At 74.7% G+C, this 111,384-nt stretch carries 88 protein-coding genes and 2 pseudogenes; 63 read left to right on the top strand and 27 right to left on the bottom strand.

Annotated elements, in window-relative coordinates; all coding sequences use genetic code 11:
- Positions 1–117: 117 nt before the first annotated feature.
- The 9 genes and pseudogenes from ACZ7LB_RS24790 to ACZ7LB_RS24750 all read left to right on the top strand — a co-directional run bounded on the left by ACZ7LB_RS24790 (position 118) and on the right by ACZ7LB_RS24750 (position 8,447).
- On the top strand, positions 118–771 hold the full coding sequence (locus ACZ7LB_RS24790) for an HAD family hydrolase (protein WP_471471263.1): 654 nt from the start codon (positions 118–120) through the stop codon (positions 769–771).
- A 95-nt stretch (positions 772–866) separates the two neighbouring features.
- The gene (locus ACZ7LB_RS24785) at positions 867–1,607 is read left to right on the top strand and encodes a VC0807 family protein (RefSeq protein WP_471471261.1); all 741 of its coding nucleotides are present in this window, start codon (positions 867–869) and stop codon (positions 1,605–1,607) included.
- Between the two features lie 23 nt (positions 1,608–1,630).
- Positions 1,631–3,016, top strand: a complete 1,386-nt coding sequence (locus tag ACZ7LB_RS24780; protein ID WP_471471259.1) for an MFS transporter — start codon at positions 1,631–1,633, stop codon at positions 3,014–3,016.
- Positions 2,967–4,139 carry an acetoin utilization protein AcuC gene (locus ACZ7LB_RS24775; RefSeq protein ID WP_471471258.1) on the top strand — a complete coding sequence of 391 codons (1,173 nt, stop codon included), beginning with the start codon at positions 2,967–2,969 and terminating at the stop codon, positions 4,137–4,139. Before ACZ7LB_RS24780 ends, ACZ7LB_RS24775 begins: the two co-directional genes overlap by 50 nt.
- A 521-nt stretch (positions 4,140–4,660) precedes the next feature.
- A pseudogene (locus ACZ7LB_RS24770) lies at positions 4,661–5,467 on the top strand (phosphatase); the annotation flags it as partial.
- Between the two features lie 137 nt (positions 5,468–5,604).
- On the top strand, positions 5,605–5,814 hold the full coding sequence (locus ACZ7LB_RS24765) for a helix-turn-helix domain-containing protein (RefSeq protein WP_161224516.1): 210 nt from the start codon (positions 5,605–5,607) through the stop codon (positions 5,812–5,814).
- A 111-nt stretch (positions 5,815–5,925) separates the two neighbouring features.
- A complete protein-coding gene (locus ACZ7LB_RS24760) occupies positions 5,926–6,024 on the top strand; it encodes a 30S ribosomal protein bS22 (RefSeq protein ID WP_003948845.1) in 99 nt (32 codons plus the stop codon).
- Between the two features lie 228 nt (positions 6,025–6,252).
- On the top strand, positions 6,253–7,314 hold the full coding sequence (locus tag ACZ7LB_RS24755) for an NAD-dependent epimerase/dehydratase family protein (RefSeq protein ID WP_471471256.1): 1,062 nt from the start codon (positions 6,253–6,255) through the stop codon (positions 7,312–7,314).
- A 14-nt stretch (positions 7,315–7,328) separates the two neighbouring features.
- A complete protein-coding gene (locus ACZ7LB_RS24750) occupies positions 7,329–8,447 on the top strand; it encodes a lysophospholipid acyltransferase family protein (RefSeq protein WP_471471255.1) in 1,119 nt (372 codons plus the stop codon).
- 143 nt (positions 8,448–8,590) lie between these two features.
- On the opposite strand, the gene ACZ7LB_RS24745 is transcribed toward ACZ7LB_RS24750, so the two are convergent.
- The 3 genes from ACZ7LB_RS24745 to ACZ7LB_RS24735 all read right to left on the bottom strand — a co-directional run bounded on the left by ACZ7LB_RS24745 (position 8,591) and on the right by ACZ7LB_RS24735 (position 12,490).
- On the bottom strand, positions 8,591–9,877 hold the full coding sequence (locus ACZ7LB_RS24745) for a DUF5667 domain-containing protein (protein WP_471471253.1): 1,287 nt from the start codon (positions 9,875–9,877) through the stop codon (positions 8,591–8,593).
- A 367-nt stretch (positions 9,878–10,244) separates the two neighbouring features.
- Positions 10,245–11,060 (bottom strand): ECF subfamily RNA polymerase sigma factor, BldN family, encoded by an 816-nt coding sequence (locus ACZ7LB_RS24740; RefSeq protein ID WP_471471251.1) that lies wholly within the window; start codon positions 11,058–11,060, stop codon positions 10,245–10,247.
- Positions 11,061–11,539: 479 nt separating this feature from the next.
- On the bottom strand, positions 11,540–12,490 hold the full coding sequence (locus tag ACZ7LB_RS24735) for an HAD family hydrolase (protein WP_471471249.1): 951 nt from the start codon (positions 12,488–12,490) through the stop codon (positions 11,540–11,542).
- Positions 12,491–12,574: 84 nt separating this feature from the next.
- Here ACZ7LB_RS24735 and ACZ7LB_RS24730 point away from each other — a divergent pair, with 84 nt between their 5' ends.
- The 5 genes from ACZ7LB_RS24730 (at position 12,575) to ACZ7LB_RS24710 (ending at position 18,374) form a co-directional block, all read left to right on the top strand.
- A complete protein-coding gene (locus ACZ7LB_RS24730) occupies positions 12,575–12,907 on the top strand; it encodes a glutaredoxin family protein (RefSeq protein WP_471471247.1) in 333 nt (110 codons plus the stop codon).
- Between the two features lie 274 nt (positions 12,908–13,181).
- Entirely contained in the window at positions 13,182–13,940 is a 759-nt protein-coding gene (locus ACZ7LB_RS24725) for a redox-sensing transcriptional repressor Rex (RefSeq protein ID WP_471471246.1), read from the top strand.
- A complete protein-coding gene (locus ACZ7LB_RS24720; protein ID WP_471471244.1) occupies positions 13,937–15,721 on the top strand; it encodes a glutamyl-tRNA reductase in 1,785 nt (594 codons plus the stop codon). Before ACZ7LB_RS24725 ends, ACZ7LB_RS24720 begins: the two co-directional genes overlap by 4 nt.
- Positions 15,718–16,677, top strand: a complete 960-nt coding sequence (gene hemC, locus ACZ7LB_RS24715) for a hydroxymethylbilane synthase (protein WP_471471242.1) — start codon at positions 15,718–15,720, stop codon at positions 16,675–16,677. The genes ACZ7LB_RS24720 and hemC overlap by 4 nt, the downstream gene beginning before the upstream one ends.
- On the top strand, positions 16,674–18,374 hold the full coding sequence (locus tag ACZ7LB_RS24710) for a bifunctional uroporphyrinogen-III C-methyltransferase/uroporphyrinogen-III synthase (protein ID WP_471471241.1): 1,701 nt from the start codon (positions 16,674–16,676) through the stop codon (positions 18,372–18,374). The genes hemC and ACZ7LB_RS24710 overlap by 4 nt, the downstream gene beginning before the upstream one ends.
- An 83-nt stretch (positions 18,375–18,457) precedes the next feature.
- On the opposite strand, the gene ACZ7LB_RS24705 is transcribed toward ACZ7LB_RS24710, so the two are convergent.
- The 3 genes from ACZ7LB_RS24705 to ACZ7LB_RS24695 are packed head-to-tail and all read right to left on the bottom strand — an operon-like array spanning position 18,458 to position 19,832.
- Positions 18,458–18,703, bottom strand: a complete 246-nt coding sequence (locus tag ACZ7LB_RS24705; RefSeq protein WP_471471240.1) for a DUF397 domain-containing protein — start codon at positions 18,701–18,703, stop codon at positions 18,458–18,460.
- A 53-nt stretch (positions 18,704–18,756) separates the two neighbouring features.
- A complete protein-coding gene (locus tag ACZ7LB_RS24700) occupies positions 18,757–19,002 on the bottom strand; it encodes a DUF397 domain-containing protein (RefSeq protein WP_471471239.1) in 246 nt (81 codons plus the stop codon).
- Positions 18,999–19,832 (bottom strand): helix-turn-helix domain-containing protein, encoded by an 834-nt coding sequence (locus ACZ7LB_RS24695; protein ID WP_471471238.1) that lies wholly within the window; start codon positions 19,830–19,832, stop codon positions 18,999–19,001. Before ACZ7LB_RS24695 ends, ACZ7LB_RS24700 begins: the two co-directional genes overlap by 4 nt.
- Before the next feature lie 155 nt (positions 19,833–19,987).
- Here ACZ7LB_RS24695 and ACZ7LB_RS24690 point away from each other — a divergent pair, with 155 nt between their 5' ends.
- Positions 19,988–20,443 carry an ATP-binding protein gene (locus tag ACZ7LB_RS24690; protein ID WP_265295135.1) on the top strand — a complete coding sequence of 152 codons (456 nt, stop codon included), beginning with the start codon at positions 19,988–19,990 and terminating at the stop codon, positions 20,441–20,443.
- Between the two features lie 117 nt (positions 20,444–20,560).
- On the opposite strand, the gene ACZ7LB_RS24685 is transcribed toward ACZ7LB_RS24690, so the two are convergent.
- Positions 20,561–21,166, bottom strand: a complete 606-nt coding sequence (locus tag ACZ7LB_RS24685; protein WP_471471236.1) for a 4'-phosphopantetheinyl transferase family protein — start codon at positions 21,164–21,166, stop codon at positions 20,561–20,563.
- 644 nt (positions 21,167–21,810) lie between these two features.
- Positions 21,811–22,590 (bottom strand): SDR family oxidoreductase, encoded by a 780-nt coding sequence (locus tag ACZ7LB_RS24680; protein ID WP_471471234.1) that lies wholly within the window; start codon positions 22,588–22,590, stop codon positions 21,811–21,813.
- Between the two features lie 499 nt (positions 22,591–23,089).
- Here ACZ7LB_RS24680 and ACZ7LB_RS24675 point away from each other — a divergent pair, with 499 nt between their 5' ends.
- From ACZ7LB_RS24675 to ACZ7LB_RS24605, 15 genes are all read left to right on the top strand, one after another.
- Positions 23,090–23,911, top strand: coding sequence for an alpha/beta fold hydrolase (locus ACZ7LB_RS24675; RefSeq protein WP_471471232.1), 822 nt, complete (start codon positions 23,090–23,092; stop codon positions 23,909–23,911).
- A 331-nt stretch (positions 23,912–24,242) separates the two neighbouring features.
- Complete coding sequence (locus ACZ7LB_RS24670; protein ID WP_471471231.1) at positions 24,243–25,130, top strand: alpha/beta fold hydrolase; 888 nt, start codon at positions 24,243–24,245, stop codon at positions 25,128–25,130.
- Positions 25,131–25,164: 34 nt separating this feature from the next.
- Positions 25,165–26,313, top strand: coding sequence for an SDR family oxidoreductase (locus tag ACZ7LB_RS24665; protein WP_471471229.1), 1,149 nt, complete (start codon positions 25,165–25,167; stop codon positions 26,311–26,313).
- 22 nt (positions 26,314–26,335) lie between these two features.
- Positions 26,336–26,620, top strand: a complete 285-nt coding sequence (locus ACZ7LB_RS24660; RefSeq protein ID WP_161224498.1) for an acyl carrier protein — start codon at positions 26,336–26,338, stop codon at positions 26,618–26,620.
- The gene (locus ACZ7LB_RS24655; protein ID WP_471471227.1) at positions 26,620–28,266 is read left to right on the top strand and encodes an AMP-binding protein; all 1,647 of its coding nucleotides are present in this window, start codon (positions 26,620–26,622) and stop codon (positions 28,264–28,266) included. The genes ACZ7LB_RS24660 and ACZ7LB_RS24655 overlap by 1 nt, the downstream gene beginning before the upstream one ends.
- Entirely contained in the window at positions 28,238–29,278 is a 1,041-nt protein-coding gene (locus ACZ7LB_RS24650) for a transglutaminase domain-containing protein (RefSeq protein ID WP_471471226.1), read from the top strand. Before ACZ7LB_RS24655 ends, ACZ7LB_RS24650 begins: the two co-directional genes overlap by 29 nt.
- 157 nt (positions 29,279–29,435) lie before the next feature.
- Positions 29,436–31,736, top strand: coding sequence for an MMPL family transporter (locus ACZ7LB_RS24645; RefSeq protein WP_471471224.1), 2,301 nt, complete (start codon positions 29,436–29,438; stop codon positions 31,734–31,736).
- A 35-nt stretch (positions 31,737–31,771) separates the two neighbouring features.
- Positions 31,772–32,029 (top strand): phosphopantetheine-binding protein, encoded by a 258-nt coding sequence (locus ACZ7LB_RS24640; RefSeq protein ID WP_161224494.1) that lies wholly within the window; start codon positions 31,772–31,774, stop codon positions 32,027–32,029.
- Positions 32,029–33,621, top strand: a complete 1,593-nt coding sequence (locus ACZ7LB_RS24635) for a class I adenylate-forming enzyme family protein (RefSeq protein ID WP_471471222.1) — start codon at positions 32,029–32,031, stop codon at positions 33,619–33,621. The genes ACZ7LB_RS24640 and ACZ7LB_RS24635 overlap by 1 nt, the downstream gene beginning before the upstream one ends.
- A gap of 5 nt (positions 33,622–33,626) precedes the next feature.
- A complete protein-coding gene (locus tag ACZ7LB_RS24630; RefSeq protein ID WP_471471220.1) occupies positions 33,627–35,201 on the top strand; it encodes an FAD-dependent monooxygenase in 1,575 nt (524 codons plus the stop codon).
- A gap of 406 nt (positions 35,202–35,607) precedes the next feature.
- The gene (locus ACZ7LB_RS24625) at positions 35,608–36,255 is read left to right on the top strand and encodes a thermostable hemolysin (protein WP_471471218.1); all 648 of its coding nucleotides are present in this window, start codon (positions 35,608–35,610) and stop codon (positions 36,253–36,255) included.
- The gene (locus ACZ7LB_RS24620; protein WP_471471216.1) at positions 36,245–37,945 is read left to right on the top strand and encodes an AMP-binding protein; all 1,701 of its coding nucleotides are present in this window, start codon (positions 36,245–36,247) and stop codon (positions 37,943–37,945) included. The genes ACZ7LB_RS24625 and ACZ7LB_RS24620 overlap by 11 nt, the downstream gene beginning before the upstream one ends.
- On the top strand, positions 37,942–38,868 hold the full coding sequence (locus ACZ7LB_RS24615; RefSeq protein ID WP_471471214.1) for a TauD/TfdA family dioxygenase: 927 nt from the start codon (positions 37,942–37,944) through the stop codon (positions 38,866–38,868). Before ACZ7LB_RS24620 ends, ACZ7LB_RS24615 begins: the two co-directional genes overlap by 4 nt.
- A gap of 456 nt (positions 38,869–39,324) precedes the next feature.
- Entirely contained in the window at positions 39,325–40,818 is a 1,494-nt protein-coding gene (locus ACZ7LB_RS24610) for an MFS transporter (protein ID WP_471471212.1), read from the top strand.
- Complete coding sequence (locus ACZ7LB_RS24605; protein ID WP_471471210.1) at positions 40,818–41,369, top strand: cupin domain-containing protein; 552 nt, start codon at positions 40,818–40,820, stop codon at positions 41,367–41,369. The genes ACZ7LB_RS24610 and ACZ7LB_RS24605 overlap by 1 nt, the downstream gene beginning before the upstream one ends.
- A 276-nt stretch (positions 41,370–41,645) precedes the next feature.
- On the opposite strand, the gene ACZ7LB_RS24600 is transcribed toward ACZ7LB_RS24605, so the two are convergent.
- Positions 41,646–42,296, bottom strand: coding sequence for a TetR family transcriptional regulator (locus tag ACZ7LB_RS24600; protein ID WP_471471208.1), 651 nt, complete (start codon positions 42,294–42,296; stop codon positions 41,646–41,648).
- A gap of 315 nt (positions 42,297–42,611) precedes the next feature.
- Here ACZ7LB_RS24600 and ACZ7LB_RS24595 point away from each other — a divergent pair, with 315 nt between their 5' ends.
- Positions 42,612–43,730 carry an IS701 family transposase gene (locus tag ACZ7LB_RS24595; protein WP_471471206.1) on the top strand — a complete coding sequence of 373 codons (1,119 nt, stop codon included), beginning with the start codon at positions 42,612–42,614 and terminating at the stop codon, positions 43,728–43,730.
- Positions 43,731–44,044: 314 nt separating this feature from the next.
- Here the strand turns inward: ACZ7LB_RS24595 and ACZ7LB_RS24590 are convergent, their stop codons facing one another.
- Entirely contained in the window at positions 44,045–44,713 is a 669-nt protein-coding gene (locus tag ACZ7LB_RS24590) for a ScbR family autoregulator-binding transcription factor (RefSeq protein WP_471471204.1), read from the bottom strand.
- A 289-nt stretch (positions 44,714–45,002) separates the two neighbouring features.
- Here ACZ7LB_RS24590 and ACZ7LB_RS24585 point away from each other — a divergent pair, with 289 nt between their 5' ends.
- From ACZ7LB_RS24585 to ACZ7LB_RS24555, 7 genes are all read left to right on the top strand, one after another.
- A complete protein-coding gene (locus ACZ7LB_RS24585) occupies positions 45,003–45,974 on the top strand; it encodes a ScbA/BarX family gamma-butyrolactone biosynthesis protein (protein WP_471471202.1) in 972 nt (323 codons plus the stop codon).
- On the top strand, positions 45,971–46,996 hold the full coding sequence (locus tag ACZ7LB_RS24580; protein WP_471471201.1) for an NAD-dependent epimerase/dehydratase family protein: 1,026 nt from the start codon (positions 45,971–45,973) through the stop codon (positions 46,994–46,996). Before ACZ7LB_RS24585 ends, ACZ7LB_RS24580 begins: the two co-directional genes overlap by 4 nt.
- 329 nt (positions 46,997–47,325) lie before the next feature.
- Entirely contained in the window at positions 47,326–48,303 is a 978-nt protein-coding gene (locus ACZ7LB_RS24575; protein WP_471471199.1) for an alcohol dehydrogenase catalytic domain-containing protein, read from the top strand.
- Positions 48,304–48,795: 492 nt separating this feature from the next.
- The gene (locus tag ACZ7LB_RS24570; RefSeq protein WP_471471197.1) at positions 48,796–49,404 is read left to right on the top strand and encodes an SRPBCC family protein; all 609 of its coding nucleotides are present in this window, start codon (positions 48,796–48,798) and stop codon (positions 49,402–49,404) included.
- Positions 49,405–49,499: 95 nt separating this feature from the next.
- Positions 49,500–51,128, top strand: coding sequence for a class I adenylate-forming enzyme family protein (locus ACZ7LB_RS24565; RefSeq protein WP_471471195.1), 1,629 nt, complete (start codon positions 49,500–49,502; stop codon positions 51,126–51,128).
- Positions 51,125–53,107, top strand: a complete 1,983-nt coding sequence (locus ACZ7LB_RS24560; protein WP_471471193.1) for an FAD/NAD(P)-binding protein — start codon at positions 51,125–51,127, stop codon at positions 53,105–53,107. The genes ACZ7LB_RS24565 and ACZ7LB_RS24560 overlap by 4 nt, the downstream gene beginning before the upstream one ends.
- A complete protein-coding gene (locus ACZ7LB_RS24555) occupies positions 53,104–54,552 on the top strand; it encodes a nitrosuccinate lyase (protein WP_471471191.1) in 1,449 nt (482 codons plus the stop codon). Before ACZ7LB_RS24560 ends, ACZ7LB_RS24555 begins: the two co-directional genes overlap by 4 nt.
- A gap of 1,599 nt (positions 54,553–56,151) precedes the next feature.
- Here the strand turns inward: ACZ7LB_RS24555 and ACZ7LB_RS24550 are convergent.
- Genes ACZ7LB_RS24550 through ACZ7LB_RS24535 form a run of 4 tightly spaced genes read right to left on the bottom strand, consistent with a single transcriptional unit; the run spans position 56,152 to position 60,720 of the window.
- On the bottom strand, positions 56,152–58,077 hold the full coding sequence (locus tag ACZ7LB_RS24550; protein ID WP_471471189.1) for an anthranilate synthase family protein: 1,926 nt from the start codon (positions 58,075–58,077) through the stop codon (positions 56,152–56,154).
- Entirely contained in the window at positions 58,074–58,697 is a 624-nt protein-coding gene (locus ACZ7LB_RS24545) for an isochorismatase family protein (protein ID WP_161227358.1), read from the bottom strand. The genes ACZ7LB_RS24550 and ACZ7LB_RS24545 overlap by 4 nt, the downstream gene beginning before the upstream one ends.
- 53 nt (positions 58,698–58,750) lie before the next feature.
- Positions 58,751–59,521, bottom strand: a complete 771-nt coding sequence (locus ACZ7LB_RS24540; protein ID WP_471471187.1) for a 2,3-dihydro-2,3-dihydroxybenzoate dehydrogenase — start codon at positions 59,519–59,521, stop codon at positions 58,751–58,753.
- Positions 59,522–59,541: 20 nt separating this feature from the next.
- Complete coding sequence (locus tag ACZ7LB_RS24535) at positions 59,542–60,720, bottom strand: 3-deoxy-7-phosphoheptulonate synthase (RefSeq protein ID WP_471471185.1); 1,179 nt, start codon at positions 60,718–60,720, stop codon at positions 59,542–59,544.
- Positions 60,721–61,264: 544 nt separating this feature from the next.
- Between ACZ7LB_RS24535 and hemB the strand changes: the two genes are divergently transcribed.
- Entirely contained in the window at positions 61,265–62,257 is a 993-nt protein-coding gene (hemB, locus tag ACZ7LB_RS24530) for a porphobilinogen synthase (RefSeq protein ID WP_471471183.1), read from the top strand.
- Positions 62,258–62,309: 52 nt separating this feature from the next.
- Here hemB and ACZ7LB_RS24525 read toward each other — a convergent pair whose 3' ends face one another.
- A complete protein-coding gene (locus tag ACZ7LB_RS24525) occupies positions 62,310–63,104 on the bottom strand; it encodes a DUF4232 domain-containing protein (RefSeq protein WP_471471181.1) in 795 nt (264 codons plus the stop codon).
- 177 nt (positions 63,105–63,281) lie between these two features.
- Between ACZ7LB_RS24525 and ACZ7LB_RS24520 the strand changes: the two are divergent.
- From ACZ7LB_RS24520 to ACZ7LB_RS24505, 4 genes and pseudogenes are all read left to right on the top strand, one after another.
- Positions 63,282–63,506: pseudogene (locus ACZ7LB_RS24520) on the top strand (helix-turn-helix domain-containing protein); the annotation flags it as partial.
- 795 nt (positions 63,507–64,301) lie between these two features.
- On the top strand, positions 64,302–65,516 hold the full coding sequence (locus ACZ7LB_RS24515) for a helix-turn-helix domain-containing protein (RefSeq protein ID WP_471471271.1): 1,215 nt from the start codon (positions 64,302–64,304) through the stop codon (positions 65,514–65,516).
- Positions 65,517–65,724: 208 nt separating this feature from the next.
- On the top strand, positions 65,725–66,627 hold the full coding sequence (locus tag ACZ7LB_RS24510) for an SAM-dependent methyltransferase (RefSeq protein ID WP_471471179.1): 903 nt from the start codon (positions 65,725–65,727) through the stop codon (positions 66,625–66,627).
- 269 nt (positions 66,628–66,896) lie between these two features.
- Positions 66,897–68,111, top strand: a complete 1,215-nt coding sequence (locus tag ACZ7LB_RS24505; protein ID WP_471471177.1) for an aminotransferase-like domain-containing protein — start codon at positions 66,897–66,899, stop codon at positions 68,109–68,111.
- A gap of 232 nt (positions 68,112–68,343) precedes the next feature.
- Here ACZ7LB_RS24505 and argS read toward each other — a convergent pair whose 3' ends face one another.
- Positions 68,344–70,110: an arginine--tRNA ligase gene (gene argS, locus ACZ7LB_RS24500; protein WP_471471175.1), complete on the bottom strand. Its 1,767-nt coding sequence runs from the start codon at positions 70,108–70,110 to the stop codon at positions 68,344–68,346.
- Positions 70,111–70,263: 153 nt separating this feature from the next.
- On the opposite strand from argS, the gene lysS reads away from it, so the two are divergent.
- On the top strand, positions 70,264–72,006 hold the full coding sequence (lysS, locus tag ACZ7LB_RS24495; protein ID WP_471471173.1) for a lysine--tRNA ligase: 1,743 nt from the start codon (positions 70,264–70,266) through the stop codon (positions 72,004–72,006).
- An 87-nt stretch (positions 72,007–72,093) separates the two neighbouring features.
- On the opposite strand, the gene ACZ7LB_RS24490 is transcribed toward lysS, so the two are convergent.
- The 3 genes from ACZ7LB_RS24490 to ACZ7LB_RS24480 form a co-directional block, all read right to left on the bottom strand.
- Positions 72,094–73,551: a DUF2637 domain-containing protein gene (locus tag ACZ7LB_RS24490; RefSeq protein WP_471471171.1), complete on the bottom strand. Its 1,458-nt coding sequence runs from the start codon at positions 73,549–73,551 to the stop codon at positions 72,094–72,096.
- An 89-nt stretch (positions 73,552–73,640) separates the two neighbouring features.
- Positions 73,641–74,450 carry a DUF3558 family protein gene (locus ACZ7LB_RS24485; RefSeq protein WP_471471169.1) on the bottom strand — a complete coding sequence of 270 codons (810 nt, stop codon included), beginning with the start codon at positions 74,448–74,450 and terminating at the stop codon, positions 73,641–73,643.
- 105 nt (positions 74,451–74,555) lie between these two features.
- A complete protein-coding gene (locus ACZ7LB_RS24480; RefSeq protein WP_471471167.1) occupies positions 74,556–75,383 on the bottom strand; it encodes a DUF3558 domain-containing protein in 828 nt (275 codons plus the stop codon).
- A gap of 204 nt (positions 75,384–75,587) precedes the next feature.
- Between ACZ7LB_RS24480 and ACZ7LB_RS24475 the strand changes: the two genes are divergently transcribed.
- Positions 75,588–76,781, top strand: a complete 1,194-nt coding sequence (locus ACZ7LB_RS24475; RefSeq protein WP_471471166.1) for an RtcB family protein — start codon at positions 75,588–75,590, stop codon at positions 76,779–76,781.
- A 61-nt stretch (positions 76,782–76,842) separates the two neighbouring features.
- On the opposite strand, the gene ACZ7LB_RS24470 is transcribed toward ACZ7LB_RS24475, so the two are convergent.
- The 6 genes from ACZ7LB_RS24470 to ACZ7LB_RS24445 form a co-directional block, all read right to left on the bottom strand.
- On the bottom strand, positions 76,843–77,619 hold the full coding sequence (locus tag ACZ7LB_RS24470) for an SDR family NAD(P)-dependent oxidoreductase (protein WP_471471164.1): 777 nt from the start codon (positions 77,617–77,619) through the stop codon (positions 76,843–76,845).
- Between the two features lie 185 nt (positions 77,620–77,804).
- The gene (locus ACZ7LB_RS24465) at positions 77,805–79,211 is read right to left on the bottom strand and encodes a HAMP domain-containing sensor histidine kinase (RefSeq protein ID WP_471471269.1); all 1,407 of its coding nucleotides are present in this window, start codon (positions 79,209–79,211) and stop codon (positions 77,805–77,807) included.
- 105 nt (positions 79,212–79,316) lie between these two features.
- Positions 79,317–80,069 carry a response regulator transcription factor gene (locus ACZ7LB_RS24460; protein WP_471471162.1) on the bottom strand — a complete coding sequence of 251 codons (753 nt, stop codon included), beginning with the start codon at positions 80,067–80,069 and terminating at the stop codon, positions 79,317–79,319.
- A 120-nt stretch (positions 80,070–80,189) separates the two neighbouring features.
- Positions 80,190–80,837 carry a CE1759 family FMN reductase gene (locus ACZ7LB_RS24455; protein ID WP_471471160.1) on the bottom strand — a complete coding sequence of 216 codons (648 nt, stop codon included), beginning with the start codon at positions 80,835–80,837 and terminating at the stop codon, positions 80,190–80,192.
- Entirely contained in the window at positions 80,834–81,925 is a 1,092-nt protein-coding gene (locus ACZ7LB_RS24450) for an LLM class flavin-dependent oxidoreductase (RefSeq protein ID WP_471471159.1), read from the bottom strand. The genes ACZ7LB_RS24455 and ACZ7LB_RS24450 overlap by 4 nt, the downstream gene beginning before the upstream one ends.
- A 351-nt stretch (positions 81,926–82,276) precedes the next feature.
- A complete protein-coding gene (locus ACZ7LB_RS24445; protein ID WP_471471267.1) occupies positions 82,277–82,729 on the bottom strand; it encodes a MarR family winged helix-turn-helix transcriptional regulator in 453 nt (150 codons plus the stop codon).
- Between the two features lie 256 nt (positions 82,730–82,985).
- Here ACZ7LB_RS24445 and ACZ7LB_RS24440 point away from each other — a divergent pair, with 256 nt between their 5' ends.
- The 9 genes from ACZ7LB_RS24440 (at position 82,986) to ACZ7LB_RS24400 (ending at position 95,005) form a co-directional block, all read left to right on the top strand.
- Positions 82,986–83,585, top strand: a complete 600-nt coding sequence (locus ACZ7LB_RS24440; RefSeq protein ID WP_471471157.1) for a DUF4396 domain-containing protein — start codon at positions 82,986–82,988, stop codon at positions 83,583–83,585.
- Between the two features lie 405 nt (positions 83,586–83,990).
- Positions 83,991–84,470 (top strand): fluoride efflux transporter CrcB, encoded by a 480-nt coding sequence (crcB, locus tag ACZ7LB_RS24435; RefSeq protein ID WP_471471154.1) that lies wholly within the window; start codon positions 83,991–83,993, stop codon positions 84,468–84,470.
- Complete coding sequence (locus ACZ7LB_RS24430; protein WP_471471151.1) at positions 84,467–84,814, top strand: DUF190 domain-containing protein; 348 nt, start codon at positions 84,467–84,469, stop codon at positions 84,812–84,814. The genes crcB (ACZ7LB_RS24435) and ACZ7LB_RS24430 overlap by 4 nt, the downstream gene beginning before the upstream one ends.
- Positions 84,811–85,185 (top strand): fluoride efflux transporter CrcB, encoded by a 375-nt coding sequence (crcB, locus tag ACZ7LB_RS24425; protein ID WP_471471150.1) that lies wholly within the window; start codon positions 84,811–84,813, stop codon positions 85,183–85,185. The genes ACZ7LB_RS24430 and crcB (ACZ7LB_RS24425) overlap by 4 nt, the downstream gene beginning before the upstream one ends.
- Before the next feature lie 428 nt (positions 85,186–85,613).
- Entirely contained in the window at positions 85,614–85,853 is a 240-nt protein-coding gene (locus tag ACZ7LB_RS24420) for a hypothetical protein (RefSeq protein ID WP_471471148.1), read from the top strand.
- 91 nt (positions 85,854–85,944) lie between these two features.
- The gene (locus tag ACZ7LB_RS24415) at positions 85,945–87,978 is read left to right on the top strand and encodes a flotillin family protein (protein WP_471471147.1); all 2,034 of its coding nucleotides are present in this window, start codon (positions 85,945–85,947) and stop codon (positions 87,976–87,978) included.
- Positions 87,979–88,057: 79 nt separating this feature from the next.
- The gene (locus tag ACZ7LB_RS24410; protein ID WP_471471145.1) at positions 88,058–93,286 is read left to right on the top strand and encodes a DNA repair ATPase; all 5,229 of its coding nucleotides are present in this window, start codon (positions 88,058–88,060) and stop codon (positions 93,284–93,286) included.
- Positions 93,283–93,474 carry a hypothetical protein gene (locus ACZ7LB_RS24405; RefSeq protein ID WP_365207753.1) on the top strand — a complete coding sequence of 64 codons (192 nt, stop codon included), beginning with the start codon at positions 93,283–93,285 and terminating at the stop codon, positions 93,472–93,474. Before ACZ7LB_RS24410 ends, ACZ7LB_RS24405 begins: the two co-directional genes overlap by 4 nt.
- Before the next feature lie 856 nt (positions 93,475–94,330).
- Positions 94,331–95,005 carry a maltokinase N-terminal cap-like domain-containing protein gene (locus ACZ7LB_RS24400; protein WP_471471143.1) on the top strand — a complete coding sequence of 225 codons (675 nt, stop codon included), beginning with the start codon at positions 94,331–94,333 and terminating at the stop codon, positions 95,003–95,005.
- 482 nt (positions 95,006–95,487) lie between these two features.
- Here ACZ7LB_RS24400 and ACZ7LB_RS24395 read toward each other — a convergent pair whose 3' ends face one another.
- A complete protein-coding gene (locus ACZ7LB_RS24395) occupies positions 95,488–96,381 on the bottom strand; it encodes a phosphorothioated DNA-binding restriction endonuclease (protein ID WP_471471141.1) in 894 nt (297 codons plus the stop codon).
- 288 nt (positions 96,382–96,669) lie between these two features.
- Here ACZ7LB_RS24395 and ACZ7LB_RS24390 point away from each other — a divergent pair, with 288 nt between their 5' ends.
- The 6 genes from ACZ7LB_RS24390 to ACZ7LB_RS24365 all read left to right on the top strand — a co-directional run bounded on the left by ACZ7LB_RS24390 (position 96,670) and on the right by ACZ7LB_RS24365 (position 105,325).
- Complete coding sequence (locus ACZ7LB_RS24390) at positions 96,670–97,359, top strand: GntR family transcriptional regulator (protein WP_471471139.1); 690 nt, start codon at positions 96,670–96,672, stop codon at positions 97,357–97,359.
- Positions 97,356–98,150 (top strand): carbon-nitrogen family hydrolase, encoded by a 795-nt coding sequence (locus tag ACZ7LB_RS24385; RefSeq protein ID WP_471471137.1) that lies wholly within the window; start codon positions 97,356–97,358, stop codon positions 98,148–98,150. Before ACZ7LB_RS24390 ends, ACZ7LB_RS24385 begins: the two co-directional genes overlap by 4 nt.
- Before the next feature lie 141 nt (positions 98,151–98,291).
- Entirely contained in the window at positions 98,292–99,365 is a 1,074-nt protein-coding gene (locus ACZ7LB_RS24380; RefSeq protein WP_471471136.1) for a DUF2848 family protein, read from the top strand.
- Positions 99,362–100,675, top strand: a complete 1,314-nt coding sequence (locus ACZ7LB_RS24375) for an MFS transporter (RefSeq protein ID WP_471471134.1) — start codon at positions 99,362–99,364, stop codon at positions 100,673–100,675. The genes ACZ7LB_RS24380 and ACZ7LB_RS24375 overlap by 4 nt, the downstream gene beginning before the upstream one ends.
- Before the next feature lie 186 nt (positions 100,676–100,861).
- Positions 100,862–102,274 (top strand): 2-oxoadipate dioxygenase/decarboxylase, encoded by a 1,413-nt coding sequence (gene hglS / locus ACZ7LB_RS24370; RefSeq protein ID WP_471471132.1) that lies wholly within the window; start codon positions 100,862–100,864, stop codon positions 102,272–102,274.
- Between the two features lie 195 nt (positions 102,275–102,469).
- Positions 102,470–105,325 carry an FAD-binding and (Fe-S)-binding domain-containing protein gene (locus ACZ7LB_RS24365; RefSeq protein WP_471471131.1) on the top strand — a complete coding sequence of 952 codons (2,856 nt, stop codon included), beginning with the start codon at positions 102,470–102,472 and terminating at the stop codon, positions 105,323–105,325.
- Positions 105,326–106,264: 939 nt separating this feature from the next.
- Here the strand turns inward: ACZ7LB_RS24365 and ACZ7LB_RS24360 are convergent.
- A complete protein-coding gene (locus tag ACZ7LB_RS24360; RefSeq protein ID WP_471471130.1) occupies positions 106,265–106,903 on the bottom strand; it encodes a hypothetical protein in 639 nt (212 codons plus the stop codon).
- Positions 106,904–107,185: 282 nt separating this feature from the next.
- Between ACZ7LB_RS24360 and hemL the strand changes: the two genes are divergently transcribed.
- From hemL to ACZ7LB_RS24345, 3 genes are all read left to right on the top strand, one after another.
- On the top strand, positions 107,186–108,502 hold the full coding sequence (gene hemL / locus ACZ7LB_RS24355) for a glutamate-1-semialdehyde 2,1-aminomutase (RefSeq protein WP_471471129.1): 1,317 nt from the start codon (positions 107,186–107,188) through the stop codon (positions 108,500–108,502).
- A 152-nt stretch (positions 108,503–108,654) separates the two neighbouring features.
- Complete coding sequence (locus ACZ7LB_RS24350; RefSeq protein ID WP_471471265.1) at positions 108,655–109,350, top strand: histidine phosphatase family protein; 696 nt, start codon at positions 108,655–108,657, stop codon at positions 109,348–109,350.
- Between the two features lie 633 nt (positions 109,351–109,983).
- Complete coding sequence (locus ACZ7LB_RS24345) at positions 109,984–111,363, top strand: polysaccharide deacetylase family protein (protein WP_471471127.1); 1,380 nt, start codon at positions 109,984–109,986, stop codon at positions 111,361–111,363.
- The last annotated feature ends 21 nt before the right edge of the window (positions 111,364–111,384 follow it).

Genomic DNA, 111,384 nt, shown 5'->3' with positions numbered 1-111,384 from the left:
CTGCAGGGGGGACCCTGTGGGAGAGTAGGACGCCGCCGAACAATTGTTGGGGAAAGCCCCGCACCTGATGGTGCGGGGCTTTTCCGCGTTCAGGGGACGGCCCATAGGGTCAAAGGCATGCGTTATGACCTGGTCATCTTCGACAACGACGGTGTGCTCGTCGACAGCGAGCCGATCTCCAACCGGCTCCTGGCCGGCTATCTGACCGAGCTGGGACACCCCACGACCTACGAGGACTCGTTGCGGGACTACATGGGTGCCGCGATGCACCGGGTGCACGATCTCGTCCTGGAGCGGACCGGGCGGCGGCTGCCCGAGGACTTCGACGACACCTTCCACCGGCGGGTGTTCGCCGCCTTCGAGCGGGACCTGGAGCCCGTCCCCGGAGCCGCCGCGGTGCTGGAGAAGCTGGCCGCGGACGGGGTGCCGTACTGCGTGGCCTCCTCCGGCAGCCACCAGCGGATCAGGGTGGGCCACCGCCGGACCGGGCTCGACCGGTGGTTCGACGACGGGCGGATCTTCAGCGCCGAGGACGTCGGCCGGGGCAAGCCCGCGCCGGACCTCTTCCTGCACGCCGCCGCGCGGATGGGCGTCGCCCCGGACCGGTGCGCCGTCGTCGAGGACAGTGCGCTCGGCGTCCGGGCCGCCGTCGCCGCCGGGATGGACGTGTTCGGGTTCACCGCCATGACCCCGCCCGCCGTACTGGACGGCGCCACCCGCCTCTTCGGCGACCTGGGGGAGCTGACCGGCCTGCTGGACGGGGCCCGCTGACGGCGCGGAACCCGGGCCCGACCTGACATCTGTCATACCCGGAACCGGACGATCGTTCCTACCGGGCGAGGGGCCCCGGCCGCGAAGCTGGTCCCATGACGACGAACGAGGACACCGCGGTGGACGGGCGGCACGGCAGGCGGAAGGTCGCCGGCACCTTCCTGCTGGACATCGGGGTGCCCGTCGCCTCGTACTACGTCCTCAAGGCCGGCCTCGGCACGAGCGCCGTCGCGGCCCTCGCCTGGAGCACCGCGATCCCGCTGCTGCGGACCGGATGGGGACTGCTGGGGCGGCGCGAGGTCAACGGGCTGCCGCTGCTCATCCTCGTCGTCAACCTCGTCGGCCTGGTGGTCGGCCTGGAGACCGGTGACGCCCGGCTGATGCTGGTCAAGGACAGCGCCCTCAGCAGCGTCGTCGGGATCGTGCTGCTGGTCTCCGCGGCCCTGGGGCGGCCGATGATGACCGCGTCGCTCAAGCCCTGGCTGGTGAAGGGCGATCAGGACCGGGAGGCGGCCTGGGCCCGGCTGCGGCGGGAGTCGTCCGCCTTCCGGGCGGCGGAGCGGAGGTTCACCGTGGTGTGGGGGACGGCGTTCGTCGCGGAGTGCGCGGTGCGGACCGCGGGGGCGTACTCCGTGCCGGTCGACACCATGGTCTGGCTCGGCACCCTCGTCCTGGTCGCCACCATGGTGCTCGGCTTCATGGTGAGCGGCGCCCTCGGAGCCGTCCCCATGGTGCACATGGTGGCCGCCGCCGCGGCGGCCGACCGGGCGGCGGCGGAGACCGCCGCGCACCCGGCCGGGGGAAATCCGGTGCCGGCCGGATCTACCCACCGGTAGGCCGGGGCCCTACGCTCGCCGCCATGACTGATGTGCTGCGGCGCGGCAGGGCCTCGCTCGCCTTCTGCTTCTTCGCCCAGGGCGTCGCCTTCGCCCTGCTGGTCACGCGCATTCCGGCCGTCCAGAACCGGTACGGCATCTCCGACGCGCTGCTGCCGGTCTTCCTGGCCGCGGTACCCGTCCTGGCCGGCGCCGGCAGCGTGGCCACCGAACGGCTGGTGCGGCGGACGCCCCCGAGCCGGGTGCTGCGCTGGTCGCAGCCGCTGGCGCTGCTGGCGTTGCTGGGCGTCGGGGCCGGTGACCGGATGGCCCAGGCCGCCGTCGCGCTCGCGGTGTTCGGGGTGGCCGTCGGCGCGCTGGACGCGGCGATGAACATGCTCGGGGTGAGCCTGCAACGGGCGTACGGGCGGAGCATCATGCTCGGCTTCCACGCCGCGTACAGCCTGGGCGGCATCCTCGGGGCGTCGCTGGCGTGGGCGGGGGCGCACTGGGGGCTGGCGCTCTGGGTGTCGTACCTGCCGGTGGTGGGAGTGCTGGTGCCGGCGGTGCTGGTGGGGAGCCGCTGGTACGTCGACGCGCGGGAGCGGGAGCGGGGCGGGGCCCCGGAGACCGCCGGGGACACCGGAGTCGCCGGGTCGGCGGGAGCCGCCGCGGCTGCGGGATCCGTCGAGGACGGCGCAACCGTCGAGGGAGCCGGAGCCGGAGCCGTGACCGCGGCCGGGGACGCGGGGAAGGGCGGGGCCGGGAACGCGAGGGCGGGCGGGGCAGGTGGTGGGGGCGCCGGCTTCCGGATGCTGCTGCCGCTGTGCCTGGTGATGACGTTCGCGTACATCGGGGACTCGACGGTCTCCAACTGGAGCGCGAAGTACGTCCAGGACGTGCTGGGCGGCTCCGAGCAACTGGCGACCGTCCCCTACAACGTCTACATGGTGACGACGCTGGTGGGGCGGGCCCTGGGGGACCACGGGGTGCGGCGCTTCGGCGCCGCGGCGGTGGTGCGGACCGGGGCGGTGGTCGCGGCGGCCGGTTTCGCGGTGGTCGCGGCGGCGCCGGGGGCGTGGGCGGGGATGCTCGGGTTCACGCTGCTGGGGCTCGGGCTGTGCGTGCTGGTGCCGCAGACCTTCGCGGCGGCGGGGCGGCTGGCCCACGAGCGGTACGGGCCCGGGGCGTCGGACGCGGCGGTGGCCCGGCTGAACGTCTTCAACTACGTCGGATTCCTGATCGGTTCGCCCCTGGTGGGGGCGCTCGGGGACGCCTGGAGCTACCGGGGGGCGATGCTCGTGCCGATGGCGCTGGTCCTGGTGACCCTGGTGTACGCCCGGTCGTTCGGGACCGGCGCGGACCGATACGGTGACCGTCATGAGCGGTCGCGCACGGTTGATGTGGGACGAGGCGGTCACGGGCTATGACTTCGGCCCGGACCACCCGATGGACCCGGTACGGCTCGCCCTGACGCGGCGGCTGGTCACGGCCCTGGGGCTCGACGCCGGGCTGGAGATCGTGGCCGCGAAGCCCGCCGGGGAGTCGACGCTGCGGCTGGTGCACCGCGAGGACTACATCGACGCCGTGCGGGCCGCCTCCGCCGATCCCTCGTCGGCGGACCCGTCGTACGGGCTGGGGACGGTCGACGACCCGGCCTTCGCGGGGATGCACGAGGTGTCGGCGCTGATCGCCGGGCAGTCGGTGGCCGCCGCGGAGGCCGTGTGGCACGGGGAGGTGCTGCACGCGGTGAACTTCGCGGGCGGGCTGCACCACGCCATGCCGGGCGGCGCGGCCGGGTTCTGCGTCTACAACGACGCGGCGATGGCCATCGCCCGGCTGCTGGAGCTGGGCGCCGAACGGGTCGTCTACATCGATGTGGACGTGCACCACGGCGACGGGGTGCAGGCGGCGTTCTGGGAGGACCCGAGGGTCCTGACGATCTCGCTGCACGAGCATCCGCGGACGCTGTTCCCGCAGACCGGCTGGCCGCAGGAGACCGGCGCGGACGGCGCGGAGGGGTCGGCCGCGAACATCGCGCTGCCGGCCGGGACGGGGGACGCGGGCTGGGTGCGGGCCTTCCACGCGGTGGTGCCCGAGCTGGTCGCCGACTTCCGGCCGCAGGTACTGGTGACGCAGCACGGCGCCGACACGCACTTCGAGGACCCGCTCGCCCACCTCGCGGTGTCGCTGGACGCGCAGCGGGCGGTGCAGGAGGCGTGCCACGAGCTGGCGCACGAGTACGCCGACGGACGGTGGGTGGCACTGGGCGGCGGCGGTTACGCCGTGGTCGAGGTGGTGCCGCGGTCGTGGACGCATCTGGTGGGCATCGCGGCGGGGCGTCCGGTGGCGCCGGAGACGGTGATCCCGGAGGGGTGGCGCCAGGAGGTGTTCGCCCGGACGCGGCAACTGGGGCCGATGCGGATGACCGACGGGCGGTCGCCGGTGGGGTGGTCGGAGTGGGACGCGGGGTACGACCCCGCGGACCGGCTGGACCAGGCGGTCCTGGCGGCGCGGCGGGCGGTGTTCCCGCTGCGCGGGCTGCTGGCGTAGCGCGGGGTGGGGCCCGCCCCGGGGCACGGGTCCGGGACGCCCCGCCCGGCGTACCGGTCCGGCGGCGCGCGTGGTCCGGCGGCCGGCGGTGTCCGTCACCGTGGCGTGCGGGGCCGGTGGTGTCCGGTCTGCGGGTCGGCCCCCGGCCGGGCGGTGCCCGGGGCCGGTGCGGGGGCCGGTGGAGGGAGCCGTGTCCGGCCGTTCATGGACGCGGCCGTCCTTGCCCGCCTCCAGGCGGAGCCGTCTCGCTCCCGGCCCGGAGCCGTCCTGCTCCCGCCCCGGAGTCGTCTCGCTCCCGCCGCGGAGCCGTCTCGGCCCACCTCGGATTCGTTTCGGCTCCCTCGTGCGGAGTCGTCCCGGTCTCGCCCCGGATTCGTTTCGGCTCCTCGTTCGGAGTCGTCCCGGTCCCACCCCCGAGGCGGAGCCGCCTCCCCCGCCCCGGAGCCGTTTCGGCCACTCGTCGGAGGGGTGGTCCGGGTGTTCTGCGGTGATCCGGGGGCGGGGTGCGGGAGGATCGGCGGGTGGTGGATCGCGGAGGGCTTCGGGAGTATCTGGTGGCCGCCCGGCTGGCCGGGGTGGTGGGGACGGGCCGGGAGGCGGGGCTGCGCAGCTACCGGCTGTTCGCCGCGCGCGATCCCCGGGCGCTGATCGGGATCGACCCCCGGCGGGACTGGACGCAGCCGGAGCTGCTGCGGCTGATGGCCGACCGGTGCGGCGTCCCGGCCGACCCCCGGCACACCTCGGGACCGGACACGATCGACCCCGACCGCACGGTGGCCGCCCTGGACGCCTTCGCCGTCCGGCTCGCCGTCGCCGCCGAGCGCCGCGCCCCCGTCCTGCTCGGCACCGGGCACCCCGGTCCGCTGCTCGGTTTCTACGCCGCCCTGGCCGGGGCCCTGTCGGCGGCGGGATGTGCCGTCCTCACCCCGGCGCATGGTCGCCGTATCGACATATTGACCCGGTTCGGTCTACGCACCCATGTCCTGGAGTACGTCCGCGGTGTCGCGTCGGTGCGTGTGCCCGGTACGGAACGCTCCGGTGGTGAGCCGGGCGCGCACACGCACTCGCCGCTGCCCGTGCGGACCGCGCTGGACGCGGCGGCGGAGGCCGGCGGGCCGCTCCCGGAGCTGGTGATCGGGGACCACGGCTGGGTCTGCGGCGCAGGTCAGCTCGGGTTCGAGGCGATGGGCCCGGCCGACACGGACGATCCGGCGCTGTTCGTCGGGGAGGAGGAGGGCGCGGTGGCCGTCGCCGTACCCCTGGAGGACGGGGCGCGGCCCGAGTGCTACCGGCCGCTGGCCCGGTATGTGCTCGCCCGCGCCGGGCTGCCCGGCGGGGACGGTCATGGGTGCACCTCTTCCCCATTCGCATCACCCGCCCCTACATTGGGGAGTGAGCACGCAGCGACGAAGAGTGACCGGAGGGGAAGCCGGTGCCCGTCGAGTGCGGAAGGTTCAGGTGTGTCATGGCTGCTGGCGAAAGGCCTCTGAACGAGGTCCAGTTCCTTACCGTGGCGGAGGTCGCCGCGGTGATGCGCGTGTCCAAGATGACCGTGTACCGGCTGGTGCACAGCGGTCATCTGCCCGCCATCCGCGTGGGGCGGTCCTTCCGTGTCCCGGAACAGGCGGTTCACGAGTACCTGCGGGAGAGCTACGTGGGGGTGGAAACGGCCTGACGTTGCCTCGATTACGACCTCGGCGCTCGGGCGGGTAGGCTGGCCCCTCGTAGGTCGTGTGGGCCCATGGCGCCCAAACAACCGAGTGATGAGAAGTGAGCGAGGGTAGTCGTGGGCTCTGTTATCAAGAAGCGGCGCAAGCGGATGGCCAAGAAGAAGCACCGCAAGCTGCTCAAGCGCACGCGCGTCCAGCGTCGCAACAAGAAGTAGGCGACGGGACGGCGCGAGAGCGTGGTCTGCGGCCCCCCACCGGAACCGGTGGGGGGCCGCAGTCGTTCCTCGGGGGCCGGGCGCGGCGGCCGGTCTGCTGCATCCGGTGCGACCGGAGGGCGACACGGCAGGCTGGGTTGGCGCCGCGGGGGGAAGACGGCAAGGTACGGCAGAGGCACGGGCGCGCGGCGGGCGCGGCCGGGGCAGGGCGGAAGGAAGGCGCTGATCTTGGGCAAGGTCGTGCTGGTGACCGGTGCGGCCCGGCGGCTCGGGGGCCGGTTCGTCCGGCGTCTGCTGCGGGACCCGGGGGTGGACGGGGTCGTCGCGGTGGACGCGGTGGAGCCGGAGCACCGGCTGGGCGGCGCCGAGTTCGTCCGGGCCGACATCCGGCAGCCGGCCATCGGGCGGGTGCTGGCGGAGACGGGCGCGGACACGGTCGTCCACCTGGACGTGACGGGCATGCCGCTGGGCGGCGGGAGCCGGGCGTCGGTCAAGGAGACCAACGTCATCGGCACCATGCAGCTCCTGGGCGCCTGCCAGAAATCGCCGTCGGTGAAGCGGCTGGTGGTGAAGTCCAGCACCAATGTCTACGGTTCCGCGCCGCGCGATCCGGCGGTCTGTGTGGAGACCACGCCGCCGAGGTCGCTGCCCACCGGCGGGTTCGCCAAGGACGCGGTGGAGGTCGAGGGCTATGTGCGCGGCTTCGCGCGGCGCCGGCCCGATGTCGCGGTCTGCGTGCTGCGGTTCGCCAACATCCTGGGCCCGGGCGCGGAGACCCCGCTCACCTCGTACTTCGCGCTGCCGCTGCTGCCGACGGTGTTCGGCTACGATCCGCGGCTCCAGTTCGTGCACGAGGACGACGTGGTCGAGGTGCTCGGCATCGCCTCGCGCGAGCCGCGCCGGGGCACCCTCAACAGCGGCACCTTCAACGTCGCCGGGGACGGGGTGCTGCTGCTGTCCCAGTGCTCCCGGCGGCTGGGCCGCCCCACCGTGCCGCTGCCGCTGCCCGCGGTCACCTGGGCCGGATCGCTGGTGCGTACGCTGGGGGTGACGGACTTCTCACCGGAGCAGATCCGGCTGCTGACCCACGGCCGGGTGGTGGACACCCGGCAGATGCGGGAGACCCTCGGGTTCCGCCCGGTGTACTCGACGGCCGGGGCCTTCGCGGACTTCGCGCGGTCCCGCGGGCCGGGGCTGCTGCCGCCGGAGGCCCTGGCGGGGGCCGTCGACCGGATCGCCGCGCTGTCCCCGGGGAACGGCGGCCACCTCCCGACGCAGAGCGCCAACTGAGGAGCGCAGCAACGATGGCGGACGCCAAGGTCATTCCCTTCGACGACGACCGGTCGCGGGGCCCCGGCGCGTCCCGGCGCCGGAGCGGACGCCGCCGGGACGCGGAACCCGGGGGGCCGGGCGCGGTGCAGCCGCTGCCGGTGCGCGGCGGGGCCGGGGACGACGGCCCGGCGGACGGGACCGGGGAGCCGGTCCCGCCGTCCGCGGACTCCGCCCCCGGCCCGGAGCCCGCGGAACCGGCCGGGTCCGCGGGGCCGCCCGGGCCGCCGGGCCCGGAGGACGCGGGTGGGGCGGGCGGGCTGGAGCGGCGCGTCGCGGGCGGGCTGGCCTTCCTGCGGCGGCGGCTGACCGGAGAGTACGAGGTCGACGACTTCGGCTACGACGCCGAGCTGACCGACCAGGTACTGATGTCGCTGCTGCGCCCGCTCTACGAGAAGTACTTCCGGGTCGAGGTGAGGGGGGTGGAGAACATCCCCGCCGAGGGCGGGGCGCTGATCGTCGCCAACCACTCCGGGACGCTGCCGCTGGACGGGCTGATGGCGCAGGTCGCGGTGCACGACCACCATCCGGCGGGGCGGCACCTGCGGCTGCTGGCGGCGGATCTGGTCTTCGTGCTGCCGGTGGTGAACGAGCTGGCCCGCAAGCTGGGCCACACCCTGGCCTGCGCGGAGGACGCCGAACGGCTGCTGGCCCGGGGCGAGCTGGTCGGGGTGATGCCGGAGGGGTTCAAGGGGATCGGGAAGCCGTTCGGCGAGCGGTACAAGCTCCAGCGCTTCGGGCGCGGCGGGTTCGTGTCGACGGCGCTGCGGCAGCGGGTGCCGATCATCCCGTGCTCGATCGTCGGCGCGGAGGAGATCTATCCGATGCTCGGCAACTCGCGCACGCTGGCGCGGGTGCTGGGCCTTCCGTACTTCCCGCTGACCCCGACGTTCCCCTGGCTGGGGCCGCTGGGGGCGGTGCCGCTGCCGACGAAGTGGACGATCCAGTTCGGTGAGCCGATCCGGACCGACGGGCATCCGCCGGAGGCGGCCGACGACCCGATGCTGATGTTCAACCTGACGGACCAGGTGCGGGAGCAGATCCAGCACACCCTGTACAAGCTGCTGGTCCAGCGCCGGTCGGTCTTCTTCTGACGGACCGGCCGGCCTTCCTCCGGCGCGGCGCTCCGCGCGGACGGCCCGCGGTTCGGTCGCTCCGGGCGCGGCACGGCGAAGGGGGCGCCCCCGTGCGGGAGCGCCCCCTTCGCCGTGTCCACGGATCCGGTGGAACGGGTGGGTCAGCCGGTGTCCTTGGCGTCCTTGCCGTCGATGCCCAGGCCGGGCAGGAGACCCGGGAGCAGGGGCGGGAGGGTGACGTCGGGGGCGGCCGGCGGGGTGGCGTCGCCGGCGGACGGCGCGGCGGGTCCGGCGGTGTCCTTGGGCGGGTCGAGCAGGCCGCCGGTGCCGCCGCCGAGCAGGCCCTCGCCCTCGTGGCCGAGGCCGGTGGACTCGCTGGGCCCGCCGCTGTGGCCCGGCCCGTCGTCGGCGGAGCCGTCGCCGGTGGTGCCGGTGCGGTCGCCGGGGGGCGCCGAGTGGCGGGCGCCCGGGGTGCCGGGGGCGGCCGGTTCGGAGGAGCCGGGGCGGCTGCCCGGGGTGGTGCCGCCGCTGTCGGCCGGGGGCCGGGGGAGCAGGGAGCGCAGCGGGGCGACGTCGTCCTCTATGGCGTCGAAGACGGAGGTGACCTCCTCGCTGACGTCCCCCAACTGCATGGGCAGCCGGTCCCGCAGGGCTCCCCATGCCTCCGCGTGGGAGCGGGAGAAGGAGGAGAGGGCCTGCATGGGGCCGAGGGAGCCGGGGTCGCGCGCGTAGACGGCACTGAGCAGGCGGTGGCCCTCGGAGGCGTCGTGCCGCATGCCGGACAGGGCGCGGCGGATCTCGCCCAGTGACTCGTGGTCGAGGGGGCCGCTGCGCCCGCGCTCCATCAGCCGCCGGGCCTCGTTGAGCCGGGTGGAGGCCAGGTCCAGGTAGGCGCGGCCGCGTTCGTCGTCGCTGTCCGCGAGGCCGAGCCGGAAGTCCTCGATGCCGCGTTTGAGCCCGTAGAGCGAGTCCCCGGGCAGGGCGTCGGAACTGGCGGCGGCCACTCCGCCGAGGGCTCCGGCGGCGACACCGACGCTGAGGCCGCCCGCGGTGAGGGTCTTGGCCAGCCGGGTGCGGGGCCGGAACCTCTTCAGCGGGGCGGCCCGGTGGGCGCCGCGGCCCTGGCGCTGCTCGGGCACGGTGGGGCCGGCCGCGGCCCCCCTCGCCGTGCCCTCCTGGAGCATGGACTCGAACGCGGCCACGAGCCGGGCCCGCTGCACGGTCTTGACCTCGGGGTCCAGCACGGGCCGGGGCAGCGCCTCCAGACCTGCGGCGAGGGCCGGCAGCCCCGTCCGCTCGGACGCCCCGGCCCGCCCGGGCGGCTCCCCCGGGGGACCGGCGGCCGCCGGACCTCCGGACTCCTCGGCCGCCGCCCCGGGATCGGTCTGCTCCTCCAGAGCCTGGGCGAAGGCGTTCGCCCGCCGGTGCGCCGATACGTTCGCGATCACTGGCGGCACCTCCTCTCGTCATGACGGTCGACTCCCCAGGGGGTCCTGAGGGCTGCCCGCCCGGTCCGGGGCCGCACGATCGTGTGAGCCGCGGGCGCCGGGGAGCGACCACAGGGAGCCTGCATCCCGCACAACGAATGGCGCGGCACTTGGGTTACGGACGACGGATGATCGGGCCGCTGTCTCAACAGAATCTCACCGATGGTGACTTGGGGATCGCGGTGGGTGGTGGCGGGCGGTGCGGGACCGGCGCCGGGTGTCCGGGGTGCCGGGACGACGCCGGGGGCGGGGGTGCGGGGTGCCGCGGGGCGGGCGCGGGGGCGCCCGGGTTCCCGGGGGACTCCCGGGGCGGCGGGCCGCCGGGGGCTCAGCGGGCGTCGTCCGGCAGCAGCCGGGCCAGGGTGCGTACGGCGCGGTACTGGAGGGTCTTGATGGCCCCTTCGTTCTTGCCCATGACGCGGGCGGTCTCGGCGACCGAGAGGCCCTGGAGGAAGCGGAGGGTGACGCACTCCTGCTGCTGCGGGTTGAGCCGCCGCACGGCCTCCAGCAGGGTGGCGTTGGAGAGGGACTCCAGGACGGAGTCCTCGGGGGAGCGCTCGACCTCGTTGGCGTCGAGCATCTCGCCGGTGGTCACCTCCAGCCGGAAGCGGCTGGACTTGAAGTGGTCCGCGACGAGGTTGCGGGCGATGGTCACCAGCCAGGCGCCGAAGTCGCGGCCCTGCCAGGTGAAGGTGCCGATGCGGCGCAGGGCGCGCAGAAAGGTCTCGCTGGTGAGGTCCTCGGCGGTCGCCTTGCCGCCCACGCGGTAGTAGATGTAGCGGTAGACGGTGTCGCTGTACTGGTCGTAGAGCCTCCCGAAGGCTTCTGCCTCGCCGGCCTGGGCCCGCTCGACGAGGTCCATCATCCGGGCGCTGTCACTGTCGGCCGCGGGACGGCGGTGGGTGGTGGCGGCGCCGGACGAGCGGGCCCGTCTGCCGACGGCGGCGCCGCCGTCGGCCAGCGCGTAGCACGGACCGGCGGGGGCGGTCGCGGTGGCGAGGGCGTGGTGCGGGCCGGCGGCGGTGGCGAGGGCGGGGACGGCGTACGCGGTGGGGACGAAGCCGCGCAAGAGGTCTCGGGCCGATTCGACCGTTGCGCGCAGCGTAGCCAGGCCCGAGGCGTCAACCCCGACGTGTGGGTACACGGGACTCCCAGAGGCAGAGCTTCCATCACGTGCAGTACGGAACCTTTCACCCGTCGTAGCGACGGTGGGGCACCGGAATGCGTCTGAGGAGAATAACGCTTCGTACTGGTGCTGCTACGCCCAGTTGCTCAAATCATCGATTACGTCGCTTCCGTGCCCGATTGACGGTCGTTCGCCTGCGACAGGCTGATCGTTTGGTGACCGGATGGGTTCGGGTTCCGGATAAGTGCGGTGCGTCTTGTGCTCGATGTGGGAGAGGCGCGCATGCGGGGGACTGGGTCGGGCCCGGCGCGGGTACGTCACCTGGATTGGCCCCCGCCCGGCGCGGGCGGGGACGCGGACGCGGGGGACGGGGCCCGGGACGAGGGCCCGGGCGTCGGCCCGGCGGACCCCCGGCCCGGCGGACCCCCGGTCCGGCCGCTCCCCGGCCCGCCCCGCGTCCCCGGCGGGGTCCGGTCGCGGCGGGGCGGCGGCCCGGGTCAGCGCCTGCGGCGGTGGAGGGCGATGGCTGCGGCGGTGCCGCCCGCCACCGCGCCGACGCCCGCTGCGGCCGGGATGCCGACCTTGGCGGCCTTGCGGCCGGTGCGGTAGTCGCGCAGCCGCCAGTCCCGCTCGCGGGCGTGCCGGCGCAGCTTGGCGTCCGGGTTGATCGCGTAGGGGTGGCCGACGAGCGAGAGCATCGGGATGTCGTTGTGCGAGTCGCTGTACGCGGCGCAGCGGGTCAGGTCCAGGCGCTCGGCGGCGGCCAGGGCCCGGACCGCCTCGGCCTTGGCGGGGCCGTGCAGCGGTTCGCCGACCAGGCGGCCGGTGTAGACGCCGGCGACGGACTCGGCGACGGTGCCGAGCGCGCCGGTCAGCCCCAGGCGGCGGGCGATGACCTGGGCGATCTCCACCGGTGCCGCCGTGACCAGCCAGACCTTCTGCCCGGCGTCCAGGTGGGCCTGGGCGAGGGCGCGGGTGCCGGGCCAGATGCGGCCGGCCATGTACTCGTCGTAGATCTCCTCGCCGATGGACCTCAGCTCGGAGACGCGGTGGCCCTTGACGATGGAGAGCGCCGAGTCGCGGGCGTCGCGCATGTGCTCGGGGTCCTCGGTGCCGGCCAGCCGGAACCACGCCTGCTGCCAGGCGAAGCGGGCCAGGTCGCGGGTCTCGAAGAACTGCCGCTTGTACAGCCCGCGGCCGAAGTGGAAGAGGGCGGCGCCCTGCATCACGGTGTTGTCGAGGTCGAAGAAGGCGGCGGCCCGGTCGTCGCCCCGGACCGGGAAGTCCGGCTCCCCGTCCTTGTCCTTCTTCCCGGTCCGTTCGTCGCGGTCCCGGTCCGTCGCGTCGCCGCCCGCCTTGCGGGCGGCCTCCGCCGAGGCCTCGCCCGCCAGCACGCTCCGCGCCGTGGCGGGGCGGCGGCGGGGGGTGAGCCATCCGAAAGCGGCCATGTCCGTGAGCATAGCCAGTCCGTCCGGAAGTTCCGGTGCCACGAGGTTGCGCCACCGTGAACAGGGCGGGCGAGAATGGCCGCCATGACTCCGCTGTTCGGCAGAAAGACCCCGCGGTCCGCGCGGCCCTCCCGGTCCCCGCAGGCCGGGCCGCCCCCCGCGCGCCCGGAGAACCGTCTCGTCACCCTCGTCCGCAAACCCGGCTGCCATCTGTGCGACGACGCGCAGCTCGTCGTCGAGAGGGTCTGCGGCGAGCTGGGCGTCCCCTGGGAGCAGAAGGACATCACCGAGGACGCGCGCCTGCACGACCAGTACTGGGAGCAGATCCCCGTGGTCCTCGTCGACGGGCGGCAGCACACCTTCTGGCGGGTGAACGAGGAGCGTCTGCGCAGGGCGCTGACCGATCGGTGCGAGTAATCCGGACGGTCGCTTAGGATCGATGGCGGCGGGGTCTCGGGGGCGTCGATCATGAGGAGTGTGTGCGGCTTTGCCCTCGAAGGGAGTGGAACGCGAGTGCGGGAGCGCCGGTTCCCTGTTCGAGCGCCGTGGTTGCGTGAGCCCGGTCACGTTCGATGGGCAAATCGGACACCATCTTTGTGCACGCGTTCACAAAGACATAGCCTGCATTCGACGGGGCGGTCATGTAGGGACGTATGACCGCCTACAGCCCCGCTCTACCCGCAGGAGCACCGTGGCAACTGGCCGAACACACCGACCGGCGACCCGCAGCCGAGGGATTCCCGAGGCCACCGTCGCCCGTCTTCCGCTGTACCTCCGAGCCCTGACCGCGCTGTCGGAGCGCTCGGTGCCCACGGTCTCCTCCGAGGAGCTGGCCGCGGCGGCGGGGGTCAATTCCGCGAAGCTGCGCAAGGACTTCTCCTACCTCGGCTCCTACGGGACCCGTGGCGTCGGCTACGACGTCGAGTACCTCGTCTACCAGATCTCCCGTGAGCTGGGCCTCACCCAGGACTGGCCGGTCGTCATCGTCGGCATCGGCAACCTGGGGGCCGCGCTCGCCAACTACGGCGGCTTCGCCTCGCGCGGTTTCCGGGTCGCGGCGCTCATCGACGCCGATCCCCAGATGGCCGGAAAGCCCGTGGCCGGCATCCCGGTGCAGCACTCCGACGAGCTGGAGGCGATCATCCGGGACAACGGCGTCTCCATCGGCGTCATCGCGACCCCGGCCGGTGCCGCCCAGCCGGTCTGCGACCGCCTCGTGGCCGCCGGCGTCACCTCCATCCTGAACTTCGCGCCGACGGTGCTGACCGTCCCCGACGGCGTCGACGTGCGCAAGGTCGACCTCTCCATCGAGCTCCAGATCCTCGCCTTCCACGAGCAGCGCAAGGCGGGCGAGGAGTCCGCGGCCGGCACCGCCGCGCCCGCCGCCGCGGAGGAGCCCGGCGCCGGGCAGGGGCCCGACGGCGACGTCTCCGCGGTGATGCCCGCATGAGCCTTCTCGTCGTCGGGCTGAGCCACCGCAGCGCGCCGGTCAGCGTGCTGGAACGGGCCTCGCTGAACGCGGACGCCCAGTCGAAGCTGCTCCAGGACACGGTCGCCGCCGAACCGGCCACCGAGGCCGCGGTGCTGGCCACCTGCAACCGCATCGAGCTCTACGCCGACGTGGACAAGTTCCACGCCGGTGTCGCCGAGCTGTCCATCCTGCTCGCCCAGCACAGCGGCGTCGGGCTGGAGGAGCTGACGCCCCATCTCTACGTGCACTACGAGGACCGGGCCGTCCACCATCTGTTCTCGGTGGCCTGCGGGCTGGACTCGATGGTCGTCGGCGAGGGGCAGATCCTCGGCCAGATCAAGGACTCGCTGGCCCGCGCGCAGGACCTGCACAGCGCGGGCCGGCTGCTGAACGACCTGTTCCAGCAGTCGCTCCGGGTCGGCAAGCGCGCCCACTCCGAGACCGGCATCGACCGCGCCGGGCAGTCCCTGGTCACCTTCGGCCTGGAGCAGCTGGCCGGGGACGAGGAGGTGCGCGGCTGGGCCGGCGGCCGGACGGCGCTGGTCATCGGCGCCGGATCGATGTCCTCGCTGGCCGCCGCCACGCTCGCGCGGGCCGGGGTGACGGAGGTCGTCGTCGCCAACCGGACGCTCGACCGGGCCGAGCGGCTCGCCCGTCTGCTGACCGAGAGCGGCGAGACGGACGTACGGGCCCGGGCCGTCCCGATGGACGCGGTGCCCGCCGAACTGACACGTGCCGACGTGGCCGTCTCCTGTACCGGCGCGACGGGGCTCGTCCTCACGGCGGAGGCCGTGGCCAGGACGCTGGAGGGCCGCGTCGCGACCCCCGCCGCCGTGCCCGCCGCGGTCGCCGGGTCCTCCCCGGCCGCCGCCGAAGGGGCCCGGCGGGGCCGTGCGGAAACGCCACTGCACCCGGTGGGCGGTGCCGCCGGGACGTCCGGCGCGGCCGTGGCCACGGGCGCGGCCGGTGACGAGAGCTGTCCGCTCGACCTGTCCGCCGTGCCGTCCGGCTTCTCCGTCATGGGCGACGCCGCCGTGGCCGGGATGGACGCCGCGACGCTGGAGCAGCACGGTGCCTGGGCCGCCCCCGGCGCCGCCGCGGCCGACCGCGCCGCCGACCGCCGCGAGGACCTCCGTACCGGACCCGGCGCCGACCCCGAGCTGATCACCGCGCTGGCCGCCACGGCCGCCACCGCCGGGCGCGTCCCCGAGCGCCGCCGCCCGGAGCCGGTGGCCCGGGTGCCGCGCCCCCGTCCGGCGCTGTTCCTGCTGGACCTCGCCATGCCGAGGGACATCGACGCCGCCGTGCACCGGCTGGCCGGGGTGCGCCTGGTCGACATCGAGTCACTCGCCGAGGCCTCCGCGGACGCCCCGATGGCCGCCGACGTGGACCGGGTCCGCGGGATCGTCGCGGACGAGGTGGCCGCCTTCGGCGCCGCCCAGCGGGCCGCGCGCATCACGCCCACCGTGGTCGCGCTGCGCAGCATGGCCGCCGACGTGGTGGCCGGCGAGATCGCCCGGCTGGAGGGGCGGCTGCCCGCGCTGGACGCCAGGCACCGCGCCGAGATCACCCAGACCGTCAAGCGCGTCGTCGACAAGCTGCTGCACGCGCCGACGGTGCGGGTCAAGCAGCTCGCGGCCGAACCCGGCGGCGCCGGGTACGCCGACGCGCTGCGCACCCTGTTCGACCTCGACCCCGAGACGGTGGCCTCCGTCTCCCGCGCCGAGAACAGCACTGAGAAGAACCGAGGGCCGGCATGACTGAGAAGGCACTGAGGCTCGGGACCAGGCGGAGCAGGCTCGCCATGGCCCAGTCCGGGCAGGTGGCGGACGCCGTGAGCCAGGTGACCGGACGGCCTGTTGAGCTCGTCGAGATCACCACGTTCGGCGACACGTCCCGCGAGCACCTGGCACAGATAGGCGGCACGGGCGTGTTCGTGGCCGCGCTGCGCGAGGCGCTGCTGCGGGGTGAGGTGGACTTCGCGGTTCACTCGCTCAAGGACCTCCCCACCACACCGCACGAGGGGCTGGTCCTGGCCGCCGTACCGGTGCGCGAGGACCCGCGGGACGTGATGGTCGCCCGCGACACGCTCAAGTTCACCGACCTGCCCCGCGGGGCGCGCGTCGGCACCGGGGCACCGCGCCGCATGGCGCAGCTCAACGCGTACGCCCGGGCCCACGGGCTGGCGATCGAGACGGTCCCGATCCGGGGCAACGTCGACACCCGCATCGGGTACGTCCGCAGCGGCGAGCTGGACGCCGTCGTCCTGGCCGCCGCCGGGATGAACCGGGTGGGCCGCATCGACGAGGTGACCGACTTCCTGTCGGTCGACACGATTCTTCCGGCTCCCGGCCAGGGGGCCCTGGCGGTCGAATGCCCCACGCACGACGTGGAGCTGGCCGCCGCGCTCGCCGAACTCGACGACCCCTTCACCCGGGTCGCCGTGACGGCCGAGCGGTCGCTGCTCGCCGCGCTGGAGGCCGGTTGCAGCGCCCCCGTGGGCGCGCTGGCCGACCTGCTGCCCGGTGAGCGCAATGTCAAGGAGATGCGCCTGCGCGGCGTCGTCGGCACGACCGACGGCGCGTCGCTGGTGCAGCTGTCCACCACCGGTCCCGTGCCCCTCACGCACGAGGCGGCGCTGGCATTCGGTCGCGAACTCGCCACCGAGATGCTCGCCCAGGGCGCGGCCGGTCTGATGGGGGAGCGAGCACAGTGAGCCCCACCGCCTTTTCCGCCGGTCCGGAACACGGGCACGTCACCTTCCTCGGTGCCGGACCCGGGGATCCGGGATTGCTGACTCTGCGCGCCGTGGAGGCGCTGGCGCACGCGGACGTCCTCGTCGCCGAGCACGAGGTGCTCGACGTCGTACGTCCGCACGCGCGGCAGGGTGCTGCCGAGGTGCCGACGGATTCCGACGGGTCGGATCCGGGACCGGGCACACCCCAACTCACGGTCGTCGACGGCTCGTCGGCGCCCGCAGGGGTCCCCGTCGTGCGGGATGCCGCACATCTTGTCATGGAGGCAGCGAGGGGTGGCAGGCGGGTGGTGCGTGCGGTGACGGGCGACCCCGGCCTGGACACCTACGCCGCCGAGGAGATGCTGGCCTGCGCCTCGGCCGGGGTGCCGTTCGAGGTGGTCCCGGGCATCGCCAACGCGGTCGGGGTCCCGGCGTACGCCGGTGTCCCGCTGCGTGACGCCGAGGGCACCGACGTGCGGTTCGTGGACGCCCGTACCGCCTCCGAGCGCTGCTGGACGGAGGTGGGCGCCTCCGACGGCACGGTGGTGGTGTCGACGACGCTGGACTCGGTGGCCGCGGCCGCCGGGGAACTGGTGTCGGCGGGCCGCAAGCCGGACACCCCGCTGACGGTGACGGTGGCGGGGACGACGACCCGGCAGCGGACCTGGACGGCGACGCTGGGCACCATCGCGCAGACGCTGAAGCAGGCGAAGGTGCTGCCGTCGCCGGAGGGCGGCCGGCCGGTGATAGCCGTGGTCGGTGAGCGCTCCGCCGCGGCCGCCCGGCGCGACCAGCTGTCCTGGTTCGAGTCCAAGCCGCTGTTCGGCTGGAAGGTCCTCGTGCCGCGGACGAAGGAGCAGGCCGCGTCGCTCTCCGACCAGTTGCGTTCCTACGGCGCGGTGCCGCACGAGGTGCCCACCATCGCCGTGGAGCCGCCGCGCACCCCGCAGCAGATGGAGCGGGCGGTCAAGGGCCTGGTGACGGGCCGCTACGAGTGGATCGCGTTCACATCGGTCAACGCGGTGAAGGCGGTCCGGGAGAAGTTCGAGGAGTACGGGCTGGACGCCCGCGCCTTCGCGGGCATCAAGGTCGCCGCGGTCGGCGAGCAGACCGCCCAGGCGCTGATCGCCTTCGGCGTGAAGCCGGACCTGGTGCCCAGCGGTGAGCAGTCGGCGGCGGGCCTGCTGGACGACTGGCCGCCGTACGACCCGGTCTTCGACCCGATCGACCGGGTGTTCCTGCCGCGGGCCGACATCGCCACCGAGACCCTGGTGGCGGGGCTGATCGAGCTGGGCTGGGAGGTCGACGACGTCACCGCGTACCGCACGGTGCGCGCCTCGCCGCCGCCGGCCGCGACGCGGGAGGCGATCAAGGGCGGCGGCTTCGACGCGGTCATGTTCACCTCGTCCTCGACGGTCCGCAATCTGGTCGGCATCGCGGGCAAGCCGCACAACGTGACGGTCATCGCCTGCATCGGCCCGGCCACCGCCAAGACGGCGGAGGAGCACGGGCTGCGGGTCGACGTGATGGCCCCGGAGCCGTCGGTGCTGAAGCTGGCGGAGGCGCTGGCGGACTTCGGCGCGCGGCGCCGGCTGGCGGCGCTGGAGGCGGGCGACCCGGTCACCCGCCCGAGCGAGCGGCGCCCGGGCGCGCGGAGACGCCGCTCGACGACCTGACCGGGTCCGGCGGCGTCCTCCCGGGACCTGTACGGCGGCGGAGCGTGCTCACGGGCACGCTCCGCCGCCGTGTGTCCGGACGATCAGTTCCCGGAGGCGTAGGGGAGGAAGGCCGTCCAGGTGGTGGGGGTGACGGCGAGGCGGGGGCCGCGGGGGTTCTTGGAGTCCCGTACGAGGATGTGCTCCGGCACGGCCGCGACCTCCACGCAGTCGGGACCCTCGGCTGTGCTGTAGCTGCTCCTGGTCCAGGCGACCTCCACGCAGTCGGGGCCCTGGGCTGTGCTGTGGCTGCTCTTGGTCCGGGTCGAGCTGTGCGGCTTGAGGGTCATGTCTCTCCCAGTACCTTCTTGATGAGGGTGGTGGGCTCCCGTGCCCTCCGGGGTCAGTTCCCGGAGGCGTAGGGGAGGAAGGCCGTCCAGGTGGTGGGGGTGACGGCGAGGCGGGGGCCCCGGGGGTTCTTGGAGTCCCGTACGAGGATGTGCTCCGGCACGGCCGCGACCTCCACGCAGTCGGGGCCGTCGCCGGTGCTGTAGCTGCTCTTGGTCCAGGCGACCTCCACGCAGTCGGGGCCCTGGGCTGTGCTGTGGCTGCTCTTGGTCCAGGTCGAGCTGTGCGGCTTGAGGGTCATGTCTCTCCCGGTACCTTCTTGATGAGGACGGTCGACTCCCGTGGGCTGAGAGCCTGCGCCCGGATAATCCCATAGCGGATGTCAAGGAGTTGGGCCTCTTTCGGGTCGGCGATGACCCGGCTGATCTGCTGGACCTCCACGTGGCCCACCGTGGACCCGTTCCTGAGTCTGAGCAACCTGAACGAGCCGTCCATCCCGGAGTTCTCCACCCTGTTCAGCGGGAGGACCTGGAGGTCGACATTGCCGAACTCCGCGACTTTCAAGAGGTGTTCGATTTGTTCGCGCAGAACCATTGTGCCTCCGACAGGGCGGCGGAGCGTCGACTCGCACTGCACGAAGCTGAAGACCGGGCGCCCTTTCGGGGCGTCGATGATGGCCTGACGCGCCACACGGGCCACCAGCCGCTGCTCCTGCTCCTCGGCCGTGAAGGGCGGCCTCCGCTGGCTCAGGACAGCCCGCGCGTACCCCTTCGTCTGCAACAACCCGTGAATCACCGAGTTGTTGTAGGCGCACAGCTCCACCGCCTCCGCTTCCAGCTTCTTCAGGTCCCGCACCTTCTTCGGGTAGCGGACCTCCTCGACGTCCGCCTTCATCGCCGCGATGCGTCCGCCCGCCGACAGGACCTCGTCGGCCCGGTCCAGGTATTCGGGACGGGGGATGCGGCGGCCCCGCTCCACGGAGGAGACCTGTTCCTCGCCGTAGCCGATGGCGGAGCCCAGCTCGGTCTGGGTGAGGCCCTGCGCCTGACGCCACAGCCTCAACTGCCGCACCACCGTGCGCATCACGGCGCCGGCTTCCTCGTCGTCCGATCCCGCTTCCCACTCGCTCATGTCCTCGCCGGCCTTTCCGCCGTCTGCCCTTCCGGCTTCAACCTCCGGTGCCCCGGGTCCGTCACCCCGGGCAACCCGGACGTCCCACGGACAGCCCCCGAACGCCCGGGCCGCCGTGCTTCACAGGGTAGGGAGCGTTCGCGACGCTGAGTAACATGAATCAGGAAATCGAGCCCATCGAGGTACCGGTGTCCGCCGTACCGGCACGCGGTCCCGTGGTCCTGCGTCAGTACGCGGTGCCGCTCTCCTCCACCCGCCGCGGTGCGCGACTGGCGCGGTTGCTCGCCGCTGAGCGTCTGGAGGACTGGGGGCTGCCGCTGGACCCGGCCCGGCTGATCGTGGCGGAGCTGGCGGCGAACGCCGCCGTGCACGGGAGGGTCCCGGGGCGGAGCTTCCGGCTGGCGCTGTTCCTCACCGCGCCGCGCGTGCTGCGGATCGAGGTGACGGACACGCGGGGGGACCGCCTGCCCGTACGCGGAAAGGAGGCCCGTCCGCTCGCCGAGTCGGGGTACGGGCTGGAACTGGTGGGGGAGTTGGCGGCGCGCTGGGGCGTGCGGGGTGGGCCGGTGCCGTGCAAGACGGTCTGGGCGGAACTCGACCTCGGCGCGTGACGCGGACCGGTGTGCGGAGGCGGGCCCGGGCCGCGGCCGGTGACTTCCGCGCGCACGGGCCCGGCGCGCCGGTGGTCCTCCGCACGCCCGCGCGGACCGTCACGACGGCCGGTTGGATCAGGACCGGTCCGGCAGGGGCAGGAGCGCGGCGGAGAGGACGTGGCCGGGGGTGTGGACGGTGGTGACGCGGAGGGCCGGGGGGAGGCCCTCGGAGGCGTGGAAGCGGACCGTGGGGCCGGCGGCCGGGTCCCAGGCGAGGGCCGTGCCGCGGAAGGTCAGACGGGGCTGGAGGGCCGCGGGGGCGGCCTTGTACGCGGCCTCCTTCGCCGAGAAGAGGCGCAGCGCGGCCCGCTCCGCCCCGCCGGCCGGGGCCGCCGCGATGCGGGCCAGCTCCGGCGGGCGGGCGATCAGGTGCCGGGCGCGGTGCAGTCCCGGCGCGGAGGACAGGGGCTCCGCGTCCAGGCCGAGGCGCGCCCGGCAGCCGTCGGTGAGGGCGGCCACGCAGACGGCCGCCGTGGGGCTGTGCGTCAGCGAACCGCGGGTCCCCGGCGGCCAGCCGGGCGCGCCGGAGGCGGCGCGGCCGACCCAGTGGCCCCGGCCGGTCAGCTCCTCCAGCGCCCGGTACGCCGCCACCCGTCCCGCCGTGTACTCCGCCACCCGGCGGTCCGCCGCCCCCGACAGCCGCAGGGCGGGCGGGAGTTCACCCGGGGCGTGCTCGCCCACCCGCACGACGGCGACGACGACGGGGAAGGGGGCGTAGAGCGCGGCCAGGGCGGCCGGGTCCCAGGGCGCCGCCGGGTCGGCCGTGGCCCGGGGGGCCGACAGGGGTATCGGGGGTGCCGGGGGTGTCAGGGGTGTCGGGTCCGGCCGAGCCGCCGGGCCGACAGGGGGGCCGGGCTCCGACCGGGCTGCCGGGTCGGACCGGTCCGCCGGATCGGTGGCCTCCGCGTCGGCCGGTGCTCCGGCGGACCTCGCCGCCGGTCCGCCCGGGACACCGGAGACCGGCCCCCCGGGCGCGGGCGGTCCGGGCGTCGTCGGTACCGGCGGGGACCCGGGCGCGGCTGCCCCCGGGAGGCGTCCGGGCGGGGGTCCCCCGGGCGGGAGTCCGGGCGCGGATGCCCCGCCCGGGGCGTCGTGTCCGGGCCGTCCCGGCGGTACGGACGGTCCGGGCCGTCCGGGCGGGGGGCCCGGCGCGGCCGTGGGTGCCGCGTCCATGCCGTGCCCCCTTCCCGGCGTGCCGTCGCCGCCGTGCCGCCGATCCGCCGCCGTGCCGTCGTCCCCCGGCCGGCCCGCCGTCGTGGCGCCGACCCGGCGCCGTCGTGGCGCCCCCGCCGTGCCGTCCCGCGGTGTGCCCGGCGCGGGTCCGGTCACCGGGTGGCGGTGGCCTTCTCCGCGAGGTAGTCCTCGAAGGTGCCCTTGCCGACCGCGTGCGAGGCGGTCAGGTGGCCGCCGTCGCGGAAGGCGCGGAAGGTCTTGCCGGGCAGGCGCAGCGCGACCACCTTCTTGCTGCGGCCCTGGGCCCGGAGGTAGACGCGGGCCATCTCGGTGGCCTCGCGGACCTGGGGGCCGCCCATGTCCGCGACCCGTCCGGCGGGGGCGCCGACGGCCAGTTCGGCCAGCCGCCCGGCCACCTCGGCGGCGGAGATGGTCTGGTAGCGGAAGCCCGGCGCGAGCATCAGCGGCAGCTTGGAGGTGCCGTCGAAGATGGCGCGGACGAAGTCGTGGAACTGCGTGGCCCTCAGGATCGTGTACGGGACGCCGCTCTCCTCCAGGAGCCGCTCCGACGCCTCCTTGCCCTTGAAGTAGCTGAACGGCACCTGGTCGCAGCCGACGATGGAGATGTACACGAGGTGCCGGGTGCCGGCCTCCTTCGCCGCCGCCAGCAGCTTCGCCATGGCGGCGACGTCCTTCTTGCCGTTGCTGGCGGTCGCGCAGTGCACGACCGTGCCCGCGCCGTTCAGCGCCTCGGCGACGCCGGTGCCGGCCTCCAGGTCGCCCACGGCCCACTGGCGGGTGTCCGGGGCGGCGTCCGACGGGGGCGCGTGCCGGCTCAGCACGCGTACCGTCCGGCCCGCGTCGAGCAGGCGCGCGACCACGAAGCGTCCGAGCGTGCCGGTTCCGCCGGTCACCAGAATCGGTTCGTCCACTTGAATCCCCTTAGTCGTGCCCGTGTGTTCGTACCCGCCGGAAGACGCGCGACCGCACAGCGCGGCCACAGTGGAATCCTGCCGGGGGAGGGGTGAGCGGACCAGGGAGGAAAAGGGAGTCTGTCAGGTCAGGTGGCCTGTTTCCGCCGTCCGTCCGGGGTTTCCCGGGCCTTCCGCGCCGTCCTCCTCGCGGCCCGCCCGGCTTTCTTTGTCATCTTCTCCGTCACCTTCTCCGTCAGGTCGTCCGGCGGGCCGTCCCCCACCTTTGGTGGCGGCCCCGGGGCGGCGCCGTTCCCCGGGCGCAATGGGGCGGGCGGAGGGTTCCCGGGGTGCTTCCGGCGGGACCTGACACACTCCCTCCCGACATGCGGCATTGTCGCGATCTGTGGCACACCATCATTCCCGTCGGCTGCCGATCGAGGGCGGCTCACGACGCGGGAGATTGGTGGCCAACATGTCGCGCACAAAATCCATCCCCACCAAAGTCGGGGACCTTTTCGTGGAAATAGCCGGAAGCGGCCCCCCGGTCCTGCTGTGGCACAGCATGCTGGTGGACCGGTTCCAGTGGCAGCGCATGTCGGGCCCGCTCGCCGGTGAGCGCACCCTCGTCCTGATCGACGGCCCGGGCCACGGCCGCAGCGGACGCCCGCCCGCCGGGTACACCCTGGAGGACTGCGCGGACGCCGCCGCCGAGGTGCTCACCGAGCTGGGCATCGGCTCCGTCGACTGGCTCGGCAGCGCGTGGGGCGGCCACATCGGCCTGGTCTTCGCCGCCCGGCACCCGGAGCGGTGCCGCAGCGTCGTCACCATCGCCACCCCGATCGCCCCGCTGGAGACCGCCGAACGCCTCCAGACCCGCCTGCTGGCCGGGGTCTACGGGCGGTTCGGGCCCATCGCGCCGCTGTCGAACGGGGTCGCCGACGCCCTGCTCACCAAGCGGTCCAAGCGCACCGACCCCGAGGCCCGCCGGATCGTGCGGGACGGCCTCGCCACCGCCGACCGGGTCGGGATGCACCGCTCGATGCACGCCATGATGCTGCGCCGCCCGGACATCAGCGGCCTGCTGCCGGGCATCACCGCGCCGGTCCTGGTCATCGCCGGCAGCGAGGACGCGATGTGGCTCCCCGAGCCCGCCCGGCGCTCCGCCGACACCATCCCGCGGGGGCGCTGCGCCGTCGTCGAGGGCGCCCACCGGCTGCCCGCGCTGGAGCGGCCCGAGGCGGTCCTCACCCATGTCCGCGCCTTCTGGCGGCAGAACGCGGACGGGACGGAGCCCTCCGCGGGGGCCGGCGCCGCGCGGGCCGCCGGTTCCGCCGGGTAGCCCGTCCCGCACCGGGCCGGCCGCCCTTCCGCCGGCCGTGCCCGCCCCGGCGCTTCCCTTTCCGTACGGCATTCATCGGCCCGGCCGGCCACCGCCACCGGACGGCGGGAATTCCGGCCCGCCGGGCGGAAAGGAAAAGGGAAACCGGGGGAACGGGGCATGGGGGAACCCGGTCCGGAACACCGGAATCCACCCGGTTCCCCGAATTCCGGTTCCGGGCGTTCCGGTTCCGTCCCCGGTTCCCGGAATTCCGTCGTCCGGCGCCGCGTTCCGGCCCGCGATCCGTACGTCCCCTCATTCCGACTTGCACGCAACGACAGGGAGAACGGTCATGTCCAACACTTTCGGTGTCCTCGACGTCCGCTACAAGAACCACGAGGCCATCGCCCTTCCCGACGGCGGCGAGCTGTACTACGAGGACAGCGGCGAGGGCGCGCCGCTGACCTTCATCAACAACTTCTACATCCTGAGCCCCGTCTGGGGGAACTTCACCCAGGACCTGGCCAAGGAATTCCGCCTGATCAACTACGACCTGCGCAACCAGGGCGCCTCCTCCCCCGGCCCGGACCCGACCACCTTCGACGACCACGTCGAGGACCTGCGGCGGCTGCTGGACCACCGGGGCATCGAGAAGACCTACCTCGTCGCCACCTCCATCTCCACGCTGATCGCCCGGGAGTTCACCTACAAGTACCCCGAGCGCGTGGCCGGCCTGGTCCTCATCGGCCCGGCGTTCTCCCCGAACGGCACGCTGCGCCGCATCCTGCTCAGCAAGCACTGGCTGTCGACGCTGGAGCACGGCGGCACCACCGCCCTGTTCGACATGCTCTACCCGCTGGTCTTCCCGGACCAGCTCGTGCACGCCGGCGGCAAGCCCGCGTACCTGGCGCTGCGCGACAACTTCATGTCCCTGCTGTCGAAGACCGGCATCGCGGACAGCCTGAAGGCGTCCCTGGACGTCGACGACGACCCCGAGAAGCTGTCCACCCTCACCCAGCCCACGCTGCTGATCAACGGCGACGGCGACTTCGCCTGGAGCCGCTCCGTCATCGAGGACGCCCTGCAGCGCATCCCCAACAGCCAGGAAGTCACCCTCGCCCGCGCCGGGCACGTGCCGTTCTTCGACGACCCGGACGGCTTCCAGAAGGCCACCGCCGAGTTCGTCCGCGGCTGCGAGGCCGCCAGGTCCGAGGACGCCCGCGAGACGGTCGCCGCGTGATCCGCGCGGAGCGAGGACCAAGGGAGGGAACACCATGACCACACGTCTGCTCACCGGTGCCACCGGGTTCGTCGGCGGCGCCGTCGTCCTGGAACTCCTCGACCGCACCGAGGGCGAGATCTACGCCCTGGTCCGCGGCGAGGACTCCGCGGACGCCCGGCGGCGGCTGCACGAGGCCCTGATCGGCATGGCCCGCGGATACGGCCGCGCCGACCTGGAGACGGCCATCGTCACCCGCACCCGGGCGATCCGCGGCGACATGGCGCGGCCCGGCTGCGGGGTCGACCCCGCCGAGCTGCCGGCCGTCGACGAGCTGTGGCACGCCGCCGCCTCGCTGCGCTTCGAGGAGGAGTACCGCGAGGAGATCGAGGCGCTCAACGTCGGCGGCACCCGCAACGTGCTGGAGCTGGCCCGCCGGACGGGGGCCCGCACCTTCAACTACGTGAGCACCGCCTACGTCGCCGGATCGCGGCAGGGCGACATCGCGGAGGGGCCCGCCGTGGACCCGTCCGTCGCCAACAACTGCTACGAGGAGACCAAGGTCCACGCCGAGGCCCTGGTGCGCGGCGCCGCCGACGGCTTCGACCGGGTCCGGATCATGCGGCCCACCATCGTCATCGGGCACAGCCTGACCCGGCACGGCCTCAACTGGTCGGGGATGTACGGCTTCGCGCGCCAGATGATGACGATCGAGAAGCTCGCCCGCCGCAAGCTGGGCACCCTCCTCGCGCACGCCCGGCTGAACCTGATCGCCGACCCGCACTGCCCGGTGAACCTGGTACCGGTCGACATCGTGGCCCGCAACGCGGTCAGCATCGCGCTGTCCGACTCCGAGGAGACCTACTTCCACCTCGGCAACTCCGCCACCGTGCCGGTGCACGTGGCCCTCGACCGGATCATGGAACTGGTCGGGCTGCGGCCCCCGCACTACGTCACCGACCCCGACTGCTTCACCGCCCTGGACGAACAGCTCGACAAGGGCATGGTCTTCTACGGCTCGTACCTCAAGAACCCCAAGCGGTTCGACCTCACCCACACCGAGGCCGTGTGCGGCACCGGCTCCTGCCACGCCCCGCTCGACCTCGACGAGGTCACCGAGTACGTCCTCTACTACCTGCGCCGCCAGCGCGCGTACGTCGAGAAGTCGGGCCCCATCCGCACCCTGCACCCGGTCGTGGCCTGACCGCGACCGCGACGGAGGAATCATGCACGACAACGACGCGGTGCGAGCCGCCCTGACCGACGTGTGGAACCGGGTCACCGGGGAGGAACTGCCCTCCGGCCCGGAGGCGCGCACCACCTCGCTGTGGAGCCTCGGGCTGACCTCGGCCGGCTTCATCCAGCTCCTCGCCGCCGTCGAGGACGACTTCGGCTTCGAGTGGGACCTGGACGACGAGTCGGCCGAGGCCATCTCGTCCTTCGACAACCTGACCGCCTACGTCGTGGCCCACGCCACGCGGCTGCCGGCCGCGCTGCCCGGGGGCCGGTGATGGCCGGCGGCCGCATCCGCGAGGAGCTGGCGCTGCCCTCGGCGCCCGCTCTCGCCGCCCGCCGGCACGGGCGGGTGCCGATCCACCTGGACGTGCCGCTCGACCTGTTCCCCGAGGCGGGAACGGAGCTGGACTACGTCACCTTCGCGGACCTGGTGGACCGCGCGGCCCGGCTGCTCGCCTCGGCGGGCGCCGGGCCGGGGCACCGGGTGATGGTCGTCAAGCGGCCCAACTTCGACATCCCGCTGCTGGCCTTCGCCTGTGCCCGGATCGGCGCCGTGCCGGTGCTGATCCACCCGACGGTGGGGGCGGCGAACCTGCCGGTGCTGGTGGCGCGGGCCCGGCCGACGGTGCTGGTCACCGACGCCCACGCGGCCTCCCTCGGGGTGCTGGACGGGCTGGACGCGGCCGGGGAGGGGCCCGCGCGCTGGTACGCCGGGTCCGACCCGGTGGCCGGGGCCCGGCCGCTGCTCGGGCCGGCCCCCGCCGAGCTGCCCGGACGGCCCGTGCCGCGGCCGGAGGACGAGCAGCTGGTCACCCACACCTCCGGCACGACCGGGGTGCCCAAGCTGGTGCTCCAGACGGCCCTGACCTTCGCCGGGCAGGCCCGTCCCCAGACGGTCGTCGGGCGGCTGCTGCGGGTCCGCGACCCCTATCTGGTCTGCATCTCCCCGGTGCACGTGCGGACCGTGGCGGCGATCGTGTCGACGCTCGCGGTGGGGCTGCCGCTGGGCTTCATGACGGAGCCGGACCCGCGGAACGCGGCGCGGATGCTGCGCCGGGTGCGGCCCGGGGTCGTGGAGACGGTGCCGAACGCGTTCATCCGCTGGGAGGAGATCGCTGATGAGCAGCCCCGACTGCTGGCCTCCGTACGGCTGTTCGTCAGCACCTTCGACGCGGCGCATCCGCGGACCATTCGGACGCTGCTGCGCGCGGGCCGTCGTGGCGCACGGTACGTCCAGGTGTACGGCCAGTCGGAGACCGGGCCGGTGGCGATGAAGTTCTACCGGCGCGAGCCGGGCCGCCGCTGCGCCGACGGGCGCTGCGTGGGCCGTCCGCTGATCGGCCACTCCAAGGTGCGCATCGGCGGCCTGGACGGCGGGGCCGGCGCGGTGGGGCGCGGGACGACCGGCGCCATCATGACCCGCACCTCGGCGGTCACCCCGACCTACCTGGGCACGCCCGACCAGCGGGTGGACGGCTGGTGGGCGATGGGCGACGTGGGTGTCGTCACCGGCCGCGGGTGCCTGCACCTGTTCGACCGGATCGTCGACCGGCGGCCGGGCACGGAGAGCCTGCTGGCGCTGGAGGACACGATCCTGGAGCGCGTGCCGGAGCTGACCGAGGCGGTGCTCGTCCCGATGGAGGACGGCCTCCCGCCCGTGCCGCTGATCTGCACCCGGGGCGACCGCCCGCTGCCCGGGCGGGCCTGGGAGGCGGCGATCGCCGCCCTGCCGCCCGTCGCCCCGCCGGTCCATCTGACCTGGGACGAGATCCCGCACACCGCCACCTGGAAGGTGCGCCGCCCCGAGGCGGCCCTGCTCCTCGGTTCCTTCGCCGGGGGCCCGCCGCCGAGCGCGGCCGGTGCCGTACGGCCGCACGAGAGGAAGACCAGCGATGACACCCCTGTCCCCGCCCACCGCTGAGGCGGCCGGAGCACCCGCGCGGGCCGCCTCGGCGGGCCCGGCCGGGGCCCGCGTCCCCGTGCCCGGCGCGCTGCCGGACGCCTGGCGGGACGGGCTGGCCCGGCTGCGGAAGGTGCCCGGGGAGTTCTTCCGGGGGACCCTCGGCGTGGACGAGGCCGCCCGGCAGCTCGGTACCGCCGCCGAGACCGTGACGGCGCTGGTCGAGGCGGGGCTGCCCGCCGAGCGGGGCGGGGGCGGGCTCCTGCTGGACTACCACGACGTCGCCAACCTCGGGCTCGCCGCGCGGCAGGGCCGCTCGCTGGCCGAGCTGGCCGAGGCGCGGATGCTGCGGATGGCGGCGGGGCCGCGCGAGGGCTGGCTCAAGGAGCGCACCTGGCACGTCCGCCTCGCCGCACCCTGCGACGCCCCCGGCTGCCCCGGTGAGGTGCCGCCCGTCCCCGCGCCGGACCTGCTCGGCGGGACCCTGGTGGACGTCCGCCCGGCCGACGGCCCCGGGGGCGAGACGACCGCCACCGTGGTCACCAGGGGCACCGCCGCCGAGCCCCGCACGGAGGCGGTGCGCGCCGTCTACGACGGGCTGCTCGCCGCCCTCGACGACGGCTCCCACCAGTTCGGCTGGCTGCCGGACCGGCTGCGGGCCGACCCCGCGCGGGCCGCCGGCCTGCGCATGGTGGACTGCCAGGTGGCCGCCTGGATCATGGCGCGGGACGCCCGCGAGGCGGGCCTCGCGGCCCGCACCCGCAAGGGGTACGTCCTCGGCATGGTGGGCGTGGAGCACGCCTGGACCGAGGTCCTGGAGGACGGCCGCTGGCTGGTCCTCGACCCGGTCCTCGCCTTCCTGGCCCGCCGCCACAAGGCCAGCAACCCCGAGTTCACCGACTTCTGCCGGGGCTCGGTGCACAACCGGCTGCTGGCCTGGCCGGCCGCCTCCGAGGAGCCGGTCGTCGCGCACGACTGCGACCGCGGCGGCCGGTGCGCCCTGTCCTGCAACCAGGTCCTCGGGCGCGCCTGACCCCGCGCGTCCGCCCGCACCCCGCGCGCCCGCCCGCACCACGGCTCGCGGCCGGGCACCGCCCGGCCCGCCGCCCGCCGATCCGCCCGACCCGTCTCCCGCCGGCCAACCCGCAGCCCCGGGAGCCGCCCGCCTCCAAGACCCTGGAAGGGTTCCCATGCTTGAGAAGCTCGCCGCCCTGGCCGCGGGCCGCCGCAAACTCGTCCTCGTCCTGACGCTGCTGTTCTGCGTCGTCGGCGGGGCCCTGGGCGGCGGCGTCAACGACAAACTGTCCGCCGGCGGCTACGAGGTGCCCGACTCCGCGTCCAGCGCCGCGCAGAAGGCGCTGTCGAAGGAGTTCCGCGCGGGCTCCCCGAACCTTGTCATCCTCGTCGAGACGCCCGACGGGGTGGACGACCCCGGCACCACCCGGGCCGGACTGGAGCTGACCCGCGCCCTCGCCGACGAACCCGGCGTCAGCCAGGCCCTGTCGTACTGGACGCAGGACCGCGCCCCGCTGCTGCACAGCGAGAAGGGCGACTCGGCGCTGGTCATGGCGCACCTCACCGGTGACGAGGACGAGGTCGCCGAGCACCTGAAGAAGCTGCTGCCGCACTACCAGGACGGCTACCAGGGGCTCGACCTGAAGTTCGGCGGACTGGCCGAGGCCAACCGGGAGCTGACCGAGCAGACCCAGAAGGACCTGGCGCTGGCCGAGGTCGTGGTGCTGCCGCTGACGCTGATCCTGCTGGTCTTCGTCTTCCGCGGGGTGATCGCCGCGCTGCTGCCGCTGGCCCTCGGCGTCGTCGCCGTGATGGGCGCGCTGGCGGTGCTGCGGGTGCTGGTGGTCTTCACCGACGTGTCCGTCTTCGCGATGAACATCTCGACGGCACTGGGGCTCGGACTCGGCATCGACTACGCCCTGTTCGTGGTGAGCAGATTCAGGGAGGAGCTGCGCAAGGGCGCCACCGTCGAGCAGGCGGTCGGCATCACCCTGCGCACGGCCGGCCGTACCGTGCTCTTCTCCGCCCTCACCGTCGGCCTGTCGCTGTCCGCGCTGCTGATCTTCCCGATGTACTTCCTGCGGTCCTTCGCCTACGCCGGGATCGCCGTCGTCGCCTTCGCGGTGGTGGCCGCCCTGGTGGTGCTGCCCGCGCTGCTCGCGGTCCTCGGCCACCGGGTCAACAAGTGGTCCTTCGGACGGCACCGCGAGAAGCCGGCCGACACCGGCTTCTGGCACCGGCTGTCCCTCCTGGTGATGCGCAGGCCGCTGCCGCTGGCCACCGGTGTGGTGGTGCTGATGGCACTGCTGCTCACCCCGTTCCTCGGGGTCCGCTTCGGCCTCTCCGACGAGCGCGCCCTGCCGCAGCACGCGCAGGCCCACGAGGTCGGCACCCGCATCGCCGAGGACTACCCGGCCCGCGCCATGTCCCCGCTGCTGGTGGTGGCCGACGGCACCGGTGACCCGCGGTCCCGCACCACCGACATCGCGGAGTACTCGCAGCGCCTGTCCGAACTGCCGGACGTGGCCCGTGTCGACGGACTCGCCGGCTCCTACACCGACGGACAGCGGGTCGCGAAGCCGGGCAGGCTGTACGAGCAGTTCGCCGGGGAGAACGGCACCTGGCTGATGGTGGTGCCCGAGGTCGACCCGTACACCGACGAGGGCCAGGACCTGGTGACCGAGGTGCGGGAGATGTCCGCGCCGTTCCCGGTCCAGGTGGGCGGCACCGCGGCCTCGTTCAAGGACACCATGGCCTCGCTGGCCGACCGGCTGCCGTACGGCATGCTGATCATCGCCGCCAGCATCTTCGTCCTGCTGTTCCTGCTCAGCGGCAGCGTGCTGATGCCGGTCAAGGCGCTGGTGCTGAACCTGTTCAGCCTGACCGCCACCTTCGGCTCCATGGTGTGGGTGTTCCAGGACGGCCACCTCAAGTGGCTGGTGGGCGACTTCACCACCACCGGGATGACGGTGGCCACCAACCCGATCATGATGTTCTGCGTGGCCTTCGGGCTCTCCATGGACTACGAGGTCTTCCTGCTCTCCCGCATCAAGGAGGAGTACGACCGCACCGGGGACAACACCCTCTCCGTCGCCCGCGGTCTGGAGCGCACCGGTGGCATCGTCACCGCGGCGGCGCTGCTGATGGCCCTGGTGTTCCTCTCCTTCCTCCTGTCCGGCATCACCCACATGAAGATGCTCGGCTTCGGTCTGGCCCTCGCCGTCCTGATGGACGCCACCCTGGTCCGCGGCATCCTCGTGCCGGCCTTCATGCGGATGGCCGGACGCTTCAACTGGTGGGCGCCCGCCCCGCTGGCCCGTCTGCACCGGCGGATCGGGCTGCGCGACGGCGACGACGACCCCGCCCCCGCCGCGGGACCGGCGGCCGCCGGGGAAGCCGCCCCGGCCGCCTCCGCCGCCCCCGACCCCTCAGACCCGTCCGCCGGCGAGCGCAGCCCCGCGAAGGTCGGCCGCTGACCCCGTCGCACGCCGACACCCGAAAGGACACCACCATGAGCGATGCCACCACCGCCACCTCGCCCGGCCGGCGACTGCTGCTGGAACTCGTCGATGTGCCCGGCCTGTTCGACGACCTGGCCGACGACGCCGACCTGCTGACCGTCGGCATCAACTCCGGGGAGCTGATCCGGCTCGCCCTCGCCATCGAGGAGCGCACCGGAGTCCCCCTGGAGGACGAGGAGATGGCCACCCTCTACACCATCGACGGCATCGACCGCGTCCTGGCGGCGGCCCCGGAGGTGAACGCCTGATGTGGCTCGCCCACGCCGTCCGGCGGCGGCGCCTGCTCGCCCCCGGCGCGCCGGCCCTGGCCGACGAGACCCGCACCCTGACCTGGCGCGAGCTGGACGACCGCACCGACGCCCTGGCCTGCGGGCTGCTCGACCGGGGCCTGGTCCCCGGGGACCGGTTCGCCCTGCTCTCCCGCAACCGCCTGGAGGTCATCGAGCTGTACGTGGCCGCCGCCAAAGCCGGCCTCGTCGTCTGCCCCGTCAACCCGACCTTCCCGGCCCCCGAGGTCGAGCACATCGTCGCCAACGTCGCCCCGGCCTGCGTGATCGCGGACGCGGCGGCGGCCCGGCGGCTCGGCGACGCCCTGGGCGGGGGCACGCGGATCGCCCTGGACTCCCCGGAGTTCGAGGAGCTGTACGCCACCGCGCCGCGCCCGCTGCCGCTGCCCGACCGGGACGACGTCTTCGCCGTGGTGCACACCTCCGCGACCTCCGGCCGGGCCAAGGGCGTCGCCCTCACCCACCGGGCCATCGCGGCGGGCTACACGGCGACCGTCGCCGACTTCGGCTTCACCGCCGACGACGTGATGCTCTACCCCTGCCCCCTCTTCCACGGCAGCATGGTGGTGAGCCTGGCGCTGCTCGCCGCGGGCGGGACCCTGGTCGTCCAGGGCGACTTCACCCCGCAGCGGTTCCTCGCCTGCGTGGAGCGGTTCGGGGTCACGACGACCTTCATGGTCCCCTCGATGATCCGCTTCACCCTCCAGGCCAAGGCGTTCGGCACCACGGACCTGTCCAGCCTGCGGGAGATCGTCTTCGGCGGCTCCCCGATGCCGGAGCCGCTGCTGCGCGAGACGGTGCGCCGCTTCGGCGTCCCGGTCCGCAACTCCTACGGACTGTCCGAGGGCGGCCCCATCGGCACCGCCCTGTACACCGCCGACGGCGGGGACCCGGTCTCCTCCTCCGGGCGCATGCTGCCCGGCTGCCACATCGAGATCCTCGACGAGCGCGGCGAGCGCCTGCCGTACGGCGAGACCGGCGAGGTGTGCGTCCGGGGCGACGGCACCATGCGCGGCTACTGGAACGACCCGGAGGCCACCGCCCGCTCCCTGCGCGACGGCTGGCTGCGCACCGGCGACCTCGGCCGCATGACCGAGGACGGGCTGATCCACCTGGTCGACCGGGTCGGGGACGTCATCATCCGGGGCGGGCAGAACGTCTACCCCGCCGAGATCGAGCGGGTCCTCGCCACCGTCCCCGGCGTCCGGGACGTGGCCGTCGTCGCCGCGCCCTCCGAGGAGTGGGGCCAGGTGCCGGTGGCGTTCGTCGTCGCCGACCCGGAGCGGACCCCGACCCTGCCCGAGCTGATCTCCGCCTGCGCCGCCCAGCTCGGCAGCTACAAGCGGCCCGCCGCGGTGCGCTTCACCGAGGAGATCCCGCGCAACGCGGCCGGCAAGACCCTGCGCCGCGTCCTCAAGGAGCTGCTCCCGGGGGCCGGTCCCGCCCGCCCGGCGCCCGCCGGCCAAGCGCCCGCCGGCCAAGCGCCCGAGGACCGGGTGCCCGCGGACCCGGCGCCCGCCGCCGCGCGGCCGGTCGCCGCGGCCGGGGTGTGAGGGCGATGAGGGTCGCGTGCGTCGGCGGCGGTCCCGCCGGACTCTTCTTCGCGCTCCTGATGCGCCGGGCCGGCGACCACCGGGTCGACGTCTTCGAACGCAGCGCCCCGGACGCCACGTTCGGCTTCGGCGTGGTCTTCTCCCGGCTCAGCCTGATGCGGCTGCGCCGCACCGCCCCCGAGGTCGTCACCGGCATCCTGGACGGCGGCGCCCGCTGGGAGCAGGTCGAGGTCCGGCGCGGCGGCGAGTCGCTGAGCACCTCCGGCCACGGCTTCGCCGCCGTGGAGCGCCGGGAGATGCTGGCCATGCTGCGCCGGCACGCCGAGGAGGCCGGGGTCGGGCTGCACTACGGCACCGAGGCCGACGCCGCCTCCCTGCTCGACCGCTACGACGTGGTGGTCGCCGCCGACGGCGCCGGCAGCCGCAGCCGGGGCGCCTTCCCCGACGGGTTCGGCGCCCGGGTCACCCCGGGCGGCAGCCGGTACGCCTGGTTCGCCTCCGACCGGGTCTTCGAGGACATGACCTTCCTCTTCGAGGACAGCCCCCACGGGCCGGTCGCCGCCCACGCCTACCCGTACTCCCCGGACCGCTGCACCTTCCTGGTGGAGATGGACGGCGGGAGCTGGGAGCGAGCCGGGTTCACCGACGGGCACACCCGGGGCGCCGACTGGACCGACGAACGGGCCATGGCCTTCGCGAACGAGGTCTTCGCCGGCCATCTGCGCGGCGGACGGCTGCACGGCAACGGCTCGCGCTGGCTGCGCTTCCCGCAGGTCTCGGCCGAGCACTGGCACCACAAGAACCTCGTCGGCATCGGCGACGCCGTCCACACCGCCCACTTCTCCATGGGCTCCGGCACCACCCTGGCCCTGGAGGACGCCGCCGAACTGGTGCGCGCCCTGACCGCCGGGGACGTCCTCGACGTACCGGCCGCGCTCGCCGCGTACGAGGAGGTGCGCCGTCCCGTGGTGGCGGGCGTCCAGGAGTCCGCCTGGGCCAGCCGGAGGCTCTGGGAGGCCCCCGAGGGGCACCGGGACGCCTCCCTCAGGGAGCTGACGCTGCGCCTGCTGACCCGGGCCGGGCAGCTCTCGGTGCGCCAGATGCAGCGCCTGGACCGGGACTTCGGGCGGACCGCGGGGAGCGGCTTCACCGCCCTGCCCGGGGCGCCGGTGCGGGACCTGGCCGAGCTGGACGGATCGCTGGTGGAGGTCGCCGCGCCCGGTGGCGGGGCGGAGGACGCCGAGGTCCTCGTCGAGCGGGTGCGCGCGCTGCGGCGTGCCCGTCCGGAGGCCGAGGTCGGCCTGGTGGTCCCGGCGCCCGCCGCCGACGGCGCCGCGGTGCGGCACCTCGCGGAGCTGGTCGCGGAGGTGGTGTGCCGGGCGCCGGTGGACATCGTGCTGGCCGGCCCCCGCCCGGACGACACCGGCGCGGGCCGGGTCGCCCAGATGGTGCTCGCCGAGGAACTGCGCCTGCGCACGGGCACCCGCACCGGGTACGCCTGCCGGCCGCAGGAGCTGGAGCACGGCTGGACCCATGTCCAGGCGGGCCGGGTCGACGAGGTGTGGACGACCGGGGCCTGAGCCCGGCCGGCACGGCTGACCCGGCCGCGCGCGGCCCCCGCCGGTCCCCCCGGGATGCCGGGGGGACCGGCGCTCCCGTCCCGACCCGAGGCCCTGACCGCCGCCGAGAGCCCCCCACGGCCCCGGAGCGGACGGACACGGAGAGGGCGCGGAGGGCGCGGAAACCCCTGGACACCATGGTGACCGGGAGTTTCCGCTTTTCCCCGGAGCGTTTTACGGATGCATTTCCCGGAGACGTGAACCATTCCTTCCGGACGCCTTTCCGGAATTCCCGGCGGACCTGACGGAGAACATGACGGACGCCGCTCCGTTCGATTGTCCCGGAGGGGCGTCCGGCGAATGATGAGGGCACGCAGACATGTGAACGGCACGCAAGAATCCCGGAACGGACGAAGGGGCGCCATACGTGCGGATATCACTTGCCGAGCGGGGGACGCCGGGCTGGAGGGAATCCGCGGCCATGGTCAGCATGGTCTTCGCGGAGTCCTTCGGCGCCGAAGTGTCGCCCGACCCGGACCTGTTCATCCGGTACATCGAACACGACGCGACGGGTCGCGAGGAGATCCAGGCATGTGCCGGGATCTCCTACCCGGAGAACGGCGAGGTCTTTCTGGAGCAGTATCTCGACGCACCCGTCGAGGAAATCCTGTCGGCGCACACCGGTGAATTCGTGGACCGCCGCGACATTCTCCAGGTCAGCAGCATTGCCTCCGTCAGGGCCAGCGCCGGAATGGAATTGATCCAGGCTTTCCCCCTGGTTTTCGCCTGCCTGGGCCGCCCCTACGCGGCCATGACCATGACCGGCCGGCTCGCCGCCGTCATGCAGCGGGTGGGCGTGGTCCTCCACCCCGTCTGCCAGGCCGACGGCTCCCGGCTCCCGGCGGCCGAACTGGCCCGCTGGGGCACGTACTACGCCACCCGGCCCGTCGTCGGCTACGGGCACATCTCCGAGCAGACGGACCTGCTGCTGCGCGGCGTCGGACGGTACGTCCTCGACGCGCTCGACATCCGTCTCGTCCCCTCCCAGCGAGAGGAGCTGGCCCATGCGGCCTGACACCCAGGGCACCCCGGGCACCCCGGACCCCGGCGGCCCGGCCGCCGCGGCCGGGCACGTCATCGCCCCGCCCGCCACCGGCGGCCGCGTCGACCTGATCGGCGGTCTGCTCGCGCGGGCCGCCGACGACGCGGTGATGGTCAGGGTGCTCTCGCCCACCGGCGGCCCCGCCACCGAGTGGAGCTACCGCGACCTGATCGGCGCCGCCGGTGTGCTGGCCGGCTCCCTCACGGGCCGCGCCGCCGCGCCGGGCCGCCCGGTGCGGGTCGGCCTGGTCGCCGCCAACTCCCCGGAATGGGTCACCGCCGACCTCGCCACCCTGTTCGCCCGCGCCGTGCAGGTCCCGGTGCCCACCGCGTTCAGCGCGGCGCAGGCCGCCTCCCTGCTGGAGGGCGCCGACGTCTGCCTGGTCGACGCCCAGGGCGCGGCCCGGCTGGAGGACTGGGCCCGGGAGTCCGGCGCCCCGGTGCTGCCCGGGGGGTGCGAGGTCGTCCGGGTGGACGCCGCCGCCCTGGCCGGGCGGGCCGGCGGCGCCCTCCCGCCCGCGCCCGGCCCGGACGCCGGGGACGCCGTCGTCAAGGTCATCCACACCTCCGGGACGACCTCCGCGCCCAAGGGCGTGCGCATCCGGCTGCACGGCATCGAGTCGCTGATCACCTCGCTGATCGGGCACGTCGACCGGACGGCCTTCGCCCGCTACCTCTCCGTCGTCCCGCTGAGCCTGCTCATCGAGCAGGTCGCCGGCCTCTACATGCCCTTCCTGGCCGGGGGCAGCGTCACCTTCCTGCCGCCGGGCGCCGCCCTGGTCGGCACCGCCGCCGACGCCGCGGGGCCCCGGCTGCGGGCGCTGCTGCGACAGGCCGGACCCACCGCCATGGTGGTGCCGCCGACCGTCGCCGGGCTGCTGCTCGCCCTGTGCGAGGAGCGGCCGGAGGAGACCGTGGCCGAGCGCCACCGGCGGATCTTCGGCCACGACGGCCCCGTCTTCATCGCCTGCGGCGGGGCGCCCGTACCGGTCGAGGTGCTGCGCCGCCTGGACGGATACGGCATCACCCTCTACGAGGGGTACGGGCTGAGCGAGAACAGCTCCGTCGTCTCCTGGAACTTCCCCGGCCAGACCCGCTTCGGCACCGCCGGACGGCCCCTCGCCCACGTCCACGCCGAACTGGCCGAGGACGGCGAGCTGCTGATCCGCAGCGACTCCCTGTTCGCCGGGTACACCCGCGAGGACCCCTCCAGCGTCGTCGTCGACGAGCGGGGCCTGCTGCACACCGGCGACCTGGCCGTCATCGACGAGGACGGCTACATCCGGATCACCGGGCGCAAGAAGAACGTCGTGATCACCGCCGGGGGCCGCAACCTCTCGCCCGAGTGGATCGAGGCGCAGTACCGCGAACTCGGCTTCGTCCGGGAGGCCGCCGTCGTGGCCGACGGGCTGGACGCGGTGCACGGGCTGTTCGTCGTCGACGCCGACGTGGACCACGAGGAGGCCCGTGCCCGGATCGAGGCGTTCGGCCGGGAGCGGCTCTCCGGCATCGAACGCGCCACCGTCGTCCGGCTGATGGCCGCCGACGACCCCGACTACACCGTCTGCTTCACCGTCACCGGCCGTCCGCGCCGGGACGTCGTCCGCGCCCGGCTGACCGGCGCCGACGGGACCGCCCGAGCACTCGAAGGAGCCTCCGCATGAGCACCGCCACCCTCTCCGCGCCCCGCACGGTGACCGCCGTCCCGTACGGCACCGGCAGCGGACTCCTGCTGACCCCGGCCGAGCCGGGCGCGGGCCTCGACGGCGTCGACACGGCGGAGCTGCTCGGGCTGCTGGGCACCGCCGGGTTCCTGCTGCTGCGCGGCTTCGGCGCCGGGATGGACTCCTTCACCGCCCTGGTGCAGCGCGCCTCCACCTCCACCACCCTGGACCCGGCGCGCGACTTCTACTCCGAGGTCGCCCAGAAGGTCGACGCGGGCTACGACGAGGTCGGGCTGCACACCGAGAACGGCAACAGCCCCTTCCGGTCCCACCTGGCCTGGTTCTTCTGCGAGAAGGCCGCCGCGTCCGGCTCGCAGACCACCGTCTGCGACGGCCACCGGGTGTGGGACGCGCTGTCGGAGCCGGCCCGCACGGCCTTCGCCGCGCAGGACATCGTCTACAGCCGCTACGTCGCCGAGCCGCAGTGGCGCGCCATGGCCCACCACCTGCTCAACCGGCCCGCCGAGGAGATCGAGGTCGGGGAGCTGGTGCGGCTCGCCGCGGCGATGCCCGGCACCGAGGTGGAGCCGCAGGAGGACGGCGGTGTGCGCTACGCGTTCCGCACGCCCGCCGCGGACGCCACCCTGTTCGGCACCCGCCCGGCGTTCGCCAACAGCATCCTGGGCCCCTCGAACAACTACGAGACGCCCCTGATCACCTTCGCGGACGGCACCGAGTTCGGCGCCGGGCTGCTCGACGAGGTCCGCGAGGTCTCCGGCGCCCTGACGGAGAACCTGGAGTGGGCCGACGGGGACGTCGCCCTGATCGACAACACCCGGGTGATGCACGGCCGCCGGGCGATCACCGACCCGGACCGCACCATCTACAACGCGCTCAGCTACATCGAGCGGCCGGAGCGCTGACGGCCCGGCCGTCACCCGGGTCCTCCTCCCCGGGTGACGGCGGCCGGGGCCCCGGGTCCCCCTCCCGGGCCCCGGCCCGCATCCGGGTCCCGGCCCGCTCCGGGTTCCGGACGCCCCAGCGCCCGGGCCCGGGCCCCGCGCGGGCCGTGGTGCGGGGCGCGGCGGTGCGGGACCCGGAGCCGAACGGGCCGGTCGGACCCGCCTCCTGGCGGAGCCGCCCGGGTCCCGGCCGTGTGCCGGATGCCGCCGTGCGCCCGCCTCCCCGCCGGACACCGCGTCCCCGCCGGACGTCCGTCCCGGCCCATGCCCGTACCCGCCCCGCCGTTCCCGGCCCGTGCACCCCCGCCGTCACGGCCCCGCCCCGCGGTCCCCGCCGCGCCGCGGTCCCGCTCCGGCGCCCCGTCCGCCCGTTCCCGTGTCCGCTCCCGTCCCGTACCCGCCCCGGAGGGCGTTCAGATGACCATCGGCCTGGAGTCCGCCGCGCCCCCGGCGGCGCCCCCGCATCCGCACCGGCGGCGGCTGCTCGTCCTCGTGGCGCTGGCGCAGTTCATGGTGCTGCTCGACACCACCGCCGTGAACCTCGCGCTGCCGCGGATCAGGGCCGACCTGGGCATGGGGGTGGGCGGCAGCCAGTGGGTGCTCACCGGGTACGTGCTCTGCTTCGGCGGGCTGATGCTGCCCGGTGGGCGGCTCGCGGACCGCTGGGGCCGCCGGGCCACCTTCCTGACGGGGGCGCTGGTCTTCGCCGTCGCCTCGCTGGCCTGCGGGTTCGCCCCCGGCACCGGCTGGCTGGTGGCCGCCCGCGCGGTGCAGGGCTGCGGGGCGGCGCTGCTGTCGCCGGCCGCCATGTCCATCGTGACGACGAGCTTCCCGGCGGGCCGCGAGCGCACCGCTGCGCTCGGCGTCTGGGCGGCGCTCGCCGGGCTCGGCGGCACCGCCGGGGTCATCCTGGGCGGCCTGATCACCGACCGGCTCGACTGGCGCTGGGTGTTCCACGTCAACCTGCCGGTCTGCGCGGTCGCGGCGGCGGGCGTGTGGCTGCTGCTGGCGGACCGGCGCACGGCACCCGCGCGGGGCGGCGGCCGCGCGGACCTGCCGGGCGCGCTCACCGCCACCCTGGGCGTCGCCCTGCTGGTGTACGCCGTCGTCGGCGTCGAGACGTCGGGCGCGGCCTCGGCCCGGGTGGCGGTGCCGGGCGCGGCGGCGGTCCTGCTGCTGGTGTCGTTCGTGCTGGTGGAGCGGCGGGCCGCCGATCCGCTGGTCCCGCTCGGGCTGTTCGCGACGCGGTCGCTGTCCGCGGCCGGGGTCGGCCGGGTGCTGACGAGCGGCGTCCAGGCGGCGGCCCTCTTCCTGCTCAGCTACTACGTCCAGGGCAGCCTCGGCTACAGCGCGCTGCGGGCGGGCTTCGCCTTCCTGCCGCTGGGGCTCGCCGCCGTCGCCGTGACGCCGCCGGTCACCCGGCTGCTGCGCACGGCGGGACCCCGCGCGGTCTATCTGACGGGGGCGGTGCTCACCCTCGGCGCCCTGCTGTGGCTGACCCGGCTGCCCCGGGACGGCGCCTACGCCACCGATCTGCTGCCGGCGCTGCTGGCGCTCGGCGCGGCGCTCCAGTGCTGCACCCTGCCGGTCAACGTGCACGGCGTCTCGGAGGTGCCCGAGCGGCAGCAGGGCATCGCCTCGGGGCTGCTGACCGCCTGCTTCCAGGTCGGCGCCTCGCTGGGGCTGGCCGTCGTCGCCACCGGCGCGGCCGGGCGCACCGGGGACCGCGTCGCCGACGGCGTGCCGTGGGCGGACGCCTGGCTGGACGGGCTGCGCCTGGGCTTCTGGATCGCGGCGGTCCTCGCCGCGCTGAACGTCCTCAACGCGGCGGTCGGCTTCCGCTCCCCGGGGCGCGGGGCGGCGCCCCGCGAGGCCGCGCCCGACACCCACTCCTACGGAAGGACCGACTGATGGCACGCGCGGGGGACACCCTGAAGCTCGGGGACGACCGGCTGACCTTCCTCACCACCTCCCGGGACACCGGCGGCGCCCATGTGGAGGTGGAGGTCGAGTACGCCCCGGCGGTGACGCGGCCGCCGGTGCACTACCACCCGCGCCAGCGGGAGCACATGCGGCTGGTCGAGGGGGAGCTGCGGGTCGACCTGGACGGGCGGCCGCGGACCTACGGGCCCGGCGAGGAGTTCCGCGTCCCGGCCGGTGTGCCGCACACCCTGTGGAACCCGGGGCCGGGCCGGACCACGGTGGTGTGGCGGACGGCGCCCGCCCTGGACACCGAGAAGGTCTTCGAGACGCTGTGGGGGCTGGCCGACGAGGGCCGCATCGCCACCGGCAAGCCCCTGCTGCACACGGCGCTGCTGGCGCTGCGGTTCCGCAACGAGTACCGCCTCGTCACCGGCCGGCCCTTCGCCCTCGACATGGCGATGTGCGGTCTGCTCGCGCCGCTGGGCCTGGCCTGCGGCTACCGGCCCACCTACCGTCCGCCGCACCTGACGGCCCGGTAGTCCGCCGCGGGGCGGTGCCCCGGTCGGGGCGGCCGGCGGTGCGGGGCCTCGGGCGGGGCCGCGCACGCTCATGCTCCCGCGCGCGGTCACGGTCCCGCGCGCGGTCACGGTCCCGCGCGCGGTCACGGTCCCGGGCGGGGTGGGGCAACGGGCGGGGTGGTGCGCGGGCACGGGTGCGGTCACGGGTGTCGGCGCGGGCGCCCCTTCCCGGCCGTGCTCCGGGCGGGTTCCTCCGGTCGTCCGGCCGGCGGGGCCCGCCTTCCGGTGTGTCCGGGGTCAGGCGGCGGCCAGGGTGGGCCGGACGAGTTCGAGCATGCGGGTCAGCCACTGGGGGCCGCTGCGCAGCCCGCCGAGCGGGCCGTACTCGCCCGGGGGGCCGCTGGGCAGCCGGGACATGGCGGCGGCGCTGACGACCAGGGACATCAGCAGCGCGGTGGCGGCGCCGACCTCCGCGTCCGCGGTCAGGGTGCCGTCGACCCGGGCCCGGTGCAGGGCCTGGAACAGGGCGCCGAGCCAGTTGACGTGGCAGTGCAGCGAGGGGTCGCCCGGGGTGTCGATCTCCTGGGCGAGCCGGGCCCCGGCGCGCACGACGACGTCGGTGTCCATCAGCCGGACGAGGTCGTGCGTCATGGCGATGGCGAGGTCGAGCCCCGGGCCCTCCTGCCGCGCCAGTTCCGCGAGCCGGGCCCCGGAGACCGCGCAGGCCTCGGCCTGCACGGCGCGGGCGAGGTCGGCCTTGGCCGCGAAGTGGAAGGACAGCGCGCCCTTGCTCACCTCCGCGAGGTCGCTGATGGCGGTGAGGGCCGCGCGTTCGTACCCCACCGCGTCGAACACCGTCGAGGACGCGCGGATGAGGCGTGCCCGGGTCCGCTCGGACCGTTCCTGCCTCACCACGGTGGTCCCACCGCTCCGTCGGGCATCGTCCACCGGCTCCTCATTCCCCATCGGTCATCCCGAACGACGGTAGAAACCTACCCCCCGGTTTGTCAAAGGGGGGTCACTCAAGGGAGTGGAGACGGGGTGGAGGCCCTAAAAGCGGAAGATCATCTTCATAAGATCCTCACAACCTGCGGTTTTGCCTCCCGGGTCAATGACCGAGCGAAGTCGGCCATTTCAGGATTGACAAACCGCGCGCCCGGTTTTTACAGTCTGGCTTGGCTTGTTCTTGAGCGTTGGCTGCAGAACACACCTCTAGGGGGACCCACCGTGACCACTGCCGTCCTGAGACCGGAAGCGCCTGCGGTGTCCGAGCTGGCGGACCTGTTGTTCGCCTCGCTGCGCAGGCGGGACCAGCGCGAGAGGGGGGAGCAGTATCTGCGCGGACTGCTGGCGGCGGAGGGGCGCAAATCCATCCGCAACATCGCCAGCGTGATCGGCGGATCGGCCACCGAGCAGAGCCTGCACCACTTCGTCTCCTGCTCGCCCTGGGAGTGGGCGCCGATGCGGCGGGCGCTCGCGGCGTACGTGCACCAGGCCGTGGAGCCGCAGGCCTGGGTGGTGCAGTCGATGCAGATCCCGAAGGTCGGCGAGCACTCGGTCGGCGTGGACCGGCACTTCGTGCCGCACCTGGGCCAGACGGTCAACGGCCAGCAGGTGTTCGGCGTCTGGCTGGCGTCCCCGCGGCTGAGCGCCCCGGTCAACTGGCGGATGTTCCTACCGGGCTCCTGGCTGGAGGACACCGACCGGCGGCGCCGGGCGGAGATCCCCGAGGGGCTGCCCGAGGAGACCATGGCGGCCTGCGCGGCGTCGGTGGTGCTGGAGGCCGCGGCCTGGGGGCTGCCGCCCCGGGCGGTCCTGCTGGACGCCCGCGACCCCGAGCTGCGCGGCGCCCTCGACACGTTCACGGCGCTGGGCATCCCGTTCCTGGCCCGGATCGACGGCGGCGACCGGCTGGCGGTGGCGGACCCGTCGCTGCCCGGCTACGGCGCCGGGGCGCTGTCGGCGCAGCAGATCATGCGCTCCGTCAGCGGGCTGCGGCGGCCGGTGGAGTGGCTGGACCCGAGCGCCCCCACCCCGGCGGTGCGGACCTCGCTGGTGGCCGGCATCCGGGTGGAGCCGGTGCGCGCGCCGTACCGGTCCCGGCCCGCCGAGGCCGGCCGGGACGCCACCATGCTGATCGGGGAGTGGCGCGATCCGCAGCGCCCCCCGGCCGAGCTGTGGCTGACCGGCATGGCCTCCTCGGCCCCCGCCGGGCTGCTGCGGCTGAGCAAGCTGACCCGGCGGGTGGCGCGGGACCACCGGGAGTTCGGCGAGCCGAGCGGGCTCGGGGAGTTCGCGGGCCGCTCCTTCCAGGGCTGGCACCGCCACGTCACGCTGGCCTCCGCCGCGCACACCGCGGCCCTGCTGGGAGCGCAGCGGTGACCGCCGTGCCGGTGCCCGCGGTGCTGATCCCCCGGGGCCTGGCCCTCCTCCTCCCGCCGGAGGCGGGGGCGGGCCCGTGCCCGGCGGCGGACACGGGACGCGGCGGCGCGGTCGGCGCGGACACCGGGCCCGCGGGTGCGGACGGCGTGCGTGCGGACGGCGTGCGTGCCGACGCCGGAAGCACGGCCCCGGGGTCCGCCGACGCCGTACGGACGGAGCCCGCGCGGGCGGACGCCGTACGGCCCGGGTGCGGGGGCCGCGCGGAGACGGCGGTTGCGCCGACCGCGGGCCGCCGGGCGGCACCGGCCGGGCCGTCAGGCCGCGCCGCTGCCGGCCTCGAAGGCGTCCTCGGCATCGTCCTGGGACGGGCCCGCGAGCGCCGCCGGGTCGGAGACGCCCTCCGGGCGCAGCCGGGCGATGGCGCTCGGCTGGGCCACCGAGGGCAGGATGTGCCGCCACATCACGGTGACCCGCTCGTGCAGGTCGGCCCGGCCGCAGATGGCCTCCGCGATGAGCTGGACGCCGGTGAAGCTGGCGACGAAGAACTCGGCGGTCTCCCGGGTGTCGAGCTGCGGCAGGACCTCGCCCGCCTGCTGCCCCTCGGCCAGCAGCCGGGTGGTGAGGTCGAACCACGCGCCCCAGGGGTGGGAGCCCTGTATGAAGACGCCCTCTATCGAGAGCCGGGTGCCCGCGCGGGCGATCGGGTCGTTGCGCAGGGCGTGGGCGAACCGGTGCGTCATGTCGATCAGTGACTGGAGCGGCGAGCTGTTCGCCACGCCGACCACCGCGGTCTGTTCGTCCATGATCGCCTGGGCGAGCGACTCCTTGGACGGAAAGTGGAAGTACATCGCGCCCTTGGTGACGCCCGCCCGGCGCAGGATCTCGGACGTGGCCGAGCGCTCGTAACCATGGTCGGCGAAGACGCTCGCCGCGGCTTCCACAATCGTGCGGCGGGTCTGCACCGCGCGCGCCTGCTTGGCCATCTCTCGCTCCGAGTCTTCAGAGTCGTACCGGGGCGGACGATCTTTGTCCGCCGTTCAACCAGTCTTTCCTCCACTCTACCCGACCCGACGGTCTGTTTATGGGGTCCCACCAGAGCGTATGCGGCTGGAATGCGACCCTCCGGGCCGTCCGGAGGCCCGTTAATGTGATGCAGATCACGCCCGTCGAGCGAAAGTTCGACGCAGAAAGAAACCGCTCAGGCTGTTTTTTTGGCAGACTGCACCCCGAGGGCCACACGGGCTGCTCGTGAAGGGGGATTCACTCGTGACCGTGCTCATTGCCGCTCCGATCATGTCCGCGCACGCCCGGCCGGACACCGCGCACAACCGGAATGAGGGAGTCCGCGTCCCGCGCGAGCTGGTCCACCGGGCCGATGCGTCAGATGTCCTGATCACGCACTTCCAGCAGCTCTCCGGACCCGGCGAAGGGGCTGACGGAACGTTTCGCACGTCCGTCCACTGGCCCCGTGCCCACGCCCTGTTCTCCCCGGTCGCGGACGGTCGGGAGAATCCGATGCTGATCGCCGAAACGATCCGCCAGGCGGGCACGGCCGTCGCGCACCTCGCCTACGACGCCCCCACGGACCTGCACTTCCTGATGTGGGACCTGCGCTACGCGGTACCGGCCGAGGTGCTGCGGAGCGGCCTGTCCCTGGCCCCCACCAGCGCGGTCGTGCGCGCCCTCGACGTCCGCCGGCGCGGGCGCCGCCTGGCCTCCTTCCACATCCAGGCCGACCTCTACCGCGACGACGTCCTCGTCGGCCACGGCGGTGCCTCCGCCACCCTGGTCTCCGACGCCGCCTACCGCAGGCTGCGCCCGGCCCGGCCCGCGGCGGCCCCCGTGCCGCTGCCCGACCCGGTGCCGCCGGTCCTGGTCGGCCGCACCGGCGCCCGGGACGTGCTGCTCGCCGCCTCCGGCACCCCCGGCACCTGGCTGCTCCGCGCCGACCTCGGCCATCCCGTGATCTTCGACGGCCAGACCGACCACATGCCCGGCCGCGGCCTGCTGGAGGCGATGCGCCAGGCCGCCCAGCTCGCCACCGGGTACGACCACGTCGTCGTCCCGTCGGTGGACGCCGAGTTCTGCCGCTACGTCGAACTCGACCGCCCCTGCCTCGTCACCGCCGAGGTGCGCGCCCCGCTCCCGGACGGCTCCCTGCCGACCTGGGTGACCCTGACCCAGGACGACGAGGTCGCCGCCGTCGGCGTCCTGCTGGTGCGCCCGTCCGGCGCCGCCTCGTGACCGGCCGGGTCCTGGTCACCGGCGGCACCGGCTTCATCGGCTCCGCCGTGCTGCGCGCCCTGGCCGCCGAGGGACGGTGCGGCCGGGGCGAGGTCCGGGCCCTGGTCCGGCGCGCACCGGCCGCCGCCGGGACGGGCGGCACGGCGCCGGGCGGCGCGGTCCCGGCGGGCGGGGCCGAGGGCGGGGCGGTGCCCGGCACCGAGTACGCCGAGGCCGACCTCACCGACCCCCGCTCCCTGCGGGGCGTCTGCGACGGCGTCGGCACGGTGCTGCACTGCGCCTCCTTCATCGGCTCCGACGAGGAGCGCTGCCGGGCGGTCAACGCCGACGGCACCCGCGCCCTGCTCGCGGAGGCCGCCCGGGCCGGCGCCCGCACGGTGCTGGTCAGCACCACCGCTGTCTACGGGGACGGACCGCACCGGGGGCTCACCGAGGACGAACGGGAGCCCGCCCCGGTGTCGCCCACCAGCCGCAGCCGCCGGGAGGCGGAACGGGCGGTGCTGGCCGGGGGCGGCACGGTGCTGCGCCCGCCGCTGATGCTCGGGCCCGGCGACGTGTGGCTGGTCCCCGCGCTCGCCCGGCTGCTCGGCCGGACACCCCTGCTGCCGGACGGCGGCAGGGCCCGGCTGTCGCTGGTCGCCGTCGACGACCTGGCCCGGCTGCTGGCCGTCCTCGCCCGCACCCCCGGCGCCCTGCCGCCCGGCACCGTCCATCACGCCGCCCACCCCGACACGGTGACCCTGCGCGGCCTGGCGGGGCTGCTCGCCGCCGTCCTCGGGGTGCCGGAACCGGGCGCGGGGGTGCCGTGCGACGCCTATCTCGCGCTGCTGCGGGGCACCCCGGAGGGGGAGCGGATCGGCCCCCGCCGGATCCGCCTGATCGCCGAGGACCACTGGTACCGGTCCCCGGTCTGGGCCCGCACCGGCTGCCCGGCCGGGCCCGGCCACGCCGTCCGGCTGCGGGAGGCGGCGCCGTGGTACCGCTCGCACCTGGCGGGCGGTGTGGCCCCCGCCCCCGCCTGACGCCCTGCCCGCCGCCGCCCCGCCGCGGCACCCGCCCGTGGCGACGCCCGTTCCCGGCGCCCGGCGCTGTCCGGGCCCGGAGCCCGCGGGCCGGTGCCCGCGGGCACCCGGGCCGGTGCCGTCCGGCACGGGTCCGGTGGTCCGCCGGGGGTACCCGCCGGTCCGGCGCCCGCCGTACGGGGTGGACGCCGGACGGCCCGCCGATCCGTACGGTGACCGCCGGAGCCGGAGCCGGAGCCGGAGCCGGTCCGCCGTTCACCGTCCGCCGTGTCCGATCCCGCCGTATCCGATCCGCCCGCCACGACACCGAACCGGGAAGAGCCCCACCCATGCACGCTGCGTACATCGAACAGTTCGGCCCGCCCGAGGCGATCCGCTACGGGGAGCTTCCCGATCCGGAGCCGGGGCCCACCGACGTCCTGGTGGCGGTCGACGCGGTCGCCGTGAACAACGTCGACACCTTCGTCCGGTCCGGCGCCTGGCGCACCCCCGTGCCGCTGCCCTTCGTGGTCGGCCGCGATCTGGTCGGCACGGTGCTCTCGGCGGGGCCGGGCGCGCACCGCTTCCGGCCCGGCGACCGGGTCTGGTGCAACAGCCTGGGGCACGACGGCCGCCAGGGCGCCGCCGCCGAGCGAGCCGTGGTCCCCGCCGACCGGCTCTACCCGCTGGCGCCGGGCGCCGACCCGCTGGAGGTGGTGGCGGTGGCGCACGGCGCGGCCACGGCGTACCTCGGGCTGTTCCCGCACGGACGGCTGCGCGCGGGCGAGACCGTCGTCGTGATCGGCGCCGCCGGGAACGTGGGCGGCGCGGCGGTGGTGCTGGCCGCGCGGGCCGGGGCGCGGGTGGTCGCGGTCGCCGCGGGGCGGGACGCCGGGTACTGCCGGGCGCTGGGCGCCGCCGAGGCCGTCGACCGGGACGGCGGGGACCTGGCGGAGGCCCTCCGTGCCGCCGCCCCCGACGGGGTGGGGCTGTGGCTGGACGCGGCGGGCGTCAACGACCTCGGCCTCGCGGTGGACCTGATGGCCCGGCGCGGCCGGGCGGTGCTGCTCGCCGGGATGCGCACCCGGCCCGAACTGCCCGTCGGGCCGCTGTACCTGAAGGACTGCTCGGTGCACGGCTTCGCCATCTCGCACGCCGGTACGGCGGAACTCGCCGGGGCCGCCGCCGCGATCAACCGGCTGACCGCCGAGAAGGCGCTGGGCGTCCGCGCCGTCGAGACGCTGCCCCTGCGGGAGGCCGCGGCGGCGCACCGGCGGCTGGAGGACGGAGGGGTGCGGGGCAAGCTCGTCCTGCGCACGGACACCTGACCCGGACGGGACGCCCCGGGACGGCTCCCGCCCGGGGACGGCTCCCGCTCCGAGACGGCTTCCGCTCGGGGGACGGCTCCCGCCGGGGGGCGGGCACCGGGGCCGCGCCTGCCGTCGGGCGGGCACCGCCTGCCGCCGGGTGCGGGCCGCCCCCGGGGATCCCAGGCGCAGGCCGCTTCCCCGTTCCCCCGTTTCCCCGTTCCCCCGTTCCCCCGTTCCACCGTTCCCCGGGCCGCGAACGCGGGGACGCGGCGGCGCGGGAACCGGGGGAGCGCTCATTTCCGGCGGGGTCGCGTTTGCGTGAGCTGACATATTCGGTGAATCCGGCGGGCGCCGCGTCCGGACCCGTCGCGTCCGCCTCTCCGGAACATGACGTTCCCGCTCCCGGGACCTGACATATTCGGGGCCGGACCCGGCCCTTCCCGGCCGGAACTTGACGCACCCGCAGAAGCGCCGTTGACCGCCCCCTGACGGGTCACCAGGATTCCCGGCATGGCGATCGAAACCACTGTCACCACCGCACCGGAGGGCACGTCGGAAGACGCGTCGAATTCCGGGTCCGTCATCGACTCCCCCTCCCTCTTCGGCTCCCGCGCGGAAATCCAGGTGGCGGCCTCCCCGGAAACCGTCTATTCCGTCGTCAGCGATCTCGCCCGCAGCGGCGAATGGAGCCCGGAGTGCCGGGGCGGCGAGTGGGTCGGCGGCCCGCCCTCGGCCGTCGGCACCGTCTTCCGGGGCCGCAACGAGCGCGCCGCCGACGTGGTCGGCTGGGCCCCCGTGGTCCGCGGCACCTGGTACACCGAGGCCGAGGTCGTCGCCGCCGAGCCGGGCCGCACCTTCCGCTGGGCGATGCGCACCGCCGACGGCCGCCGCCAGGAGAGCGTCTGGGGATTCGACGTCGCGCCGGGCGGCACGGAGGGCACCGCCACCCTCGTCCACCACTTCCGCATGGGCCGGGCCACCGAGGGAATTCGCTCGATCACCGCGGAACTCGACGAGCCCGCCCGCCGCCGGTTCGTCGAGGAATGGGGCGCGAAGGTCGAGGCGGATCTCGCCGCCACGGTGCGGCGCGTCAAGAGGGTCATCGAACAGCAGGGCTGATTCACCCCCGCCGGTCCTCGAATTACCGGGATGCGGATCGCTCGCTCCTTCGGAAACCGGCGGAACGGTGTCCTCGGCCCCGGGAGGGAAGACAGATGTTTCTGCAGCGCATAGCGAACAACGGAATCCGGCTGGGCACGCTCCTCGACCGGGCGGCGGCCGGATTCCCGGCGAACTTCGTGGTGTTCGACCACGACCTGGACATCGCCCCCGGTCTGGGCCGGCGCGCCACCATCACCGAACTCGCGGGACTCGTCGACGACTTCGCCTCCCGGCTGTGGGCGGTGCGGGTCCGGCCCGGGGACCGGGTGGTCATCCACAAGTCCGACGGCTTCGACATCACCCTGCTCGCCCTGGCGGTGGCGCGCATCGGCGCCACGGCCGTCCTGCTGTCGCCGAAGCTCGACGGGGACACCGTCGCCGAGCTGGTGCGGCGCGTGAACAGGCCGTACCTGATCACCGACCAGGACAAGCTCGAACACCGGCTGCCCGCGGAGATCACCGACCTCACCGAGCGCGTCCTGCTCGCCACCGGCGACCACCCGGCCGCCACCCGCCTCGCGGACCTCGCCGGGTCCCCGAGGACCCAGCCGGTGGAGATGTCCCCGGACCACCCGGTGCTCATCACCCACACCTCCGGCACCACCGGCATCCCCAAGCTGGCCGTCCACACCAACCGCACCTTCCAGGCGCGCTACCGTCCGCAGGCGGGCGTCGTCGCCCTCGTCGGCCGGCGCGAGCCCATCGCGATGCACATGTCGTTCGTGCACTCCCGGCTGTTCACGGCCATGCCCATCTCGCTGCTCCAGGGCCACCCGCTGATCGTGCTGCGCGACGACGAACCGGCCGCCGTGGCCGAGCTGTTCACCCGCACCCGCCCCGGCATCATCGAGACCCACCCCAACACCCTGCTGCGCTGGGAGGTGCTGGCCGACGACCCGCGCGGCCCGCTCGCCCACGTCAAGTACTTCTCCAGCACCTTCGACGCCATCCACCCGCGGACCGTCGCCACCATGCTCGGCGCCTCCCGCCGCCGCAAGCCGCGCTACGCCCAGATCTACGGCCAGAGCGAGGTCGGCCCCATCGCCGCCCGCACCTACACCGCCGCCCGCCCCTTCGACGGGCGGTGCGTCGGGATGCCGTTCCCCGGCATGACCGGCATCCGGGTGGTCAGCCGCGACGGCAAGCCGGTCAGCAAGACCAACCCCGGCTTCATCGAGGTCCGCACCGACGGCCGCATCCTCACCTACCTGGGGGAGCGGCAGCGCTGGGAGCACCAGGTCAACGACGGCTGGTGGCGGATGGGCGACCTCGGCTACCGCACCCGCTGGGGCTGCTTGCACCTGATGGACCGCGAGGTCGACAGCATCCCCGGCATCGACAGCACCCTGGAGATCGAGGACAAGCTGCTCACCCGGCTCCCCGAGCTGGTCGAACTGATCATCGTGCCCGACCCGGACGGCGTCCCCGTGCCGGTGGTGTGCACCCGCGACGACCGGCCGCTGGAACCGGCCCGGTGGCGGGCGGCGCTGAAGGGGCTGCCCGTGCTGGGCGACCCGGTGCAGTGGCGGCGGGAGGACCTGCCGCAGACGGCGACCACCAAGATCAAGCGGCTGGAGCTGGCCCGGCTGCTCATCGCGGGCGACCCCGTCCGCGAACCGGCGGCGACAGCCGCACCGGCCCACGAGTCCGTGCGCGCGCACGGAGAGGAGACGGCGGCATGACGGTCACCCGCAGCGAGATCTGCGTCGTCGGGGCGGGCCCCCGCGGCCTGTCCGTACTGGAACGCCTGCTCGCCAACGAGCGCCACGCCCGCTCGCACGACGAGGTCGTCGTGCACGTCGTCGACCCGGCCGCGCCCGGCGCCGGGACGGTCTGGCGCACCGGGCAGTCCCGGCACCTGCTGATGAACACGGTGGCCTCCCAGATCACCGTCTACACCGACGAGTCGGTCACCATCGACGGCCCCGTCGAGTGCGGGCCGTCCCTGTACGAGTGGGCCACCAGCCTGTCCGTCCTCGGCCAGTTCGGGGACTACGACACCGACACCCTCGACGAGGCCGCCCGGCTCGGCCCCGACGACTACCCCACCCGCGCCTTCTACGGCCGCTACCTGCGCGACTGCTTCCAGCAGGTGGTCGCCGGCGCCCCCGACCACGTCACCGTGCGGGTGCACCGCAGCCGCGCCGTCGCCATGGCCGACACCCAGGGCGTGCCCGGCGGCCCCCAGGGCGTGCGCCTGGAGGACGGCACCCGGCTGAACTGCCTCGACGCCATCGTCCTCGCCCAGGGCCACGTCCCGGCCCGGCTCACCGCGCGCGAGGCCCGCACCGCCAGCCTCGCCCGCATCTACTTCCTCAGCTACATCACCCCGGCCAACCCCGCCGACCTCGACCTCAGCGGCATCGAGCCCGGACAGGGCGTGCTGCTGCGCGGGCTCGGGCTGAACTTCTTCGACCACATGGCCCTGTTCACCGCCGGCCGCGGCGGCACCTTCACCCGCCGCGAGGACGGCACCCTCGCCTACCGCCCCTCCGGCCGCGAGCCCCGGCTCTACGCCTTCTCGCGGCGCGGGGTGCCCTACCACTCGCGCGGCGAGAACGAGAAGGGCGCCACCGGCCGCCACGAACCCCGCCTGCTCACGCCGGAGTTCGTCGCCGCCCTGCGCGCCCGCGCCGAGCGGGGCCCGCGCCTGGACTTCGGCGAGGACCTCTGGCCGCTGATCCGCAAGGAGGCCGAGAGCGTCTACTACGGCACCCTGCTGCGCTCGCGCGGCCGGGGCGCCGAGGAGGAGCGGTTCGTCGAGGCGTACCTCGCGCTGCCCGAGGACGAGGAGGCGGAGCTGCTCGACACCTACGGCATCGCCCCCGGCGACCGCTGGGACTGGCAGCAGCTCTCCCGCCCGTACGGCGAGCGCGAGTTCACCGGACGGGACGACTTCCACGACTGGCTCCTCGGCCATCTGCGCGAGGACGTGCGCCAGGCCCGCGAGGGCAACGTCAGCGGCCCGCTGAAGGCCGCCCTGGACGTGCTGCGGGACCTGCGCAACGAGATCCGGCTCGCCGTCGACCACAGCGGGCTGGAGGGCGCCTCGCACCGCGACGACCTGGAGGGCTGGTACACCCCGCTCAACGCCTTCCTGTCCATCGGGCCGCCGGTCTCCCGGATCGAGGAGATGATCGCGCTGATCGAGGCCGGGGTGCTCACCGTCACCGGGCCCGGCACCCGGGTGCGGATCGACACCGGGTCCCCGTCCTCCTTCGTCGCCGACTCCGAGGTGGTGCCCGGGCCGCCGGTGCGGGCCCACGTCCTGATCGAGGCCCGGCTGCCCGAGCCCGACCTGCGGCGCACCGACGACCCGCTGCTCCAGCACCTGCTCATCACCGAGCAGGCCGCGCCGTACCGCATCCCCGGCTCCGGCGGCGGCGGTTACGAGACCGGGGGCCTCGCCGTCACCGAGCGCCCCTACCGGCTGCTGGACGCCCGGGGCCGCGCCCACCCCCGCCGGTTCGCCTACGGCGTCCCCACCGAGTCCGTGCACTGGGTCACCGCCGCCGGCATCCGCCCCGGCGTCGACTCCGTCACCCTCGGCGACTCCGACGCCATCGCCCGCGCCGCGCTGGCCCTGCCGCCGCTGGCGCAGCCGCCGTCCGGCATCCACCCGGTGGCGACGGACACCGACCTGACCGGGGTGATCGTGTGACCGCCCTCGCCGCGGACCCGGCCACGGACGCCGGGACCGGACTCGCGGACACCGGACTGCTGTCCCCGGTGCGCGCCGGGACGCCGGTGGAGGCGGCCGTCGGCGACCACGCCTGGCTGCGGGCCATGCTGGACGCCGAGGCGGCCCTCGCCCGCGCCCAGGCCCGGCTCGGCACCCTGCCCCGGCGCGCCGCCGAGGTGATCGGCGAGGTCGCCCGCGCCGGGCGGCTGGACCCCCGGGAGCTGGCGCTGGCCGCGCGGGAGACCGCCAACCCGGTCGTCGGGCTCGTCCGGGCCTTCGGCCGGGCCGTCGCGGAGGTCGACCCGATGGCCGCCGAGTACGTCCACCGGGGCTCCACCAGCCAGGACATCTTCGACACCGGCGCCATGCTGGTCGCGGCCCGCGCCCGGCGGCTGATCACCGCCGATCTGCGGCGGGCCGCCGCGGCCTGCGCCGAACTCGCCCGGGCCCACCGCGACACCGCCATGGCGGGCCGCACCCTCGCCCTGCACGCCGTGCCGACCACCTTCGGGTTAAAGGCGGCCGGCTGGCGCGGACTGCTGCTCGACGCCGAGCAGCGGCTGAACGCCGTCCGGCTGCCGGTGTCGCTCGGCGGCGCCGCCGGGACGCTCGCCGGCTACCTGGAGTACGCGGCGGTCGACGGCACCGGCGAGGTCGACCCCGGCGTCTACCTGGACCGGCTGGTCGACGCCTACGCCGCCGAGACCGGGCTGGACCGGTCCGTGCTGCCCTGGCACGCGCTGCGCACCCCCGTCGCCGACCTCGCGGCGGCGCTGGCCTTCGCCGCCGGGGCGTTCGGCAAGGTCGCCGCGGACGTGCAGGTGCTGGTGCGCACGGAGGTCGGCGAGGTCGCGGAGCCGGGCGGCGCGGGGCGCGGCGGCTCCTCCGCCATGCCGCACAAGCGGAACCCGGTGCTGGCCACGCTGCTGCGCAGCGCCGCGCTCCAGGTGCCGGTGATGGCGGCCGGGCTGACCCAGTGCCTCACCACGGAGGACGAGCGGTCGGCCGGCGTCTGGCACGCCGAGTGGCTGCTGCTGCGCGAGTGCCTCCGGCTGGTCGGGGGCGCCGCGCACACCGCCGTCGAGCTGACCGAGGGGCTCCAGGTCCGGGCCGACCGGATGCGCGAGAACCTCGGCCTGACCGGCAGCGCCATCGCCTCCGAGCGGATCGCCGCGGTGCTCGCCCCGCGGCTGGGCAAGGCCTCGGCCAAGCAGCTCCTGACCGAGGTCACCGCCGAGGCGGCCCGCACCGGGCGGCCCCTGGCCGATGTGCTCGCCGAGGTGCCCGGCATCGGCATCACCCCCGCCGACCTGGCCGACCTGTGCGACCCGGGCGCGTACACCGGGGCGGCGGCGGCCCTGGTCGACCGGGCGCTGCGGGACCGCCCCTCGGCTCCGCGCCGCCCCGGCGGCCCGCGCGGATGACCTCCGGCGGCGGGAGCGGACCCCCGCGCCCGCCGCCGCCCGTCGGCGCCCCGCCCCAACGGGCGCGCCCCCAACGGCGGCGTTCCGGCCCTCCACCAGGAGCCCGGGGCGCCGCCGTGGCGTTCCCGGAGGGGGTGCGGAGTGGGCCCCGGGCGGTACACGGTGGGCCCCGTGGGGTCCGGGGGGCACTGCGGGCCCCGTCGGGGGGTGCCCGGAACGCGCGTTCGCCCCGGTCCCGGGAATGGGGGCCGGGGCCTCACCGCGTGCGACGGCGGGCCGGAACGCGGTCCCGCCCCGCGTCCCGCCTCCGCCTCTGCCTCTGCCCCCGCCTCTGCCCCCGCCTCTGCCCCCGCCTCTGCCTCTGCCTCTGCCCCCGCCTCTGCCTCTGCCTCTGCCTCTGCCTCTGCCTCTGCCTCTGCCTCTGCCTCTGCCTCTGCCCCCGCCTCTGCCTCTGCCTCTGCCCCCGCCTCTGCCTCTGCCTCTGCCTCTGCCTCTGCCTCCACCTTCGTCCCCGCTTCCGCCGGGCGGCCCGTGACGGTTCCGGACGGCCGACGTGGTCCCGCCGCGGGGCCGTTGTGGGGCGGGGGTCCCGGTGAGCGGGGGTGACGGGGCTCGGAGCGCCGCACGTGTGCGGTCTGTGTTCCACACGGGTGCGTGGTCCGGGTGCGGGGTGCCCACGAGTGGCATGGCGGGCTCAGGGCCGTGGGGCGCGCGGCGCCCGGGCCGGAGCCGGGCCGGGGCGCGTCCGGCGCGGTGCCGGGCCGCCGCTGCCGCCCGCGGGGCCACCCGCCCGCCGGCCCCTGCCGCCGCCCGGGCTGGTCGCCCGCTCCGGCCGTCCGCCTGCCGCCGTTCGCGTCGGTCGCCTGTTCCTGTCGGCCTGCCGCCTGCCGCCTGCCGCCTGCCGCCTGCCGCAGCTCGGGCTGGTCGCCCGCTCCCGTCGGCTGCCCGCCGGCCTATGCCGCCGTTCGCGTCCGTCGCCCACTCCCGCGGGCCGCCTGCTCGCCCCCGCGGCCGCTCGCGTCCGTCGCCCGCTTCAGCCCGCCATTCGCTCGCGTCGGCCACCTGCTCGCGTCGGCCATCCGCTGGGGCTCGTCGTCCGCTCGCGTCGGCCGCCTGCCTGCCCGGGCTGTGCGCTCGGGCCGGCCGCCCGCTTCTGCTGGTCGCCGCTCGCCCCTGCCGTCGGCTGACCCCGACCGCCGCTCGCGCCTGTTGCCGGCTTCTGCCGGTCGCCCGCTCGCCCCGGCCGACCGCGGCGCCTCGGCTGCCGGCCGCTCGGGCCCGCTTCCGGCTCCTGCCGGCCGCCGCTCGGCCCCTGCCGCCGCCCGGGCTGGTCGCCCGCTTCCGTCGCCCGCTCCTGTCGGCCACCCCGCTCGCGTCGGCCATCCGCTCGCGCGGGTCATTCGCTCGCCCCGGCCGACCGCTCGGGCTCGTCGTCCGGTCGCGTCGGCTGCCGGCTCGCCCCCGCTGCCGGCCGGCCCCGGTCGTGCCTGCCGCCCGCTCCCGCCGGGGTGGCGGGAGCGGGCGGTGTGGGGTGCGCCGGGCGGGCCCGCCCCCCGTTGCTCCGTTTCCGGCGGGCCCGCCCCGTACGGCCGTTCCCGGTCAGCGCACCGGCAGTGGGGGGTGGAGGGTGCCGAGCAGGGTGGACATGATGTGGGGTCCGTCCTGGGTCAGCAGGGACTCCGCGTGGAACTGCACCGACGCGAAGTGCGGTCCCCGCAGGGCGTGCACCTCGCCGGTGTCCGCGTCGCGGCTGACCTCGACCGTGCCGACGCCCGCGCACTCCACCCGGTCGGCGGCCGAGCGGGCCGCGAAGGTGTTGTAGAAGCCGACCAGCTTGCGGCTGCCGAACAGGTCGATCTCCCGCTGCACGCCCTGGTTGGGCACGTCCCGGCGGGCCAGGTCGAAGCCCAGCGTGGTGGCGAGGACCTGGTGGCTCAGGCACACCGCGAGGAAGGGGCGCCGCTCGTCGAGCAGGGTCCGCACCGCCCGGCGCAGATGGGCGATCTTCGGGTGCGCGGCGTCGCGCGGATCGCCGGGGCCGGGCCCGAGGACGACGAGGTCGTGCTCGTCGAAGCGGTACGGCTCGTCGAACCGCCGTACGGTGACGTCCAGTCCGAGGGAGCGGAGCTGCCGGCCGATCATCGACGTGAAGGTGTCCTCCGCGTCCACGACCAGCACCCGCCCGCCCTCCAGCCCCCGCACCGGTCCCGCGCCGCCCGGCGCGTTCGCCAGCCAGAAGCCGGCCAGGGAGGCGTTGCGCAGCTCCAGCGCGGACCGCACCGTCGGGTGCTGGGCGAACCGCTCCGGACCGTCGTCCTCCAGCGCGGCCAGCAGCCCCGCCGCCTTGGCCCGGGTCTCCTCGACCTCGGACCGCGCGTCGGAGTGCCGGACCAGGGTGGCGCCCACGGAGACCCGCAGCCGCCCGCCGGAGTCGATGTCGGCGGTCCGGATCAGGATGGCGGAGTCCAGGGTGCGCCCGCCGCGGGCGTCGCGGCCGACGAGCGCGGCGACCCCGCTGTAGTAGGCGCGCCCGGCGGGCTCGTAGCGGTGGATGACCCGGGCCGCGCTCTCCAGCGGGGAGCCGGTGACGGTCGGCGCGAACAGCGTCTCGCGCAGGATCTCCCGGGGGTCCATCCCGGTGCGGCCCTCGATGAAGTACTCGGTGTGCGCGAGCCGCGCCATCTCCTTGAGGTAGGGGCCGTTCACCTGCCCGCCGTCGGGGCAGATCCGGGCCATCATCTTCAGTTCCTCGTCCACGACCATGTACAGCTCGTCGGCCTCCTTGCGGTCGGCGAGGAAATCGAGGACGCCGTCCAGGGTGGGGCCGGTGTCCGGGTAGCGGTAGGTGCCGCTGATCGGGTTCATCACCGCGACCGAGTCCCGGACGCTGATGTGCCGTTCGGGGGTCGCCCCGACGAAGGTGCGCTCGCCGGTGTGGACGAGGAAGGTCCAGTACGCCCCCGACTCGCGGGTCAGCAGCCGCCGGAAGAACGACAGCGCGCTGGGCAGCCCGTACTCGGAGATCTCGGCGCCGAAGGTGCGCTTGAGCACGAAGTTGGCGCCCTCGCCGGTGCCGATCTCGTCCCGGACGACGCGCCGCACCAGCGCGGCGTAGGACGCGTCGTCGACGTCGAAGGCGCCGCCGGTCAGGCGGATCGGCACGTCCGGGACCCGGGTGAGCACCTCGTGCAGGGGCACCGTCTCCTGGCCGGTGACGGTCATCGCCAGCAGCGGGGCCCCGTCGTCGGTCGCGGCGTACCCGCGCTCGGTGATCTGGCGGTAGGGGATCAGGGCCAGGACGTCGTGGGCGGGGCCGCCGCCGGCGGGCGGGCCGTCGGGCAGGGGCAGCTCCGCGAGGGTGCCGGGCAGGGTGACCGGGCCGGTGAGCACGTCGAGCAGCCCGGGGCCGGTCGCGTCGGGCCGGTGGAGCAGGGCGAACGGCTCGGCGGTGCGGCCGAGGGCGGTCAGGATCCGGTCCAGGGGACGGGACCCGGGAGCGGCGCCGGGCGCCGCCTGGGGGGTCATGCGAACACCTCCCCGGCGGTGGTGACGACGGCGCAGCGGCGGGCGGCGTAGTCCAGGGTCGCCCGGTGCTCGTCCTCGCCGAAGTCCGCGATGCCGTCGGCGACGAGGAAGGTCCGGATGTCGTGGGTGAAGGCGTCCACCGCGGTCATCAGCACCCCCACGTGCCCGTACACCCCGCACACCACGAGCTGGTCGCGGCCCTGGGCGCGCATCCGTTCGAGCAGGTCGGAGCGGTGGAAGGCGCTGTAGCGCCACTTGGTGAACACCCAGTCGCCGTCCTCGGGGGCGAGGCCGTCGACGATCTCCCGGTCGGCGGGGGCGGTGCGCATGCCCGGGCCCCAGAAGTCCGCGAGCAGGCCGCGCTGTTCGGGCGTCATCCCGCCCGGCTGCGCGGTGTAGGCGACGGGGACCCCGGCCGCGCGGGCCCGGTCCCGCAACGCCGTGACGTTGGCGACGAGTTCGGTGCGCAGCGCCTCGGGGAGCGGGGCGAGGAAATAGCGCTGCATGTCGTGCAGGAGCAGTACCGCCCGGTCGGGTTCGGCGGTCCAGGCGGCGGTGTTCGCGGGCAGCTCCCCCGCGGTGGGCAGCGGATAGGGCGCGATCGCCGGTATGCCGGCCATGGGTCGGGTTCCTTTCAGCCGTGTCGGGCCTCGGGCTCGGGCGGGTGCGGTGCTCAGGTGCCGAGGGAGGCGCCGCCGTCGACGGTCAGCACGTGGAGGGTGATGTGGGAGGCCTGGTCGGAGAGGAGGAAGGCGACGGCGTCCGCGACGTTGGCGGTGCTCGCCACCCGGCCGAGCGGGATGCCGGCGCGGAAGGAGCCGAGGTCGCCCTCGATGGTCCCGGCCCGCCCGCTCTCGTCGCGCCACATGGAGCGCAGCATCGGGGTGTCCGTGGAGCCGGGCGCGACCACGTTGCAGCGGACGCCGTGCCGGGCGACCTCCAGGCCGAGGGACTTGGTGAACATGGTGGCAGCCGCCTTGGACGCCGCGTAGGCGGCCATCGAGGCGCGCGGGGTGGCCGCCGCGTTGGAGGAGACGGTGACCATCGAGCCGCCGCCGCGCGCGACCATGCGGCGGACCACGGCGCGGGAGACGTGGAAGACGCCGTCGACGTTGACGCCGAAGGTGGCCCGCCAGTCCTCGTCGCGGTAGTCGCAGACCTCGCCGAGGTGCAGCACCCCGGCCGCGTTGACCAGGTGGTCCACCGGTCCGAGGGTGTCCTCGACGGTGCCGGCCAGGCGTTCCACGGCCGCGCCGTCGGTCACGTCGACCGGGTGGGCGTGGACGTCGAGGCCGTCGGCTCGCAGCTTCTCCACGGACTCGGCCAGCCGCTCGGGGTCGTGGTCCACGGCGGCGACCACGGCGCCCCGCTCGGCCAGGACGCGTGCCACGGTCCCGCCGATGCCTCCGGCGGCGCCGGTGACGAGGGCGACTCGGTTCTCCATCAGGTACCTCCTGCTACTGGTCAGGAACGCCAGGCCGAGACGACGGCGGCGGCCTGGGCGGGATTGAGCCGGGGGTCGCACAGGGTGGTGTACGACAGCGGACCGGTGGTCTCGGCGGCGCCGAGGTCGCACTCGGTGACCTCGTGCGGGGTGGCCTCCAGGTGGAGGCCGCCGGGCACCCCGCCGGAGGAGCGCACCGCGGCCCCGAAGGCCCGGACCTCGGCGGTGATCGCGTCCAGCCGGCGGGTCTTCAGCCCGTCGGGGGTGCTCACGGTGTTGCCGTGCATCGGGTCGGTGAGCCAGACCGCCGGGTGCCCCGCCGCCCGCACCGCGCGCACCAGGGCGGGCAGCCGCTCGGCGACCAGCTCCGCGCCCATCCGCGCGACCAGGGTGAGCCGTCCCGGCTGCCGGTGCGGGTCGAGGCGCTCGCACAGTTCCAGCACGTCGGCCACGCCCGTGCCGGGGCCCACCTTGCAGGCCACCGGGTTCACCACGTCGGCCAGCAGGGCGACGTGGGCGCCGTCCGGGCGGCGGGTGCGCTCGCCGATCCACGGCCAGTGGGTGGAGGCCAGCAGCGCGCGGCCCCGCTCGTCGGCGCGGGTCAGGGGGATCTCGTAGTCCAGCAGCAGCGCCTCGTGGCTCGTCCACACCCGGGAGCGGGGCTCGCGGGGCGCGTTGTGGTGCCGGAGGTGGTCCATGGCCCGCCGGGCGGCGTCGTACCCGCGCAGCAGGCGCACCGGGTCGGGGCGGCGGGCGGCCGGGTCGGCCTGTGGTTCGTTGACCATGTGGCCCCGGTAGACGGGGAGTTCGACGCCGTCGATCCGCTCGGTGGGGCGGGAGCGGGGCTTGGCGAACTGCCCGGCCATCCGGCCCACCCGGACCACCGGCAGCCCGGTGCGGGAGCCGAGCACCCCGGCCAGGGTCTCCAGCATCCCGGCCTTGCGGGCCACGTGCTCCCGGGTGCACTCCGCGAAGTCCTCGGCGCAGTCGCCGGCCTGGAGCACCAGGGCGCGTCCCCCGGCGACCTCCGCGAGCAGCGTCCGCAGCGTCCGTACCTCGTCGGCGGTCACCAGCGGCTCGCTCAGCAGGAGTTCGTCGCGCACCCCCGGCAGCCCGGGGTCGTCCTCCCAGTCCGGCTGCTGCGGGGCGGGCCGTGCGCGCGGGTCCAGCAGGGCCGCGTCGCCTGTTGTCACTGTCACTGGTCGTCTCCCGGTGCGTGGGCGGGCTGAGACGGCGGGATCTTCGTGAACATCCGGAACCACCGTGGTCCTCGCCATGGTGAGCAGCACCGGAGGTGCCCGCCACGGGTGCCGGGCGAGTTGGTCAGGTAGCCGTCGCGGGCCCTCGCGGGCGGCGGGAGCGGGCACGCGGACGTGACAAACGCGCGGCCCGCGCGGAACGGGGGGCGCCCGGTCCGGACATGCTTCCGCCCTGCCTCCGGGGAGCGGACGCCCGGCGGAGGGCTCCGGCGGGGCGGTTCCCGGACCCGGGGCGCGCGGGCCCCGGGGCCGGGGGGCTGCGGGGCCCGGGGCCCGGGGAGGGCGCGGGGCCCCTGCCGGGAGGGTGCGCGGGCCCCGCCGGGAGGGGGTGCGGGGCCCGCCCGGAGGCGCGCGGGGCACCGGGCCGGAGGGCCTGGGTGCGGGCGTGCCGGGGCGGGCCGTGCCGGGGCGGGAGGGGTGCGCGCGGACGGGTCCGACCGGGCGTCGGCAAAGGCAGGGGAGGGCCGGGCGTAGCGTAGGCGGTATGACGACGTACGGATCCTTTCCCGGCACCCGGCCCCGGCGGCTGAGGACCACTCCCGCCATGCGTCGGATGGTCGCCGAGACCCGGCTGCACCCCGCAGACCTCATCCTCCCGGCGTTCGTCCGCGAGGGCGTGAGCGAACCGGTGCCGATCGCGGCGATGCCCGGTGTGGTGCAGCACACCCGGGACTCCCTGAAGAAGGCCGCCGCCGAGGCGGTCGCCGCGGGCATCTCCGGGATCATGCTGTTCGGCGTGCCCGAGGAGTCGAGGAAGGACGCCCTCGGCACGGTCGGCACCGACCCGGACGGCATCCTCCAGGTGGCCCTGCGCGACGTGCGGGCCGAGGTCGGGGACGAGCTGCTCGTCATGTCCGACCTCTGCCTCGACGAGTTCACCGACCATGGCCACTGCGGGGTGCTCGACGACGAGGGGCGCGTGGACAACGACGCCACCCTGGAACGCTACGCCGAGATGGCGCAGGTGCAGGCCGACGCGGGCGCCCACGTGGTCGGGCCCAGCGGGATGATGGACGGCCAGATCGGGGTCGTCCGCGACGCCCTCGACCAGATCGGGCGCGAGGACGTCGCCGTCCTCGCCTACACCGCGAAGTACGCCTCCGCCTTCTTCGGGCCCTTCCGCGAGGCGGTCGGCTCCTCCCTCACCGGCGACCGCCGGACCTACCAGCAGGACCCCGCCAACACCCGGGAGTCGATGCGGGAGCTGGCGCTCGACCTGGAGGAGGGCGCCGACATGGTGATGGTCAAGCCGGCCGGGCCCTACCTGGACATCCTGGCCAGGGTCGCCGAGGCGGTGGACGTGCCCGTCGCCGCCTACCAGGTGTCCGGCGAGTACGCGATGATCGAGGCCGCCGCCGAGAGGGGCTGGATCGACCGCGAGCAGGCCGTCCTGGAGTCGCTCACCGGCATCAAGCGGGCCGGTGCGCGCAACATCCTGACCTACTGGGCGACCGAAGCCGCCCGCATGCTCCGCTGAGCGGCCGGTGCCGCGGGGCGGCGTGCCGCCCCGCGCAGGCGCCGGGTCCCCTTCAGTACTCCAGCGCCGAGTCCAGGCCGGGCTGCCAGTAGGTGACGGCGAGGGCGTCGTCGACGTGGACGCCGCCGCCGGGCAGGGTGACCCGGGCCGCGGAGCCGTCGTCGAACGGCACCGTCAGGGTGGTCACCCGGTGGCCGTTGGCGGCGGAGCCGTCCCCGGAGGAGAGCCGGACGCCGGCGTAGCCGGACCGGCCGGGGTCGAGCACCCTGACCGCCCGCGCCTGGCTCTCCTGCACGACCGGCGGAACGGCCTGGGCCCCGCCGAACCGGGCCTCGGGGTGCGGCGGGAGCATGCAGGACGCGCCGCCGGTGCCGGTCGCCGTCAGCAGCAGGTGGTTGACCGGCCGGGAGACCACCGTGGCGGTGATCCGGACGGTGGCGGCGGAGCAGTCGGCGGGCAGACCGGTGCCGGTGGCCGTGCCGTGCTCCCCGTCGCGCCGTCCGTCGCTCCGGCCGCCGCCCCTGCCGTCCTCGCCGACGCCGGAGCCGGTGGCGGAGCCCCCGGCCGTCCCGGAGCCGCCGGTGCCCGGGGCGGCGGAGCCGTGGGCGCCGGCGGCGGCCGGTCCCGTCCCGCCGCCGTCCGCCGGGGCGGAGGGGGAGGCGGAGGCCCCGGTGCCGGTTTCCGCGTGGGCCGGGGGCGCCGCCGTCGGGTCGTTCGCCGCGACCGTCGCGGAGGGGGCGTCCCCGGCACGGGTGTCCGGTCCCTTCTCACAGGCCGTCAGGGCGAGTGCGGCCAGCGCGGCCGTGGCGGCGGCGAGCAGGCGGGTGCGGGTGGTGCGTGCGGACATGGCGGAGCCCCGTTTCCGAAGGTGACCTGGTGCGCCGCTCGACCGTTGACCGGGAGCGGCTGCTTGGATGGCTCCAGCGTGCCGCCGGATCCGTCCCGGCCGCCGGCGGCACCGCGAGATGCGGGACAATGGGACGCCGGGAACGGCTCTGACCTGGGGAAACGGCATCCCTCTGGGATGCCTCACGGGGACGCGGGAGAGGGAGAGACGGTGGCGGGGGACGAGTTCGCGGAACTGCTGGGGGAGCTGAAGGAGCGCTCCGGGCTCAGCTACGGGGCCCTGGGCAAGCGGCTGCACATGAGCGCCTCGACGCTGCACCGGTACGTCAAGGGGGAGGTCGTCCCCACCGAGTTCGCCCCGGCCGAACGCCTCGCCCGTCTGTGCCGGGCCACCCCGGACGAGGTCCTGGAGCTCCACCGCCGCTGGCTGCGCGCGGACGCCCTGCGCGGGATCAGGCCCCGGCCGGCGACACCGGGCGGCCCTACGGGGGAGAAGGGCGCGGCCCCGGCGGAGGGCCGGCGGGCCGGCCCGGCGACCCCCTCTGCTCCGGCACCCCCGGCCTCGACGCCGTTGGCTCCGACGCCCCAGGGTGCGGAGCCCCCGCCTCCGGCGGCTGCGATGCTCCCGGCGGGTGCCCCGGGCACCGGCGCGGGCGCGACGGCGGAGCCGGGCCGGGCACCGGCGGCGAACGCCACGGGAGCGGCGGACGGTACGGGGGCGGGACGTACGGGGGAGGGGGACCGCACGGCGGAGCCCGCGCACCCGGGGGAGGCGGCCCCGGCGTACGGGGCGTCGTCCCCTGCTCCGGGGCAGGCCCGGGGGAGCGCGCCGGATTCGGCTTCGGAGGCGGCCCGAGGGGGCACGCCGCGCCCGGCTCCCGAACCGGTCCCGGGGAACACGCCGCCGCCCGCTCCGGAAGCGGCCCGAAGGGACGCCGGACGCCCGGCTCCGGAAGCGGCCGGAGAGGGCGCGGAGTCCCCGGCGTCACCGGCGGCTCCCGCGTCACCGGCGGCTCCGGTGTCCCCGGCCGCCCCGGCGGCTCCGGCCGTTCCGGCGACCCCGCCCAGCGCGCCGCGCTCGGCCTCCGCGCCCCCCGCCTCCGCACCCTCACCCACCTCCCCTTCGCCCGCGCCCGCACCGCCCGCGCCCACCGGTGCCCCGGCCCCCGGCCCCCACGTCCCGACCGGGGCCGACGCGGTGTCCCCGGCCCCGGGCACCCCCGCCGCCGACGGTTCCGGAGCGGTCCCCGGCGCCGCCGTCGACGGTTCCGGGGCGGTCTCCGCCTCCGCCTCCGCCTCCGCCGCCGCCTCCTCCGCACCGCTCCCGGCGGCCGACGTCCCGCCCGTGCCCCGGGGCGCCTCCGCGCCCCCGGCGGACGCCGGGGCCGGCGCCGTACGCCTGCCCCCGGGCGCCCCCGCCCCCGACGTCACCCCGGACGCCCCGCACGCCGCCCGGGCCCGGGGCCGCCGCCGGGGTCCCCGGGCCGCCGCCTACGCCGCCGGGGGAGTCGTCGCCGTGGCCGCCGCCGTGGCGCTGGTGGTGAACCTGGTGTCGGGCAGCGGCACCCCGGGCGGGTCCGGCGAGGTGGCCGGGGCCGCCTCCGCGCGGGAGTCGGCGGTGCCGTCCACCGCCGGGGAGCACCGGACCGGGTCCGGCCGCACCACGCCGTCCTCCGCCCCGCCCGCGCCCTCCCCGCCGCCGGACCGGGGGACCGGCACCGGGTCGCCGTCCGCGTCCGGGGCCGCGGGGGAGCGGGGACCGGCCGCCCCGCCCGGCGGTGCCCCCTCGGCCTCCGCCTCCGCCGCGCGCGGACCGCTCCTCGGCGTCTCCACCACCCCCTTCGCCTGGGACTCCCCCTGCGACCAGTCCTTCCTGATCGACCGCAGCCCGCGGAACGTTCCGCCGCCGCCCGCCCAGCAGGACGCGGTCGGCTGGGCCGCGGCCCTCGGCGCGGTGGCCGCCGACAGCCAGATGGTCGTCCTCACGGTGCAGGGCACCGGCGCGGACACCGTGGTGCTCGGCGGACTGCACGCGCGGGTGGTCAGCAGCGGGCCGCCGCTGGACTGGCGGCAGTACGCGATGGGCAGCGGCTGCGGCGGCGGGGTCGGCACGACCTCCTTCGACGTCTCCCTCGACCTGGGCAACCCGCCGGTGAAGCCCATCGGCGGCCAGCGCGACTTCCCCTACAAGGTCAGCGAGTCCGACCCCGAGGTGTTCCGGGTCACCGCGCACACCAGTGGCCACGACGTCCGCTGGTACCTGGAGCTGGACTGGTCCAGCGGCACCCGCCGGGGCACCCTGCGCGTCGACGACCACGGCCGCCCCTTCCGCACCAGCGCCTCGCGCACCCCGGCCTACTACGGCTATCCGCTCGGCGCGGACTCCTCCTGGCAGTGGTCCTCCGGCACCTGACCCGGCGCCCGACCCTGTACCTGACCCGGCGCCCGGTCCGGCTCCCCGCGGTACTCACCCGCCCGCCCCGGACACGCCCCCCGCCCGTCCGGCGCCCCGGCCGCGCCGGACGGCCACCGCTCGCCGGGGGATGCCGGGAAAGCGTCAAGTCCCTTGGGAAGCTAGGTTGTTGGTGACGCCCCACCACCCCCCTCGGTCAGGAGACGCCATGCCCGGTGACGCCCTCAGCCACGACCCCGCCGAGCTGCGGAGGAGGATCGACAGCGGCAGGGCGCACCCCGCGCGCGTCTACGACGTCTTCCTCGGCGGCAAGGACCACTACCCCGCCGACCTCGACGCGGCCGCCGCCGCGCTCGCCGCCAACCCCCGCGGCTACCTCGACGTCCGGCACAACCGGGACTTCCTGCGCCGCGCCGTGACCGCGCTCGCGCGGGAGGAGGGCATCGGGCAGTTCCTCGACATCGGCACCGGACTGCCCACCGCCGAGAACGTCCACCAGATCGCCCAGCGCATCCGCCCCGACTCCCGCGTGGTCTACGTCGACAACGACCCGGTGGTCCTCGCCCACGCCCGCGCCCTGCTCACCAGCGGCCCCGAGGGACGCACCGACTACGTCGACGCCGACCTCGCCGACCCGGCCCGCATCCTCGAACAGGCAGCCCGGACCCTGGACTTCGGCCGGCCGATCGCCCTGTGCCTGGTCGCGGTGCTGCACTTCGTCGAGGACGGGCGGGCCTACCCGATCGTCCGCGAGCTGGTCGACGCGCTGCCGCCGGGCAGCCGGGTGGTCCTCAGCCACCTCACCGAGGACCTCAACCCGGAGAACGTCCGCGCCGTCCAGCGGACGTACACGGAGCGGGGGTTCACCTTCGTCCTGCGCACCCGCGCGGAGGTGGGGCGCTTCTTCACGGAGAACGGGCTGGCCGTGGCGGAGCCGGGGGTCGTCCCCGTCCACCACTGGCGCCCCGACCACGCCGCCCCGGTGCCCGAGCGGCCGGGGAGGGCGTACCTGGCGAAGCTGGAGGAGATCGAGAAGGTCCGCTACCGGGGCATCGACGACGCGACGGACGCCGACATCAACGTCTACGGCGCGCTGGCCGCGAAGAACTGACCCTTCCGGCACGGCAGGGGCATCGGCAGGGGCAGGGGTACGGGAACGGGCACCGGAGCACAGCGGCGGAGGCGGGCACCGCCCAGGCACCGGCGTGGGACACGGGCACTGGCCCCCGTCCCCCGCCCGTCCCCGGACCGCCCGCCGGGCCCCACCCCCCTCCCGTAGCCCCACCGCCTTCGGCGGCCGCGGCCGCCCCCGGCCCGCCCGGCGTCCGCATCCCGAAACGGGCGCGTGTACACGGCATCCTTCTCTCTAGGCTGCGGCCCATGACCGTGATCCCGGACGCCTCCGCCTCCGCCGCCCCCCTGCCCCCGCTCGCCGCGCGCGCCCGCTCCGTCGGGGGGTCGCCGGTCCGGGACATCCTCGCGGTCACCGCCCGTCCCGAGGTGATCAACTTCGCGGGCGGGCTGCCCGCCCCCGAGCTGTTCGACACCGAGGGGATAGCCGCTGCCTACCGGGCCGTCCTCGACGGGCAGCCGGAGCGGGCGCTGCAGTACTCCACCACCGAGGGCGAACCGGTGCTGCGCGCCGCGCTCGCCGACCGCACCACCGCCCGGGGCCTGCCCACCGGCCCCGACGACATCCTCGTCACCACCGGTTCGCAGCAGGCCCTGTCGCTGCTGGCCACCGCCCTGCTGGAGCCCGGCGACACCGTCCTCGTCGAGGACCCCTGCTACCTGGCCGCCCTCCAGGCGTTCGGCCTCGCCGGGGCCCGCGTCGTCGCGGTGCCCGGGGACGCGGACGGCGTGGACCCGGAGGCGCTGGCGGAGCTGGTGGTGCGCGAGCGGCCCAAGCTGCTCTACACCGTGCCCACCTTCCAGAACCCGACCGGCCGCACCGTGCCCGCCGGGCGCCGGGCCGCCGTGGCCGGTGTCGCCGCCCGCCACGGGCTCTGGATCATCGAGGACGACCCCTACGGCGAACTGCGCTTCGAGGGCGCCCGGGTGCCCTGGCTCGCCGCCCAGGACGGCGCGCGGGACCGGACCGTGCTGCTCGGCTCCTTCTCCAAGGTCATGGCCCCCGGCCTGCGGCTCGGCTGGCTGCGCGCGCCCGCCGGGCTGCGCCGGGCCTGCGCGGTCGCCAAGCAGGCCGCCGACCTGCACACGCCCACCGTCAACCAGCTCGCCGCCGCCCGCTATCTCGCCGACAGCGATCTGGACGCCCATGTGGCCCGGGTCGCCGCCGCCTACGGGGCCCGCCGGGACGCCATGCTCGCGGGACTCCCCGGAGCCCTCCCCGAGGGCTCCGCCTGGACCCGGCCCGAGGGCGGCATGTTCCTCTGGGTCCGGCTGCCCGACGGATACGACACCACCGCCCTGCTGCCCGGGGTGGTCCGGCACGACGTGGCGTACGTCCCCGGCGCCCCCTTCCACGCGGGCGAGCCCGACCGGGCCACCCTGCGGCTGTGCTACGTCACCCAGACGCCGGAGGAGATCGCGGAGGGGCTGCGGCGGCTCGGTGCGGGCCTGCGCGCCGCCTGACCCCGCCGACGCACCCACCGCCCGCGCCCGCCCCGGCACCCCGCGCCCGTTCCGCGCCCGCCCCGCACCCCGGTCGCCCGCCCGGTGGTCACCCGGGCCGCCCCGGTGCGGCCTCCGCACGCGCCGCGGCCCGCCCCTCCCCTCGGGGGAAGGACGGGCCGCGTGGTGCTCCCGGGGACTGCGCCGGGGCCGGGCCCCCGCCGGGCCGCCGGACCGGTGCGCGCCGGGTCGGTCAGAGCCGCTCGGGCGTCCTGATGCCCAGCAGGCCCATGCCCCGGTGCAGGGTGCGGGCGGTCAGGTCGACCAGGAACAGCCGGTTCTCCGTCTGCTCCGGGGTGTCGGCCTTCAGCACGCTGCACTGGTCGTAGAAGGTCGTCAGCAGCGAGGCGAGCTGGTAGAGGTACGCCGCCAGCTTGTGCGGCTCGTAGGACGCCGCCACCTCCAGCACCGTCTCCCCGAACTGGTCCAGGTGCAGTCCCAGCGCGCGCTCCGCCGGGGCCAGCGCCAGCTCCGGGCGGGGCAGCGGGCGGGCCTCGCCGGACTTGCGCAGGATCGACTGGACCCGGGCGTAGGCGTACTGGAGGTAGACGGAGGTGTCGCCGTTGAGCGAGACCATCTGGTCCAGGTCGAACTTGTAGTCCCGCACGGCGGAGGTCGACAGGTCGGCGTACTTCACGGCGCCGATGCCCACGTGGCGGCCGTTCTCCACGATCTCCGTCTCGGACAGGCCCACCTTCCCGGCCTTGTCCCGCACCACGGCCGTGGCCCGCTGCACCGCCTCGTCGAGGAGGTCCTCCAGCTTGACGCTCACGCCCTCGCGGGTCTTGAAGGGCTTGCCGTCCTTGCCGAGGATCGTGCCGAACGCGAGCTGGTGCGCGGTCACCCCCTCGCCGAGCCAGCCGGCCCGGCGGGCGGTCTCGAAGACCATCCGGAAGTGCAGCGACTGCCGCGCGTCCACCACGTAGAGCAGGGTGTCCGCCTTCAGCCCGAAGACCCGGTCGCGGATGGCGGACAGGTCCGTGGCCGCGTAGCCGTAGCCGCCGTCGGACTTCTGCACGATCAGCGGGACCGGCTTGCCGTCCGGGCCCTTGATGTCGTCGAAGAAGACGCACAGCGCGCCCTCCGAGCGCACCGCGACGCCCGACTCCTCCAGCAGCCGGCAGGTCTCCGCCAGCATGTCGTTGTACCCGGACTCGCCGACGATGTCGGGGTCGCGGACCTCCATGTCCAGCTTCTCGAAGACGGAGAAGAAGTAGATCTTCGACTCGTCGACGAACCTCTGCCAGGCGGCCAGCGTCGCCGGGTCGCCCGCCTGGAGGTCCACCACCCGGCGCCGGGCCCGGGTCTTGAACTCCTCGTCGGAGTCGAACAGCTTCCGCGCCGCCTTGTAGAGGCGGTCCAGGTTGGACATCGCCTCCTCGCCGGAGACCGAGCCGGAGTGGTCCAGCTCGCCCGGGTGCTCGTCCAGGTACTGGATGAGCATGCCGAACTGGGTGCCCCAGTCGCCGATGTGGTGGCGCCGCACCACGCTCTCGCCGGTGAACTCCAGGAGCTGCACCAGGGAGTCGCCGATCACCGCGGACCGCAGGTGGCCGACGTGCATCTCCTTCGCCACGTTCGGCTGGGCGTAGTCGATGACCGTGGTGCCGGGGCGCGCGGCGTACGGGACGCCGAGGCGGCCGGTGTCGTCCGCGTACCGCTCGGCCAGGTTCGCGGTGATCGCCCGGTCCGCGATGGTCAGGTTGAGGAAGCCGGGGCCGGAGACCTCGGCCCGCTCGATCACCTCGCCGGTGGTGAGGCGGCCGACGACCTCGGCGGCCAGCTCCCGCGGGTTGGCCCCGGCCTTCTTGGCCAGCGCCAGGATGCCGTTGGCCTGGTAGTCCGCCCGGTCGCTTCGTCGCAGCAGCGGGTCCGCGCCGGCCGCCTCCGGCCTGGTGGCCGTCAGGGCGGACGCGAGCTGCTGCTGGACGGAGTCGCTGAGGGACGTGACCGAGGCCATGGAGGGGTGCCGTTCTGCTCGGGTTCGGGGGAGTACCTACGAGAGCCGAGTATCCCACGCGGGGAAAAGCGGTTTTCGCGGATGCGGCCCGGGCTGGGAGAATGGAGCGGCCGGCCGTGCGACCGTACCGGCCGACCGAGCAGAAAGAAGGACGTGCCGATCGTGGCTCAGAGCACAGAGACCACCGACTGGGTCTCCCGTTTCGCGGACGAGGTCATCTCCGAGTCGGAGCGCCGTGCCCCGGGCAAACCTGTGGTCGTCGCGTCCGGACTCTCCCCGTCCGGCCCCATCCACCTGGGCAACCTGCGCGAGGTCATGACCCCGCACCTCGTCGCCGACGAGATCCGCCGCCGCGGCCACACGGTCCGGCACCTGATCTCCTGGGACGACTACGACCGCTACCGCAAGGTGCCGGGCGGGGTGGAGGGCGTCGACGCCTCCTGGGCCGAGCACATCGGCAAGCCGCTGACCTCGGTGCCCGCCCCCGAGGGCTCCCCCCACGCCAACTGGGCCGAGCACTTCAGGGCGGCCATGGTCGGCGCGCTCGCGGAGCTGGGCGTCGAGTTCGACGGGATCAGCCAGACCGCCCAGTACACCTCGGGCGTCTACCGCGAGCAGATCCTGCACGCCATGCGGCACCGCGCCGACATCGACGCGGTGCTCGCCCAGTACCGGACCAAGCCGAAGGCGGCCGGGAAGAAGGGCCAGAAGCCCGTCGACGAGGCCGAGCTGGAGGCCGCCGAGGGCTCCGGCGCCGCCGCCGAGGACGACGGCAGCTCCGGCTCCGCCGGGTACTTCCCGTACAAGCCGTTCTGCGGCAACTGCGGCAAGGACCTCACCACGGTCACCTCCTACGACGACGACTCCACGGAGCTGACCTACGCCTGCGGCGAGTGCGGCTTCTCCGAGACGGTGCGGCTCAGCGAGTTCAACCGGGGCAAGCTGGTCTGGAAGGTCGACTGGCCCATGCGCTGGGCGTACGAGGGCGTGGTCTTCGAGCCCAGCGGTGTCGACCACTCCTCGCCCGGCTCGTCCTTCCAGGTCGGCGGGCAGATCGTCGGCATCTTCGGCGGCGAGCGGCCCATCGGCCCGATGTACGCCTTCGTGGGCATCAGCGGCATGGCCAAGATGTCCTCCTCCAAGGGCGGGGTGCCCACCCCGGCGGACGCGCTGGAGATCATGGAGCCCCAGCTCCTGCGCTGGCTCTACGCCCGCCGCCGGCCCAACCAGTCCTTCAAGATCGCCTTCGACCAGGAGATCCAGCGGCTCTACGACGAGTGGGACCGCCTCGACGCCAAGGTCGCGGACGGCAGCGCGCTGCCCGCCGACGTCGCGGCCCACTCCCGGGCCGTGCGCACCGCCGCCGCCGAGCTGCCCCGCACGCCCCGGCCGCTGCCGTACCGGACGCTGGCCTCCGTCGCGGACATCACCGCGGGCAACGAGAAGCAGGCGGAGCGCATCCTCGGCGAGCTGGACCCGGCGCACCCGCTGGCCTCCCTCGACGAGGCGCGCCCCCGGTACGACAGGGCGGAGGCGTGGATCAACACCCATGTCCCCGCCGACCAGCGCACCGTCGTCCGGGAGGCGCCGGACGCGGAGCTGCTGGGCTCCCTCGACGAGGAGGGCCGCGAGTCGGTGCGGCTGCTGCTCGACGGGCTCGCGGACCACTGGTCGCTGGACGGGCTGACCCACCTCGTCTACGGCGTGCCCAAGGTCCGGGCCGGGTTCTCCGCCGACGCCACGCCCAAGGAGCTGCCGCCGGAGATCAAGACCGCCCAGCGGACCTTCTTCGCGCTGCTCTACCACCTGCTGGTCGGCCGTGACACCGGCCCGCGGCTGCCCACGCTGCTGCTGGCGGTGGGCCAGGAGCGGGTGCGCACGCTGCTCGGGGAGTAGCGGCCGCGGGAGCGGACGAGGAGGGCGCCCGGCGGCCGTGCCGGGCGCCCTCCTCGTCGTTCCGCGGTCCCGTCGCACGGGGCGCGGTCACGCGATGTGCTCGTCCTCCAGCTCCGCCGTGTGGCGGTTGGTGAAGCGGCTCACCAGGCGCTTGGCCTCCGGGTCGGGCAGGGTCCGGCCGTAGGTGGCCGCCACGTTGTCGCCGAACTCGCGGGGCGTGGGATAGCTGCCGTTGATGGACTGCTTGAACACCTGGTAGTAGGCGTCCTCGTCCGGCTCCGCCGCCGGGGTGCCGCCGCCCCCGCCCAGCTCGCGGGTGCGGTGCGGGCCCACCGGGATGGGGAAGCTGCCGGTCTCCTCCATGGAGGGCTCGGGGTCCGGCTCCTGGAGCGGCGGCTCCTCCTCGTACTGGTCGCGGTACTGGTCGGCCTGCTCCTGTTCCGCGTACCACTGGGCGTACTGCTCGGCCGGGTCGTACGTGGGGTCGTAGCCGCCCTGGTAGGCGACCTGGCGCGGGGACTTGAACCAGGGGCTCTGCTCGGGGGAGGGCTCCGGCGCCGGGTCCGGCCCGTCCTGCCGCGCGGAGGGCCCGCCGGGGCGCTCGCCGTGCTCGCCCCGACCGTCCCGCCCGTCCGGCTCCGCGCCGCCGTCCGGTCCGGCCGGCGCGTCCTGCCCGTCCCGGGCGGTCCGCCCGGGCGCGGCCTCCGCCGCGGGGCGGACGGCGGCGCCGCCGTCGCCCAGTTCCCTGCGCTGCGCGGCCGGGGACGCCGCCCCGGCCGCGGGGGCGCCCGCGGTGACGGCGGCGGGCTCCTGGGCGGCTCCGGGGCGTGCCGGGGCCGGGGGCAGCAGCGCCGGTTCGATGCCGGCCGCCGCCAGGCCCGCGGGGGCGGTCTCCGCGAGGGCGACGCCGTAGCGGGCCAGCCGCAGCGGCATCAGCGACTCGACCGGGGCCTTGCGGCGCCAGGCCCGGCCGAAGCGGGAGCGCAGCCGGGCCTGGTAGACCAGCCGCTCCTGCTCCAGCTTGATGACCTGGTCGTAGGAGCGCAGCTCCCACAGCTTCATCCGCCGCCACAGCAGGAACGTCGGCACCGGGGACAGCAGCCAGCGGGTCAGCCGGACGCCCTCCATGTGCTTGTCGGCGGTGATGTCGGCGATGCGGCCGATGGCGTGCCGGGCCGCCTCGACGGAGACCACGAACAGCACCGGGATCACCGCGTGCATCCCCACGCCCAGCGGGTCCGGCCAGGCCGCCGCGCCGTTGAAGGCGATGGTCGCCGCCGTCAGCAGCCACGCCGTCTGGCGCAGCAGCGGGAACGGGATGCGTATCCAGGTCAGCAGCAGGTCCAGGGCGAGCAGGACGCAGATGCCCGCGTCGATGCCGATCGGGAAGACGTAACTGAAGTCCCCGAAGCCCTTCTTGACGGCCAGCTCGCGGACCGCGGCGTAGGAGCCCGCGAAGCCGATCCCGGCGATCACGACGGCACCGAAGACGACCATGCCGATGAGGATGCGATGCGTCCGTGTCAGCTCAAGTGGCCCGGCCACCCGTACTCCCCTCCCTGTGCCTGTTGTTGCGCGCAACAGAGTGGCACATGTGTGCGGGGAACGGGTGGCCGGTGCGCCTCCCGGACCCGTCAGCCCTGTACGGCGGCGGCCCGGGACGGCGACGGGGAGGCCGGGGCGGACGGCGAACCGGTGCCCGAGGGGGCGCCCGTGCCGGGCCCGGCGTTGGCCTTCGCCACCGCCGCCACGGCCTCCTTGGCGGCCTTGCGCGCGGCCGCCGCCAGCTTCCCGGCGTCCGGGGCGCCGTCACCGGCCAGGCCCGCGCCGTTGTAGTCCAGGGTGACGACGACGTTCTCGATCCGGGCCACCACCGTCTGCTGCTTGAAGGCGCCCTCCTTCTTCGCCAGCTCGTAGCGGACCAGCGTCGCCTCGTCGCCCGTCTCCGCGACGGGTTCCGACTTCACGCCCTTGGCGCCCTGCGCCGCCTGCGCGTCGGCCACCTGCTTCCCGTAGTACTCGTGCGCCAGTTCGTCGCCGGGGCCGCGGGTGAGGTCGGAGTCGAAGCGCAGCAGCGACACGCTGAGCCAGCGGAACTGCGAGCCCTTCACCCCGTTGTCGTCGAGGCCGTCCCAGGAGCAGCTCCCGCGCGTCTCCGCGTCGCCGGAGGCGCCCTCCTTGCCCGAACCGGCGTCCGGGACCATGTCCTTCAGCGTCCCCTTCGCCAGCACCTTGCACGGCTCCGGCAGCGCGGCGTACGCGGCCTCGCGCACCGTGGGGGACGGGCTCGCGGACGGGGTGGCGGAGGGCTTGCCGGCGGAGCTGTCCTTGGAGCCGGAGTCCGACGAGCAGCCCGCGGCGGCGAGGATCACGGGGACGGCGACCGCCCCGACCAGGACGCGGGACAGACGCTCGGCTCGGGCACGGGGGGCTCGTCGCTGCATGGTTCCTTCACTTGGCGGTTGGGAACGGGTCCGAGGGGTCACCGTACGCGGTGGAAACGGCGCGCCGTCCCCCCGGCCGGGCCCCGCGGGCGGCCCCGGACGGCCTCAGCCGCGCAGCGAACCGGCGAGCTGGGAGGCGAGTTTCCGCGCCCTGTCCTGCATCTCCTCGCTGTCGGGCACGACCCCGGCCAGCGCGGGCTGCTCGGCGTACTCGATGGTCACGACGACGTTGGACGTGCGGAACGCCACAGTCACGGTGCGGCGTTCGGCGGTCGGGCCGGGGCCGCTCAGCTCGTCGTCGACGAACGCCTCGTCGCCCAGATCGTCCAGGAGCCTCGGCCGGGGCGCGGGGGAGGTGGTGGCGTCGGCGGAGGGGTCCCCGGTGGGGGCGGACGGGGAGCCGGAGGGGGAGGCGGTCGCGGAGGCGGTGGGGGAGGGCGTCCCGGTCGGGGAGGCCGGCGCCGACGCGGTCTGCGACGCGGACGGTTCCGGCAGGTCGGCCGCGGTCACCTGGCGGGCGAACAGCTCCTCCGCCTGGCTGTCGTCGCTGACCGCGTTGTCGTACGAGACCACGCGCTCGAAGTCCACGAAGAGGTGGTCGGTGGCCTCGGCGGAGTCGACCTTCCAGCGGCAGCCGACCTTGCGGTCCGTGTTGTAGGCGAGGGAGGGCTCGCCCGCGTACGCCTTCTGGCGCTGCGCCTCGTCCGCGATCTCCTGGATGCCGGGCAGCATCGCGTCGAGCGTCTTGCGGCCGACCGCGCGGCACGGCTCCGGCAGGGTGCGGTACCTGCCCGGCTGGGCGGCCTCCGTGGCGACGCCGTCGCCCCCCGGATGGGAGTCGTCCGTCGTGGCGCCGTCCCCCGTGCCGCCGGTGCAGCCGGCCAGCAGTGCCACCAGACAGGCGGCGGCGGGTACGTAGGCCTTCCGCTGCACGGTCGGGCTCCTCTCGACGGTGTGGACCGGGGCGGTCGCGCGCCGTCCCCGCCGGTTAATCGCTTGCCGCGGGAGGGCGTCCCCTGGAGACAATGTCTATCGCACGCGCTGCCGTGACCGCCGGTCGGCCGCCCCATTCGACGACCTGGCTCCGGTTTTTGCGCTTCATGACTTCTGCACTGTTTCCGGGGGAAAGAGACCGACATGTCGTATGTGGAGATACCGGGCGCGCGGGTCCCGATCCGGATGTGGACGGACCCGTCGACGGTGGAGGAGGGAGCCCTCCAGCAGCTCCGGAACGTGGCCACCCTGCCGTGGATCAAGGGCCTGGCGGTCATGCCGGACGTGCACTACGGCAAGGGCGCGACGGTCGGCTCGGTCATCGCCATGCGCGACGCGGTGTGCCCGGCCGCGGTGGGCGTCGACATCGGCTGCGGGATGTCCGCGGTGCGCACCTCCCTCACCGCCGACGACCTGCCCGGCGACCTGTCCCGCCTGCGCTCGTGCGTCGAGGCCGCCATCCCGGTGGGCCGCGCGATGCACGACGACCCGGTCGTTCCCGGCCGCTTCCACGGCCTGCCGACCGCGGGCTGGGACGACTTCTGGGGCCGGTTCGACGGGGTCGCGGAGGCGGTGCGGTTCCGCGCGGAGCGGGCCGCGCGGCAGATCGGGACGCTCGGCGGCGGCAACCACATGATCGAGCTCTGCCTCGACCAGTCCGGGGCGGTGTGGCTGATGCTGCACTCCGGCTCCCGCAACATCGGCAAGGAGCTGGCCGAGCACCACATCGGCGTCGCACAGGGTCTCCCGCACAACCAGGGCCTGGTCGACCGCGACCTGGCGGTCTTCGTGGCGGACACCCCGCAGATGGCGGCCTACCGCAACGACCTGTTCTGGGCGCAGGAGTACGCCCGGTACAACCGCACCCTCATGATGGCGCTCCTCAAGGACGTGGTCCGGCGGGAGTTCAGGAAGGCGAAGCCGGTCTTCGAGCCGGAGGTCTCCTGCCACCACAACTACGTGGCGGAGGAGCGGTACGGGGGGATGGACCTGCTGGTCACCCGCAAGGGCGCGATCCGCGCCGGTGCCGGGGAGTACGGCATCATCCCCGGCTCCATGGGCACCAGTTCCTACATCGTGAAGGGCCTCGGCAACGAGAAGGCGTTCAACTCGGCCTCGCACGGCGCGGGCCGGCGCATGAGCCGCAACGCGGCCAAGCGGCACTACACCGTGCGCGACCTGGAGGAGCAGACCAGGGGCGTGGAGTGCCGCAAGGACTCCGGGGTGCTGGACGAGATCCCGGGCGCCTACAAGAACATCGACCGGGTGATGGAGCAGCAGCGGGACCTCGTGGAGGTCGTCGCGAAGCTCAAGCAGTTCGTCTGCGTCAAGGGCTGACGCCCGCGGGGCGCGGTGCGCGCGGCGGCCCGGCCGGGGCCCGCCGGGCCGCCGCCCCCGCCTACGGCTCCCGGTGGACCTTGGTGTTGGACGCCTGGGCCCGGGGGCGGACGACCAGCAGGTCGATGTTGACGTGGGAGGGCCGGGTGACGGCCCAGGCGATGGTCTCGGCCACGTCGTCCGCGGTGAGGGGCTCGGCCACGCCCCGGTAGACCCGGGCGGCCTTCTCCTCGTCGCCGCCGAAGCGGGTCAGGGCGAACTCCTCGGTCCTGACCATGCCGGGCGCGATCTCGATCACGCGGACCGGTCGGCCGACGATCTCCAGCCGCAGGGTCTCCGCGAGCACGTGCTCGCCGTGCTTGGCGGCGACGTAGCCCGCGCCGCCCTCGTAGGTGCCGTGCCCGGCGGTGGAGGTGACGACGACCACCGTGCCGTCGCCGCTCGCCTCCAGGGCGGGCAGGAGCGCCTGGGTGAGGTTGAGGGTGCCGATGACGTTGGTCTCGTACATGCGGCGCCAGTCGGCCGGGTCGCCGGTGGCCACCGGGTCGGCGCCGAGCGCTCCGCCCGCGTTGTTGACGAGGACGCCGACGGTGCGGAAGGCGGTCGCGAACTCGTCGACCGCGGCCCGGTCGGTGACGTCCAGCGGATAGGCGGTCGCCTTGTGCCCGGCGGCCCGGATCTCCTCGGCCAGCGCCTCGACGCGGTCCTTGCGGCGGGCGGTGAGGACGACCCGGTACCCGGCCGCGGCCAGGTGCCGGGCCGTGGCGGCGCCGATGCCGCCGCTCGCCCCGGTGACGACGGCGATGCGGGAGGCGGCGGACGGTTCGGCGGGGGCCATGGGCTGCTCCTCGGATGACGGGACGACCGGTCGCCGCCCAGCGTAGGCGCCGGGGGACGGCGCGGTGCGGGCGGCCGTGTGCCGCGCGGTGCGGGGCCGTGGGGCGCCCGCACCGCGCGCCGGGGTGGCGCGGGGCCGGCGGCCGGGGAGGCGCGGGGCGGGCCCCGGCGGCCCCGGCGCCGCCGTCACCCGGCCGGGCCGGGGTCCTCCGGGAGCGGGCCGCCGGGACCCGTGGTGAAGCCGATCACCGAGCCGCCGCCCTCCCTGCGGTGGGCGAAGGGGCCGCCGCCGTGGGCGAGGGCGACCTCGCGGACGATGGACAGGCCGAGGCCCGAGCCCGGCCGGGAGCGGGCGTCGGCGGCCCGGTAGAAGCGGTCGAAGACGCGCGCCAGGTCGAGGTCGGTGATGCCGGGCCCGCGGTCGAGCACCTCCACCCGGACGGTGCCGGGCCGCGCGGGCCCGCTGACGACGACCTCGATGGGGGCGGTGCCCTCCGGGTCGAACTTCGCCGCGTTGTCGATCAGGTTGGACAGCGCCCGGGTCAGCATCCCGGGCCGCCCCTCGGCCCGTGTGGCGCCGCGGGCCCGGACGGTGACCTCGCGCCCGGTGCGCCGCCGTGCCGCGGTGGCCGCCTCGCGGGCGATCCCGGCGAGGTCGACCGGGGAGACCGGCTCGGTGTCGGACTGCCCGGCCGCCAGCTCGACCAGCTCGTTGACGAGGTCGGTCAGCTCGCGGGCCTCCTGGCCCAGGTCGGCGACGAGTTCCTCGCGGGCGGCGGGCGGCAGCTCGTCGATCCGGCGCAGCAGCGAGATGTTGGTCCGCAGCGAGGTCAGCGGGGTGCGCAGCTCGTGCCCCGCGTCCTGCACCAGGCGGCGCTGGTCCTCCTCGGACTGGGCGAGCCGGCCCAGCATGCGGTCGAAGGCGCGGCCCAGCCGGCCCACCTCGTCGTGGCCGGTGACGGGCACCTGGATGCCGAGCCGCCGGGTGCGGGCGACGGCCTCGGCGGCGGAGGCGAGGACGCTCAGCCGCCGGGTGATGCGCCGGGCGAGCCACCAGCCGACCAGACCGGCGGCGGTCACCACCGCCGCCATCAGCACCAGGGTCCGGCGCTGGAGCGCGAGCAGCAGGTCCTCGGTGTCGCTGAACTCCTGGGCGACCTGCACCGCGCCCCGCCCGCCGCCGAGGGCGACGGTCGCGACCCGGTAGATGTCGTGGCCGACGTCGACGTCCTGGTGCATCACCATCCGGCCCGCCTCCGGGGCGGCGGCGGTGCGCCGGTCGGCGGCGGTGACCGGCAGCCGGGGCCCCGAGGGGTCGAGGACGGTGCCGTCCGGGCCGAGGACCTGCACGTCCGTGCGGGCGGGGCGGACGATGTCGTGGCCGGGGGCGGAGGAGGAGAAGTCGTCCGGGGACATCCGCTGCTGGCGCACCTCGGCCCGCAGGTCCTGGACGACCTGGTCGAAGACGGACTCCTGGTCCACCCGGACCAGCCGGGCCGCCGCGTTGTAGGAGAGGACGCCGACGAGGACGGTGACCACGGCGGTGACCGTGGCGAAGGAGACGGCGAAGGTGGTCCGCAGCGACAGCAGCAGGGGCCGCCGCCCCCGGCCCGCCGGGCCCCGGCCGTCCGGGCGGCCGGGGGGAGGACCGGGCCGGGGGCCCGGCGGGGCGCCGGCCCGGCGCGCGGCGGCGCCCACTCAGCCCTCCCGCAGCACGTAGCCCACCCCGCGCACCGTCTGGATGAGCTGGGGGGCGTCGGGCTGGTCGAGCTTGCGGCGCAGATAGCCGACGTAGACGGCGAGGTTCTTGGAGCCGGGCCCGAAGTCGTAGCCCCAGATGCGGTCGTAGATGGTGGAGTGGTCGAGGACCACGCCCGCGTTGCGGACCAGGAGTTCCAGCAGCTCGAACTCGGTGCGGGTCAGCTCCAGCTCCCGTCCGCCGCGCCAGGCGCGCCGGGCCCGCGGGTCCATCCGCACCCCGGCCGCCTCGGGCAGCCGTCCGGCGCCCCCCTCCCGCCCGGCGTCCGGTCCGGGCGTCCGCGCGGGGGGCGCGGCCGGGGCGGCGGGGCCGGGCTCGGGCGGCGGGTCCGTGCGGCGCAGCAGGGCGCGCAGCCGGGCGAAGACCTCCTCGACGTCGAACGGCTTGACCACGTAGTCGTCGGCGCCCGCGTCCAGGCCGACGATGCGGTCGGCGGTCTCGACCAGCGCGGTCAGCATGAGGATCGGGGTGCGGTCGCCCTCGGCGCGCAGGGACCGGCAGACCTGGAGGCCGTCGACGCCGGGCATCATCACGTCCAGGACCAGGATGTCCGGCCGGGAGCGGTGGGCCTGGGCCAGCGCCTCCGCGCCGTCGGCGACCGCGGTGACCCGGTAGCCCTCCAGGGTCAGGGCACGCTCCAGGGCGTGCCGGATGGCGCGGTCGTCTTCGGCGAGCAGTACGGTCCGTGGCACCCGTCCAGTCTGCCAAGCCGCCGGGCGCGCGGCGGATCTTCTCACCGAGGTCTCACCCGCGGAGGGCCGGCGCCCGGACGGTTCCGGGCACCGGCCCCCTCGGCGGGCGCGGCCGGGACGTCACCCCGCGGGGCGCAGCGCCGCCAGCCGTTCCTCGAACGGCACCAGGCCGTCGGGGCGGCCGGCGGCCGGGGCAGCGGTGCCGGTGGTACCGGTGGTGCCTGCGGGCGCGGCGCCCGCCGTCCCGGACAGCCCGCGCATCAGCGCGGCGAGCTGCTCCCCGGCGCGGCCGATCCGGCCCTCCAGTCCCTCGGCGCCCCAGTCCTCGGAGGCGGCGTAGACCCCGGTGGGGACGACGACGGCCTTGAGGTGGGCGAAGAGCGGGCGCAGCGCGTGCTCCAGCACCAGGGAGTGGCGGGCGCTGCCGCCGGTCGCGGCGACCAGCACCGGCTTCCCGGCCAGGGCGTCGGGGTCGTCGCCGCCCAGGGCGTCGAAGAAGGACTTGAAGAGTCCGCTGTACGACGCCGAGAACACCGGGGTGACCACGATCAGCCCGTCGGCCCCGCGCACCGCGTCGAAGGCGGCGGACAGCCCCGCCCCGGGGAAACCGCTGGTGAAGGCGTGCGCGATGTCCACGGCGAGGTCGCGGACCTCGACGACCTCCACCCCGGCCGGGGCGTGCCCGGTGGTGGCGGCGGCCAGCCGGTCGGCGAGCAGCCGGGTGGAGGAGGGGACCGTCAGTCCGGCGGAGACGACGACGAGCCTCATGCGCGTACTCCTTCCTCGCGGGACCGGGCCAGCAGCGACGCGTGGGTCGGGGCGTCCGGCACCCGGGCCGGGCGGTTCCCGGCGAACTCCCGGCGCAGCACCGGCACGACTTCCTCGCCGAGCAGGTCGAGCTGTTCCAGGACGGTCTTCAGCGGCAGGCCGGCGTGGTCCATCAGGAAGAGCTGGCGCTGGTAGTCGCCGGCGTACTCGCGGAAGGACAGGGTCTTCTCGATCACCTGCTGCGGGGAGCCGACGGTGAGCGGGGTCTGCCGGGTGAACTCCTCCAGGGAGGGCCCGTGTCCGTAGACGGGGGCCACGTCGAAGTAGGGGCGGAACTCGCGCACCGCGTCCTGCGAGTTCCTCCGCATGAACACCTGGCCGCCGAGGCCCACGACGGCCTGCTCGGGGGTGCCGTGCCCGTAGTGGGCGTAGCGGTCGCGGTACAGCTCGACCATCCGCCTGGTGTGGTCGGCGGGCCAGAAGATGTTGTTGTGGAAGAAGCCGTCGCCGTAGTAGGCGGCCTGCTCCGCGATCTCGGGGGAGCGGATGGAGCCGTGCCAGACGAACGGCGGGACGCCGTCCAGCGGGCGGGGCGTGGAGGTGAAGCCCTGGAGCGGGGTGCGGAACTTGCCCTTCCAGGTCACCGTGTCCTCGCGCCAGAGGCGGTGCAGCAGGGCGTAGTTCTCGACCGCCAGGTCGATGCCCTCGCGGATGTCCTTGCCGAACCAGGGGTAGACCGGACCGGTGTTGCCGCGGCCCATCATCAGGTCCGTCCGGCCGTCGGCCAGGTGCTGGAGCATCGCGAAGTCCTCCGCGATCTTCACCGGGTCGTTGGTGGTGATCAGCGTGGTGGAGGTGGAGAGGATCAGCCGCTCGGTGCGGGCCGCGATGTAGCCGAGCATCGTGGTGGGGGAGGAGGGCACGAAGGGCGGGTTGTGGTGCTCGCCGGTGGCGAAGACGTCGAGCCCGACCTCCTCGGCCTTCTGGGCGATGGCGACCATGGCCTTGATGCGCTCGCGCTCGGTCGGCGTACGGCCCGTGGTCGGGTCGGCGGTGACGTCACCGACGGTGAAGATGCCGAACTGCATGGTCGCTCAACCTCCATTTTGTTGACGCTTCAACTATAACCGCTCAACGGTCGGGGGCGGGGGATTATTCCGGCGGAGCGGGGTCCGTTCCGGGGGTGTCGCGGAGGCGGCTTCCGGGGCCCGCAGGGGCCGGCGGGGCCGGGGGCGGGCGGCCCCCGCCGCGCGGGCTCCTCCGGGGCGGGCGCGGGTTCTTCCGGCCCGCCGTTCGCCTCGCCCGCCGCCCGCCGCCCGCCGCCCGCCGCCCGCCGCCAGTTCCGCCTCGCCACCCGCTCCGCCCCCTCGCCCGTCCCGCCCCGTCGCCCGTCCCGCCCCGTCGTGCCGCGGGGCTCCGTCGTGGGCCGCGGGGCTCCGTCACTGGTGCCAGGCCCGGCCGTGGGTGTTGCGGATGAAGCGCTGGAGGGTCTTCAGGGTGATCAGGTACTCCTCGTCGGAGATGCCCGCGTGGCGCTCCGCCCGGAGGTCGTCCTGGACGGCCTGCGCCTCGGCGTGGAAGGCGCGGCCCTCCGTCGTCAGGCGCAGCGTCCCCCCGGGGCCCTCGGCGACCCAGCCCCGCGCGACGGTCCCGTCGATCTCGGCGCGCACGGCCTCCGCCCCGGTGTCCAGGTAGCCCGCGAGGGTGCCGGTCACCTCGTCGCGGGTGCGGGGGCCGGGGGCCACCTGGGCGAGGATCCACCACTGGGGCTGGGTCGCCCCTATGCGGTCGAGTGCGGCGCGGGTGCGGGAGACGACCGCGTCGTAGGCCGCCCAACTCCAGTAGCCGATCGGCTGCCGCAGCAGGTCGGCGTCGTCGTGCGAGTACTCCATGACCGTCTCGGCCGCTGACTCCATGACTGGCTCCTCCGTGGGTCCCGGCCCGTGCGGCCGGAGTGGAAGGGAGCGTAGGAACTCGACTCGGCTTGAGGTCAAGGCCGCGCCCTCCGGGGCGGGGACCGGGCGGGGCGGGGGTCGGAGGGCGCGGCCGGAAGGAGGGGCCGGGCAGGGGTGCGAGAACGGGGCGGAAAAGGCTTGGCGCTATACCCCCTAGGGGTATACAGTCGTCGACGTGAAGGAGGCGACCACCATGGATCACGCTCACCAGGACCACACCGCCCACGGGGACCACCGCGCCCCCGAGGGCCACGGCGCCCACCCGGGCCCGCACGGCGGGGGACACCCGCACGAGCACCGGCACGGACCGCACGAGGGGCACCCCGGGCCCGGGGACGGCCGGGGGCACGGGCACGGCCCCGCCTCCTGGCGCATGGCCGCCCTGGCGACGCTGCACTGCCTGACCGGCTGCGCCGTCGGCGAGATCCTCGGCATGGTCATCGGCACCGCCCTGGCCTGGGGCAACGCGTCGACCATGGCGCTGGCGATCGTGCTGGCCTTCGTCTTCGGCTACTCGTTCACCCTGTTCTCGGTGCGCCGCGCCGGGCTCGGCCTGCGCCGCGCGGTCCGGATCGCGCTGGCCGCCGACACGGTCTCCATCGCCGTGATGGAGCTCGTGGACAACGGGATCATCGCCCTGGTACCGGACGCGATGGACGCGCACCTCTCGGACACCCTGTTCTGGACCAGCCTGCTCGGCGGACTGGTCATCGCCTTCGTGCTCACCACCCCGGTCAACAAGTGGATGATCGGCCGCGGCAAGGGCCACGCGGTGGTCCACGCCCACCACTGACCCCGGCCTCCGGCGGCCCCGCGTCGTCGGAGGCCGGAGGCCGGAGGCTCGGACCCGCGACCGCGGGCCTCCGGCACCCGTTCCGGCACCCGTTCCGGCGTCCTTCGCCCCAGTGCGCCGGCCCCGCACCCCGCTCCGTCCGGCCCCCGCCGGGACCGGGGCCCCGCCCCGCCGGGGAGCCCCGCCCGCCCCGGAACACCGCCCCGCCCCGGACCGCCGTCCGGCCGCGGGGCCGTCCGGCCGTCCGGGCCCCCGGGCGTTAGGCTGGAGACCTGCTGCGACGTCTCGCAGCGCGGCGGTGGGGCTCGCCGCACCCGAACCGCGGCACCGGCGCCGCCGACAGTCCCTACTTGCGATGACGAGCGCCCGCGTGCCCGGGCCCCGGCGAGTAGGAGACGTGCAGCCATGACAGCCCCCGGTTCCCGTACGGGCGAACCGACGGATCCCGGAACCGGCCCGCCCCCGCCCGCCCGGCGGGGTCCCGGCCGGGACCGGTTGCCGGTGGTGGCGGTGGTCGCCCTCGGCGGCGGCGCCGGGGCCGCCGCCCGCTACGCGGCCTCCCTGCTCTGGCCGGTCGCGGAGCACGGCTTCCCCTGGACCACCCTCGGCGTCAACGTCACCGGATGCGCCGTCATCGGCGTCTTCATGGTGGTCATCACCGACGTCTGGGCCGCCCACCGGCTGGTGCGGCCCTTCTTCGGCACCGGGGTGCTCGGCGGCTTCACCACCTTCTCCACCTACGCCGCGGACTTCCAGCGGCTGGTGGACGGGGGCGAGGCCCGCCGCGCGCTCGCGTACCTGGCGGCGACGCCGCTGCTGGCGCTCGCGGCCGTCTGGCTGGCGGTGACGGCGACGCGCCGCGTACTGGAGTGGAGGCGGACATGACCCGACTGACCGGCAGCGCCCTGCGGGTGACCGTCTTCATCGGCGAGGGCGACACCTGGCACCACCGGCCCCTGTACAGCGAGATCGTGCACCGCGCCCACCGGGCCGGGCTCGCGGGCGCCAGCGTCTTCCGGGGCGTCGAGGGGTTCGGCGCCTCCTCCCTCGTCCACACCGCCCGGCTGCTCTCGCTCAGCGAGGACCTGCCGGTGGCCGTCGTGATCGTCGACACCGAGGAGCGCGTCCGGGCCTTCCTGCCGGAGCTGGACGAGCTGGTCGGGGACGGCCTGGTGATCCTCGACGCGTGCGAGGTCGTCCGGTACGCGGGCGGACGGGGGGACGCGTGAACTGGCTCCTGGTGATCGCGGGCGGCATGGTGGGCGCGCCGCTGCGCTATCTCACCGACCGCGCCGTGCAGCGGCGGCACGACACCGTCTTCCCGTGGGGCACCCTCACCGTCAACGTGGCCGGCTGCCTCGTGCTCGGGCTGCTGTCGGGCGCGGTGGTGGCCGGCGCCGCCTCCTCGGACGTGCAGCTCCTGCTGGGCGCCGGGCTCTGCGGGGCGCTCACCACCTACTCGACCTTCTCCTACGAGACGCTGCGGCTGGCCGAGGAGGGGGCCGGGCTCTTCGCCGCCGTGAACGTCGCCGCCTGCGTCGCGGCCGGGGTGGGCGCGGTCTTCACCGGCGTCGCCGTCGCCGGGGCGCTCTGGGGGTGAGGGCCGCCGGGCCGTCCGCAGCGCGGCGCGGGCGGTCCGGCCACCGGTGCCGCCCCCGCCGGACCTCGGCGGACGCGCCCCGCCCGGCCCCCGCCGCCCCCGGGCCGGAGCCCCGCCGCCGCCCCGGGGCGAACCGCCCGCCCGCCGCCGGACCGGGCGCGCCGCCGGTCCCGCGACGCCGCCGCCCCCGGCGGACTTCGCGTCCGGAACGCCGTCCGACCGGTACCTGACAGGCACCGGCACCCAGGCACCCGCCAACGCTGCCGGGACCCGGCAATGCGCGCGGAGGCCCCCGTGATCCATGATGGGGACCACGGGGAGCACCACGGCAGGTCCCGGTGTCCGACACCGGTGGGCCGTCCGGCACCGTGTGCCGGGGAGCCGGTGGTGCGCCGGTCACACGTGCCGGGTACGGGAGGGGGCGCACGATGTCGGTCATCGGTCCGTTCGCCACGCCACCGCAGTTGCTGCTCCCGGACGAACCCGACGACTCCGTCGAGCCCGCCGGCCCCGCCGGTACCGCTCGCCACCCCCACACCTCGCGCGCCCACGGCGCCGCCCGGCCGTCCCGCGCCGCCCGCACCGTCCGCGCCCCGCGCGCGACCGGTGCCCGCGGTGCCCGGCGCCGCGGTGCCCGGGACCGCGCCGCCCGAAGCCGCGCCGCCTGACGCCGCGGCCCGCCCGGGCCGGTACCCGGGCACGGAGGGGCCTCACGGGGACGCCCCTCTTCAACCGCCTCACGCCACAAGGACGTTTGTCATGGAAGTCATCGGTGTGCTCGCCGCCGTCTGCTCGGTCGCCCTCGTCCTCCTCCTGCTCGCCGTCTCCCGCCTGTTCCGCAAGGTGGAGCAGGGCAAGGCGCTGATCGTCTCGAAGATGCGCAAGGTCGACGTCACCTTCACCGGCCAGGTCGTGCTCCCGGTGCTGCACAAGGCCGAGGTCATGGACATCTCGGTGAAGGTCATCGACATCACCCGGGCCGGGCGCGAGGGCCTGATCTGCCGGGACAACATCCGCGCGGACATCCGGATCTCGTTCTTCGTGAAGGTCAACAAGACCGTCGAGGACGTCGTCCGGGTCGCCCAGGCCGTCGGCACCGCCCGCGCCAGCGACCGCGACACCCTCCAGGAACTCTTCCACGCCAAGTTCTCCGAGGCGCTGAAGACCGTCGGCAAGCAGATGGACTTCACCGACCTCTACACCAAGCGCGACGAACTGCGGTACCGGATCATCGAGGTCATCGGCATCGACCTCAACGGCTACCACCTGGAGGACGCGGCGATCGACTACCTGGAGCAGACGCCGCTCAAGCAGCTCGACCCGGAGAACGTCCTCGACGCCCAGGGCATCCGGAAGATCACCGAACTCACCGCCGTGGAGCACGTGCGCACCAACGAGGCCCGGCGCACCGAGGAGAAGGAGATCACCCGCCAGGACGTGGACGCCCGCGAGGCCGTCCTGGAGCTGGAGCGCCGCCAGGCCGACGCCGAGATCAAGCAGAAGCGCGAGATCGACACCTCCCGCGCCCGCGAGGAGGCGGAGACCGCCCGTGTGATGGAGGAGGAGCGGCTCCGCGCCCAGGCCGCCTTCCTGCGCACCGAGGAGCAGCTCGGCGTGCAGCGCGAGAACCAGGCCCGCGAGGTCGCCGTCGCCGCGAAGAACCGCGAGCGGGTCATCGCCATCGAGAACGAGCGCATCGAGAAGGACCGGATGCTGGAGGTCATCGCCCGGGACCGGGAGACCCAGCTCACCCGCATAGCCGCCGAGAAGGAGGTCGAGGCCGAGCGCCGGGACATCGCCGAGGTGGTCCGCGAGCGCGTCGCCGTCGACCGCACCGTCGCCGAGCAGGAGGAGTCCATCAAGAAGCTGCGCGCCGTGGAGGAGGCCGAGCGGCAGCGCCAGACCCTGATCATCGCCGCCGAGGGGGAGGCCCAGGAGCGGCTGGTCAAGGACATCAAGGCCGCCGAGGCCGCCGAGCAGGCCGCCGCGCACCGCGCCGCCGAGGAACTCACCATGGCCGAGGCCCGGCTCAAGAGCGCCGACCTCGACGCCCGCGCCAAGCTCCGGATGGCCGAGGCGATCCAGGCGGAGGCCGCCGCCGAGGGGCTGGCCGCGGTCCAGGTCCGCGACAAGGAGGCCGAGGTCATCGGCAAGGCGGGCCGCGCCGAGGCCGAGGCGACCGAGGCCCGGATGCGCGCTGAGGCCGAGGGCGCCCGGGCGAAGGCCCAGGCCGAGGCCGAGGCCATCGGCGGCAAGCTGAAGGCGGAGGCCGCCGGACTCACCGAGAAGGCCGCGGCGATGGCCGCCCTGGACGACGCCTCCCGCACCCACGAGGAGTACCGGCTGCGCCTGGAGGCGGAGAAGGACATCCGGCTGGCCGGCCTCGACGTGCAGCGGCAGGTCGCGGAGGCGCAGGCCACCGTGCTCGCCACCGGGCTGGAGAACGCCGACATCGACATCGTCGGCGGCGACTCGGTCTTCTTCGACCGGCTGCTGTCGTCCATCTCGCTCGGCAAGAGCGTCGACGGCTTCATGCGGAACTCCGACACCGCCAAGGCCCTCGCCGGGCCCTGGCTGGACGGCTCGGCCAGTTTCACCGACGACCTGACCCGCGTCCTCGGCTCCTTCTCCACCGCCGACGTGCAGAACCTCACGGTGTCCGCGCTGCTGATGAAGCTGATGAAGTCGGGCGCCACCGACGCCGGACAGGTGCAGCGGCTGCTGGACAGGGCCGGCGAACTGGGCCTCGCCGACACCCCGTTGACCGCGCTCAACGGCGCGTCCCGGGTCTGATCGCCGCCGGGGGTGCCGCGCCGCCGCGCCGAGGCGGACGGCGGCGCGGCACCCCGGCCTCTCGAAGGGAACACCGTCCATGGCCACCGACCTGGAGACGGGTGCGCACGACGCCGCCGACGCCGGCACCTACGAGGTGCTGCGCGACCGGCTGGCCGCCCAGGCCGCCGAGCTGGCCCGGCGCGCCGAGGACCTCAACACCCGCCGGGTGGAGGAGTTCGGCTCGGCCCGGCTCGAACTCGCCGGCACCGAACGGCTGCGCACCGAGCGGCCCGGGGTGCCCCGCGACATCGCCGCCGTCGGCGACGCGCTGCTGCTCGGCACCGCCGGCCGGTCCACCGCCGGCACCACCGAGGTGGCCGACGTCTTCACGCTGCACGACCGGGCACTGAACCCGCTGCCCGAGAACGCCGTCCCCGGACTGCTCGACGACCCCTCCTTCCGGCGGGAGTTCGAGGAACTGCACCGCTACTACCGGCAGGCCCGGCTGCTGCGGCTGCGCCCCGTCGGCGGGCGGCTGCTGGCCGTCTTCCGCACCGGCGAGAAGGCCGCCGACATCCGCGTCCTGCGCTGGACGCTCACCGACGACGGACGGGCCGTCTTCCTGGACGCGCGCGGCGAACGCGACGACGCCTTCCCGCCGCCCCACGACGTCACCTGGACCGCGGCCACCCGCGAGGACCACGTCCTCGGCCGCCATCCCCACGTCTCGGTGCGCGGCGAGCTGTTCGTCACCACCGTCGGCGGCGCCCTGACCGTCAAGCTGGAGGACGACACCGAGACCGGCGGGGGCGTCCACAGCGAGCCCGTCGACGAACCCCTCCAGGCCCTCGCCGACGCGGACATCGCCCACGCCCGGGTCGGCGCCCTGATCCTGCTGCGGGTGCGGCCGTACAAGGAGGAGACCGACCGGCACCTGGTCTTCAACACCCTGACCCGGACGGTGGTCCGCCTCGACGGGATCGGCCTCGCCTGCCGCCGCCTCCCCGACGACCAGGGCATCGTCTTCCCCGGCGGCTACTGCCTGGCCACCGGCGCCCACAAGACGTACGGACTCGACGCCTCCCGGCTGGAGTTCGAGCGCGAGGTGCGCTCGCCCAACGGCGAGGACGTGCTCTACGCCTTCCACGCGCGCGGCGAGAGCCGGGGGCTGCTGCTGTCGTACAACACCATCCGCAAGGAGATCGCCAACCCGCTGCCCTGCCGCGGCTGGGCGCTGGCCGGCGACGGGACCTTCGCGGTGCTGCGGGCGGACGGCGACGAACCGGCCCGGACGCACCCGGTGCAGCTCTGGGACTCGCCCTACCTCTCCGACACCCACGCCGCCGCCCGGCCCGCCGGCAGCGGACCGCTGGCCCGCGTCGGCAACGCCGACCTGGTGCGCGGCATCGCCGCCTGCCTCTCGGTGGCCGCCCTCGTCGCCGACGGCGTCACCACGGCGGAGGGCTACCGGGCACTGGCCGACGGCTGCGTCCGGGCCGCCGACGCCCACCACTGGCTGGACGAGGCCGAACTGGGCTCCCTGGCAGGGGCGCTGGACTCGGTGCGGGAGACCGCCGAGCAGGTGCTCGGTGAGTTCGAGACCGTCCGCGACCTGACCCGGCTGGCCGCCGAGGCCCGTGACACGGCCGCCGAACGGATCGCGGCGGCCGTGCGGCGGCTGCGCGGCGAGGCCCCCCGCGACGCGGCGTCCTGGGTCGACGGACTGACCGAACTGCGTTACGCCCACGGTCAGTTGCTCAACGTCAAGGAGCTGCGGCACGCCGACACCGAGGGGATCGACGCCCTCGCGGAGGAGGCCGAGCGGTCCCTGGCCGACCTCGGGCAGCGGGCCGTCGCCTTCCTCGCCCGCGAGGACGCCTTCGACGCCCAGCGCGAGGAGGCGGAACGGCTCGTCGCGGACGCCGGGGCCCTGGCCACCGTCGCCGAGGCCGCCCCCGTCGCCGCCCGGCTCGACGCCCTCGCCGACGGACTGCGCACGGTCACCGACGTGGTCGCCGGGCTCGACATGGGCGACGCCACCGTCCGCACCGCCCTCCTGGAGCGCATCGCCGGGGTCCTGGCCGGGGTCAACCGCGCCCGCGCCACCCTCGACTCCCGCCGCCGGGCGCTCCAGGACCGCGAGGGCCGCGCCGAGTTCGCCGCCGAGACGGCCCTGCTCGGCCAGGCGGTCACCGCCGCCCTCGCCGCCGCCGACACCCCCGAGCGGTGCGACGACCAGCTCGCCCGGCTGCTCGCCCGGCTGGAGGACCTGGAGTCCCGGTTCGCCGAGTTCGACGGCTTCCTCGCGGAGCTGGCCGACAGGCGCACCGAGGTCTACGACGCCCTCGCCGCCCGCAAGCAGTCCCTCGCCGACGAACGCGCCCGCCGCGCCGAGCAGTTGGCCGCCTCGGCCGCCCGCATCCTGGAGACCGTCGCCCGGCGCTCCACCGCCCTCCCCGACGCCGACGCGGTCAGCGCCCACTTCGCCTCCGACCCCATGGTCGCCAAGGTCCGGCGCACCGCCGACGACCTGCGGGCCCTCGGCGACACCGTCCGGGCGGAGGAGCTGGACGGACGCCTCAAGTCCGCCCGGCAGGAGGCCGTCCGCGCCCTGCGCGACCGGACCGACCTGTACGCCGACGACGGCCGCACCCTGCGGCTGGGCGGCCACCGCTTCGCCGTCAACACCCAGCCCCTCGACCTCACCCTCGTCCCGCACGAGGACGGTCTCGCCCTCGCCCTCACCGGCACCGACTACCGGGTCCCCGTCACCGACCCCGGCTTCGCCGCCCCGGGGGAGCACCGGGACCGCACGCTGCCCTCGGAGTCGCCCACCGTCTACCGCGCCGAGCACCTCGCCGCCCGGCTGCTGCGCGAGCACGGCGCCGAGTCGCTCGCCGCGGCCGACCTGACCGCCCTGGCCCGGGACACGGCCCGGGAGGCGTACGACGAGGGGTACGAGGCCGGGGTGCACGACGCGGACGCGGTGGCCCTGCTCACCGCGCTGCTGCCGCTGTACGAGACGGCCGGGACGCTGCGCCACGAGCCCGCCGCCCGCGCCGCCGCCCAGTTGTTCTGGGCGCACGGCACCACGACCGGGGAGCGCCAGTCCTGGACCCGCCGGGCCCTCTCGCTGGCCCGCGCCCGCGCCGCCTTCGGCCTCGGCCCCGCCATCGACGACCTGCGCGACGAACTGGCCCGCGCCCTGGAGGCGTGGAGCCCGGGCGGATGGAACGGCCCGGCGGCCGGGGCCGGCGGAGGAGCCGGCCGCGGGGCGCGCCCCGGCGGTCCCGGGGGCCCCGGGGAGCCCTGGGGGCCGGACGCCGGCCGGGAGGCCGGGAGCGGCGGCGGGGCGGTCCCCGCCGGCACCGGCGCTCCCGGGGCCACGGCTCCCGGCGGTCCCGGCGGTCCCGGTGGCCCGGGCGGTCCCGGTGGCCCGGGCGGGGCGTACGCGACCGGTGCCGGGAGCCCGTCCGGTCCCGGGACTCCCGGGAGCCCTGGAGGATCCGGGGGGCCCTGGGGGTCTCGGGGCCCGTCCGGTCCCGGCGGGCGGCCCGGTGCCGTGAGCCCGGAGGCCCACGCCTCCGCGGCCTACCTCTTCGACGAACTCACCCTCACCCCCGAGGGCTTCGTCCTCGGCGCCGCCACCCGCACCCTGCTGGAGAAGTTCCGCCGCACCGTCGGCGGCCCCGCCTACGACGACGACCTGGCCGCCCTCGACGACCTCGCCGCCCGGCGCCAGCTGGTCGAGGCGTGGCTGTCGTCGTACGCCGCCGCCACCGGCACCGGACTCACCGCCGGCGACCTGGCCGAGGCGGTGGCCGCCGAACTCTGCCCGGACCTGCCCCGGTACGACGGCGACGCACCGCCGACCGCCGTGGTGGAGGGACTGCTCGGCGCCCACCCGCGCGTCGAGGGCGGCCGGGCGGAGCTGCGCCTCGACGAGTTCCTGGCCCGCACCGGCCGGTTCGCCGCGCACGACGTGCCCGCCTTCCGCGCCCACCAGCGGCGCCGGACCGCCCTGGTGGCCGCCGAGCGCGCCCGGCTGCGCCTGGACGACCACCGGCCCCGCGTCATGTCCGCCTTCGTCCGCAACCGGCTGGTCGACGAGGTGTACCTGCCGCTCATCGGCGACAGCCTCGCCAAGCAACTGGGCGCCGTCGGCGGCGACAAGCGCACCGACACCGGCGGGATGCTCCTGCTGCTCTCCCCGCCCGGCTACGGCAAGACCACCCTCGTCGAGTACGTCGCCGAGCGGCTGGGCCTGATGCTGGTGAAGATCAGCGGGCCCGCGCTCGGCCACGGCGTCACCTCGCTGGACCCGGACGACGCGCCCAACGCCACCGCCCGCCAGGAGATCGAGAAGGTCAACTTCGCGCTGGCGTCCGCCAACAACACCCTGCTCCACCTCGACGACATCCAGCACACCTCGCCGGAACTCCTCCAGAAGTTCATCCCGCTGTGCGACGCCACCCGCCGCGTCGACGGGGTCCTGGACGGCCGCCCCCGCACCTACGACCTGCGCGGCAAGCGCTTCGCCGTCTGCATGGCCGGCAACCCGTACACCGAGTCCGGCGCCCGCTTCCAGGTGCCCGACATGCTCGCCAACCGGGCCGACGTGTGGAACCTGGGCGACGTGCTGACCGGCAAGGAGGAGGTGTTCGCGCTCAGCTTCCTGGAGAACGCGCTGACCGCCAACCCGGTGCTCGCCCCGCTCGCCGGGCGCGACCGGGCCGACCTCGGCCTGCTGGTCCGCCTCGCCGCGGGCGACCCCACCGCCCGCGCCGACCGGCTCGTCCACCCGTACGCCCAGGCCGAACTGGAGCGCGTGCTCGCCGTGCTGCGGCACCTGCTGGCAGCCCGGGAGACGGTGCTCGCCGTCAACGCCGCCTACATCGCCTCGGCGGCCCAGGCGGACGACGCGCGCACCGAGCCGCCGTTCCGCCTCCAGGGCTCGTACCGCAACATGAACAAGATCGCCCAGCGGATCCACCCGGTCATGAACGACGCGGAGCGCTCCGCCGTCCTCGACGACCACTACACCGCCGAGGCCCAGACCCTGGCCCACGGGGCCGAGGCGAACCTCCTCAAGCTGGCCGAACTGCGCGGCACCCTCACCCCGGAGCAGGCGGACCGCTGGGCCGAGGTGCGCGCCGCCCATGTGCGCGCCCGCGTCCTCGGCGGTCCCGAGGACGACCCGCTGGTCCGCGCGGTCGCCGCGCTCGGCCTCCTCGCGGACCGGGTCGCCGCCGTCGAGACGGCCATCACCCGCGCCGCCGATCCGCGCCATCTGCTCGCCGCCCCGCCCACCCGAAAGGAGCCGTGACGGTGTATCCCTTCCTCGCCCCGCTCGCCCCCGCCCTCCTGATCGTGGCCCTGAGCACCGCCGTCCTCGTCCGCCGCGACCGCCGCCGGATGGCCCCGGCCGCCGACGCCGGGTGCGCCGAGGGCGCCGGCCGCGAGCGGCGCCTCCGGAACCCGCTCCGCCGCCTCCGGCGCACCCCCCGCACCTGACGGCCCCCCCGCCCGCGGGGGCGCTGCCCGCGCCGGGGTCCGGCGGTGCCGGGGTGATGCCCGGGCCGGAGTGCCGTTGCGCCGGGTGCGGACAGCGCCGGGGTCCGGCGGTGCCGGGGTGATGCCCGGGCAGGGGTGCCGTTGCGCCGGGTGCGGGCAGCGCCGGGGTCCGGCGGTGCCGGGGTGATGCCCGGGCCGGAGTGCCGTTGCGCCGGGTGCGGGCAGCGCCGGGGTCCGGCGGTGCCGGGGTGATGCCCGGGCCGGAGTGCCGTTGCACCGGGTGCGGGCAGCGCCGGGGTCCGGCGGTACCGGGGTGAAGCCTGTGCCGGGGGTGCTGCGGTGCCGATGCCCTGCCCGGGCGGGGCTGCGGTGCCGATGCCCCTCGCGCGCCGAGGTGCTGCGGTGCTGGTGCGCTGCCACGCGCCGAGGCGCTGCGCTCCCGGGGGTGAGGGCAGCGCCGGGGGCCGCGGTACCGGGGGCGGTCGGCGCGGGAGTGCTGCCCGCGCCGGGTGTGCGCCGGGGCGCGGGTACGGAGGCGGCCGGGCTTCCGCGGCGCGGACAGCGGCCGTCGCGGGGGAGGGGAGCACACCCGGGCACGCTTCCCGGACCCCGGCCCGGGGAGCGTGCCCGGCCTCTGCCGGGGGGGAGCGTGCCCGTCCCGGGACCTTCCGGGGCCGCCCCCCGGGAACCGTTCTCGCTCTCCCCGGGAGGGACTCCGGCCCGCCGCCCCACGGCGGGCAGCCCCCGCCCCCGGCCACCTGACCAGGGGGGCCGTGCGCGTGTCCGGCACCCCGGGAGCCCGTACGGATGCGAGGGTGTGGGAGCCCACCGCCGTCCCACGGAGAGACCTCCTCGCATGGCCGTCATCCACCAGACCGTCCTCAAGCCCGACAAGATGGAACTGCTGGCCGCCTGGCTGCCCTTCCGGCCGTGGTACCGCGGCGGCGCGGAGGGGCCGGAGCCGGTCAAGGCGGGCGGCTTCCGGCTCGATGACCCGCGGGGTGCCGTCGGTATCGAGTTCATGATGGTCAACGACGTCTCCGGACTGCGCCCGGCCGCCTATCTGGTGCCGCTGGCCTACCGGGGCGCGCCGCTCGACGGGGCCGCGGAAGAGGCCCTCATCGGCGTCGCGGAGCACGGGGTGCTGGGACGCCGCTGGGTCTACGACGCCCTGCGCGACCCGGTGGCGGTGGCCCAGTTGGTGGCCCTGCTGGAGGGCCGGACGCGGGCCCAGCACCAGGACCTCAGCGACACCCCCGACGACGAGGTCGTCCTCTCCCGCGGGCAGGACGCCGCCCCCGGCGCGGTGGACCCCGCGGCGGCGGAGGCGACCGACGACGCCGAGGGCACGGTGCTGACCTTCCCGCACGGCGCGGCCCTGCGCCTGCACCGCGCCCTGCGCCCGGCCCCCGACGACGCCCCGGCGGCACCTCCGGAGGGGACGTCCCGGCTCACGGGCGTCTGGACGGCCGGGGACGACCGGCGCGTACGGGGCCTGCTCGCCGTCCTGCGCACGGGCCCGCGCCCCTGACACCGGAGCCGCCGCGCCGGAGCCGCCGGAGCGCCGGCGTTCGTGCTCCCGAACACCGTTGTTCAGAACGGCTGTTGGCATTGACCGGCGACCGAGCCGAGACCCCGCACCGCCTGGACCGTCCCGGACCACCCGGACCGTGCCGGATCACCCGGACCGTCCCGGACCACCGGGAGCGGCGGACCGGGACGCCCGTACTGATCGGATGGACGGACCGCAGCGCCCGCACCGACCCCTGCGCCCGGCGGTGACCGCAAGGTCGGCAGCGCCCTGAACGGCGGACCGGCACGGCCGACCGATCGCACGGCCGACCCGCAGCACGCGAGGCGTCGGCAGCGCACGCACCGCTCCCCAGTGCCCTGGGCACCCCCGACGCCCGTGCCGCCCGCCCGTGCCGCCCGCCCGTACCGCCCGTCCCGCCTCGCCGTCCCGCCTCGCCGTCCCGTCTCGCCTCGCCGTCCCGTCTCGCCTCGCCGGGGCGCTCAGCCGGTGGCCGCGGGCCGTGGCTCGCCCCGGAAGACCTGGCGGGTGTGCCAGTCGCGGTGGGCGGCGGCGACGGCGGGCGCGCCCGGCTGGGGCCCGGTGAGGGGCCGCCCCGCGAGCGCCGTCACCTGCGCCCGCGCGGCGGGTCCGTGGCCGACGAAGCTCTGGGAGACGAGGACGCGGTGACCGTCCCCGACGCCGAGCACCCCCTTGTCGAACAGCTTGTGGTGCAGCGAGCACAGGCACAGCCCGTTCTCCACGGAGTCCGGGCCGTCGAACGCCCACCAGCGCACGTGCGCCGCCTCCAGCCCGACCGGCACCGCGCCGAGGCGGCCGTCGTAGCCGCAGAAGGCGCACCGGAACTCGTAGGCGGTCAGCACCCGTTCGCGCATCCGGGGGTCCCGCCGCCCGCGCACCGCCGCGCGCGGCGCGGGCACGGCCGGTTCCAGCTCCAGCCCGACGGCCTCGCACAACTCGGCGTGCAGGGAGGGCGGGAAGTGCAGGTCGAGCAGGGACCGGGCCATCCGGGCGCCGAGGCGGGGATCGCGGCGCAGCGCCTGCCGCAGCTCCGGCGCGAGCCGCCCGGCGGCACCGGAGGAGCGGAGCGCGCCCTCACCGGTACCGGGGGAGCCGGGCCCGCGGTCGGTGCGCACCTCCCACACCCCGTCACCGACCAGATGGTGGAAGGGGTAGGCGGGCGTGGTCCGGTTCGGAGGCCCGTACTCGGCCAGCAGCCCCCGCAGCTCCCCCTCGACGGCGCTGTACCGCAGCACCCCGTCGGCGTCCGCCTGGAACCGCCCGAGCGCGTACAGCAGCAACAAGGGCTTGTGCGGCGCCCGTACCCCGTTCCGACTCCACTGCCGCAGCCCCGCGACCCGCTCCAACCAGTCCATGCCCCTGGATCGTAGCCCCCGCCCCCGCCCCCGGGGCCGAGCGCCGGGAGTCACCTGCCCGGGGCCCGGCCCGACGAAGCCCGGTGACCCTGCGATCGCCCGGTTCGTGGCCCTGGATTCACGCCGGAATTCGGTTCACCCGCAGGTCAGTAGTGCTCTTGACCGCCAAAGCCGACCCCATGTATACATGGCGCACATGAGTCGGTCATCAGGTGCGGATCGTCGACCCGCGGACTGCGCGGCCTCCGCCGGCGTGACCGGTTCCATCGATCCGTCACGGAGGGCGGCATGGGAAGAACGACCGGAAGTCCGACGCCAGGCGCCATGTCGGCCCAGGACTCCACATATGAGCGGTTGCGGATGCGCATCCTGCATCTGCCCCATGACGAGGGGGTCTTCTTCAACGAGGTGGCGCTCGCGACCGAACTGGGGATCTCCCGGACCCCCGTGCGCGAAGCGCTTCTGCGGCTCGAGGCGCAGGGATGGCTGAAGATCCTCCCCCGCAAGGGGGCCTTCATCCCGCCCATCTCCGATTCGGAGATCGCTTCCGTCATGCAGGCGCGGTTCCTCATCGAGGAGTGGAGCGTCAAGCAGGTGATCGACGCACAGCTCGACCTGTGTGACGCGCTGGACGAGCTGCTCGACGAACAGGAGAAGTTCCTGGACGACGCGACATCGTTCATCGAGTTGGACCGTCAGTTCCACCGGACGATCGTGTTGGCGGCGGGCAACCCGGTCCTGGCCGAGTTCTACGAGACGCTGCGCGACCGCCAGCTGCGTATGAGCATTCGAGCCATGGGCAGTCGGGGCGACCGGGGGCGCCGGGTGATGGACGAGCACCGTGCGATCGTCACCGGACTGCGGGAGCTCGACACGGAGCGCGCCGCTCAGGAAGTCCACTCCCACCTTGACGCGACTCTGGCCGCCCTGCGCTCCCATGGGTCCGTACTGTCATCCACGTTCAAGGGGCTCGGATGAGAGTCGCGCTTCTGCAGGTCGCCAGTCCTCCGGACGAAATCATGGCGGTCCGCGTACGACGTGTCGGCGGGATGGTCCGCGCGGCCGCGTCCGACGGAGCCGGGCTCATCGTCCTTCCGGAGTTGTGGGCGTCCGGCTACTTCGCCTTCGACCAGTACGCCGCCCATGCCGAGACGCTCTCGGACGGTGAGAACGTGTCGGCCATGAGCGAGTGGGCCCGATCCCTGCGTGTGTACCTCCTGGGCGGCAGCGTCCTCGAGAAGGGTGCCGCCGGCGCGATCCACAACACCGCGGTGCTCTTCGACCCCGACGGCACGCTCGTCCACGCCTACCGCAAGACGCATATGTATGGCTACCGGTCGCGTGAAGCCGAACTCCTGACGCCGGGGCGTGAAATATCCTCGGTGCGGACCGATTTTGGCGTCGTGGGCTCATCCACGTGCTACGACGTCCGTTTCCCCGAAGTCTTCAGGGAACTGCTGGATCAAGGCACGCAAGCAGCTCTCGTGCCTGCGGCATGGCCGATCGACCGAATCGCACACTGGCGGTTGCTGACTTCGGCCCGTGCCGTCGAGAACCAGATGTATGTCATCGCCTGCAATGCCGCCGGTGAGCACGGCGCCGTCAGGCTCGGTGGCCACAGCCGCATCGTCGGTCCCTGGGGTGATGTCCTGGCGGAGGCGGACGGCGCCGATGAGCAGGTCGTCAGCGCCGACATCGACCTCGCCGCCGTCGATGAGGCACGGGCCTCCTTCCCCGTCACGCGCGACCGCGTAGTCGGCGCGGAGTAGCGGCCCGCCTCCGGCTCGACTTCCCCGGCTCTCGTCGCGGCCGGGTCGTCCCGGCCCCGCGGGCGCTCTCTTCCACCCGGCGGCGTGCGGCGCCGTTCTGCGGGCCGGCGCGCCCCCGAATAGCCATCCGAAGGAATCGCCTTGACGGTCAAAACCCTTCATTTTCGTGACGTCAGCACGGGATCCGCGATTGTCCTCCAGCCCAAGGCGCTGGTGATCGCGGGCTTCACGGGCGCGGATCAAAAGTCTGTGCGTGAACACATCCAGGAACTGTCGGACCATGGAATCACCCCGCCGCCATATATTCCGATATTTTATCGGGCGCCGGTCTCGCTTCTCACTCAGGATGAGTCTATTCTCGTCTCGAGCAAGGAGAGTTCGGGTGAAGTGGAGCCCGTGCTCATCTGCGCCGAAGGCGAATGGTATCTGGCGCTTGGCAGTGATCACACCGCGCGGGACGTGGAGAAGGAAAGCATCCCCGAATCAAAGGTGTCCTGCCCGAAGCCGGTCAGCAGAAACGTCATCCCGCTCAAAGAAGCCGCAGGGGACTGGAACAGGTCAAGGATTCGCAGCTACGCCGACGGCGCTCTCTACCAGGAAGCGCCTCTGGCCGACATCCTGCCCGCTCAGGAGATTCTGGACTCGTACAGGAAGTCGAGCGGTTCCACTACGAGTGGGCTCGTCATGTTCCTCGGCACAGTGCCCCTGAAGGGTAAATCCTTCCAATTTGCCACCCGCTTCACGGTCGAACTCGTCAAGGACGGCGCCGTGATGCTGTCCTGCAGCTACACCATCGCGTCCCGAAGTGACCGGACGCAGAACCAAGGAACGGACGGAAGCAACATGAGCAAGCCTGCCCTGGAATTCTTCCCAGTCACCGATGTCGAATGGACCCCCGTGCCGGAAAGCGGCTGCGAGGGCTTGGACGAGCGGATCCTCGCCCAGGACGGGGAGATCGCGACTCGAATCCTCCGCTTCGCCCCGGGAACGGACACGACGCCCAACGGTGAGCAGTCCCATGAGTTCTGGGAGGAAGTCTACATCCTTTCGGGATCGATCCACGATCTCGGTATCGGCAGGACGTTCACGGCCGGCATGTACGCCTGCCGGCCCCCGGGCATGAAGCACGGCCCCTGGGTCTCGCCGGATGGGTGCACGACCTTCGAGGCCCGGTACACCCGCGGCGAGGCGCCGGAGAGAGGGAGATCCCAGTGAGCGCAAGTGCACTTGAGGCACACCGCCCCCTGAGGAGCACCACCGGCAAGGCAACGCTCGGAGCCACCCTGGGCAGTGTGGTGGAGTGGTTCGACGTAGCCGTCTACGCCTATCTGGCACCCGTCATCGGGATGAATTTCTTTCCGACCGGTAATCAGGCGACAGGACTTCTCCTCTCGTTCGCCGTGTTCGGCGCCGCCTTCGTTGTACGTCCCCTCGGAGGTTTGGTCTTCGGGGTCCTGGGGGACAGGATCGGCCGCCAGAAAGTCCTCGCCGCCGTACTGCTGCTGGTCTCCGGCGCGACCGTCGGAATTGGTCTCCTCCCCACTTACGCCGCCGTCGGGGTGGCCGCGCCGATCGCGCTGGTGGGCCTCCGCCTGATCCAAGGGTTCTCCGCCGGCGGTGAACTCAGTGGTGCTGCGGTCTTCGTTGCCGAACACTCGCCGCCCAAGCGCCGTGGCTACTTCGTCAGTTGGATGGAGATGGGGGCCATCGCGGGGTTCCTGCTCGGCGCCCTGGCCGTTCTGGCTCTGAACCTCTCCCTCACCGAGTCCCAGCTCCATGCGTGGGGATGGCGCATCCCGTTCCTCATGGCCGCACCCATGGGTGCCATCGGCCTCTATGTACGGTCCAAACTTGAGGAGACGCCCGAATTCACGGAGGTCAAGGAGAGCGGGGAGGTCGAAGCGCACCCCCTGCGCGAGACGCTCGTCCACCACTGGCCGGCCGTGCTCCGCGCCGCGGGCTTCGGTCTGTACCAGAACGCCGCCCTGTACGTGATTCTCACCTTCGTCCCCTCGTACATGGAGGTGACCCTCGAACGGGGTTCTGACGTCGCGGCACTCTCCGCGGTCGTCACCATGACGGTGATCTGCGTCTTCATCCCCATTGTCGGGCACGTCTCGGATCGGATCGGCCGTCGCCCATTGCTCATGGGTTCATGCGTCATATCGCTCCTGACGTCTGCTCCGTTGTTCTGGCTCATGGGTCGGCAGAGCGTGGCAGCAGTATTCGCAGCTCACCTCCTGCTCGGTGTCTTCCTTTCCCTCTACCTCGGCGTGACGATGGCCGCGATCAGCGAACTGTTCTCGACCAAGGTCCGGTTCGGAGGTTTCGCCATAGGCTACAACCTCTCCGTCGCCGCCTTCGGTGGAACAGCCCCGTTCATCGTCACGTGGATGATGGGATTTTTGGGAAACCTCGCTCCGGCCTACTACATCATGGCCACCGCCGCCGTCACTTTGATGGTGGTCGCCACGAGTCCCGAGACGGCGCCGAGAAGGATCGAGCGGACTCTTCATTCTGGCTGATCCGGTCCCGTCCGCCGGTCCGGCAACACCGGAACTCGTGACACTCGGCGCCTGTTCCGCTCTCTCTGGCCGTCCTTCTCGACGGCAACGCACGGAATTCTTCCGAACCATCCTCCACCGGTGTGGCCGCCGGGGATCGAAGGTCAATTCCCGGCGGCCATCCTGGGAAACGAAAGGACAAAACTCATGTCGTCCCTGGAGCTGTGGCGACTGCGGGCGGAATTCGCCCGACGGCTGTCCGACATGTACGCGGAAGAGGTCCCCGCCTACAACACCCTCGTCGAGGTCTCCACCGAGGTCAACGAGGAATGTCTGCGCCGCAAGGGTGCCGAGGCGGAGCGGCTCGGCAGCATCTCCCGTGTCACGGCCGAGCGGCACGGAGCCATCCGTGTCGGCTCCCGGCGGGAGATGTCCCAGGTCGCCCGGGTGTTCGCCGCCTTCGGTATGCACCCGGTGGGCTTCTACGACCTGCGGGACGCTTCCAGGTCCTCGGTGCCCGTCGTGTCCACCGCCTTCCGTCCGATCGAGCAGGACGAACTGGCCAGGAACCCCTTCCGGGTGTTCACCTCGATGCTCGCGGCCGACGACCCCCGCTTCTTCGGCACGGAGCTGCAGGAGCGGCTACGGGCCTTCTTCAGCGCCCGTGTGCTCTTCCCCCCGGAGCTGTTGGACCTCGCAGACAAGGCCGCCGCCGACGGCCGCCTCCCGGCACCGGAGGCCGAACGCCTGCTGCATCTGGCCGCGGGGGCGTTCAAGCTCTCCGGCGACCCGGTGGACCACGCCTGGTACAGGACGCTCGAAGCGGTCTCGGCCGTCGCCTCGGACATCGGCGGCGTGACGAGCACCCATATCAACCATCTGACCCCTCGGGTGCTGGACATCGACGACCTCTACGTCCGTATGGAGGCGCGGGGCATCACCATGATCGACGAGATCCAGGGGCCGCCGCGATGGGACGGACCGGACGTCCTGCTGCGCCAGACGTCCTTCCGTGCCCTCGCCGAAGACCGCCTCTTCCGCTTCGAGGACGGAAGCCTCGGCCCGGGTGAACTGCGCGTGCGCTTCGGTGAGGTCGAGCAGCGCGGCATCGCCCTCACCCCCGCCGGGCGGGACCTGTACGACCGGATGGTCGCCGAGACCGACCGGCGGCTGGCCGCCGGGGAGGGCGACGGGGTGCGCGTCGACGTCGCCCGCCGGATATGGGAGGAGAACCTCCCGCGCACCGAGAGGGAACTCGCTCTCCGGAGGCTGGCCTACTTCACGTACACGCTTGACCGAGACGCCGTCCCGCCTCACTTCGGCGACTCGTTCCAGGGCCGGCCCCTCCCGCTGCACCTCCTCATCGAGAAGGGCATCGCCGTTCCCGAGCCCATCGTGTACGAGGACTTCCTGCCTCGCTCCGCGGCGGGGATCTTCCAGTCCAACCTCACCGACGAAGGGTCCCGGGACGACGCTCAGACCGAGAGCGACTACGACATCACCGTGATGTCCGAGATCGTCGGCCGTCCGGTCGCGGACCCCGACGACCTCTACCGGCGCCAGCAGGATCGCTCCCTGCGGGCGCTCGGCGAGGCGCTCGGGAGGGACATCACCCCCTGAGTACCGGCCGCGGGGAGAGCCCGCGGAGGGGGAGGCGCCAGGCGTCCGCCCCCGTGCGGCGCGGAGAGCCCACCCGCCCGCCACGGCCGCGGTCCGTGGTCCCGGTCCGCAGCAGCGCACTGCCCGCCCGGCACGCATCGGCCGCCGGAGCGGGAGCCCGGACGAGAGCAAGCCGAAGCAAGGAGTAGCACCACCATGGCCCCCGCATCGACAGATATCCGGCACAGGACGCCGCCGGGGGGATCCTTCCTCGAAGACCTGAGGTCAGCGCTGGGCGAGACCGTCGACGCCTCGTCCCTGACCCGCGCGCTGTACTCCACGGACGCCTCCAACTACCGGGTGGTACCGGAAGTGGTGGTCACGCCCCGATCCCGGGAGGACGTCACCTCCGCCGTGGCCATCGCCCGGGCGCACCGGGTACCTGTGACCGCGCGCGGCGGGGGGACGTCCTGTGCCGGGAACGCGGTGGGCACCGGTCTGGTCATCGACTTCTCCCGCCACATGAACCGGGTGATGTCCATCGACTCCGACAACTCGACAGCGGTGGTCGAGCCGGGCGTCGTCCTGGACGCGCTCCAGGAGGCGGCCCAGCCGTTCGGACTGCGCTTCGGGCCCGACCCGTCCACCGCCACCCGTTGCACTCTGGGCGGGATGATCGGCAACAACGCCTGCGGACCTCACGGCCTTTCCTATGGGCGCACAGCGGACAACATCGTCTCGATGACCTGGCTGACGGGGAGCGGGCGGATCATCACGGCCGGATCCGGGACAGACGCTCTGGGCGCGTTGCCCGGGCTAGCATCCTTCGTCAGTGAGCACCTGGCCGTCATCCGGACCGAGTTCGGCCGCTTCGGACGGCAGATCTCGGGATACTCGCTGGAACACCTGCTTCCCGAGAACGGACAGAATCTCGCCGCGGCCCTGGCCGGCACCGAAGGCAGTTGCGGAATACTGCTCGAAGCCACCGTCAAGCTCGTGCCCCGCGCGCCGGCCCCGGCGCTCGCGGTGCTCGGCTACACCGACATGGCCGCCGCCGCCGACGACGTACCCAACCTGCTGCCCCTGCGGCCGCTGGCCCTTGAGGGCCTCGACGCCCAACTCGTCGACATCGTCCGACGCGCGCACGGCCGGGATGGCGTCCCGCCCCTGCCGACCGGGGGCGGCTGGCTCATCGCCGAGCTCGCGGGAGCCACCTCCGAGGCCGCCGTCGAGGCCGCCGGAAGGCTCGTCGCCGCTTCCCACGCCCTGGACGCCGAAATCCTGCCGGCCGGACCGGAGGCTACGCGCCTGTGGCGGATCAGAGCCGACGGCGCGGGATTGGCGGGCCGTACCGTCACGGGCGAACAGGCCTGGCCCGGCTGGGAGGACTCCGCCGTTCCCCCTCAAAGGCTCGGCGGGTACCTGCGGGGGCTGGAGGCCCTGATGGCGGAGGAGGCCCTCTCCGGCCTCGTCTACGGCCACTTCGGAGACGGCTGCGTGCACGTCCGCGTCGACTTTCCCCTTGATCACGACGGGGCGCCCATGCGCCGGTTCCTCGAACGCGCGGCGGAACTCGCGGTCGCCCACGGCGGCTCCCTCTCCGGCGAACACGGCGACGGGCGCGCGCGATCAGAACTGCTCAACACGATGTACAGTCCCGAGGCACTCCGGGCCATGCGGAGGTTCAAGGCACTGCTCGACCCGGAGGATCTGATGAACCCCGGCGTCGTGGTCCGCCCCGCGCCGCTGGACGCCGATCTGCGTCGGCCTCAGGCCCTTCCGCTCCAGGCGGGCGACGGCTTCGCCTTTGCCCACGACAGCGGCGACATCACCAAAGCCGTCCATCGCTGTGTGGGCGTGGGCAAGTGCCGCGCCGACCTGCGTCCACAGGGCGGCTTCATGTGCCCGTCCTACACCGCCACCCGTGACGAGAAGGACTCGACCCGCGGCCGTGCCCGGACGCTGCAGGAGATGCTCAACGGAGGCGTCGTCAACCTCGGCTGGAACTCCCCGGAGGTCCACGAAGCCCTCGACCTCTGCCTGAGCTGCAAGGCATGTGCCAACGACTGCCCCACGGGTGTCGACATGGCGATGTTCAAGTCCGAGGCACTCCACCAGGCCTACCGCGGTCGCATACGCCCCTTGAGCCACTACACCCTCGGCCGTCTTCCCCAATGGCTCAGGCTCGCCGCCCCGGCGGCCCCACTGGTGAACCTGGCCGGCCGGATCCCCCCACTGCGCAGACTGATGATGACCATGATGGGTGCCGACCCCCGTCGGTCCCTGCCGCGACTGCCCCTGCTCCCCTTTCGCTGGCGGAAGCGGGTCGATCGCACCGCCATGGACACGGGAGGGACGCCGAAGATCCTTCTCTGGGTCGACTCCTTCACCGACGCGATGGCGCCGGACGTCGCCCGCGCCGCACTGGAGGTACTCTCCGCCGCCGGCGCGGACGTCGACATCGCGGACTCCGGAGCCTGCTGCGGTCTCACTCTCATCTCCACGGGCCAACTCACCGCGGCCAAGGCCCGACTCCGCAGGACCTTGGACCTGCTCGTCCCCCACGTCAGGGAAGGCCGGACCGTCGTCGGCCTGGAACCCAGCTGCACGGCGACGCTCCGTTCGGACCTGCTCGAACTCCTGCCCGAGGACCCTCGCTCCGTCGAACTGGCCCGATCGGTGCGAACCGTCGCGGAGTTCCTCACCTCGATCGACTGGACCCCGCCCCGGGTTGCCGAGAAGCTCCTGGTTCAGCCGCACTGCCACCACTACTCGGTGATGGGATACGGCGCCGACCGGTCCCTTCTCGAAGCCATGGGCTGCGACGTCGAGACCTCCGCCGGGTGCTGCGGTCTGGCCGGCAACTTCGGGATGGAGAAGGGGCACTACGAGGTGTCCGCGAGCATCGCCCGGGAGGGCATCCTCGCCAGGGCGGCAAGCGCCCCCGACCGGAGGATCATGGCCGACGGTTTCTCCTGCCGCACGCAGATCCGGGACCTGGCGGCTCTCGACAGCCGCCATCTCGTGCAGGTCATCGCCGGCGCTCTCCGAAAGGACGCGGGTACCTCCTGAGGCCGAAATCGCGCTGCCGCACTCGGACATCGGCCTGACCGAGATCCCGCCTCGGTGAGGCGGGCGACGGGCGGAGGCTGACATGGGCGCACTCGGACCGGATTCGCGCACCCTCGGCTGTTCGATGTGCCGCGGGTCGTCACACCAGGTGCGGTCGACCGTCGATCACATTGAAACGATCACTCAGAAGACCTACGGTCGCGGACGCGCCGCAGGAGATGTCCCGTCAGCACCCCTGCCCAGGCCACCAGTGACAGCGTCGCGGCGATCCTCACCCAGGGCGCCGTGCCGGTACTGGCCGCCGTCCACCCGGAGAACAGGATCCACAAGCACACCCAAGCCGGGCTGTCGAGGAAATCAGTCCTCGGGTTCCGCGACACCCCACGCTCCCGCTGCCGACACCGTGACCCTGTTCGCCACGACGGGAGGATATGACAGCGGATCGGGCGATACAGGAAGCGGCCAGGGTCTTTCATTTGGATCGGGCCCGGACCGGGGAGCGGGCTCCGGCGCCGTGCGTCGCAAGGCGGAGGCGGAGGCGGGAGTCGGGGCGGAGTCCTGGCGCCCGACGACAACGCGGCGAGGTGCGGTGCCAGGGCCCGCGAGCCCGGCATGATCCAAACGAGAGGCCCTGGGGCACCCTGTCGGCCACAGCGTGCTTCCGTTCCGCGGCGACGAGAAGGAAAGCCGCCGCACCGCTCCGCGCGCTGCCGGATCGTTCCACTCCCTGCTGCAGGGAAAGCCGCGGGCCGTTCTGCCGGAGCACCGACCGCCGACATCCGGCACCCCGCCAGGAGCCCGGGTGGGCCGGGGGAGGGGGCAGGGGCCCTCGTGCGTTCCCGGGCGCGGGCGGGGCGGAGCCCGGAGGTTCCGGGGCCGTCACGCCCCCGGACGCGACGGGGCGAGGACCCGATGCCTCGCCCCTGTCGGACCTGTCGGTCAGGGCCAGACCAGGCAGTACGGCTGGTGGCCCGCCTCGTGCAGGCGGTGGCTGAAGTCCTGCCACTCGTGCAGGAGCCGGTAGACGTTGAACGCGTCCCGGGGGCCGCCGCGGTCCGGGACCGTGGACCATATGAAGGCCGCCGCGCCGACCGCCTCCTCGCCGACGCCGCGCAGCGGGTCCACGACCGTCATCGGGAGCTTCACGACGGCGTAGTCGGGGTGCAGCACGACCAGCTCCAGGGGCGGCACCCGGTGCAGGGGGACGCCCTCGATGCCGGTGAGGACCATCGCCGCCATCGTCTCCGGCTTGATCTTCGTGAACATGCCGCCCATGCCCAGCTCGTCGCCGCCCAGTTCCTCGGGGCGCATCGAGATCGGGACGCGGGCCGCCGTCGCCCCGTCGGGCGCGCCGAAGTACTTGTAGGTCACCCCCACCCGACCACCATTCCCGCTCCCCGCCCCGAGGCGCCCGCCGACCCGTCGGCCGGGGCGGTCCGGGTCGTCCGGCGCGCCGTACGACTGCTGTGACTCGCGTGCTTCGGTCATGTCCTCGGCGTCGCGTCGGTGCCTTCCCCGCCGGGCCCGACGAGGACCCAGATCATCGGTCCCCTCGCCCAGTCCGCCACCGCGATGCATATCTCCACCCGACTGCTTTTCTGGGCCGCACGGACCCGCCACGCGACCCGATCATCGTGTCAGTGACCTCCCCCGCGGCCGTCCGCCGAAACGTGTGGTGCGACAAATGTCCGCAGGATGCCGCTGACGGCCGTCCGCGCCGCCCGGTGGGCCGCGTGGACGTGCCCCAGTCTGGCAGACGGCACGGCTTCCGGGCCGGTTGTCTACCCTGAACGGGGTCACCCTGGGCAACCGGAGTCCGAAAGTCGCACAAAGACGAGAAGGTCGGAGTAGTCGCACGTCATGAGCGAACTGGCATATCCATACGAAGCACCGGCCTCGCGGGCGCTGTTCGACCGGGCCACCGCCGTCACCCCCGGTGGCGTGAACTCACCGGTCCGGGCCTTCGGCGCCGTGGGCGGTACGCCCCGTTTCATGGTGTCCGGCAGCGGGCCGTACCTGACCGACGCCGACGGGCGCGAGTACGTCGACCTGGTCTGCTCCTGGGGACCGATGATCCTCGGCCACGCCCACCCCGAGGTGGTCGCGGCCGTGCGCGAGGCGGTCGGGCGCGGCACCTCCTTCGGCACGCCCTCGGAGGGCGAGGTCGCGCTCGCGGAGGAGATGACCTCCCGGGTCGCCCCGCTGGAGCGGGTGCGCCTGGTCTCCAGCGGCACCGAGGCCACCATGTCCGCCATCCGGCTGGCCCGCGGCTTCACCCGGCGCACCAAGGTGATCAAGTTCGCCGGCTGCTACCACGGCCACGTCGACTCGCTGCTCGCCGCCGCCGGGTCCGGGGTCGCCACCTTCGCGCTGCCCGACACCCCCGGTGTCACCGGCGCCCAGGCGAGCGACACGATCGTGCTGCCGTACAACGACCTCGACGCCGTGCACGCCGCCTTCGCCGCCCACCCGGGGGAGATCGCCTGCGTGATCACCGAGGCCGCCCCGGGCAACATGGGCGTCGTGCCGCCGCTGCCCGGCTACAACCAGGGGCTCAAGGACGCCTGCGCCGCCAACGGCGCGCTGTTCGTCTCCGACGAGGTGATGACCGGCTTCCGCACCAGCCGCGCCGGGTGGTACGGCGTCGAGGGCGTCGTGCCCGACCTGATGACCTTCGGCAAGGTCATGGGCGGCGGCTTCCCCGCCGCCGCGTTCGGCGGGCGGGCGGACGTCATGGAGCACCTCGCCCCGGCCGGGCCCGTCTACCAGGCGGGCACCCTCTCCGGGAACCCGGTCGCCACCGCCGCCGGGCTCGCCCAGCTCCGGCTGCTCGACGACGCGGCGTACGCCGGGGTCGACGCCGTCTCGGCGAGCATCCGCGCGATGGTCGGCGAGGCGCTGGGCAAGGAGGGCGTCGCCCACACCGTCCAGGCCGCCTCCACCATGTTCTCCGTCTTCTTCACCGACCGCCCGGTGCGGAACTACGAGGACGCCAAGGCGCAGGAGTCGTTCCGCTACACCGCCTTCTTCCACTCGCTGCTGTCGAACGGCGTCTACCTGCCGCCGTCCTCCTTCGAGTCCTGGTTCGTGTCCACGGCCCATGACGAGCGGGCGCTCCAGCGCGTCGCGGACGCCCTCCCGGCGGCGGCCCGCGCGGCGGCGGAGGCGACGGCGTGAGCACCCCCGGCGGCACGGGGACCCCGGACGGCACGGGGACCCCCGAGGACGCGGGCACCCGCGAGGGCACCGGCCTCCCCGGCGCCGGCCGGTCCGGCGACGGGCCGCGCCACGAGAACACCGAGACGACGACCACGGGAGCGGACGGCCAGATGAGCGAGCGCGACGACGACCTCACCGTCGTCCATGTGATGCGGCACGGCGAGGTCGACAACCCGACCGGCGTGCTCTACGGCCGCCTGCCCGGCTACCACCTCTCCGAGCTGGGCCGGCGGATGGCCGAGCGGGTCGCGGAGCACCTGGCCTCCCGCGACATCACCCATGTCGTCGCCTCCCCGCTGGAGCGGGCGCAGGAGACGGCGGCGCCGATCGCCAAGACGCACGGGCTGGACGTGGACACCGACGGGCGGCTGATCGAGGCCGGCAACGTCTTCCAGGGCAAGACCTTCGGCATCGGGGACGGCGCGCTGCGCAGGCCCGCCAACTGGAAGCACGTCGTCAACCCCTTCAAGCCGTCCTGGGGCGAGCCGTACGTCGACCAGGTGGTGCGGATGATGGGCGCGCTGCACACGGCGAAGGACCGGGCGCGCGGCCACGAGGCCGTCGTCGTCAGCCACCAGCTCCCCATCTGGATACTGCGGTCGTACGCCGAGCGGCGGCGGCTGTGGCACGACCCGCGCAAGCGGCAGTGCACGCTGGCCTCCCTGACGACGTTCACCTTCCGCGGCGACCGGATCGTGTCCGTCGGCTACACCGAGCCCGCGCTGGACCTCGTGCCGCCGCACCTGCGCGCGGGCGCCAGGCCGGTGAAGGGGGCGGGCGCGCAGGGCAAGGCGTTCGGCGCCTGATCCCTCACGGGGGCCCGACGGTACCCGGCCCCGAGGGCGGACCCGGCGGCACTGAACCCGAGGGGCGGCCCCGGTGGTGCGTGATCACCACCGGGGCCGCCCCTTCCCCGTTCCCCCGCGCCCCGCGCCCCCGGGGAGGCCGGGTCCCGCGCCCCCGTGCCCCGCGCGGACGGGCCCCGTACCTCGCACCCCGTGCGGCCGGGCCCGCGCCTCCGCACACCCGGCGTCTCCCCGCCCCCCCCGTACTCCGCGAGGCCGGGCAGCGGTGCCCGCGTCTCCGCGCGCACCGCACCTCCGCACCTCCGCACCTCCGGCGTCTCAGCGCACCCCGCACCTCTCCTCCGCGCGCCCCGAGCCGCCCGTCCCGCGGCCCCGCCCCCCCGTTACACAATCCGTACACATTTGCGGAACCCGCTCGTTCGTTGTGTCCTCTCTTCCAGTGCCGCGACAGGCAGCCTTCGCCCCGTCGCGGCGCCCGGCACGCCCGCCCGCCGTTCCGGCCGACCCCCGGGGACGTCCCGTACGAGGACCTCCGGCCGGCCCGCGGGGCGCACGCACCGGACGCCGCTCGCCCCGGTGAAAGCCGCCCGTCGCGCACCAGTGACCGCACAGGACGCGACGAACGAGGCTGCGATGCGCACTCCCAACCGCACACTCACCCGCAGGGGGATGCTCGGCATCGGTGCCGGGGCCGCTGCCGCCGCCGGGCTCGCGGCCTGCGGCTCCGGTTCCGGCTCCCAGGCACCCGCCGGTCCCGCCGGGGGCTCCCGCGAGCCCGGCGGCCGTCCCACCCCGTCCGGCAGCCCCGAGCCCACCGCCCGGCCGATCGGCGACGGCTCCACCGCGTTCACCGGGCGGCAGCCGCACCAGCCGGCCGCGCCCCGGCCGCTGGAGCCGGGCCAGGCGCCGCCGCAGTTCGTCGTCTTCTCGTGGGACGGCGCGGGCGAGGTCGGCAACGGACTGTTCCCGCGCTTCCTGGACCTCGCCGAGGAGCACGGCGCCCACATGACCTTCTTCCTCTCGGGCCTCTACCTGCTGCCCGAGTCGAAGAAGCGCCTCTACGACCCGCCGAACAACCCGCGCGGCGCCTCCGACATCGGCTACCTCACCGACGCCCACATCAAGGACACCCTGGCCGGGGTGCGCCGGGCGTGGCTGGAGGGCCACGAGATCGGCACCCACTTCAACGGGCACTTCTGCGCGGGCCGCGGCAGCGTCGGCGACTGGACCCCGGCGCAGTGGCGCAGCGAGATCGACCAGGCCAAGGCGTTCGTCAAGGAGTGGCGCACCAACACCGGCTGGACCGACGAGCCGCCCCTCCCCTTCGACTACGACAAGGAGCTGGTCGGCGGGCGCACCCCGTGCCTGCTGGGCCAGGACCGGCTGCTGCCCACGGCCCGGGAGCTGGGCTGGCGGTACGACGCCTCCTCGCCGGGCGGGCGCCAGACCTGGCCGGTGAAGCGGGGCGGGATCTGGGACCTGCCGCTCCAGCAGATCCCCTTCCCCGGGCGCTCCTTCGAGGTGCTCTCGATGGACTACAACATCCTCGCCAACCAGTCCGTCAGCACCACCCGGGCCCCCGCCCACAACCACCCCGCCTGGCGGACCCAGGCCACCGAGGCGTACATATCGGGCTTCCGGCGGGCATACGAGTCGAACCGGGCGCCGTTCTTCGTCGGCAACCACTTCGAGGAGTGGAACGGCGGCATCTACATGGACGCCGTCGAGGAGGCCCTGAAGCACATCGCGCGGGAGCGGGACAAGGGCGGCGACATCCGGATGGTCTCCTTCCGTCAGTTCACCGACTGGCTGGACGCGCAGCGCCCCGAGACGCTGGCGGCGCTGCGCACCCTGGACGTGGGACAGGCCCCGGCGGGCGGCTGGAAGGCCCTCCTCGGCGCGGCGGACACCGGGACCGGCACGGGCACCCCGGACACCGGCGACGGCACGGGCACGGGCACGGGGGCCGGCGACGGCGACGGCACCCCGGACGCCCCCGGCGAGGCCACCTGACGCGCCCCGGCGCCGGGCCCG

The sequence above is a fragment of the Streptomyces sp. NPDC107521 genome (genome assembly GCF_055598485.1).
This window is presented reverse-complemented; position numbering and strand designations above follow the sequence as displayed.

Bases quoted from the DNA above. Each gene is read 5' to 3' on its own strand.
- ACZ7LB_RS24660 (WP_161224498.1), top strand. From the start codon at position 26,336: ATGCACGACAACGACGCGGTGCGAGCCGCCCTGACCGACGTGTGGAAC.
- ACZ7LB_RS24720 (WP_471471244.1), top strand. From the start codon at position 13,937: ATGAGCCTTCTCGTCGTCGGGCTGAGCCACCGCAGCGCGCCGGTCAGC.
- ACZ7LB_RS24610 (WP_471471212.1), top strand. From the start codon at position 39,325: ATGACCATCGGCCTGGAGTCCGCCGCGCCCCCGGCGGCGCCCCCGCAT.
- ACZ7LB_RS24765 (WP_161224516.1), top strand. From the start codon at position 5,605: ATGGCTGCTGGCGAAAGGCCTCTGAACGAGGTCCAGTTCCTTACCGTG.
- hemC (WP_471471242.1), top strand. From the start codon at position 15,718: ATGACTGAGAAGGCACTGAGGCTCGGGACCAGGCGGAGCAGGCTCGCC.
- ACZ7LB_RS24605 (WP_471471210.1), top strand. From the start codon at position 40,818: ATGGCACGCGCGGGGGACACCCTGAAGCTCGGGGACGACCGGCTGACC.
- ACZ7LB_RS24565 (WP_471471195.1), top strand. From the start codon at position 49,500: ATGTTTCTGCAGCGCATAGCGAACAACGGAATCCGGCTGGGCACGCTC.
- ACZ7LB_RS24430 (WP_471471151.1), top strand. From the start codon at position 84,467: ATGACCCGACTGACCGGCAGCGCCCTGCGGGTGACCGTCTTCATCGGC.
- ACZ7LB_RS24365 (WP_471471131.1), top strand. From the start codon at position 102,470: ATGGCCCCCGCATCGACAGATATCCGGCACAGGACGCCGCCGGGGGGA.
- ACZ7LB_RS24750 (WP_471471255.1), top strand. From the start codon at position 7,329: ATGGCGGACGCCAAGGTCATTCCCTTCGACGACGACCGGTCGCGGGGC.
- ACZ7LB_RS24635 (WP_471471222.1), top strand. From the start codon at position 32,029: ATGTGGCTCGCCCACGCCGTCCGGCGGCGGCGCCTGCTCGCCCCCGGC.
- ACZ7LB_RS24655 (WP_471471227.1), top strand. From the start codon at position 26,620: ATGGCCGGCGGCCGCATCCGCGAGGAGCTGGCGCTGCCCTCGGCGCCC.
- ACZ7LB_RS24575 (WP_471471199.1), top strand. From the start codon at position 47,326: ATGCACGCTGCGTACATCGAACAGTTCGGCCCGCCCGAGGCGATCCGC.
- ACZ7LB_RS24690 (WP_265295135.1), top strand. From the start codon at position 19,988: ATGAATCAGGAAATCGAGCCCATCGAGGTACCGGTGTCCGCCGTACCG.
- ACZ7LB_RS24540 (WP_471471187.1), bottom strand. From the start codon at position 59,521: ATGGAGAACCGAGTCGCCCTCGTCACCGGCGCCGCCGGAGGCATCGGC.
- ACZ7LB_RS24385 (WP_471471137.1), top strand. From the start codon at position 97,356: ATGAGAGTCGCGCTTCTGCAGGTCGCCAGTCCTCCGGACGAAATCATG.
- ACZ7LB_RS24650 (WP_471471226.1), top strand. From the start codon at position 28,238: ATGACACCCCTGTCCCCGCCCACCGCTGAGGCGGCCGGAGCACCCGCG.
- hemB (WP_471471183.1), top strand. From the start codon at position 61,265: ATGACGACGTACGGATCCTTTCCCGGCACCCGGCCCCGGCGGCTGAGG.
- ACZ7LB_RS24645 (WP_471471224.1), top strand. From the start codon at position 29,436: ATGCTTGAGAAGCTCGCCGCCCTGGCCGCGGGCCGCCGCAAACTCGTC.
- ACZ7LB_RS24470 (WP_471471164.1), bottom strand. From the start codon at position 77,619: ATGGCCCCCGCCGAACCGTCCGCCGCCTCCCGCATCGCCGTCGTCACC.
- ACZ7LB_RS24475 (WP_471471166.1), top strand. From the start codon at position 75,588: ATGTCGTATGTGGAGATACCGGGCGCGCGGGTCCCGATCCGGATGTGG.
- ACZ7LB_RS24445 (WP_471471267.1), bottom strand. From the start codon at position 82,729: ATGGAGTACTCGCACGACGACGCCGACCTGCTGCGGCAGCCGATCGGC.
- ACZ7LB_RS24550 (WP_471471189.1), bottom strand. From the start codon at position 58,077: ATGACCCCCCAGGCGGCGCCCGGCGCCGCTCCCGGGTCCCGTCCCCTG.
- ACZ7LB_RS24450 (WP_471471159.1), bottom strand. From the start codon at position 81,925: ATGCAGTTCGGCATCTTCACCGTCGGTGACGTCACCGCCGACCCGACC.
- ACZ7LB_RS24775 (WP_471471258.1), top strand. From the start codon at position 2,967: ATGAGCGGTCGCGCACGGTTGATGTGGGACGAGGCGGTCACGGGCTAT.
- ACZ7LB_RS24780 (WP_471471259.1), top strand. From the start codon at position 1,631: ATGACTGATGTGCTGCGGCGCGGCAGGGCCTCGCTCGCCTTCTGCTTC.
- ACZ7LB_RS24620 (WP_471471216.1), top strand. From the start codon at position 36,245: ATGCGGCCTGACACCCAGGGCACCCCGGGCACCCCGGACCCCGGCGGC.
- ACZ7LB_RS24570 (WP_471471197.1), top strand. From the start codon at position 48,796: ATGGCGATCGAAACCACTGTCACCACCGCACCGGAGGGCACGTCGGAA.
- ACZ7LB_RS24510 (WP_471471179.1), top strand. From the start codon at position 65,725: ATGCCCGGTGACGCCCTCAGCCACGACCCCGCCGAGCTGCGGAGGAGG.
- ACZ7LB_RS24730 (WP_471471247.1), top strand. From the start codon at position 12,575: ATGACTCCGCTGTTCGGCAGAAAGACCCCGCGGTCCGCGCGGCCCTCC.
- ACZ7LB_RS24665 (WP_471471229.1), top strand. From the start codon at position 25,165: ATGACCACACGTCTGCTCACCGGTGCCACCGGGTTCGTCGGCGGCGCC.
- ACZ7LB_RS24640 (WP_161224494.1), top strand. From the start codon at position 31,772: ATGAGCGATGCCACCACCGCCACCTCGCCCGGCCGGCGACTGCTGCTG.
- crcB (WP_471471154.1), top strand. From the start codon at position 83,991: ATGACAGCCCCCGGTTCCCGTACGGGCGAACCGACGGATCCCGGAACC.
- ACZ7LB_RS24390 (WP_471471139.1), top strand. From the start codon at position 96,670: ATGGGAAGAACGACCGGAAGTCCGACGCCAGGCGCCATGTCGGCCCAG.
- ACZ7LB_RS24415 (WP_471471147.1), top strand. From the start codon at position 85,945: ATGGAAGTCATCGGTGTGCTCGCCGCCGTCTGCTCGGTCGCCCTCGTC.
- ACZ7LB_RS24790 (WP_471471263.1), top strand. From the start codon at position 118: ATGCGTTATGACCTGGTCATCTTCGACAACGACGGTGTGCTCGTCGAC.
- ACZ7LB_RS24350 (WP_471471265.1), top strand. From the start codon at position 108,655: ATGAGCGAGCGCGACGACGACCTCACCGTCGTCCATGTGATGCGGCAC.
- ACZ7LB_RS24420 (WP_471471148.1), top strand. From the start codon at position 85,614: ATGTCGGTCATCGGTCCGTTCGCCACGCCACCGCAGTTGCTGCTCCCG.
- ACZ7LB_RS24455 (WP_471471160.1), bottom strand. From the start codon at position 80,837: ATGAGGCTCGTCGTCGTCTCCGCCGGACTGACGGTCCCCTCCTCCACC.
- ACZ7LB_RS24395 (WP_471471141.1), bottom strand. From the start codon at position 96,381: ATGGACTGGTTGGAGCGGGTCGCGGGGCTGCGGCAGTGGAGTCGGAAC.
- ACZ7LB_RS24695 (WP_471471238.1), bottom strand. From the start codon at position 19,832: ATGAGCGAGTGGGAAGCGGGATCGGACGACGAGGAAGCCGGCGCCGTG.
- ACZ7LB_RS24545 (WP_161227358.1), bottom strand. From the start codon at position 58,697: ATGGCCGGCATACCGGCGATCGCGCCCTATCCGCTGCCCACCGCGGGG.
- ACZ7LB_RS24735 (WP_471471249.1), bottom strand. From the start codon at position 12,490: ATGGCCGCTTTCGGATGGCTCACCCCCCGCCGCCGCCCCGCCACGGCG.
- ACZ7LB_RS24440 (WP_471471157.1), top strand. From the start codon at position 82,986: ATGGATCACGCTCACCAGGACCACACCGCCCACGGGGACCACCGCGCC.
- ACZ7LB_RS24560 (WP_471471193.1), top strand. From the start codon at position 51,125: ATGACGGTCACCCGCAGCGAGATCTGCGTCGTCGGGGCGGGCCCCCGC.
- ACZ7LB_RS24400 (WP_471471143.1), top strand. From the start codon at position 94,331: ATGGCCGTCATCCACCAGACCGTCCTCAAGCCCGACAAGATGGAACTG.
- ACZ7LB_RS24525 (WP_471471181.1), bottom strand. From the start codon at position 63,104: ATGTCCGCACGCACCACCCGCACCCGCCTGCTCGCCGCCGCCACGGCC.
- ACZ7LB_RS24590 (WP_471471204.1), bottom strand. From the start codon at position 44,713: ATGGCCAAGCAGGCGCGCGCGGTGCAGACCCGCCGCACGATTGTGGAA.
- ACZ7LB_RS24630 (WP_471471220.1), top strand. From the start codon at position 33,627: ATGAGGGTCGCGTGCGTCGGCGGCGGTCCCGCCGGACTCTTCTTCGCG.
- hglS (WP_471471132.1), top strand. From the start codon at position 100,862: ATGTCGTCCCTGGAGCTGTGGCGACTGCGGGCGGAATTCGCCCGACGG.
- ACZ7LB_RS24785 (WP_471471261.1), top strand. From the start codon at position 867: ATGACGACGAACGAGGACACCGCGGTGGACGGGCGGCACGGCAGGCGG.
- ACZ7LB_RS24705 (WP_471471240.1), bottom strand. From the start codon at position 18,703: ATGACCCTCAAGCCGCACAGCTCGACCCGGACCAAGAGCAGCCACAGC.
- ACZ7LB_RS24345 (WP_471471127.1), top strand. From the start codon at position 109,984: ATGCGCACTCCCAACCGCACACTCACCCGCAGGGGGATGCTCGGCATC.
- ACZ7LB_RS24670 (WP_471471231.1), top strand. From the start codon at position 24,243: ATGTCCAACACTTTCGGTGTCCTCGACGTCCGCTACAAGAACCACGAG.
- ACZ7LB_RS24410 (WP_471471145.1), top strand. From the start codon at position 88,058: ATGGCCACCGACCTGGAGACGGGTGCGCACGACGCCGCCGACGCCGGC.
- ACZ7LB_RS24360 (WP_471471130.1), bottom strand. From the start codon at position 106,903: ATGCATCGCGGTGGCGGACTGGGCGAGGGGACCGATGATCTGGGTCCT.
- ACZ7LB_RS24505 (WP_471471177.1), top strand. From the start codon at position 66,897: ATGACCGTGATCCCGGACGCCTCCGCCTCCGCCGCCCCCCTGCCCCCG.
- ACZ7LB_RS24615 (WP_471471214.1), top strand. From the start codon at position 37,942: ATGAGCACCGCCACCCTCTCCGCGCCCCGCACGGTGACCGCCGTCCCG.
- hemL (WP_471471129.1), top strand. From the start codon at position 107,186: ATGAGCGAACTGGCATATCCATACGAAGCACCGGCCTCGCGGGCGCTG.
- argS (WP_471471175.1), bottom strand. From the start codon at position 70,110: ATGGCCTCGGTCACGTCCCTCAGCGACTCCGTCCAGCAGCAGCTCGCG.
- ACZ7LB_RS24485 (WP_471471169.1), bottom strand. From the start codon at position 74,450: ATGCAGCGACGAGCCCCCCGTGCCCGAGCCGAGCGTCTGTCCCGCGTC.
- ACZ7LB_RS24700 (WP_471471239.1), bottom strand. From the start codon at position 19,002: ATGACCCTCAAGCCGCACAGCTCGACCTGGACCAAGAGCAGCCACAGC.